Annotated in this window: 93 protein-coding genes, 1 tRNA gene and 3 rRNA genes (2 of these 97 cut by a window edge); 15 read left to right on the plus strand and 82 right to left on the minus strand. The window is 65.8% G+C overall.

The features are described 5' to 3' along the window. The 31 genes from ACVT6V_RS20650 to infC form a co-directional block, all read right to left on the minus strand. Window positions 1-520, minus strand: the 5' portion of a protein-coding gene (locus tag ACVT6V_RS20650; protein ID WP_489895981.1) for a ParA family protein. Its footprint begins 422 nt before the window's first position; the window shows 520 of its 942 coding nt (coding positions 1-520); the start codon lies at window positions 518-520; its stop codon lies off the left edge, out of view. A 145-nt stretch (window positions 521-665) separates the two neighbouring features. Further along, on the minus strand, window positions 666-1,607 hold the full coding sequence (gene xerD, locus ACVT6V_RS20655; RefSeq protein ID WP_489895982.1) for a site-specific tyrosine recombinase XerD: 942 nt from the start codon (window positions 1,605-1,607) through the stop codon (window positions 666-668). Beyond that, window positions 1,604-2,275, minus strand: a complete 672-nt coding sequence (locus ACVT6V_RS20660) for an NUDIX domain-containing protein (RefSeq protein ID WP_489895983.1) — start codon at window positions 2,273-2,275, stop codon at window positions 1,604-1,606. The genes xerD and ACVT6V_RS20660 overlap by 4 nt, the downstream gene beginning before the upstream one ends. After that, window positions 2,272-4,014: a CTP synthase gene (gene pyrG, locus ACVT6V_RS20665; protein WP_489895984.1), complete on the minus strand. Its 1,743-nt coding sequence runs from the start codon at window positions 4,012-4,014 to the stop codon at window positions 2,272-2,274. The genes ACVT6V_RS20660 and pyrG overlap by 4 nt, the downstream gene beginning before the upstream one ends. A 119-nt stretch (window positions 4,015-4,133) precedes the next feature. Beyond that, the gene (locus ACVT6V_RS20670) at window positions 4,134-5,063 is read right to left on the minus strand and encodes a copper transporter (protein ID WP_489895985.1); all 930 of its coding nucleotides are present in this window, start codon (window positions 5,061-5,063) and stop codon (window positions 4,134-4,136) included. A gap of 3 nt (window positions 5,064-5,066) precedes the next feature. After that, window positions 5,067-6,254: a putative cytokinetic ring protein SteA gene (gene steA, locus ACVT6V_RS20675; RefSeq protein WP_489895986.1), complete on the minus strand. Its 1,188-nt coding sequence runs from the start codon at window positions 6,252-6,254 to the stop codon at window positions 5,067-5,069. Between the two features lie 108 nt (window positions 6,255-6,362). Beyond that, a complete protein-coding gene (recN, locus tag ACVT6V_RS20680) occupies window positions 6,363-8,129 on the minus strand; it encodes a DNA repair protein RecN (RefSeq protein WP_489895987.1) in 1,767 nt (588 codons plus the stop codon). A 1-nt stretch (window position 8,130) separates the two neighbouring features. Beyond that, entirely contained in the window at window positions 8,131-9,138 is a 1,008-nt protein-coding gene (locus tag ACVT6V_RS20685; RefSeq protein WP_489895988.1) for an NAD kinase, read from the minus strand. Window positions 9,139-9,155: 17 nt separating this feature from the next. Further along, on the minus strand, window positions 9,156-10,106 hold the full coding sequence (locus ACVT6V_RS20690; RefSeq protein ID WP_489895989.1) for a TlyA family RNA methyltransferase: 951 nt from the start codon (window positions 10,104-10,106) through the stop codon (window positions 9,156-9,158). A gap of 11 nt (window positions 10,107-10,117) precedes the next feature. Next, on the minus strand, window positions 10,118-10,435 hold the full coding sequence (locus ACVT6V_RS20695) for a hypothetical protein (protein ID WP_489895990.1): 318 nt from the start codon (window positions 10,433-10,435) through the stop codon (window positions 10,118-10,120). A gap of 13 nt (window positions 10,436-10,448) precedes the next feature. After that, a complete protein-coding gene (locus ACVT6V_RS20700; RefSeq protein WP_489895991.1) occupies window positions 10,449-12,635 on the minus strand; it encodes an HAD-IIA family hydrolase in 2,187 nt (728 codons plus the stop codon). A gap of 162 nt (window positions 12,636-12,797) precedes the next feature. Next, window positions 12,798-12,914, minus strand: a 5S ribosomal RNA gene (rrf, locus tag ACVT6V_RS20705). Window positions 12,915-13,082: 168 nt separating this feature from the next. Continuing rightward, window positions 13,083-16,217, minus strand: a 23S ribosomal RNA gene (locus ACVT6V_RS20710). 454 nt (window positions 16,218-16,671) lie between these two features. Beyond that, window positions 16,672-18,192 (minus strand): 16S ribosomal RNA (locus tag ACVT6V_RS20715). The 16S, 23S and 5S rRNA genes sit together here, the layout of an rRNA operon. 481 nt (window positions 18,193-18,673) lie before the next feature. Then, window positions 18,674-19,957 (minus strand): tyrosine--tRNA ligase, encoded by a 1,284-nt coding sequence (gene tyrS, locus ACVT6V_RS20720; RefSeq protein ID WP_489895992.1) that lies wholly within the window; start codon window positions 19,955-19,957, stop codon window positions 18,674-18,676. A gap of 66 nt (window positions 19,958-20,023) precedes the next feature. Next, window positions 20,024-20,251, minus strand: coding sequence for a Trm112 family protein (locus tag ACVT6V_RS20725; RefSeq protein WP_489895993.1), 228 nt, complete (start codon window positions 20,249-20,251; stop codon window positions 20,024-20,026). 89 nt (window positions 20,252-20,340) lie between these two features. After that, window positions 20,341-23,352 (minus strand): AMP-binding protein, encoded by a 3,012-nt coding sequence (locus ACVT6V_RS20730; RefSeq protein ID WP_489895994.1) that lies wholly within the window; start codon window positions 23,350-23,352, stop codon window positions 20,341-20,343. 82 nt (window positions 23,353-23,434) lie between these two features. Then, window positions 23,435-24,907, minus strand: a complete 1,473-nt coding sequence (argH, locus tag ACVT6V_RS20735; protein WP_489895995.1) for an argininosuccinate lyase — start codon at window positions 24,905-24,907, stop codon at window positions 23,435-23,437. Beyond that, the gene (locus ACVT6V_RS20740) at window positions 24,904-26,103 is read right to left on the minus strand and encodes an argininosuccinate synthase (RefSeq protein ID WP_489895996.1); all 1,200 of its coding nucleotides are present in this window, start codon (window positions 26,101-26,103) and stop codon (window positions 24,904-24,906) included. Before ACVT6V_RS20740 ends, argH begins: the two co-directional genes overlap by 4 nt. Window positions 26,104-26,208: 105 nt before the next feature. Beyond that, window positions 26,209-26,736, minus strand: a complete 528-nt coding sequence (locus tag ACVT6V_RS20745; protein WP_489895997.1) for an arginine repressor — start codon at window positions 26,734-26,736, stop codon at window positions 26,209-26,211. Then, window positions 26,733-27,656 (minus strand): ornithine carbamoyltransferase, encoded by a 924-nt coding sequence (argF, locus tag ACVT6V_RS20750; protein WP_489895998.1) that lies wholly within the window; start codon window positions 27,654-27,656, stop codon window positions 26,733-26,735. Before argF ends, ACVT6V_RS20745 begins: the two co-directional genes overlap by 4 nt. After that, entirely contained in the window at window positions 27,653-28,849 is a 1,197-nt protein-coding gene (locus ACVT6V_RS20755) for an acetylornithine transaminase (RefSeq protein ID WP_489895999.1), read from the minus strand. Before ACVT6V_RS20755 ends, argF begins: the two co-directional genes overlap by 4 nt. Then, window positions 28,846-29,769 carry an acetylglutamate kinase gene (argB, locus tag ACVT6V_RS20760; protein ID WP_489896000.1) on the minus strand — a complete coding sequence of 308 codons (924 nt, stop codon included), beginning with the start codon at window positions 29,767-29,769 and terminating at the stop codon, window positions 28,846-28,848. The genes ACVT6V_RS20755 and argB overlap by 4 nt, the downstream gene beginning before the upstream one ends. Continuing rightward, window positions 29,766-31,046, minus strand: coding sequence for a bifunctional glutamate N-acetyltransferase/amino-acid acetyltransferase ArgJ (gene argJ / locus ACVT6V_RS20765; RefSeq protein ID WP_489896001.1), 1,281 nt, complete (start codon window positions 31,044-31,046; stop codon window positions 29,766-29,768). The genes argB and argJ overlap by 4 nt, the downstream gene beginning before the upstream one ends. Continuing rightward, window positions 31,043-32,080: an N-acetyl-gamma-glutamyl-phosphate reductase gene (gene argC / locus ACVT6V_RS20770; protein WP_489896002.1), complete on the minus strand. Its 1,038-nt coding sequence runs from the start codon at window positions 32,078-32,080 to the stop codon at window positions 31,043-31,045. The genes argJ and argC overlap by 4 nt, the downstream gene beginning before the upstream one ends. A gap of 128 nt (window positions 32,081-32,208) precedes the next feature. Then, a complete protein-coding gene (gene pheT / locus ACVT6V_RS20775) occupies window positions 32,209-34,680 on the minus strand; it encodes a phenylalanine--tRNA ligase subunit beta (protein ID WP_489896003.1) in 2,472 nt (823 codons plus the stop codon). Window positions 34,681-34,752: 72 nt separating this feature from the next. Further along, window positions 34,753-35,814, minus strand: a complete 1,062-nt coding sequence (pheS, locus tag ACVT6V_RS20780; protein ID WP_489896004.1) for a phenylalanine--tRNA ligase subunit alpha — start codon at window positions 35,812-35,814, stop codon at window positions 34,753-34,755. A gap of 76 nt (window positions 35,815-35,890) precedes the next feature. After that, on the minus strand, window positions 35,891-36,760 hold the full coding sequence (locus ACVT6V_RS20785; protein ID WP_489896005.1) for a TrmH family RNA methyltransferase: 870 nt from the start codon (window positions 36,758-36,760) through the stop codon (window positions 35,891-35,893). Between the two features lie 60 nt (window positions 36,761-36,820). Continuing rightward, entirely contained in the window at window positions 36,821-37,201 is a 381-nt protein-coding gene (gene rplT, locus ACVT6V_RS20790) for a 50S ribosomal protein L20 (protein WP_489896006.1), read from the minus strand. A gap of 51 nt (window positions 37,202-37,252) precedes the next feature. Further along, a complete protein-coding gene (rpmI, locus tag ACVT6V_RS20795) occupies window positions 37,253-37,447 on the minus strand; it encodes a 50S ribosomal protein L35 (protein WP_005178720.1) in 195 nt (64 codons plus the stop codon). Between the two features lie 109 nt (window positions 37,448-37,556). Then, window positions 37,557-38,189: a translation initiation factor IF-3 gene (infC, locus tag ACVT6V_RS20800; protein ID WP_489900923.1), complete on the minus strand. Its 633-nt coding sequence runs from the start codon at window positions 38,187-38,189 to the stop codon at window positions 37,557-37,559. Between the two features lie 257 nt (window positions 38,190-38,446). On the opposite strand from infC, the gene ACVT6V_RS20805 reads away from it, so the two are divergent. After that, a complete protein-coding gene (locus ACVT6V_RS20805; protein WP_489896007.1) occupies window positions 38,447-38,872 on the plus strand; it encodes a DUF1844 domain-containing protein in 426 nt (141 codons plus the stop codon). A gap of 27 nt (window positions 38,873-38,899) precedes the next feature. Then, window positions 38,900-39,220: a PspA domain-containing protein gene (locus tag ACVT6V_RS20810; protein WP_489896008.1), complete on the plus strand. Its 321-nt coding sequence runs from the start codon at window positions 38,900-38,902 to the stop codon at window positions 39,218-39,220. Window positions 39,221-39,254: 34 nt separating this feature from the next. Here the strand turns inward: ACVT6V_RS20810 and uvrA are convergent, their stop codons facing one another. Further along, complete coding sequence (uvrA, locus tag ACVT6V_RS20815) at window positions 39,255-42,137, minus strand: excinuclease ABC subunit UvrA (protein ID WP_489896009.1); 2,883 nt, start codon at window positions 42,135-42,137, stop codon at window positions 39,255-39,257. 241 nt (window positions 42,138-42,378) lie between these two features. On the opposite strand from uvrA, the gene ACVT6V_RS20820 reads away from it, so the two are divergent. From ACVT6V_RS20820 to ACVT6V_RS20835, 4 genes are all read left to right on the plus strand, one after another. Beyond that, a complete protein-coding gene (locus tag ACVT6V_RS20820) occupies window positions 42,379-43,062 on the plus strand; it encodes an MBL fold metallo-hydrolase (RefSeq protein ID WP_489896010.1) in 684 nt (227 codons plus the stop codon). A 123-nt stretch (window positions 43,063-43,185) separates the two neighbouring features. Further along, entirely contained in the window at window positions 43,186-44,259 is a 1,074-nt protein-coding gene (locus ACVT6V_RS20825; protein WP_489896011.1) for a DoxX family protein, read from the plus strand. A 158-nt stretch (window positions 44,260-44,417) separates the two neighbouring features. Then, on the plus strand, window positions 44,418-44,945 hold the full coding sequence (locus ACVT6V_RS20830) for a hypothetical protein (protein WP_489896012.1): 528 nt from the start codon (window positions 44,418-44,420) through the stop codon (window positions 44,943-44,945). 35 nt (window positions 44,946-44,980) lie between these two features. After that, the gene (locus tag ACVT6V_RS20835; RefSeq protein WP_489896013.1) at window positions 44,981-47,272 is read left to right on the plus strand and encodes a HelD family protein; all 2,292 of its coding nucleotides are present in this window, start codon (window positions 44,981-44,983) and stop codon (window positions 47,270-47,272) included. A 41-nt stretch (window positions 47,273-47,313) separates the two neighbouring features. Here ACVT6V_RS20835 and ACVT6V_RS20840 read toward each other — a convergent pair whose 3' ends face one another. Both ACVT6V_RS20840 and uvrB read right to left on the minus strand, forming a co-directional pair. Continuing rightward, window positions 47,314-47,757, minus strand: coding sequence for a universal stress protein (locus tag ACVT6V_RS20840; protein ID WP_489896014.1), 444 nt, complete (start codon window positions 47,755-47,757; stop codon window positions 47,314-47,316). Between the two features lie 130 nt (window positions 47,758-47,887). Continuing rightward, a complete protein-coding gene (uvrB, locus tag ACVT6V_RS20845; protein WP_489896015.1) occupies window positions 47,888-50,053 on the minus strand; it encodes an excinuclease ABC subunit UvrB in 2,166 nt (721 codons plus the stop codon). An 86-nt stretch (window positions 50,054-50,139) separates the two neighbouring features. On the opposite strand from uvrB, the gene ACVT6V_RS20850 reads away from it, so the two are divergent. Then, complete coding sequence (locus ACVT6V_RS20850) at window positions 50,140-50,664, plus strand: ribonuclease FAU-1 family protein (protein WP_489896016.1); 525 nt, start codon at window positions 50,140-50,142, stop codon at window positions 50,662-50,664. A gap of 115 nt (window positions 50,665-50,779) precedes the next feature. Here the strand turns inward: ACVT6V_RS20850 and ACVT6V_RS20855 are convergent, their stop codons facing one another. The 4 genes from ACVT6V_RS20855 to rpsA all read right to left on the minus strand — a co-directional run bounded on the left by ACVT6V_RS20855 (window position 50,780) and on the right by rpsA (window position 54,738). Next, window positions 50,780-51,262: a hypothetical protein gene (locus ACVT6V_RS20855; RefSeq protein WP_489896017.1), complete on the minus strand. Its 483-nt coding sequence runs from the start codon at window positions 51,260-51,262 to the stop codon at window positions 50,780-50,782. Between the two features lie 214 nt (window positions 51,263-51,476). Further along, a complete protein-coding gene (locus tag ACVT6V_RS20860; protein WP_489896018.1) occupies window positions 51,477-51,884 on the minus strand; it encodes a hypothetical protein in 408 nt (135 codons plus the stop codon). A gap of 152 nt (window positions 51,885-52,036) precedes the next feature. Then, the gene (gene coaE, locus ACVT6V_RS20865) at window positions 52,037-52,990 is read right to left on the minus strand and encodes a dephospho-CoA kinase (protein ID WP_489896019.1); all 954 of its coding nucleotides are present in this window, start codon (window positions 52,988-52,990) and stop codon (window positions 52,037-52,039) included. 284 nt (window positions 52,991-53,274) lie between these two features. Then, window positions 53,275-54,738 (minus strand): 30S ribosomal protein S1, encoded by a 1,464-nt coding sequence (gene rpsA, locus ACVT6V_RS20870; protein WP_489896020.1) that lies wholly within the window; start codon window positions 54,736-54,738, stop codon window positions 53,275-53,277. A gap of 357 nt (window positions 54,739-55,095) precedes the next feature. Here rpsA and ACVT6V_RS20875 point away from each other — a divergent pair, with 357 nt between their 5' ends. Together ACVT6V_RS20875 and ACVT6V_RS20880 are read left to right on the plus strand one after the other, a co-directional pair. Further along, window positions 55,096-55,644, plus strand: coding sequence for a 2'-5' RNA ligase family protein (locus ACVT6V_RS20875; protein ID WP_489896021.1), 549 nt, complete (start codon window positions 55,096-55,098; stop codon window positions 55,642-55,644). Window positions 55,645-55,702: 58 nt separating this feature from the next. After that, window positions 55,703-56,827, plus strand: coding sequence for a class I SAM-dependent methyltransferase (locus ACVT6V_RS20880; protein WP_489896022.1), 1,125 nt, complete (start codon window positions 55,703-55,705; stop codon window positions 56,825-56,827). Here the strand turns inward: ACVT6V_RS20880 and ACVT6V_RS20885 are convergent. Then, on the minus strand, window positions 56,814-59,732 hold the full coding sequence (locus ACVT6V_RS20885; RefSeq protein ID WP_489896023.1) for an ATP-binding protein: 2,919 nt from the start codon (window positions 59,730-59,732) through the stop codon (window positions 56,814-56,816). The two genes, ACVT6V_RS20880 and ACVT6V_RS20885, sit on opposite strands and share 14 nt — an antisense overlap. Before the next feature lie 21 nt (window positions 59,733-59,753). Here ACVT6V_RS20885 and ACVT6V_RS20890 point away from each other — a divergent pair, with 21 nt between their 5' ends. Then, on the plus strand, window positions 59,754-60,725 hold the full coding sequence (locus tag ACVT6V_RS20890; RefSeq protein ID WP_489896024.1) for a class I SAM-dependent methyltransferase: 972 nt from the start codon (window positions 59,754-59,756) through the stop codon (window positions 60,723-60,725). A gap of 259 nt (window positions 60,726-60,984) precedes the next feature. Here the strand turns inward: ACVT6V_RS20890 and ACVT6V_RS20895 are convergent, their stop codons facing one another. From ACVT6V_RS20895 to ACVT6V_RS20950, 12 genes are all read right to left on the minus strand, one after another. Beyond that, window positions 60,985-61,758 (minus strand): amino acid ABC transporter ATP-binding protein, encoded by a 774-nt coding sequence (locus tag ACVT6V_RS20895; RefSeq protein WP_489896025.1) that lies wholly within the window; start codon window positions 61,756-61,758, stop codon window positions 60,985-60,987. Then, a complete protein-coding gene (locus ACVT6V_RS20900) occupies window positions 61,745-62,707 on the minus strand; it encodes an amino acid ABC transporter permease (protein WP_489896026.1) in 963 nt (320 codons plus the stop codon). The genes ACVT6V_RS20895 and ACVT6V_RS20900 overlap by 14 nt, the downstream gene beginning before the upstream one ends. A gap of 3 nt (window positions 62,708-62,710) precedes the next feature. Next, complete coding sequence (locus ACVT6V_RS20905) at window positions 62,711-63,640, minus strand: ABC transporter substrate-binding protein (RefSeq protein WP_489896027.1); 930 nt, start codon at window positions 63,638-63,640, stop codon at window positions 62,711-62,713. Between the two features lie 143 nt (window positions 63,641-63,783). Next, complete coding sequence (gene polA / locus ACVT6V_RS20910) at window positions 63,784-66,525, minus strand: DNA polymerase I (RefSeq protein ID WP_489896028.1); 2,742 nt, start codon at window positions 66,523-66,525, stop codon at window positions 63,784-63,786. 64 nt (window positions 66,526-66,589) lie between these two features. Next, window positions 66,590-67,159 (minus strand): GNAT family N-acetyltransferase, encoded by a 570-nt coding sequence (locus ACVT6V_RS20915; protein ID WP_489896029.1) that lies wholly within the window; start codon window positions 67,157-67,159, stop codon window positions 66,590-66,592. A 26-nt stretch (window positions 67,160-67,185) separates the two neighbouring features. Beyond that, on the minus strand, window positions 67,186-68,019 hold the full coding sequence (locus ACVT6V_RS20920; RefSeq protein ID WP_489896030.1) for a DUF5995 family protein: 834 nt from the start codon (window positions 68,017-68,019) through the stop codon (window positions 67,186-67,188). Between the two features lie 46 nt (window positions 68,020-68,065). After that, complete coding sequence (locus ACVT6V_RS20925) at window positions 68,066-68,833, minus strand: ABC transporter ATP-binding protein (RefSeq protein ID WP_489896031.1); 768 nt, start codon at window positions 68,831-68,833, stop codon at window positions 68,066-68,068. Further along, on the minus strand, window positions 68,817-69,809 hold the full coding sequence (locus ACVT6V_RS20930) for an ABC transporter ATP-binding protein (protein ID WP_489896032.1): 993 nt from the start codon (window positions 69,807-69,809) through the stop codon (window positions 68,817-68,819). The genes ACVT6V_RS20925 and ACVT6V_RS20930 overlap by 17 nt, the downstream gene beginning before the upstream one ends. Further along, window positions 69,806-71,038 carry a branched-chain amino acid ABC transporter permease gene (locus ACVT6V_RS20935; protein WP_489896033.1) on the minus strand — a complete coding sequence of 411 codons (1,233 nt, stop codon included), beginning with the start codon at window positions 71,036-71,038 and terminating at the stop codon, window positions 69,806-69,808. Before ACVT6V_RS20935 ends, ACVT6V_RS20930 begins: the two co-directional genes overlap by 4 nt. Continuing rightward, the gene (locus ACVT6V_RS20940; RefSeq protein ID WP_489896034.1) at window positions 71,035-72,075 is read right to left on the minus strand and encodes a branched-chain amino acid ABC transporter permease; all 1,041 of its coding nucleotides are present in this window, start codon (window positions 72,073-72,075) and stop codon (window positions 71,035-71,037) included. Before ACVT6V_RS20940 ends, ACVT6V_RS20935 begins: the two co-directional genes overlap by 4 nt. 88 nt (window positions 72,076-72,163) lie before the next feature. Next, window positions 72,164-73,387, minus strand: coding sequence for a branched-chain amino acid ABC transporter substrate-binding protein (locus ACVT6V_RS20945; protein WP_489896035.1), 1,224 nt, complete (start codon window positions 73,385-73,387; stop codon window positions 72,164-72,166). 170 nt (window positions 73,388-73,557) lie between these two features. Continuing rightward, on the minus strand, window positions 73,558-74,184 hold the full coding sequence (locus tag ACVT6V_RS20950; protein ID WP_489896036.1) for an ANTAR domain-containing response regulator: 627 nt from the start codon (window positions 74,182-74,184) through the stop codon (window positions 73,558-73,560). Between the two features lie 140 nt (window positions 74,185-74,324). Here ACVT6V_RS20950 and ACVT6V_RS20955 point away from each other — a divergent pair. Continuing rightward, a tRNA-Leu gene (locus ACVT6V_RS20955) sits at window positions 74,325-74,401 on the plus strand. Window positions 74,402-74,503: 102 nt separating this feature from the next. On the opposite strand, the gene ACVT6V_RS20960 is transcribed toward ACVT6V_RS20955, so the two are convergent. The 14 genes from ACVT6V_RS20960 to ACVT6V_RS21025 all read right to left on the minus strand — a co-directional run bounded on the left by ACVT6V_RS20960 (window position 74,504) and on the right by ACVT6V_RS21025 (window position 87,529). Next, window positions 74,504-75,175, minus strand: coding sequence for a hypothetical protein (locus tag ACVT6V_RS20960; protein WP_489896037.1), 672 nt, complete (start codon window positions 75,173-75,175; stop codon window positions 74,504-74,506). Between the two features lie 320 nt (window positions 75,176-75,495). After that, entirely contained in the window at window positions 75,496-76,242 is a 747-nt protein-coding gene (locus ACVT6V_RS20965; RefSeq protein ID WP_489896038.1) for a succinate dehydrogenase/fumarate reductase iron-sulfur subunit, read from the minus strand. A 1-nt stretch (window position 76,243) separates the two neighbouring features. After that, on the minus strand, window positions 76,244-78,172 hold the full coding sequence (locus ACVT6V_RS20970; protein WP_489896039.1) for a fumarate reductase/succinate dehydrogenase flavoprotein subunit: 1,929 nt from the start codon (window positions 78,170-78,172) through the stop codon (window positions 76,244-76,246). Window positions 78,173-78,233: 61 nt separating this feature from the next. After that, window positions 78,234-79,058 (minus strand): hypothetical protein, encoded by an 825-nt coding sequence (locus ACVT6V_RS20975; RefSeq protein ID WP_489896040.1) that lies wholly within the window; start codon window positions 79,056-79,058, stop codon window positions 78,234-78,236. After that, window positions 79,055-79,345, minus strand: a complete 291-nt coding sequence (locus ACVT6V_RS20980) for an Rv0250c family protein (protein ID WP_489896041.1) — start codon at window positions 79,343-79,345, stop codon at window positions 79,055-79,057. Before ACVT6V_RS20980 ends, ACVT6V_RS20975 begins: the two co-directional genes overlap by 4 nt. Before the next feature lie 117 nt (window positions 79,346-79,462). Next, window positions 79,463-80,266 carry an MBL fold metallo-hydrolase gene (locus tag ACVT6V_RS20985; RefSeq protein ID WP_489896042.1) on the minus strand — a complete coding sequence of 268 codons (804 nt, stop codon included), beginning with the start codon at window positions 80,264-80,266 and terminating at the stop codon, window positions 79,463-79,465. Between the two features lie 16 nt (window positions 80,267-80,282). After that, window positions 80,283-80,978 (minus strand): maleylpyruvate isomerase family mycothiol-dependent enzyme, encoded by a 696-nt coding sequence (locus ACVT6V_RS20990; RefSeq protein WP_489896043.1) that lies wholly within the window; start codon window positions 80,976-80,978, stop codon window positions 80,283-80,285. 62 nt (window positions 80,979-81,040) lie between these two features. Continuing rightward, complete coding sequence (locus tag ACVT6V_RS20995) at window positions 81,041-81,655, minus strand: TetR/AcrR family transcriptional regulator (protein WP_489896044.1); 615 nt, start codon at window positions 81,653-81,655, stop codon at window positions 81,041-81,043. Window positions 81,656-81,718: 63 nt separating this feature from the next. Further along, the gene (locus ACVT6V_RS21000) at window positions 81,719-83,314 is read right to left on the minus strand and encodes a DUF222 domain-containing protein (protein WP_489896045.1); all 1,596 of its coding nucleotides are present in this window, start codon (window positions 83,312-83,314) and stop codon (window positions 81,719-81,721) included. A 411-nt stretch (window positions 83,315-83,725) separates the two neighbouring features. Further along, on the minus strand, window positions 83,726-84,505 hold the full coding sequence (locus tag ACVT6V_RS21005) for a glutamine amidotransferase (protein ID WP_489896046.1): 780 nt from the start codon (window positions 84,503-84,505) through the stop codon (window positions 83,726-83,728). Next, window positions 84,502-84,789: a hypothetical protein gene (locus tag ACVT6V_RS21010; protein WP_489896047.1), complete on the minus strand. Its 288-nt coding sequence runs from the start codon at window positions 84,787-84,789 to the stop codon at window positions 84,502-84,504. The genes ACVT6V_RS21005 and ACVT6V_RS21010 overlap by 4 nt, the downstream gene beginning before the upstream one ends. Before the next feature lie 34 nt (window positions 84,790-84,823). Next, on the minus strand, window positions 84,824-85,345 hold the full coding sequence (locus ACVT6V_RS21015) for a flavodoxin domain-containing protein (protein ID WP_489896048.1): 522 nt from the start codon (window positions 85,343-85,345) through the stop codon (window positions 84,824-84,826). 22 nt (window positions 85,346-85,367) lie between these two features. Beyond that, on the minus strand, window positions 85,368-87,098 hold the full coding sequence (locus ACVT6V_RS21020) for an MFS transporter (RefSeq protein ID WP_489896049.1): 1,731 nt from the start codon (window positions 87,096-87,098) through the stop codon (window positions 85,368-85,370). Then, window positions 87,095-87,529 carry a MarR family winged helix-turn-helix transcriptional regulator gene (locus ACVT6V_RS21025; RefSeq protein ID WP_489896050.1) on the minus strand — a complete coding sequence of 145 codons (435 nt, stop codon included), beginning with the start codon at window positions 87,527-87,529 and terminating at the stop codon, window positions 87,095-87,097. Before ACVT6V_RS21025 ends, ACVT6V_RS21020 begins: the two co-directional genes overlap by 4 nt. Window positions 87,530-87,632: 103 nt before the next feature. On the opposite strand from ACVT6V_RS21025, the gene ACVT6V_RS21030 reads away from it, so the two are divergent. Continuing rightward, window positions 87,633-88,286, plus strand: coding sequence for an MBL fold metallo-hydrolase (locus ACVT6V_RS21030; RefSeq protein ID WP_489896051.1), 654 nt, complete (start codon window positions 87,633-87,635; stop codon window positions 88,284-88,286). A 54-nt stretch (window positions 88,287-88,340) separates the two neighbouring features. On the opposite strand, the gene ACVT6V_RS21035 is transcribed toward ACVT6V_RS21030, so the two are convergent. The 3 genes from ACVT6V_RS21035 to ACVT6V_RS21045 form a co-directional block, all read right to left on the minus strand. Beyond that, the gene (locus ACVT6V_RS21035; RefSeq protein ID WP_489896052.1) at window positions 88,341-89,894 is read right to left on the minus strand and encodes an HD domain-containing phosphohydrolase; all 1,554 of its coding nucleotides are present in this window, start codon (window positions 89,892-89,894) and stop codon (window positions 88,341-88,343) included. A gap of 74 nt (window positions 89,895-89,968) precedes the next feature. Beyond that, window positions 89,969-90,766 carry a methanethiol S-methyltransferase gene (gene mddA, locus ACVT6V_RS21040; RefSeq protein WP_489896053.1) on the minus strand — a complete coding sequence of 266 codons (798 nt, stop codon included), beginning with the start codon at window positions 90,764-90,766 and terminating at the stop codon, window positions 89,969-89,971. Then, window positions 90,763-91,506: a hypothetical protein gene (locus ACVT6V_RS21045; protein WP_489896054.1), complete on the minus strand. Its 744-nt coding sequence runs from the start codon at window positions 91,504-91,506 to the stop codon at window positions 90,763-90,765. Before ACVT6V_RS21045 ends, mddA begins: the two co-directional genes overlap by 4 nt. Before the next feature lie 244 nt (window positions 91,507-91,750). On the opposite strand from ACVT6V_RS21045, the gene ACVT6V_RS21050 reads away from it, so the two are divergent. Further along, complete coding sequence (locus ACVT6V_RS21050) at window positions 91,751-93,844, plus strand: glucose PTS transporter subunit IIA (RefSeq protein WP_489896055.1); 2,094 nt, start codon at window positions 91,751-91,753, stop codon at window positions 93,842-93,844. A gap of 3 nt (window positions 93,845-93,847) precedes the next feature. On the opposite strand, the gene ACVT6V_RS21055 is transcribed toward ACVT6V_RS21050, so the two are convergent. Genes ACVT6V_RS21055 through ACVT6V_RS21065 form a run of 3 tightly spaced genes read right to left on the minus strand, consistent with a single transcriptional unit; the run spans window position 93,848 to window position 96,214 of the window. Further along, entirely contained in the window at window positions 93,848-94,729 is an 882-nt protein-coding gene (locus tag ACVT6V_RS21055) for a ferredoxin family protein (protein WP_489896056.1), read from the minus strand. Beyond that, window positions 94,726-96,018, minus strand: coding sequence for a cupin domain-containing protein (locus ACVT6V_RS21060; RefSeq protein ID WP_489896057.1), 1,293 nt, complete (start codon window positions 96,016-96,018; stop codon window positions 94,726-94,728). Before ACVT6V_RS21060 ends, ACVT6V_RS21055 begins: the two co-directional genes overlap by 4 nt. Next, the gene (locus ACVT6V_RS21065; RefSeq protein ID WP_489900925.1) at window positions 95,966-96,214 is read right to left on the minus strand and encodes a BatC protein; all 249 of its coding nucleotides are present in this window, start codon (window positions 96,212-96,214) and stop codon (window positions 95,966-95,968) included. The genes ACVT6V_RS21060 and ACVT6V_RS21065 overlap by 53 nt, the downstream gene beginning before the upstream one ends. Window positions 96,215-96,378: 164 nt before the next feature. Here ACVT6V_RS21065 and ACVT6V_RS21070 point away from each other — a divergent pair, with 164 nt between their 5' ends. Continuing rightward, complete coding sequence (locus ACVT6V_RS21070; protein WP_489896058.1) at window positions 96,379-98,013, plus strand: MFS transporter; 1,635 nt, start codon at window positions 96,379-96,381, stop codon at window positions 98,011-98,013. Between the two features lie 3 nt (window positions 98,014-98,016). Here the strand turns inward: ACVT6V_RS21070 and ACVT6V_RS21075 are convergent, their stop codons facing one another. Beyond that, entirely contained in the window at window positions 98,017-98,313 is a 297-nt protein-coding gene (locus tag ACVT6V_RS21075) for an SHOCT domain-containing protein (protein WP_489896059.1), read from the minus strand. A 64-nt stretch (window positions 98,314-98,377) separates the two neighbouring features. Beyond that, window positions 98,378-98,806: a DUF6325 family protein gene (locus ACVT6V_RS21080; protein ID WP_489896060.1), complete on the minus strand. Its 429-nt coding sequence runs from the start codon at window positions 98,804-98,806 to the stop codon at window positions 98,378-98,380. Between the two features lie 175 nt (window positions 98,807-98,981). Here ACVT6V_RS21080 and ACVT6V_RS21085 point away from each other — a divergent pair, with 175 nt between their 5' ends. Then, window positions 98,982-99,686 (plus strand): DUF998 domain-containing protein, encoded by a 705-nt coding sequence (locus tag ACVT6V_RS21085; RefSeq protein WP_489896061.1) that lies wholly within the window; start codon window positions 98,982-98,984, stop codon window positions 99,684-99,686. Here the strand turns inward: ACVT6V_RS21085 and ACVT6V_RS21090 are convergent. The 9 genes from ACVT6V_RS21090 to trpA all read right to left on the minus strand — a co-directional run. Continuing rightward, complete coding sequence (locus ACVT6V_RS21090; protein WP_489896062.1) at window positions 99,670-101,505, minus strand: AMP-dependent synthetase/ligase; 1,836 nt, start codon at window positions 101,503-101,505, stop codon at window positions 99,670-99,672. The genes ACVT6V_RS21085 and ACVT6V_RS21090 overlap by 17 nt on opposite strands. A gap of 144 nt (window positions 101,506-101,649) precedes the next feature. Then, a complete protein-coding gene (locus tag ACVT6V_RS21095) occupies window positions 101,650-103,566 on the minus strand; it encodes an ABC transporter ATP-binding protein/permease (protein ID WP_489896063.1) in 1,917 nt (638 codons plus the stop codon). Between the two features lie 92 nt (window positions 103,567-103,658). Beyond that, complete coding sequence (locus ACVT6V_RS21100; RefSeq protein WP_489896064.1) at window positions 103,659-104,153, minus strand: hypothetical protein; 495 nt, start codon at window positions 104,151-104,153, stop codon at window positions 103,659-103,661. A gap of 52 nt (window positions 104,154-104,205) precedes the next feature. Further along, on the minus strand, window positions 104,206-105,081 hold the full coding sequence (locus ACVT6V_RS21105) for an acyl-CoA thioesterase (RefSeq protein ID WP_489896065.1): 876 nt from the start codon (window positions 105,079-105,081) through the stop codon (window positions 104,206-104,208). A 622-nt stretch (window positions 105,082-105,703) separates the two neighbouring features. Beyond that, the gene (gene pyk, locus ACVT6V_RS21110) at window positions 105,704-107,137 is read right to left on the minus strand and encodes a pyruvate kinase (RefSeq protein ID WP_489896066.1); all 1,434 of its coding nucleotides are present in this window, start codon (window positions 107,135-107,137) and stop codon (window positions 105,704-105,706) included. Between the two features lie 85 nt (window positions 107,138-107,222). Further along, complete coding sequence (locus tag ACVT6V_RS21115; protein ID WP_489896067.1) at window positions 107,223-108,728, minus strand: glutamate synthase subunit beta; 1,506 nt, start codon at window positions 108,726-108,728, stop codon at window positions 107,223-107,225. Continuing rightward, entirely contained in the window at window positions 108,721-113,292 is a 4,572-nt protein-coding gene (gene gltB, locus ACVT6V_RS21120) for a glutamate synthase large subunit (RefSeq protein WP_489896068.1), read from the minus strand. Before gltB ends, ACVT6V_RS21115 begins: the two co-directional genes overlap by 8 nt. 254 nt (window positions 113,293-113,546) lie before the next feature. After that, entirely contained in the window at window positions 113,547-115,103 is a 1,557-nt protein-coding gene (gene lgt, locus ACVT6V_RS21125) for a prolipoprotein diacylglyceryl transferase (RefSeq protein ID WP_489900927.1), read from the minus strand. Window positions 115,104-115,165: 62 nt separating this feature from the next. Further along, window positions 115,166-115,343 carry the 3' portion of a tryptophan synthase subunit alpha gene (gene trpA, locus ACVT6V_RS21130; RefSeq protein WP_489896069.1) on the minus strand. The gene runs 656 nt beyond the window's last position, so the window shows 178 of its 834 coding nt (coding positions 657-834); the start codon falls outside the window, past its right edge; the stop codon is at window positions 115,166-115,168.

The following is a 115,343-nucleotide window of genomic DNA, read 5'->3' on the forward strand; positions in this document are numbered from 1 at the left end:
GGTCGATGACCGGATGCAGGGCGCGGGCCAGCGACTGTTCCCGGCCCACCTCCGTGACGAGCTGGATCTCGGCGGCCGAGAGATCGATGTTGCTGGGCAGCAGGTCCAGTCCGTCGACGCGCGTGCGCATCAGTACGTCATCGGTCGACGCCTGCGGCGGAACCAGCAGGTTGTAGACGGTCTGGTCCAACTCGTGATGCGGAACGCCCAGTCCCGCCGACAACGCACCCTGGGGATCGAGGTCGACGAGCAGCACCCGCCGCCCACACTCGGCCAGCGCCGCACCCAGGTTGATGGTCGACGTCGTCTTGCCGACGCCACCTTTCTGATTACAGACCGCGACGACCGTGGCCGGGCCATGCCGATCGAGCGGCCGGGGTTCAGGGATATCGCGGTACGGACGGCCGGTGGGGCCGATCTCGTTCTCGTGCTCGGTGTCCTCGTCCGCGTCATGTGACGTCGAGACCGGGATCCGGTACTGCGCGTCGGCGGCAGACCGCGGTGCCCCCGGGGTGCTCACGTGTCCGCCGCTCCTCTCCGTCGTGTGAATCGTCGACCGATGCTGATGATCCCGACCGCGAAACGCTGGTCCCAGCCTAGTGGGTCCGATGCCCGAAGCTGCGGAGCATCGCCGACACGCCGCGGCCGGACGTCCGCCGTCATGATCACCGGGCGCGCGGATGCGCCGTGGAATAGACCTCGCGCATGGTGTTGACCGTCACCAACGTGTACACCTGCGTGGTCGTCACCGATGCGTGGCCCAGCAGTTCCTGCACCACGCGCACATCCGCGCCCCCGTCGAGCAGGTGGGTGGCGAAGCTGTGACGCAGGGTGTGCGGCGACACCTTCTTGTCGAGCCCGGCGCGCTGCGCCGCATCGACCAGCACCTGCCAAGCGCTCTGCCGCGACAGTCGGCCGCCGCGGGCGTTGAGGAACAGGGCAGGAACGGCGCGATGGACGAGTGCCGGGCGACCGCGTACCAGGTACGCCTCGAGTGCGTCGATCGCCGGACCGCCCACGGGGACGACCCGTTCCTTCCCGCCCTTACCGCGCAAGCGCACCGCGCGGGTGTCGGTGTCGATGTCGTCGACATCGAGCGCGATCGCCTCCGAGATGCGCGCGCCACAGCTGTAGAGCAGCTCGAGCAGCGCCCGATCTCGCAGGGCACGGGGATGATCGGCGGTGCCGGCGGACTCGAGGATCGCGAGCACCTCGTCGACCGGCAGCGACTTCGGGAGTCTCCGCGCCGGCCGTGGCGGACTGACTGCCCGTGCGACGTCGACCCCGACGATCCCCTCGGCCGCGGCGAACTTGTGAAAACCTCTGACCGCCACCAGAGTTCGCGCGATCGAGCTGTCGGCGAGCGGCGAGACGTCGGCGTCGGGATCACCGCGGCGAAGTTCGACGAGGAACTCCCGCACGTCCTCCTCGGTCACCTCGCGAAGGTCATCGATGCCGCGGGTGACCAGATAATGCTCATATCGGTCGAGGTCTCGTCGGTACGAGCTGACCGTGTTGACGGCGGCGCCGCGCTCGACCGTGAGGTGATCGAGGTATCGCGTCACCTGCTCCGCCGGGCTCTCGGCGGACACGGCGTGGCCGGTCATCGGTGCGAGCGGCGGGCGCGCAGCGCCGTCGGCTCGTCGGTCCAGGTCGCGGTCACCGCACGCAGGTCGGAGCCGCGGGCGTCGGCCGCCGCGACCGCGAGGATCCCGGCGACGCTCGTGGCGTTCACGATCTCACCGGCGAGAACCCGGCCGACCGCGTCGTCGAGCGCAAGCCACTCGACCGACATGTCGGCCTCCTCGTCGTGGCGTTCGGCCGCATCGAGCGACCGGAGTCCTTCGGCGAGATAGAGCCGCAACGCCTCGTCGGTGAATCCCGGGGACAGCGCGAGGTCCACCAGGACGTGCCAGCGATCGGCGGCGAGGTCCACCTCTTCGGCCAGCTCGCGTTGCGCAGCGACCAGAGGCCTCTCATCGGGCCCGGCGTCGAGCAACCCGGCCGGCAACTCGAGCAGCCGGCGACCGATCGGATGGCGATATTGCCGCACCATCGCGATCCTGCCGCCCTCGTCGCGCGCGACGACCGCGACCGCACCGAAATGCTCGACGACCTCACGCTCGGCGACCCGGCCGCTCGGCATCTCGACCTCGTCGACACGCAGAGTCAGGATCGCGCCGTCGTAGACGGTTGTGGTGGAGCGGACCGCGAAGTCGTGGCGTCCGGTCTGGGTGTGACCGTCGGATTCCCGGTCGGGTTCCGGTCCGCTCAAGCGCCACGTTCCTCGTCGTCGATCGCGTCCTCGCCGTCGGGAAGATGCCGCTCGTAGTCACCGAGATCGACGGGAAGTCGCTCGGCGGCTTTGTACTTCAGCGCCGCCTCGATCAACGCACGGAACAGCGGGTGTGGGCGCGTCGGCCGGCTCTTCAGTTCCGGATGGGCCTGGGTGGCGACCAGGAACGGATGCACCGACGTCGGATACTCGACGAACTCGACGAGGTGTCCGTCCGGCGATGTGCCCGAGAAGACCAGACCGGAGGCCGCGATCTTGTCGCGGTAGGCGTTGTTGACCTCGAAGCGGTGACGGTGGCGTTCGGACACGTCGGTCGTCCCGTAGGCCGCCGCGACGACGCTGCCGCGTTCCAGCGTGGCCGGGTAGGCGCCGAGCCGCATGGTGCCGCCCAGGTCGGCCTCTCCGGCGACCACCTCCGTCTGGTCGGCCATCGTCGAGATCACCGGATAGGGGGTGTCCGGGTCGAACTCGGTGGAGCTCGCATCGTCGAGACCGGCGGCACGGGCCGCCTCGATCACGACGCATTGCAGACCGAGACACAGTCCGAGCAGCGGGATACCCCGCTTGCGTGCGTACGCGATCGCACCGACCTTGCCCTCGATCCCGCGGATGCCGAAGCCTCCGGGAATCAGAACCGCATGCGCATCGGCGAGTGCTGCCTGAGCGCCCTCGAGGGTCGAGCATTCGTCCGACGGGACCCACTTGATCTCGGTGCGCGCCTTCCAGGCGAAACCGCCGGCCCGGATCGCCTCGGTGACCGACAGATAGGCGTCCGGCAGGTCGACGTACTTACCGACGAGCGCCACCGTCACCGTCTCGCGGGGATCGTGCACCCGCTTGAGCAGCTCGCCCCACTCGGTCCAGTCGACATCACGGAACGGCAGGCCGAGCTTGCGCACCACGTACGCGTCGAGTTGCTCGCGGTGCAGGACTTTCGGGATGTCGTAGATCGACGGTGCGTCCGGGGTGGAGATGACGCCCTCGAGCTCGACATCGCACATGAGCGCGATCTTGTTCTTCAGGCCCTCCGGGACATCACGATCGCACCGCAGGATCAGTGCGTCCGGTTGGATGCCGACGTTGCGCAGCGCCGCCACCGAGTGTTGGGTCGGTTTCGTCTTCAGCTCGCCCGACGGCGCCAGGTACGGGACCAAGGACACGTGCAGGAAGAACACATTGTCCCGGCCGACGTCGTGGCGGATCTGGCGTGCGGCCTCGATGAACGGCTGCGACTCGATGTCACCGACGGTGCCGCCGATCTCGGTGATGACCACATCGGGGGCCTCACCGTCGGAACCCGGCTCGCGCATGGCCAGCACCCGGGACTTCAGTTCGTCGGTGATGTGCGGGATCACCTGGACCGTCTCCCCGAGATACTCGCCTCGACGCTCCTTGGCGATCACCGACGAATACACCTGCCCGGTGGTCACATTCGCCGACTGGGAGAGATTGCGGTCCAGAAACCGCTCGTAGTGTCCGACGTCGAGGTCGGTTTCGGCACCGTCCTCGGTGACGAAAACCTCGCCGTGCTGGAACGGATTCATGGTGCCCGGATCCACATTCAGATACGGGTCGAGCTTCTGCATCGTGACCCGGAGGCCGCGCGAGGTGAGAAGCTGGCCGAGGCTCGATGCCGTCAATCCCTTGCCCAGGGACGACGCAACACCGCCCGTCACAAAGATGTGTTTGGTGTCGTGCACGTGGCGAAGTGGTCGCAATGCGTCTCCCGTCGGCCGAAACAGGCCAAAAACCCTGATTACCTACGGGACTACAGGGTAACACCTCCCGCGCCGTTCGACCGCCGCCACACCGCCACCCTCGGCGCCGGCCGCCCGGATCAGGTGGCCGGTTCGGCGCCGACGGTGATCGCACGTGCGCCGGGACCCGTGCCATAGGCGGCGGTCTTGCCGTCGGCCTCCTGCGCCAGCGCCAGCACGGTCGTGATCAGCCCCGTCTGCTGATCCACGTTGTCGACGGTGGACACGGCGTTGCCGAGCGAGGGATCCGAGCGCACCACCGCGATCGGCGAGCCGCCGGTCGCCGAGCCGGCCCGCCCCACGAGCACGCCACCCTGTGCGCGGGCGGCCAGGGCGCCGGCCATCCGTGCCATCAGCTGACCCTGGGCGCCGGAGTCGTCGCCGAGCGCATCCCCGGTGACCACGACCACGAGATCTGCCGTCGACAGGGCGTTGTCGGCAGCATTGATGAAGCCACCCTCACGCAGTGCCTGGAGGCCGAGTCGCACATCGCCGGCAGAGGCGGCCGACCGCCCGTCGGGATGCAACAGCAGCGCACCGAGGAGGTCACCGACCCGTCCACCGGAATCGGTCAGCTCCGCACGGAGCGTGGCACCGGGCGGGATGGTCTGATCGACGATCGTGCGCAGCTGTTCCGCATTCTGGTCGCGGACCAGGTCGTCGGTCATCCCGATCTGTCCGGCGAACCGGGCGCCGGCGGCCGAGATCGACTCCTTGACGGCATCGACGTCGGCGTCGGCGGCATTGGGGGCAGTGACCACCAGCACCGATTGGCCCTTCAATGTGCCGGCGATCAGCCGTGGCGCGACCGCTGCACCGAAACTGTTGGCAGCGTTCAGCTGCGCGTTGAGCTGGTCGCGCTGGGACTCGAGGTCGCCGATCCGATCGCGGGAGGTCCCGGTGATCGAGTTGACGCGTTCACCCACGAAGCCCGAGCCCAGGAAGAGACCCACCGCCAGGGCCAGGAAGACCGCGACGAGTGAGATCGCATGTTGCCGAAGCGAGATCATCTACTACCTGTTCCACACACCCTGGGCCCACTCGACCGCCTGGTGGTATTGCGCCCGAGCCCAGTCGATGACGTCGGGGCCCATGTTGGACAGCAGGACGGCCGCGATCACTGCGATCAGAGCCGCGAGGATGACGCACGCGATCGCCGCCCCGGACACGCGACTGCGGTACAGCGTGGCGACCGCCTTGGCGTCCACCAGTTTCGGCCCGACCTTCAGTCGGGTGAGGAAGGTCGACGGGTTGCTCTCCCGGCGTGACCGGTCGAAGAAGTCGTCGAGCGTGCCGCCGTATCCGACGGTCACGATGAGGTCGGCACCGTGATAGTCGGTGAGCAGCAGCGCCAGATCGGCGGCCGAGCCGGCGGCGGGAAAGGTGGTCGCGCCGATCCCGAGGTCCTGGATGCGGGCCAGCCCAGTGGCATGCCCGTCGGTGTCGGCCGGAAGTACCAGTTGCGCCCCTGATTTGAGCGTCGCCGTCTTCATCTCCTCGGGGTCGCCGACGATGAGCGCGGGCTTGTGACCGGCCTTCATGAGGGTGTCCGCGCCTGCTCCGACACCGACCAGCACCGGCGAGTACTCCTTGATGAACGGTTTGAGGGCCCGCAGATCGGTCGCCCGGTCCGGTCCGTCGGCGACGATCACCACGTGACGTCCGGCGAGGTCGACATCGATGTCGGGTACACCGACTCCGTCGATGAGCAACGGGGATTCACTGCGGATGAACTCGATCGTGTTGCCGGAGAAGGCTTCCAGATGATCGACGAGGCCGGTCTTGGCCTCGATCATCATGTCCGCTATGTCGCGCTCCTCGAGCTCGGTGCCGAGCGCGAGCCGACGTTCGCCGACGTAGAGCCGGTTGTTGTCGATGCGAAGCTTGGCACCGTCCTTCACCCGCTTGAAGACCTCGTCCCCGACGTTGTCGAGCAGGACGATGCCTGACGCGACGAGGACCTCCGGCCCGAGGTTGGGGTATCGGCCGGAGATCGACTGCGACGCGTTGACCACGGCGACGACGTTGGCCTGCACCAGCGCATCGGCGGTCACCCGGTCGAGGTCGATCTCGTCGAGGATCGCGATGTCCCCCGGACCGACGCGATCCAGCAGACGCCGAGTGTTCTTGTCTATCCTGGCTATTCCGGTGACGCCAGGGAGTTCATTCGTCGTGCGGGCGAGCAGGGCAGGCATCTTCATGACGCCCATGATTGACGCGCGGAGTCCTCAACGCGCGGAGGCGCGCCGTAACAACTGCAACTTTTGTCACATCAGTAACAACGTCGGTGCGAGACGCACCACCGGGTTCTACGTCCGCTCGGCTTCTGCGGTCGCGAGCAGCTCCTCGGCGTGGGCCCGACCGGTGTCCGAGTCCCCGAGTCCGGCCAGCATTCGCGCGAGTTCCGCCACGCGTTCGTCGCGGTCGAGGGTACGAACGGTGCTGGTGTGCGGGCGGTTCTTGGTGGCGGCTGCGCTCTTCCCGATCACGAGGTGGTTGTCGGCGAATGCCGCGACCTGTGGCAGGTGGGTCACGACGATCACCTGGTGTGCGCGCGCCAGCCGCGCCAGGCGCCTGCCGATCTCGACCGCGGCCCGTCCGCCGACGCCGGCATCGACCTCGTCGAACACCATCACCGATCCGCTCGTCGGGGCGGCCAGAACGACCTCCATGGCCAACATCACGCGGGACAGCTCACCGCCGGAGGCGGAGCGCGCAATCGGCAGCGGCGTCGCACCCTTGTGCGCCACCAGAGCGAACTCGACCCGATCCGCGCCGCTCGCGCCGGAATGCGCCCGGCCATCCTCCAGGTCGATGGCCAGCCGGTCGTCGTCGGCGGCCGGATCGAGCCCGACGTCGACAGCCAACGCGGCGTCGCCCATCGCGAGGCCGGCGAGTTCGGCCGAGACCTTGGTCGCCATCGACTTCGCCGCGCTGCGGCGTCGTTTGCGGAGTTTTGTTGCCGCGTCGACCACCTTCGCCTGAGCGGCGGCCGCGGCGTTCTCCAACTCGGTCACCGATCGCTGCGGATCGTCGATCTCGGCCAATCGGACCTCGGCCGCCTGGCGCCAGGCGATGACACCGTCGATGTCGGGGGCATACTTGCGGACCAGTGCCTTGAGTTCGGCCTGCCGGTTGAGCAGCTTGTCGAGTTCCTCGGCATCGGCCGGGAGGTCGCCGAGGAACGAGGTCAGTTCCTCCCCGACGTCGGTGATGACCGTCAGCGCCTCGGCCACCCTGGGCAGCAGTTCCCGCAGGGTCTCGTCGCTCGTCGTCTCCAGCGTGCTGCGTACCTGTCCGAGTCCGTCGATGACCGAGCCGTCGTCTCCGGCGATGATCTGGTGAGACTGCGCACCGGCGGCACGGATGCTCTCCAGGTCGGTCAGCCTTCGGATCGTCGCCGCGAGGTCGGAGTCCTCGCCGGGCTGCGGATCGACCGCGGCGATCTCATCGACGCCGAACCGGAGCCGATCGGCTTCCTGCGCGAGTTCCCGATGGTTGGTCCGCCTCGCGTCGAGTTCATCGAGCAGCGCGATCCATTCGTCGCGTGCCTTCCGGTAGGCATCGACCGCGGTCGCCACCGACCCGCCGGCGAATGCGTCGAGCGCGGCCCGTTGGTGTTCGGGTTTGATCAGGCGAAGCTGATCGTTCTGTCCGTGCACGGTCAACAGGTGGTTGGTCAATCGGCCCATGACCCCGACCGGGACGGAACGTCCGCCGAGGTGCGCACGGGATCGGCCATCCGAACTGACCGAGCGCACCGCGATCACCGTGCCGTCGTCGTCGACGTCGGCGCCCGCCGATTCCAGAATCTCGGCGATGACCGGGTCGGCGTGCGCGTCGTCGGGCGACCCACCGTGATCGACGAGCCGGAAACGACCCTCGACGGTCGCCTTCGCGTCACCGGACCGCACACGCGTCGCATCGGCCCGGGCACCCGACAACAGGTGCAGGCTGGTGACGATCATGGTCTTTCCCGCGCCGGTCTCACCCGTCAGAGCGGTGAAACCGGGATGGAACTGCGCGGATGCCTGCGCGATGACACCCAGGCCCTCGATGGACAGTTCTTCCAGCACGTCAGACCTGCCTCCCCCGCCAACCCGTCACGGGTAGATCGAACTTGGTCACCAACCGGTCGGTGAAGGGCTCCGAATCGATCCGGACCCACAGCACCGATCGTTCACTGCGGACGACTTCGACGCGGGCCCCCGCGGACACGTCGAACTTGCGGCGTCCGTCACAGAGCGCCACACCCGGCCGACCGCGTCGATCCACCTCGACCGCCACCCGCGAGGCCGGACTGGTGACCAATGGCCGGGCGAACAGCGCGTGGGCGTTGCTCGGCACCACCAGAATCGCCTCGAGGTCCGGCCACATCACCGGCCCGCCCGCAGAGAACGCGTAAGCCGTCGATCCGGTGGGCGTGGCCACCAGCACGCCGTCGGCACCGAACGCGGACACGGGCCTCCCATCGACCTCGGTGACGAGTTCGAGAACTCCGCTGTTGGTGCGGTTGAGTATCGCCACCTCGTTCAGCGCCCAGCTGCGCAGCACCGGATCGCCCGGCCGAGCCGGATCGATCACCGTGACGTCCAGCGTCATCCGGGGCTCCACCCGATAGTCGCCGGCGATCAGCTGTTGCATGACCGAATCGAGCCGGTTGGCCTCGGCCTCGGCGAGAAAGCCGATGTGTCCCATGTTGATACCGAGAACTGGAACCTCTGCCGGGTACGCGAGCTCGGCAGCGCGCAGGAAGGTACCGTCGCCACCGAGAACGATGACCACCTCACAGCCCTCGGCCGAGGCCGGCACCGGTGAGGCCACTTCGACGGCAGCGCCGATACTGCGCAGGTGGTCCGGATCGACCGGATGGCCGGCCGACCTCGTCGGACCGTGTGACGACCCCGCATCGAGCGCGGACTCGTGCGCCTTCGTGTCGTAGTCGACGACGCGCAGCTTCACCCCGGCCGCCGCACAATGGCGCGCGATGGCATCCATTGTCTTCGTGACGATCTCACGTCCGGTGTGGGCGACCACGAGAAACTCCCGATGGCCTGCCGGATCGGCGACAGCATCGTTGGCCACTATGGTCCCTTCGTCTGTCAGCGAGGCCCGTTCTCGACGGCCCGTGTGATCATCTCGATCAGCGCCGGGTCATCGGATGTCCCCGAGACGGTGGCGGCATCATCGACACCACCCGTCGTGTCCGTTCGATGTTCGACCCTATCCGGCCTCGACGTCTCCTCGTCGGGCCGGTCGGCGTCGGCGGACGCCGACGGATCGTTCGTGGTCACGCTGACCACGCGTTCCTTGCGCAGCCACAGGAAGTATTCGACGTTGCCCGACGGGCCGGGAAGCGGACTCGCGACCACCCCGCGGGTCTCGAGGCCGAGCCGTTTGGCCGCGCGGGCGACGCCGAGCACGGCGTCGACGCGTTGTCGAGGGTCGCGGACCACACCCCCCGAGCCGACGCGGTCCTTGCCGACCTCGAACTGCGGTTTGACCATCGGAAGCAGATCACCTCCGACCCGCACACATCGGGCCAGCGCGGGCAGCACCAGCGCCAATGAGATGAATGAGAGGTCCGCTACGACCAGATCGACCTCACCTCCGATGGCATCGGGAGCGAGATGCCGAACATTGGTACGGTCGTGCACGCTCACCCGTGGGTCGTTCTGGAGGCGCCACACCAGTTGTCCGTACCCGACGTCGACGGCGACCACCTCGGTGGCCGCGCGCTTGAGTAGAACGTCGGTGAATCCTCCGGTCGAGGCGCCGGCATCCAGGCAACGCCGTCCGCCCACACTCAGCCCTGCCGGCTCGAACTCCTCCAGCGCCCCGAGCAGCTTGTGGGCGCCCCGCGACGCCCAGTTCTCCCCCAGATCGTCCACGACGACGATCGGCGTGTCGCGGGCCACGTTCGTCGCCGGTTTCGCCGCCACGACTCCGTTGATCTTGACGTGTCCGTCGGCGATGAGTGTGCGGGCCTGTTCACGGGATCGGGCCAGGCCACGACGGACGAGTTCGGCATCGAGTCGTGCTCGCGGGGCCACCTCTCAGCCCTTCACCGTGGATCGACGTCTTCCAAGGCGCTCGTCAACACCTCATGGGCACGCTCGAGGAGTTCGGTCTGACGTGCCAGCGACCCCAGGTCGAACTCGTCGCCGGCCGATCGCCGCACCTCGTCGACCTGCCCGAGCAGTTCGGACACCGCATCGCCGACCGTCGCGGGGTCGATGTCGGCCCCGGGAATCCGCTGGGCGTCATCCGACCCCGCCGATCCCGTCGCGCGCGGCATCAGATGCGGGCCCGGACGCGGTGGGCCCGGGACCGGTCTCGTGGATGCCGGCATGTTCTGGTCTGGGCGGCCCGATTCGGTCATGGTGCCACCAACGCTAGCGCACCGGCGTCACGCCGACCGACTCGAGAACGCGACGGACTTCTGGGTCCGGACTGGTCACCACGAGATCTGCGGGATCGAAACCGGCGTCGTCGAGCTCTTGCCACACTGCTGCGGCCAGTGCCGGGACGAGACTCTCCGGCCGCGGCTCGCCATCGGCGTGAACGGTGGCGGTGGTCCCGTCGACAACGATTCGCCAGCCGTCGTGGTCACCGACGCGAACGACGTCGGCGTCGAACGACTGCAAACCGGCGAGATCACCGATCACGAATGTCGGCCGCTGCTCGGGTGGCGCGGTCAGGAGGTCCAACGCGGAGCTGACCCCGGTGAGCACCAATGCGCTGTCGACGCCGACCGAATGCGCACCCTCGATATCGGTGTCGAGGCGGTCACCGACCACAAGAGGCCGCGACGCACGGCTGCGCGCGATCGCATCCGCCATCAGCGGCGCGGCAGGTTTGCCCGCGACGAGGGGCGTCTTGCCGGTCGCGTTGGCAACCGCGGCGACCATCGAGCCGTTGCCCACCAGGACCCCCCGCTCGGAAGGGAGGGTCGCGTCGGTGTTGCAGGCGATCCACAGGGCACCGGCGTTGATGGCCAGGGCGGCCTCCGACAGCTGCGCCCAGCCGGTATCGGGGGAATGCCCCTGGATGACCGCAGCGGGTCGGTCGTCGGCACTGCGGGTCACTCCGATACCCACCTCACGCACCTCCTGGGCAAGTCCGTCCGTCCCGATGACCAGGGCCCGCGAACCGGGGGCCAGGTGCTCGGCGAGCAACCTCGCGGCCGACTGTGCACTCGTGATCACCTGATCGACAGTCGCGGCGAAGCCCAGTTCCACCAGGTGCGCCACGACCTCGGCAGGACGCCGGCTCGCGTTGTTGGTGACGAAGTAGCGTGCGGTGCTGACGGATTCGAGCGCTTCACGTGCTCCCGGAAGAGCATGCTTACCGGCGTACACCGTTCCGTCCAGATCGAGCAGCAGTGCATCGTATCGGGTCGCGAGGGCACGTACCGGCGCCGAGACCGCGTTGTCGGACTCGGCCGGCTCAGCCGGTACCTCGGCTGGTACATCGGCTGGTAAAGGTGTCTCTGCCGCGGCCTTGTCGACCGGAACACCCGCGGTGCCGGTGTCGACCGGGAGATCCCCGACGGCGGGGTCGTCCACCGCGGGGGACTCCACCGCGGAATCATCGATCATGTTCGAAGCCGTGATGGTCGCCTCGTCGTGCGTCGCCTCCGGGGCCGGCCCCGTGCTCGGCCCCGGCACCGTCGTGGGCGCCGACGGCACCGGAGCGGAAGCCACACCAGCGTCGAAGGACTCACCCGCCCCTGCTTCGTCATCCACCGGCACTGCCGACTCCGCGTCCGAGTACGACTCGTCGGTCAGTTCCACCAAGCGGAGCTCGGCGTCCGTGACATCCTCGACATCGGCAGAGGCCGCGTTCATGAACCATGTGATCGCGTCGTCGGTTCGGCCCGCCGCCAGCAGCGCGGAGGCATAGGCATAGAAAAGACGAGCAGGCGTGGTGCCGGTACGACCGGGCGTCAGATCGTCGGATTGCAGTGTCACGACGGCTTTCTCGGGCTCGCCGAGGTCGATGCGGGCTCCGGACTCGACAATCCGCATCTCGGTCGCCTCTTCGCCCGACAGGGTACGACCGTCGTCGCTGCGTGCGAGTTCGATGGCACGGGCCGGTCGTCCCAATCCGCGCTCCGCGTCGGCGATCAGCGGCAGCAATCCGGTGTTGCCGGTGATCCGCCGGGCCGCCCGCAGCTCCGACACCGCCTCCTGCCACTCACCGGCGTTGTATGCGGCGATGCCCATGGTCTCGCGGACCACGCCAACCCGTCCGGCGCGGCGACGCGCTGCGCGCGCGTGTTCGAGCGCGGCTGCCGGATCGTCGTCGAGCAGGCGCGTGACCATCACCAGATGGCGCGCCACATTCTCTGCATTGGTCTTGTCCAGCGTCAGCAGGTCGCGTCGTACCTCGGAGTCGAGGTCCGAGGCAGCCACGTCGTTCGGCAACGCCGGCTCATCCGGACGACCTGCCGAACCGGTTCCGCGGGACGGACGATGTGCACGGCCTGCGTTTCCGTCGCGGCGTGGGCCGCTGTCGCGGCGCTGTCCATCGCGGCGCGGAGCACCCTCTCGTCGGGGAGCGCGGTCACGGTCATTCATAGCAGCCAATCTATGCCTCGCAGCGGGACGGACGTCGGATAATCGGCCGCCGGCCGTGCTGCAGACCCGGTGTCGAGAGATCCGGGTGCGGCACCATGCCGGTGGCATGCCAACGGCCCCGCATTCGAGGAATCTCGAATACAGGGCCGTTGTCCAGGTTGTGTTCGGCGGTGTCCTACTCTCCCACACTGGTTAGGGTGCAGTACCATTGGCGCTGGAGGGCTTAGCTTCCGGGTTCGGAATGGGACCGGGCGTTTCCCCTCCGCTATGGCCGCCGAAACATTGTGAAACACACGCAGTGTTTGTTTATCTTGTGTGAACCACCCTCAACCAATGGTTACCACTGGTTGAGGGGTTCACGAGGGGCGGAGCCCCCGTGCGTGTTGTTTCAGAAGTGTCATAGTGGATGCGAGCAGAGCTCTATCAGTTCTTATCGGTGATAAGTGTTGTTGTAAGTCCTCGGCCGATTAGTACCAGTCACCTACACACATTGCTGTGCTTCCAGTTCTGGCCTATCAACCCCATGGTCTGTGGGGGGCCTTACCCCCTCGAGGGGGTGAGAAACCTCATCTTGGAACAGGCTTCCCGCTTAGATGCTTTCAGCGGTTATCCCTTCCGAACGTAGCTAACCAGCGATGCCCCTGGCGGGACAACTGGCACACCAGAGGTTCGTCCGTCCCGGTCCTCTCGTACTAGGGACAGGTTTCCTCAAGTTTCTGACGCGCGCGGCGGATAGAGACCGAACTGTCTCACGACGTTCTAAACCCAGCTCGCGTGCCGCTTTAATGGGCGAACAGCCCAACCCTTGGGACCTACTCCAGCCCCAGGATGCGACGAGCCGACATCGAGGTGCCAAACCATCCCGTCGATATGGACTCTTGGGGAAGATCAGCCTGTTATCCCCGGGGTACCTTTTATCCGTTGAGCGACACCACTTCCACACGTTGGTGCCGGATCACTAGTCCCGACTTTCGTCCCTGCTCGACATGTACGTCTCACAGTCAAGCTCCCTTGTGCACTTACACTCAACACCTGATTGCCAACCAGGCTGAGGGAACCTTTGGGCGCCTCCGTTACATTTTGGGAGGCAACCGCCCCAGTTAAACTACCCACCAGGCACTGTCCCTGAACCCGATCAGGGTCCGAGGTTAGAAGTCCAATACGATCAGAGTGGTATTTCAACAACGACTCCACAACCACTGGCGTGGCCGCTTCACAGTCTCCCACCTATCCTACACAAACCGAACCGAACACCAATACCAAGCTATAGTGAAGGTCCCGGGGTCTTTTCGTCCTGCCGCGCGTAACGAGCATCTTTACTCGTACTGCAATTTCGCCGAGTCTGTGGTTGAGACAGCAGAGAAGTCGTTACGCCATTCGTGCAGGTCGGAACTTACCCGACAAGGAATTTCGCTACCTTAGGATGGTTATAGTTACCACCGCCGTTTACTGGGGCTTAAATTCTCAGCTTCACACCCCGAAGGGCATTAACCGGTCCTCTTAACCTTCCAGCACCGGGCAGGCGTCAGTCCGTATACATCGTCTTACGACTTCGCACGGACCTGTGTTTTTAGTAAACAGTCGCTTCTCTCTGGTCTCTGCGACCCACACCAGCTCACGCCGCAAGGACGGTCACCGGGATGGGTCCCCCTTCTCCCGAAGTTACGGGGGCATTTTGCCGAGTTCCTTAACCACAGTTCTCTCGATCGCCTTAGTATTCTCTACCTGACCACCTGTGTTGGTTTGGGGTACGGGCCGTGTACCAACTCGCTAGAGGCTTTTCTCGGCAGCATAGGATCATGGATTTCGCCGCAACGGCTACGCATCACCTCTCAGGATATATGTGTGACGGATTTACCTACCACACTCCCTACAGGCTTACACCAGTATTACCACTGACTGGCCCCACTACCTTCCTGCGTCACCCCATCGCTTGCCTACTACCAGCCGAGGTCCCATGCAGCCCCATCCGGTCACCCGAAGGTGATCCATCTGGTTTTGGATGGTTAGTACAACTGATTCAGCATGGACGCCTGTACACGGGTACGGGAATATCAACCCGTTGTCCATCGACTACGCCTGTCGGCCTCGCCTTAGGTCCCGACTCACCCTGGGCGGATTAGCCTGGCCCAGGAACCCTTGGTCATCCGGCGGCAGAGTTTCTCACTCTGCTTTCGCTACTCATGCCTGCATTCTCACTCCCACACCCTCCACCACTAGCTCACGCTGTGGCTTCCAGGGATGCAGGACGCTCCCCTACCCACCCACACCACTGCTCCCCACCCCGCAAGGCGAAGAGAATGACTTGTGTGAGTGCCGCGGCTTCGGCGGTGTACTTGAGCCCCGCTACATTGTCGGCGCAGGATCACTTGACCAGTGAGCTATTACGCACTCTTTCAAGGGTGGCTGCTTCTAAGCCAACCTCCTGGTTGTCTTCGCGACCCCACATCCTTTTCCACTTAGTACACGCTTAGGGGCCTTAGCCGGCGATCTGGGCTGTTTCCCTCTCGACTACGAACCTTATCGCCCGCAGTCTCACTGCCACACTCTCACTTACCGGCATTCGGAGTTTGGCTGACGTCAGTAACCTAGTAGGGCCCATCGGCCATCCAGTAGCTCTACCTCCAGTAAGAAACATGTGACGCTGCACCTAAATGCATTTCGGGGAGAACCAGCTATCACGGAGTTTGATTGGCCTTTCACCCCTACCCACAACTCATCCCCTCCATTTTCAACTGAAGTGGGTTCGGGCCTCCACGACGTCTTACCGACGCTTCACCCTGGCCATGGGTAGATCACTCCGCTTCGGGTCTAGACCCGGCGACTCCACGCCCTATTCAGACTCGCTTTCGCTACGGCTACCCCACACGGGTTAACCTCGCCACCGAGCACTAACTCGCAGGCTCATTCTTCAAAAGGCACGCCATCACCCACAGCCGACCAAACGACTCGCAGGCTTTGACGGATTGTAAGCGTCCGGTTTCAGGTACTATTTCACTCCCCTCCCGGGGTACTTTTCACCTTTCCCTCACGGTACTAGTCCGCTATCGGTCACCAGGAAGTATTCAGGCTTACCGGGTGGTCCCGGCAGATTCACAGCAGATTCCACGAGCCCGCTGCTACTTGGGAGAACATCACGCAAGACCACAGGTTTTCAGCTACCGGACTCTCACCGACTACGGCAGACCATTCCAGGCCACTTCACCTAACCCACAGCTTTATCACTCACGCCCAGACAGGTAGATCTGAGAAGATGAACCCCACAACACCACACACACAACCCCTACCCGGTATCACATGCGCATGGTTTAGCCTCCTCCGCTTTCGCTCGCCACTACTCACGGAATCACAATTGTTTTCTCTTCCTATGGGTACTGAGATGTTTCACTTCCCCACGTTCCCCCCACACAGCCTATACATTCAGCTGGTGGTAACACGACATCACTCGTGCTGGGTTTCCCCATTCGGACACCCTCGGATCACAGCTCGTTTGACAACTCCCCGAGGACTATCGCGGCCTACCACGTCCTTCATCGGCTCCTGGTACCAAGGCATCCACCGAACGCCCTTAAACACTTACAACAACACCTACACCCACAGGGGCTCCGCCCCCCATGCACCCCCAACAGGAGACACACAAGGAAACAACACCCCCCACGAATGTAGACATCACACAACAAACTCGAACAAAACACACAAACCAAAAACTATTGATTCAATATGCATTGCAAAATAAAGATGCTCGCATCCACTATGCACTTCTCAAACAACACACACCCACCACCCACACACCTCTGTATGCCCCACCACAGGACACCTCACCAAGGCTGCGCAATGACAGGCCCAGAAGAAACGTGTGTTCCCTCAGAACCCCGATAGTGTGCTGACAACGCCACCCACCTCACAGTGAACAGCCACCCACCCCACCAACCCAGACAGGCCGGCAGAACAGATCTGTTTGATGTTTCACCCTCGAACACACACCCACCGCACGGACACATGCCGGCAGAAATGGGTGATGTTGTGTGCTCCTTAGAAAGGAGGTGATCCAGCCGCACCTTCCGGTACGGCTACCTTGTTACGACTTCGTCCCAATCGCCGATCCCACCTTCGACGGCTCCCTCCACAAGGGTTAGGCCACCGGCTTCGGGTGTTACCGACTTTCATGACGTGACGGGCGGTGTGTACAAGGCCCGGGAACGTATTCACCGCAGCGTTGCTGATCTGCGATTACTAGCGACTCCGACTTCACGGGGTCGAGTTGCAGACCCCGATCCGAACTGAGACCGGCTTTAAGGGATTCGCTCCACCTCACGGTATCGCAGCCCTCTGTACCGGCCATTGTAGCATGTGTGAAGCCCTGGACATAAGGGGCATGATGACTTGACGTCATCCCCACCTTCCTCCGAGTTGACCCCGGCAGTCTCCTGCAAGTCCCCACCATCACGTGCTGGCAATACAGAACAAGGGTTGCGCTCGTTGCGGGACTTAACCCAACATCTCACGACACGAGCTGACGACAGCCATGCACCACCTGTACACCAACCACAAGGGAACAACCATCTCTGGCTGCGTCTGGTGTATGTCAAACCCAGGTAAGGTTCTTCGCGTTGCATCGAATTAATCCACATGCTCCGCCGCTTGTGCGGGCCCCCGTCAATTCCTTTGAGTTTTAGCCTTGCGGCCGTACTCCCCAGGCGGGGTACTTAATGCGTTAGCTACGGCACGGATCCCGTGAAAAGGAACCCACACCTAGTACCCACCGTTTACGGCGTGGACTACCAGGGTATCTAATCCTGTTCGCTACCCACGCTTTCGCTCCTCAGCGTCAGTTACTACCCAGAGACCCGCCTTCGCCACCGGTGTTCCTCCTGATATCTGCGCATTTCACCGCTACACCAGGAATTCCAGTCTCCCCTGTAGTACTCAAGTCTGCCCGTATCGCCTGCACGCCTGCAATTGAGTTGCAGAATTTCACAGACGACGCGACAAACCGCCTACGAGCTCTTTACGCCCAGTAATTCCGGACAACGCTCGCACCCTACGTATTACCGCGGCTGCTGGCACGTAGTTGGCCGGTGCTTCTTCTCCAGGTACCGTCACTCACGCTTCGTCCCTGGTGAAAGAGGTTTACAACCCGAAGGCCGTCATCCCTCACGCGGCGTCGCTGCATCAGGCTTGCGCCCATTGTGCAATATTCCCCACTGCTGCCTCCCGTAGGAGTCTGGGCCGTGTCTCAGTCCCAGTGTGGCCGATCACCCTCTCAGGTCGGCTACCCGTCGTCGCCTTGGTAGGCCATTACCCCACCAACAAGCTGATAGGCCGCGGGCCCATCCCACACCGCAAAAGCTTTCCACCACAGAACATGCATCCCATGGTCATATCCGGTATTAGACCCAGTTTCCCAGGCTTATCCCAGAGTGCAGGGCAGATCACCCACGTGTTACTCACCCGTTCGCCACTCGAGTACCCTGCAAGCAGGGCCTTTCCGTTCGACTTGCATGTGTTAAGCACGCCGCCAGCGTTCGTCCTGAGCCAGGATCAAACTCTCCATGAAAAAACGCTGAAACACGCCAACCAACCGGCCGGCACAATTTCAACACAATCAGGAAAGCAAAACCTGACAAAAACAATCCAAAAAACTGGCAAAACTCTAAACACCCAACATACGGGGTATGTCGGATGCCCAAAACAATGCCATCAAATAAATGGCATCAAACAATCCATCAACACACTATCGAGTTCTCAAAGAACACACACCCACCAGCACCACCCTGTAACAGGGCGCTCACCAGCAAGCTTTACGTTCTGTTTGGATTTGCTGCCCGCTTCCGGGGCAACTCTTCCAGCGTACCGGAGTGATCTCCGATCCGCAACTCCCGTTTCGATCTCTCGATCCGGGGCTGGCCCCACAGAGTCGTCCCGAACTCACGTTCGGGCACCGTCACTGCCCGGGTCCTTGTCGGCCCCGGGGAAGTTGCTCCCTGCGGTGCGTCGATTAAGTTACACAGGTGCGAACAACGCGTCAAATCGCCTGGTCAGAGCGTTACGGTCGCGCCGGCGAAGCTCTTCTTTCCACGCCGGATCACCAGCCAGCGACCGTGCAGCAGATCCGAGGTCGTCGGCTGCCACTCCGGATCGGTGACCTTCGCATTGTTCACATAGGCGCCGCCCTCTCCGATGGCACGGCGTGCAGCCTTGTTGCTGTCCGACAGTCCGGTGTCCACGAGGAGCTCGACGATCGTCGGAGACACATCCGTGTAGGCGGCGACCGAGGTCTCACCCACGGCGGCCGCCAGCGTCTGTTCGTCGAGATCCGCGAGGTCGGCGCGCCCGAACAGCGCCTGGCTCGCCAGCTCGGCGGCCCGCGTGTGCTGTTCACCGTGGATCAATGTGGTCATCTCCGCTGCGAGACGCTTCTGCGCGATCCGCAGGTGTGGCGTCTCCTCGGTGGCCCTCTCGAGTTCCGCGATCTCGTCACGACCGAGGAAGGTGAACCACTTGAGGTAGCGCACGACATCGGCATCGGCCGTGTTCACGAAGTACTGGTACCAGGCGTATGGGCTGGTCAGCTCCGGGTCGAGCCACAGGCTGCCGCCCCCGGTGGACTTGCCGAACTTCTTGCCGTCCGACGACGTGACCAGCGGAACGGTCATCGCGTGCAGGGTCGCACCGTCGATCCGACGCGCGAGATCGACACCGCCGACGATGTTCCCCCACTGATCCGACCCGCCGATCTGCACTGTGCAGCCGTGACGGCGGTGGAGCTGCACGAAGTCGTTCGACTGCAGCAGGAGGTAGCTGAACTCGGTATAGCTGATGCCGTCGGATTCCAGTCGCCGGCGAACCGTCTCACGGGCGAGCATCACGTTGATCGAGAAGTGCTTGCCGATGTCCCGCAGGAACTCGATGGCCGAGAGCGCGCCGGTCCAGTCCATGTTGTTGACCACGACCGCACCGGTCGCCGAATCGTCGATGCGCACGAAGCGCCGCAATTGGGAATCGATGCGTGCGGCCCACTCGGCAACGGTGTCGGTGGTGTTCATGGTGCGTTCCCCGACGTCGCGCGGGTCGCCGATGAGACCGGTGGCGCCGCCGGCCAGCACGATGGGGCGATGGCCCGCCTCCTGGAACCGCCGTAACGTCAGCAGAGGTACGAGGTGACCGGCATGAAGGCTCGCTGCGGTCGGGTCGAATCCCGCGTACAACGTGGTCGAGCCCCGATCGAGTTCCGCACGCAGTTCGTCGAGATCTGTCGACTGGGCGATCAGGCCACGCCACTCGAGTTCGGACAGGATGTCGGTGGTCGGACCGGTAGACATGTCGGTTGTCACCCTTTGATCTTGTCATCCGGCATATCGCGGTTGGTGACGACCACGTCGACGCTGCTAATCGGCGTCGGTCGCACCACCGGTCAGGCGAGTGTGCTCGGCATCATCGACATCGCGCGCCTCGTCCGCGAGCATCACGGGAATGCCGTCTTCGTCGATGCGATAGGCCACGCGCAGGCGCGGGTTGTACATCTCATCCCCCGCGTCGAGCAGGGGTCCGTGGTCCTGCGGGCACACCAACCGCTCACGAGTGATCGGATCGATGGATTCGGCGCGTGTGGCCATCGCTTGTGCTGGTCCCCTCGGTCGTGCGGCGTGGTCGGTTCACAACTGTAGTGCCCCGTTCCTGGTGCCGGGCGGTCGCGGGGCTCCGGTCATCTGCCGGCCGCGACAGGTGCCGCGCCGCCCGCGCCGGCCTCCGCCGACCAGCCCATCGTCGCGGCGGCTGTCCTGGTGTAACGGCGATACCGCCCGTCGTTGTCCCGATACCACACCTTCGCCCCTGGCCTGGGCAGACCGCGGCGCGCGAATCCCCGTGCGACGGGACGATACGCATCGGAGACCGGGATCTCGTCGGCGACCCAGACCAAGTGCGGCCGTTGCGTGGCTGCGAGCTCACCCAACGCGATCCGCAGTTGCGTCACCGTCAGCGAGTCGCCGTTGGCGTTCGGCCGCAGCGTGACGGCGGCGACTGCGATCTGCCTGCCCGGTGCACCCACCCCGTAGGCCACCGACTGGTCGACAGAACTCATCCGCGACAGGATCTGCTCGACCGGCGGCACGAAGACAGGGCCATCGGTCGTGTGGACGATGCTCTCGAGCGATCCGAGGAACCACAGGTCGTCGTCGGCGTCCCGGACGAACAGGTGCCCGGACACCTCCCATCGATCGTGCGGCAGGAACACATCGCGGAGCACGGTCGCCGACGTGTCGAAACGGTGGCGTGCCCGAGCCAGCAGCAGGCCGGGCTCGCCGACCGCAGCTTTCTTGACGAACCCCGCACCGTCGATGACCAGGCGATCCTTCTCGAGATCGTAGGCCGCGACCTCCACCGGATTCGTCTCCGGTAACGGGCGTCCCATCGAACCGGCCTTGTTGGCGGAGACGTTCGCGAGTATCGCCGAACCGTCCGCCGTGGCGAAGAACTCCAGCACCCGGGCCCTCGGGAAACTCTCGGTGACGTCGTCCCAGAGTCCGACCGGCATGCCCGACCCCATGAACAGGCGAATCGGGTTGTGCTGATTGATCTGGAAATCGTCCGAGCGCACGATGTCACGCATCATCGTCCACGTATAGGACACCACGGTGATGCCGTATCGGTTCACCTCCATGGTGAAGGTGTCGGCGTCGACGCCGTTGGACAGGGCGATTCGGGAGCGGCCCACCACGGTCGCACCCAGAGTGGTGAGCAGGCCGGATGCGTGGTGCAACGGGGGCAGACAGTAGACGGTGTCGCGGTCGGTGAGCCCGGCAGCCGACGCGGCGCCGAAGGCCGACATCGCGAATCGGTGGTTGGTGATGGGCCACGGTGCGAGTTGGTCGCCGGTGCGGGTGAACAGGATGAATGCGAGGTCGCCGGCCAGGCCCGGATCGGCGCGATACCACGACGGCAGACGTACGGCGGCCGGATCGATCAGCTCCATGTCGATCACGGACGATCCGTCGGCACTCTCGATGGACCGGGACTCGCCGCTGCCACCACCCAACACCAGCACGCGATCGCAGGCACCCGTGGCCTGGTCGAGGTGGCTCGGATCGGTCACGACGACCGAACTGTCCGCGAGCCGCAGCATCTCCCGGATGTCGCCATCGGCCGCGAGCATGACTCCGACGGCGCCGAGCCGCGACAGCGCCGCGACCACGACCAGCGCGCTGGGGCGGGTGTCCATCAGGACACCGACGTGCTCGCCCGGGCGCACACCACAATCGACGAGGCCCGCGACCACGTTGTCGATGCGGGTGTTGACGTCGGCGTGGGTCAGCACCCGGTTCTCGAACAGGAACAGCTCCTGCCGAGCCGCCCGCTTGCAGTTCTCGGACATCAGCTTGCCCAGCGAGATCCGGGTTCCGGACTGGATCTGTCCGAGGCGGAAGAGACGGGGCACGGTGCGAGCCGATTCCTGTGCCACCGCTCGCGAGGTGCGCTGCAGTGAATTGGCCACGCCGAGGATTTCGCGAGAGACCCCGGCCCCTGCATCCGCGAGTGAACCGATGCCGTGCGTGATCCGCGACGACAGACTCACCCCGGAACCGTGCGGATCCAGGGTCTCGCGCATCTCCTCGATCAGCGGCGGCCGTTCGCCCGGCCCGGACTGCCAGAGCACCCAGTCGGCGGTGGTGGGCCAGGTGTGGGCACCGGCGGTGCTGCCGACCACCAATCCGAAGTGACCCACCGGAACTCGTGATTCGTAGACGTCGGCCCCGGGCGCGGCCCGGAGGATCCCGCGAACCGCCAGCGGCTGGCCGATGTCATCGGCCTCGCCGATGAAAGCCAACACCGGACAGGTGATCTCGGTGAGGGATACGAGATCGCCATGGATGACGAAACCACCCGACATCATCCTGTTGTGCACCACGAACTGGCGCAACAGCTCGGCGACAGCGGGGCCTGACCAGGCAACCCAGCCCTCGGCCTCGATGAAGCGCCGTTGATCTTCGCGCGGCAGCAGCGCATCGCGATCGTGGAGCTTGCGCAGGAAGTCGATACGGCTGCGAGCCGTCTTGACCGGGTCGACGAGCTGGAAGCCGGCCCGGGCCATCCACCCGGGTACCCAGAGTCGGTTGAAGACCTTGTCGGCCAGCAGTTCCGCACCCGGTACCACCAGACCGGCGGGCAGCCCCAGAGGCAGTGCGGCGAGGACGTCGACCGGACTGCCGAAGGTGACCAGGCTCGCGATCGACTTCGACTGCCGGTAGGCGGCGGTCTGGTAGGCGAACATACCGCCCTGCGAGTAGCCACCGAGGTGGACGTCCTTGCCAGTGGCCTCGACGATCAGGTCGATGGCACGACTGATCGCGACGACGTGGTCGGCGAGGTTGCGTTCCATCCCGCCTTCCTCGGAGTCCGGGGACCCGAAGTCGATGACCCACGGGGTGATGCCGGCCCGATGCAGAACCGACACCGCCCCGTTCTGCTCGGTGACGTCATAGACGTTGGCCGACACCATCATCGGCGGAACCAGAACGATCTGCGGCCCGATGTTCGGCGCGTCCGGGAAGTACCGGCGCAGCCGGAACATCTTCTCCGTCTCGACGACGTTGAACGGAGCGGGCTCGGTTTCGGTTGCGAGGCCGCCGTAGCGCAGCACCTCGAGGCCGTTCTGCGCGGTGGCGAGTACCCGGTCGACCGCGGCGCCGACGTCGGGAATTGGGGGCAAGCCCACCATGACGTCGATCCCTCCCCTCGGTTGGTTTCGAGTGATGCACGTCACTGTACCGGCCTCCCCGAAGGCGGCGTCACCAGCGTACTCAGGTGCGGTCGTGCGCCGGTTCTTCCGACAATTCGGCGCGTCGCCGCTGCACCTGTGCGCGCAGTTCGGACAGCTGGCGCGCCACCTGCACCGACGCCGTGCCGCCGTGGGCGTTGCGCGATTCGATCGACCCGCGCACCGTCAGGACGTCGCGCACCGCCGGAGTCAGGTCCGTACTGATCGACGCGAGGGTCTCGTCGTCGAGATCGGCGAGTCCCACCCCGCGTTCCTCGGCGGCGCGCACACTCGCGCCCGCCACCTCATGGGCGACGCGGAACGGAACTCCCTGACGAACAAGCCATTCCGCGATGTCGGTGGCCAACGTGAAGCCGGCAGGCGCCAGGTCGGCCATCCGCTCCTCGTGGAATTCCAGGGTGGCGACCAGACCGGTGACGGCCGGCAGCAAGAGCTCCAGCTGTGCGACCGAATCGAAAACCGGCTCCTTGTCCTCCTGGAGATCCCGGTTGTAGGCGAGCGGTTGCGCCTTCAGAGTCGCCAGCAATCCGGTCAGGTTGCCGATCAGACGTCCCGCCTTGCCCCGGGCGAGCTCCGCGACATCCGGGTTCTTCTTCTGCGGCATGATCGAGCTGCCCGTCGACCACGCGTCGGCCAGCGTCACGTAGCCGAACTCCGGTGTGCTCCAGAGGATGATCTCCTCGGACAGACGGGACAGGTCGACGCCGATCATCGCGAGGACGAACGCCCCCTCGGCCGCGAAGTCCCGTGACGCCGTCGCATCGATCGAGTTCTCGGCCGCCCGATCGAACCCCAGATCCGCCGCGATCGCCGCCGGATCCAGTCCCAGCGAGGAACCCGCCAGAGCGCCGGACCCGTACGGCGACACCGCGGTCCGCCGATCGGCGTCGGCAAGGCGCTCGACATCGCGGAGCAGCGGATGCGCATGCGCGAGCAGCTGATGCGCCAACAACACCGGCTGGGCCGCCTGCAGATGGGTCTTACCGGGCATCACCGCGTCGGGATGTGCCTGCGCCTGCTCGATGAGCGCGTCGACGACGTCGAGTACGCCCAGCGCGACCCGGCGCATCGCTGCCCGCAACCACATGCGGAACAGCGTCGCGACCTGGTCGTTACGGGAACGACCCGCACGCAGTCGACCGCCGAGTTCCGGTCCGACGCGCTCGATCAGTCCCCGCTCGAGTGCGCCGTGGACGTCCTCGTCGCTCTCGGCCGGACCGAAGGAACCGTCCGCGATGTCGGCGGCCAGTCGGGACAGTCCGTCGAGCATCGCGCCCAGATCGTCGTCGGTGAGCAGCCCGGCCCCGTTCAGGACGCGGGCATGGGCCATCGACGCCTGGACGTCGTAAGGTGCCAGCACCCAGTCGAAGTGCGTCGATTTGCTCAACGCGGCCATCGCCGCGGCAGGGCCGTCGGCGAACCGGCCACCCCACAACGAGCCCTTGTTGGTACCGCCCGCTGCGCCTGGGGCCGAACTGTCCGCGCTACCGCTCACAGATCAAGATCCCTCTTGGCGGCGATCTTCGACGACAGTCCGTGCAGTTCCACGAACCCGCGTGCCGCGGACTGGTCGAAGCTGTCGCCTTCGTCGTAGGTGGCGAGATTGAAGTCGTAGAGAGACTCGGAACTGCGCCGCCCGGTGACCGCGATGTGGCCGCCGTGCAGCACCAGCCGGATGTCGCCGGTCACGTGTTCCTGCGTCGACGCCACGAACACGTCCAGCGAACGCTTGAGCGGCGAGAACCACAGTCCGTCGTACACCTCTTCGGCCCACTTCTGGTCGGTGTGCCGCTTGTAGCGGCCGAGTTCACGTTCCAGCGTGACATGTTCGAGTTCCTCGTGCGCCCGGATGAGCACCATCGCGCCGGGTGCCTCATAGACCTCCCGGCTCTTGATGCCCACGAGCCGGTCCTCGACGACATCGAGGCGTCCGACACCCTGTGCACCGGCGCGACGGTTCAGTTCCTGGATCGCCTCCAGGACACTGACCGGGCGGCCGTCGATCGCCACCGGGCGACCTTTGTCGAAGCTGATGATGACCTCGTCCGGCGACTGCCAGTTGACGGTCGGGTCCTCGGTGTAGTCGTAGACGTCCTTGGTGGGCGCGTTCCAGAGGTCCTCGAGGAACCCGGTCTCCACCGCGCGGCCCCAGACGTTCTGGTCGATGGAGAACGGCGACTTCTTGGTCACGCTGATCGGGATGTCGTTCTCCTCGGCGAAGCTGATCGCCTTCTCACGCGTCCAGGCATAGTCGCGAACCGGCGCGAGGACCTCGAGATCGGGCGCGAGCGAGGCGAACCCGACCTCGAATCGGACCTGGTCGTTGCCCTTGCCGGTGCATCCGTGGGCGACGACGGTCCCGCCGTGGTCCCGGGCCGCGGTGACCAGGTGCTTGGCGATCAGGGGACGCGAGATCGCCGACACCAGCGGGTACCGGTCCATGTAGAGGGCGTTGGAGGTGATCGCGGGCAGGCAGTACTCGTCGGCGAACTCGTCGCGGGCATCGACCACCACGGCCTCGACGGCTCCACAGTCGAGGGCGCGTTGACGCACCACATCCATGTCCTCGCCGCCCTGACCGAGATCGAGGGCCACGGCGACGACCTCCTTGCCGGTCTCCTTACCGATCCAGCTGATCGCGACCGAGGTGTCGAGACCGCCCGAGTATGCGAGTACGACGCGTTCCGCCATGATTGTTCTCTCCTGTGTGTCCTGCGCACCCGCGGCGTTTCCGGTGCCGGCTGCGGTGCCTTGTGGTTGATTCTGTCTGAAGGGCTGAGCTGAGGGGCCGCGTGGCTACACGAGGCCCTCGATTCGTCGGGACAGTTCGGCGCCGTCGACCGGCTCCCGGGCGACCACGAAGATCGTGTCGTCGCCGGCGATCGTGCCCACCACGTCGGGCATGCTGGCGCGGTCGATGGCGCTGGCGAGGTAGTGCGCCGCTCCGGGTGGTGTGCGCAGAACCGCCAGGTTTCCGCTGCTGTCGGTCGAGACGAGCAATTCCGCGAGCAGACGTGCCAGTCGATCGGTCCCCCCGAACACGCCGCGAACCGGCGATCCGTCCTCGGGCACCACGTAGACCCCGGCCCCGCCGTCGGCGGCACGCAGTTTGACGGCACCGAGTTCATCGAGGTCCCGGGAGAGGGTTGCCTGGGTCGCATCGATGCCCTCGCCGGCGAGGAGATGCTGTAACTCGGATTGGCTGCGCACCTGATGGGTAGCCAAGATGTCGATGATCCGGGCATGCCGGCCGGCCTTCGTGGCGGCGAGTCGCGACTCGCCGTGTCCGGCATCGCTGTGCGCCGATCGTCCGGTGCTGGTCATTGCTGTCCCAACAGCCAGATCAGCAGCGCCTTCTGCGCGTGGAGCCGATTCTCGGCCTCGTCGAGGACCACGCTGGCCGGGCCGTCGATCACCGAGTCGGTGATCTCTTCCCCGCGGTGTGCCGGGAGGCAGTGCAACACAATCGCTTCCGCATCCGCCTTGCCGAGCAGTTCGTCGTTGATCTGGTACGGCAGGAACGGAGCCTTGCGATCCTTGCCGTCGCCCTCCTGCCCCATCGACGTCCAGGTGTCGGTGACGAGGACATCCGCACCGGCGACCGCTGCGACCGGATCGGAGACGAGCCGCAGCGAGCCTCCGGTCTCCCGGGCTCGCGCGTTCGTCGCCTCGACGACAGCTCCGTCGGGTTCGAAACCGGCTGGGGCGCTGATGGTCACGTGCATCCCCGCAGTCACCCCGCCGAGCGCGAGTGAGTGTGCCATGTTGTTGGCGCCGTCACCGAGGTAGGTCATCGACAGACCGGCGGTGCGGCCCTTGTGCTCGATGACGGTCTGCAGGTCGGCCAGCACCTGGCATGGATGAAAGGTGTCGGACAAGGCGTTGACGACCGGGATCGTCGCGGTCGAGGCCATCGCGTCGAGCCGCTCCTGACCGAAGGTCCGCCAGACGACGGCGTCGACGAACCGCGACAGCACCCGCCCGGTGTCCTCGATCGTCTCGTCCCGACCCAGCTGCGTCGTCGTGCCGTCGACGACGACAGCGTGCCCGCCCATCTGGGCGATGCCCATCTCGAACGAGAACCGCGTTCGGGTGGAGTTCTTGTCGAAGATCACGCCGACGCCGCGTGGGCCCTCGAGGGGACGGTGACGCATCGGCTCGGCCTTCACCTCCGCGGCCAGACGCAGCACCTGTGCCTGCTCATCGGGCGTGAGATCGTCGTCGCGCAGGAAATGCCGGGTCATGCCTTCTCCCCCTGTGGTTCATCGGTGGTTGCCGCGTCCAGGATGTCGGGCAGTGCCGCGACGAAGTCGGCGCCCTGCTCTTCGGTCAGGATCAGTGGCGGCGCGAGCCGGAGGACGTCGGGTCCGGGTGCGTTGATCAGGAAACCCGTATCGCGCGCGGCCTTTTCGGCCTTCGCCGCGATCGGGCTGTTGAGCACGATCCCGAGCAGCAGCCCGGAGCCGCGGACATGCGAGATCTGCGGGTGAGCGAGATTCTCGATTCCCGTGGCGATCGATTTGCCCACGGATGCGACGTGATCGAGGAGGCCCTCCTCGTCGATGGTTCGCAGGACCGCAAGTGCCGCGGCGGTGCACGTCGGGTTGCCGCCGAACGTGGTGCCGTGCTGCCCGGGTTCGAACAGCTCGGCCGCCGGACCGGTGGCGATGCAGGCACCGATCGGTAGTCCGCCGCCGAGTCCCTTGGCCAGCGTCATGACGTCGGGAACCACCCCTGCGCTCTGATGTGCGAAGAAGGACCCGGTCCGGCCGATCCCCGTCTGCACCTCGTCGAGGATCAGCAGCGCACCGCGCTCGGCGGTGATCCGCCGCGCGGCCGCCAGGTAGCCGTTCGGCGGGACGATGACGCCACTCTCCCCGAGGATGGGTTCGAGGATCACTGCGGCGGTGTCCGCGGTGACCGCGGCGTCCAGCGCTTCGACGTCGCCGTAGGGAACGAATCGCACGCCCGGTGGCATCGGCTCGAAAGGTGCACGTTTGGCCGGTTGCCCGGTCATGGCGAGTGCACCCATCGTCCGGCCGTGAAAAGCCTTGTCGGCAGCGATGATCTCGGGTCGACCGGTCCTCCTCGCGAGCTTGAAGGCCGCCTCGTTGGCCTCGGTGCCCGAGTTGCAGAAGAACACGCGGCCCGGGTGCCCGAACTTGTCGAGCAGTTGCTCGGCCAGTTCGACCGCGGGTGCGCTCACGTAGAGGTTCGAGACGTGCCCGAGTGTCTGCAGTTGGGTCGTCACGGCCTCGACGATGGCCGGATGTGCGTGACCCAGAGCGTTGACCGCGATGCCGCCGAGCAGGTCCAGGTACTCCTTGCCGTCGGCGTCACGGACGACCGCGCCGGATCCGCTGACCAGTGCGATCGACGGGGTGCCGTAGTTGTTCATCAGTGCGGCCGACCACCGCTTCTGCAACGGCTCGGTCATGCTGCCCCTCCTGATGTATCGATGTCGGCGACGACGGTGGTTCCCGTCGAGCTCTCGGTCAACAACTGGGCGATCACCGAGTGCGGCACCCGCCCGTCGATCACGTGTGCGGCCCGGACTCCCCCGTTCACGGCGCGCAGGCAGGCCTCCATCTTCGGCACCATGCCGGAATCGAGTGAGCCCAGCAGCCCGGCGAGCTCGTCGGTGCCGATCTGGGAGGCGAGCGACCCACGATCCGGCCAGTCGGTGTACAGGCCCTCGACGTCGGTGAGCATGACCAGTCGTGACGCGCCGAGGGCCTCGGCCAGGGCACCCGCGGCGGTGTCGGCATTGATGTTGTGCACCACGCCATCTCGGTCGGGAGCAATGGTGGACACCACCGGGATGCGACCCGCGGCAACCAGATCGAGAACCGCCGAGGTGTTCACCGAGGCGATGTCGCCCACCAGACCGATGTCGGTGGCCACGCCGTCGACGAGCACCGTCCGCCGGGCCGCGGTGAACAGATGCGCGTCCTCACCGGTGATCCCGACGGCATACGGGCCGTGGGAGTTGATCAACCCGACGAGCTCACGCCCCACCTGACCGAACAGGACCATCCGGGCGACGTCCATCACCTCCGGGGTGGTGACGCGGAATCCGCCGCGGAACTCGCCCTCCAGGCCGAGCCGCTTGAGCATCGCGGAGATCTGCGGGCCACCGCCGTGCACCACGATCGGGTGCATACCGCAGGCGCGCAGCAACACCATGTCCGCGGCGAAGGCTCGCTTGAGCTCGTCGTCGACCATCGCGTTCCCGCCGTACTTGACCACGACCGTTGCACCGTGCAGCGCCTGGAGGGCCGGAAGGGACTCGGCGAGGACCAGTGCCTTGTCGAGGGCACCGAGGTTCGTGGTCGAGCTGCCGCTTGTCCCGCTCATGACGAATACGCCGAGTTCTCTTCGACATAGCCGTGCGACAGGTCCGTCGTGCGGATGGTCGCGGACGCATCACCGAGTCCGAGGTCGATCTCGACACTGATGTCGGCGCCGGACAGATCGACGTCGCGAGCGCCGGGCGCGCCACAGCCGTCGACGCACACCGGGGTTCCGTTGAACGACACCGAGATCCGATCCGGATCGATCGTGATCGGAGCGATGCCGACGGCCGCGAGTACCCGGCCCCAGTTCGGGTCCGAGCCGAACAGTGCCGTTTTGACCAGCGAATCGCGCGCGACGGTGCGGGCCACGACGACGGCATCGTCTTCGGTGACGGTGCCCGAGACGGTGACCAGCACGCGTTTCGTCACGCCCTCGGCGTCGGCCATCAGCTGCGCGGCCAGGTCGTCGCAGACCGCGAGCACCGCGGCGTCGAGATCGGCTTGCTCCACGGGGATCTGGCTGGCCCCCGAGCTGAGCAGGAGGACGGTGTCGTTCGTCGACGACGAGCCGTCGACGTCGAGCCGGTCGAAGGTACGGGCCGTCGCCTTGCCCAACGAGCTGTCGAGTTGTTCGGGGGTGACCCGCGCATCGGTGGTGAGGACGCACAGCATCGTCGCCAGCGACGGCGCGAGCATGCCTGCGCCTTTGGCCATCCCGCCGACGTTCCAGCCCTGCGGATGATGCAGCGCAACCTGTTTCGGGACGGTGTCGGTGGTCATGATGGCGTACGCGGCGTCGGTGCCGCCGGACAGGCCGCCACCCATGTCCTGCACGATCTCGGTCACACCCGCCAGCACCTTGTCCATCGGCAGCCGGTCACCGATCAGACCGGTCGAGCAGACGGCGACCTCGATCGCACCGGTCTCGGTGCCCCAATTGCTCAGAGCCTCGGCCACGGCCTCGGCGGTGGCATGGGTGTCGCCGAACCCGCCGGGGCCCGTGCATGCGTTGGCGCCGCCCGAGTTCAGGATCACTGCGCGCAACCGCCCGGTGGACAGCACCTGACGGCTCCACAACACCGGCGCGGCCTTCACCTGGTTCCGGGTGAAGACGCCCGCCGCGGCATACTCGGGACCCTCGTTGAACACCAGTGCGAGATCGTGCGCACCGGACGCCTTTATTCCGGCGGCGATTCCGGCGGCCCGGAACCCGAGCGGCGCGGTCACGCCTTGCTCCCGAACCATCCGGGGAGCGTCGAGTGGGGCTCCCGGGGTGATCCGGTCGTCGGAATGCGCGGGATCGCCCGACGGCGGAGTCGGTTGCTGCGATGTCGTCATGGCGCCACCCCCACGGTGCTCAGGCCCTCGGCTTCGTCCCAGCCGAGCGCGAGGTTCATCGATTGGACAGCCGCGCCCCCGGTGCCCTTGGTCAGGTTGTCGACGGCGCCGACCGCAACCATCGTGCCGGCCCGCTCGTCCACGGTGACGGCGATCTGGACGGCATTGCTGCCGATCACCGATCCGGTCATCGGTAATGCCCCATCGGGCAGGACATGCACGAATGTCTCGTCGTCGTAGGCCTTCTCATACGCAGACCGGATCTCTGCGGCCGACGCCCGGGTACGGGCCGTGCACGTGGCCAGGATGCCCCGCGCCATCGGCACGAGGACGGGCGTGAACGAGACCGACACCGGCAGATCGGCGGCCGCGGACAGTGCCTGTGAGATCTCCGGCGTGTGCCGATGCGCACCACCGACACCATAGGCCCGTGCCGAACCGATCACCTCGGATGCCAGCAGGTCGACCTTGGGCGCCCGACCGGCACCGGAGGCGCCACTGACTGCGACAACGGTGACGTGCGGCTCGACGAGTCCGGCCGCCACGGCCGGTCGTAGCGCGAGGATCGAGACCGTCGGATAGCAACCGGGGACCGCGACGCGCGTCGTATCGCGGAGAATCTCGCGGTTGCCCGGCAACTCCGGCAGCCCGTACGGCCAGGTTCCGGCGTGGTCACTGCCGTAGTAGTCGGTCCAATCCTGGGCGTTCTCCAGTCGGTGATCGGCGCCGCAGTCGACGATCAGCGTCGCCGGCGGCAGTGCATCGGCGATCTCGCCAGACTTCCCGTGCGGAAGCCCCAGGAATACGACGTCATGGCCGGCGAGCACCTCGGATGTGGTGTCCTCGAGCACACGACCGGCCAGCGGCAGCAGGTTGGGGTGCAGCGATCCGAGCGTGGCGCCGGCGTTCCCGCCGGCGGTCAGTGCACCGATCTCCAGCTCACCGGATCGCAGACGCGGATGTCCACAGAGAAGTCGTAAGATCTCACCACCCGCGTAGCCACTGGCTCCGGCAACCGCCACCCTGATCGTCATGCGATCATTATGCACGCCGATGCAAATCAATTCATACGCGGGGTGGGCTGCTCGTTCTTCCTGGCGTTTTTCGTTCGTCCGCTGGATATTTTGCGCGGACGAACGCAAACCCGACGGAAGAAGTCGGCTCAGCGCAGTCGCGCGCCGACCACCTCACCGGCGTGCGCAACCGCCGCCATCTTGGCCTCGTTGGCCTCTTCCTCGGTCAGGGTCCGGTCGGGCGCACGGAATCGCAGTGCGAACGTGAGCGACTTGCTGCCCGCGCCCACCTGGTCACCGGTGAACACGTCGAACAGGTCGATCGCCTCGAGCAGGTCGCCGGCACCGGAGCGCAATGCAGTCTGCACGTCGGACGCCGACACGGTGTCTGCGACAACCACCGCGACGTCCTGCAGGACGGCCGGGAACGGGGAGACCCGCGGCGCCGGCAGGCGTTCGACCAATGGCATCGCGTCGAGATCGATCTCGACCGCGCACAGTCGCTTCGGCAGACCTGCCCGTTCGAGGACCGCTGGATGGAGTTCACCTGCATGACCCACCGTCGTGCCGTCCACGGTGAGCCGCGCACAGCGGCCGGGATGCCACGGCCGGTACTCGGCTGCCGACAGCACGATGTCGACGCCGGCGGCACGACCGATCGCGCGGGCCGCCTCGAACGCGTCCATGTGGTCCGCGGCACGTCCCGGTCCCCACGGACCGGCCGGATCCCGCAAGCCGGTGAGCACCACCGCCACGTGCAGGGGCTGATCCGGCAGAGATGCGTCGAGCGCGGCGATGTCGTTCTCACTCGGACGGCGGGTCACGTCCAGCGCCCCGACCGGTGCCATGTTGTCGCCGGCGAGCACCACCTGACCGATCGTGAACAGTGACAGATCGCGCTGACCCCGTGCGATGTTTCGCGAGGTCATCTCCAGCAGCCCGGGCAGCAGCGTCGTGTTGAGTTCGGGTCGGTCGGTCTCCAACGGGTTGAGCACCTTGACCGTCCGGCGGCGCCGGTCGTCGGCAGGCAGATCCCAGACGTCGAAGACCCCGGCAGGCATGAACGGGTACGGCAGCACCTCGACATAGCCGTCGAGGGCAAGCGTGCGCCCGACCCCGCGTCGACGTCGCTGGGCGGCGGTGAGACCGGTGCCCGCGGGCGCCCGCGGCACCACCGCGGGGATGTCCTCCAGGCCTTCGAGTCGCAGGACCTCCTCGACGAGATCAGCCCGCTCACGCAGGTCCGGGCGCCACGACGGTGGTGTGACCACGAGCAGGTCGCTGCCCTCGACCACGCAGCCCACCTCGCGCAGGCGAGCGGCAGTGGTACCGGTCGGATAGCTGATGCCCGCGGTTCGGTCGGGCTCGTCGGCCGGCATCGAGATCTCCGCCGTGACGGGTGACTCGATACGTGCCTCGCTGAGCGGCGAGGCAATCGTGCCGCCCGCGATGTCGACGATCAGCTGGGCCGCACGATCAGAGGCGACGGCCGTGATCTCCGGGTCGACGGTGCGTTCGAAACGCTTGCTCGCCTCCGAGGTCAGCTTGTGACGCTTCCCGGTGCGGAACACCCGGACCGGATCGAAGGTCGCCGACTCCAGCAACACCGTCGAGGTGCCGGTGCCGACCTCGGTTGCCGCACCGCCCATGACCCCGGCCAGTGCGACCGGTCCACTGTCGTCGGCGATGACCACGTCCTCCGGGTCGAGGACCCGGTCGACGTCGTCCAGGGTGGTCAGTTTCTCGTCGGCGCGGGCGGACCGGACCGTGATGGTGCCGGACAGTTTGCCGGCATCGAAGGCGTGCAGCGGCTGTCCGAGTTCGATCATCACGTAGTTGGTGATGTCGACGATGGCCGAGATGGGCCGGATGCCGGCCACCATCAGACGCTTCTGCATCCACCACGGCGACACGGCGTCGGCGTTGACACCCGTGATCACCCGGGCCGTGTAGCGGGTGGCATCGGAATCCGCATCGATGGCGACCGGCCACGCGTCACCCGAGGCCGCCACCGCAGCCCCGGCCGCACCGGGATCGACGAACGGCACTCCGAAGCTGCCCGCGAGTTCGCGGCCGAGACCACGGACAGAGAACGCGTATCCGCGGTCGGGCGTGACGTTGACGTCGATGGCGGTGTCGTCCAGTCCGAGCACCTCGTAGGCGTCCGCACCGGGTTCGGCCGTCCCCGGTGCGAGCACCAGGATGCCGCTGTGGTCGGTGCCGATGCCGAGTTCGGAGACCGAGCAGATCATGCCGTCGGAGATCCGGCCGTACGTCTTGCGTGACGCGATCTCGAACGGACCCGGTAACACCACACCGGGCAGGGCCGCGACGATGAGGTCGCCCTCGGCGAAGTTGCGGGCCCCGCAGACGATGCCGCGCGGCTCGGACTCGCCGACCTCGACAGTGCAGAAGCGGATGGGCTTCTTGAACTCGGTGAGCTCTTCGATCGTCTCGACGCGGCCGATCACCAGCGGACCGGTGATCGACGGGAACGGCTCGACGTCCTCGATCTCGAAACCGACGCGGACAAAGGCCTGGTCGATCTCCGCCGCGGTCGCCGACCACTGCGGGTCTCCTTCACGGAGCACCTCGCTGAACCAGGACTGTGGGGCACGCACGTCAACCAACTACTTTCATCGATCGGGCTTTCGCGATATCGGGTATGGGGTCGAGGTCACATCGCGGGTCGCTCAGACCGCCGGGCCGAACGGAACGGTGAAACGGATGTCCCCCTCGACCATGTCGCGCATGTCGGAGATGTCATTGCGGAATTGCAGGGTCCGCTCGAGTCCCATCCCGAAGGCAAAACCCGAATAGACATCGGGGTCGATCCCGCTGGAGCGCAGCACATTCGGATTGACCATGCCGCAGCCGCCCCATTCCACCCAGCCGGCTCCACCCTTCTTGCCGGGGAACCAGACGTCGACCTCCGCGGACGGCTCGGTGAACGGGAAGTAGCTCGCCCGCATCCGGGTGGTGGTCTCGGGACCGAACAGGGCGCGCGCGAAGACCTCGAGGGTGCCGCGCAGGTTCGCCAGTGTCAGCCCCTTGTCGACGGCCAGGCCCTCGATCTGATGGAAGACCGGCGTGTGGGTCGCATCGAGTTCGTCGGTACGGAAGGTGCGGCCTGGACAGGCCACATAGGTGGGCAGGTCGCGGCTCAGCATCGACCGCACCTGGACCGGCGAGGTGTGGGTGCGCAGCACCTGCCGCGATCCCTCCGGGGCGATGTAGAACGTGTCCTGCATCGAGCGGGCGGGATGGTCGGGCAGGAAGTTGAGGGCGTCGAAGTTGTGGTGCTCGGTCTCCACCTCGGGACCTTCGGCGATCTCCCAGCCCATGCCGACGAAGACGTCGGCGACCTGTTCGGCGATCACGGTGATCGGGTGGCGCGCCCCCACCCGACGGCGGCCGCTGGGCAGCGTGACGTCGACGGCCTCCGCCACCAGGACGGCGGCGTCACGTTCGGCCTGCAGCGTGGCCGTGCGGAGATCGAACGCGGCGGTGACCCGGCCGCGCACCTCGTTGACCAACTTGCCTGCCGCGGAGCGCTGATCCTTCGGGATGGCGCCCAGCGCGCGGCGGGCCAACGCGATGGCCGAGCGGTCGCCGAGGTGCGCGGTCTTGGCGCCCGCGAGTGCGTCGAGGTCGGCGGCCGCCTCGAACGCCGCGACGGCGGCCCCGGCTGCGGCGTCGAGTTCCTCGGGTTCGGGGAACCGGATCTCTGGGGCGTCGTCGGCAGGGCTGGCCATGCTGCGCGGTCTCCTCGGTGGGTCGTCTGGAAAAACGTTGTGCGCTACCGCGTGATCACATGCAATATCGCGCGTATCAGGGTAGTCGACCGGGATGTGGCGCGACGCTGCCGGTCAACGTCGGAATTACCGGTCCGGGCTCAGCGCGATCGACCGCGTGCGCCGCGGCACTCTGGTACAGGCAGATCGCAGCGGCCGCAGCGAGATTGAGGCTCTCGGCACGTCCACGGATGGGTATCGACACCCGGTGATCGGCCTGCGCGGCGACGTCGTCGGACAGACCGTGGGCCTCATTGCCGAACAGCCAGGCGGTCGGCCGGGTGAGTACCTCGGCTGCGTCGTCCAGCGCCAGCTCCCCATCGGCGGCGGTCGCGAGCATCGTGATCCCGGCGTCCCGCAGTGCGGTAAGCCCGGCATCGATGTCACGTTCACGCACGACCGGTAGGTGGAACACACTCCCCGCGCTGGCGCGGACGCATTTGCCGTTGTGCGGGTCGACGGCGTCACCGAGCAGGATCACCGCGTCGGCGCCCATGGCATCCGCGGTACGGACCAACATGCCGGCATTGCCCGGCTCACGTGGTTCGACGGCGACGGCGAGCAGCCGTGGGGTCCGGGCCAGGACGTCGGCGAGGTCGGCGTCCAGCAAGCCGCACACGGCGAGTACGCCAGGCGGCGTCTCGGTCTCGGCGAGCTTCTTCGCGGCTTTCGCTGTGAGCAGTACGACGGGCACCTCGTGACCACGCGCGGCGGCGACGATCTCACGGTGACGCCACTCGTCGTCCTCGGTGACCAGCACGACCTCGACCCGATGGGCCGACAACGCCGCCGTCACCGAGTTGGCACCCTCCACCAGGAATCGGCCTTCGGCCCGCCGGACCGCGGCGCGGTGGAGTTTGGCATACGACACGACCCGCGAGGAGCGCTCGGACAAGACCTCCCTCATCGGATGATCTCGTCGTGTGCGTTGCTCGCGGGTCGTTGTGTCGCTTGCGTCAACGCGTCGTCAGGCCGCGGGTGCGTTGACGTCCGCCGGCAGTGCCTTGCGGGCCACCTCGACGAGGCCGGTGAAGGCCTCCGGGTCGGTGACGGCGATGTCGGCGAGCACCTTGCGGTCAACCTCGACGCCCGCGACCTTCAGGCCCTGGATGAAGCGGTTGTAAGTGATGTCATTGGCGCGGGCCGCGGCGTTGATACGCGCGATCCACAGCTTGCGGAACTCACCCTTGCGGGCGCGACGGTCCCGGTAGGCGTAGGTCATCGAGTGGAGCTGCTGCTCCTTCGCCTTGCGGTACAGGCGCGAACGCTGTCCGCGGTAACCCTTGGATGCCTCCAGGGTCGAACGACGCTTCTTCTGGGCGTTCACAGCCCTTTTCACGCGTGCCATGTTTCAGTCCTCTTTGTTCGTCAGATGTCGGTGTCTGCGGTCAACGCGCGGTCAGCGGTTGAGCAGTCGCTTGATGCGCGGGGCGTCGTTCTCGCTGACGACCGCGACGCCGTCGAGGCGGCGGGTACGGCGCGACGACTTGTGCTCCAACAGGTGGCGACGGTTCGCCTTCTGGCGAACGATCTTGCCGCTGCCGGTCACCTTGAATCGCTTCGCGGTGCCCTTGTGGGTCTTGCTCTTCGGCATGTTCTTCCTTCGTTTGGGCGAACGGGAACCCACCCGAGGCCGTCGGGTGTTTTCTCGTGCGCTGCTGGTCAGTGGTCGCGCGGTCGGTCATCTGACCGTCCGCACCGAACTACTGGCTGGGCTGTTCGTCCTTGGCGGCCGGCTTGGGCCCGCCGTCACGGCTCTGCTGCGCCTTCTGCCGCGTCTTCGCACCCTTGTGTGGTGCGAGCACCATGGTCATGTTCCGGCCGTCCTGCTTGGCCGACGTCTCGATGAAGCCGTAGTCGGCGACGTCGTTGCCCAGACGCTGCAGCAGTCGGTAGCCCAGCTCGGGGCGCGACTGCTCGCGGCCGCGGAACATGATGGTGACCTTCACCTTGGACCCGGCCTCGAGGAACCGGACAACGTGACCCTTCTTGGTCTCGTAGTCGTGGTCGTCGATCTTCGGGCGGAGCTTCTGCTCCTTGATGACGGTCATCTGCTGGTTGCGACGCGACTCGCGCTGCTTCTGGGCGGCTTCGTACTTGAACTTGCCGTAGTCCATGATCTTGCACACGGGTGGCCGTGCGTCAGGCGCGACCTCGACCAGGTCGAGATCGGCCTCGTAGGCCAGGCGAAGCGCATCTTCAACACGCACGATGCCCACCTGCTCCGAGTTGGGTCCGACGAGTCGGACCTCAGGGACGCGGATGCGCTCGTTGATGCGGGTCTCAGTGCTGATGGGGCCTCCTTGATCAGTTTTTCTCTGGTGACCGCCAGGGATATGACATGGGTGGCAGGAGGAATCGCTCTCAGCAGAAGAGCCCCGGGATGCTGATCGCATCCGCAGGGCTCCGTTACCGACCGGCTCTCCGACACACGTGTCGGGCCGACGCGTACACGCAGCTCGGTGGCGGCGCGACTGTCGGCGTGAACCGGACCGTACAACTGCGGCCAGGCCGCGTCGTGACGGTGGGAGCGGAACTCCACTTGCGACCCCGGCGCAAACCGGGGCGGTCGTACTGTGGGAGTCTAGCAGCCATGACCGAGAACTCCTATTCGTCACCTGCACAGATGCCCGGTGGGCACGGCACAGACGGCGATGACGGGGTGGCCGGTATGGAGCAGACCGATATCGACAACATCCGTGATCTCGGTGATATTCCGGCGATCGAGGTCATCACCAAGGCGATCGTGATGCTGATGAGCGCATCGGCGGAGAAGCTCGGCCTGGCCGAGGGCGCCTCGGAGGACGATGTCGACCTCGACGAGGCGCGCAGACTCATCACCGCACTCGCCGGTCTCGTCGATGCGTCGAAGGCCGACCTCGGCGTCCACGCGGCACCGATCCGCGACGGACTCAAGCAGCTCCAGCTGGCCTTCCGCGATGCCAGCGCCTACCCGGACGAGCCCGGCGAAGGTCCCGGCGAGAAGTACACCGGCGCCGTCCGCGATCGTCGGCGTTAGGTTCACGCACCGACGTACGCTGGACAAATGACCAGCGAAACACCATCGGATCGCGATCCCGACGTCGTCGAGGGCGAGGTCGTCGCCGATCCGGCAGGTCCGACGGCGACCACCACCCCCGCGCCCGGCTACGTCCCGCCGCTGCCGGACCCGAACTACTCCGATCAGGGCGTGCCGACCTTCGACTTCGTCCGCGACAAGATCGAGAACCGGATCGCCACCGCGATCGGTAGCGAGGAACTCGCCCACACGAGCCCTGAGGGTCAGAAGGTCGACGAGATGATGCGCAAGCGCGACGAAGCGGCACGCAAGAAGCTCGACGAGATCCGAAAATCGATGGGCAAGTAGCAACCCCGCCGGCGACCTGGTTCGTCCGGGCCCGCTAGCCGGCCGACGCGACCGTCTCGTCGACGTCGAGGATGTTCGCCAGGAACTTGCCGGTGTGGCTGGCGGGTTCGACGGCGATGTCCTCCGGGGTGCCCTCGGCGACCACGGTGCCGCCGCCCGTGCCCCCCTCGGGCCCCATGTCGATGACCCAGTCGGCGGTCTTGATGACGTCGAGGTTGTGTTCGATGACGATCACCGTGTTGCCCTTGTCGACCAGCCCGCTGATGACGCCGAGGAGCTTCTTGATGTCCTCGAAGTGCAGACCCGTGGTCGGCTCGTCGAGGATGTACACCGTGCGGCCGGTGGATCGCTTCTGCAGTTCGGCGGCCAGCTTCACGCGCTGCGCCTCGCCGCCGGACAGGGTCGGTGCGGGCTGGCCCAGGCGCACGTATCCGAGGCCGACATCGACCAGAGTCTTGAGGTACCGATGGATCGACGTGACCGGCTCGAAGAACTCGGCGGCCTCCTCGATCGGCATGTCGAGCACCTCGGAGATGGTCTTGCCCTTGTAATGCACCTCGAGCGTCTCGCGGTTGTAGCGCGCACCATGGCACACCTCGCACGGTACGTAGACGTCGGGGAGGAAGTTCATCTCGATCTTGATGGTGCCCTCACCGGCGCACGCCTCACACCGGCCGCCCTTGACATTGAAGGAGAACCGACCCGGCTGATAGCCGCGGACCTTGGCCTCGGTCGTCGCGGCGAACAGGGTGCGGATCTTGTCGAACACCCCGGTATAGGTGGCCGGATTCGACCGCGGCGTGCGGCCGATCGGCGACTGGTCGACCTGGACCAGCTTGTCGAGCTGGTCGAGTCCCTTCACCCGGGTGTGACGGCCCGGCACCTGGCGGGCACCGTTCAGCTTGTTGGCGAGCACGGTCGCAAGGATGTCGTTGACCAGCGTCGACTTACCCGAGCCGGACACCCCGGTGACGGCGGTCAGCACGCCGAGCGGGAACGACACCTCGATGCCCTGGAGATTGTGCTCCCGCGCACCGACGACGGTGAGCTGCTTCTTGCGTGAAATGGGCCGACGAATGGCCGGGATCGGCAACTCGTCGCGCCCCGCCAGATACGCCCCGGTCAGGGATCGACGGTTGCGCAGGAGTTCCTTGTAACTGCCGCTGTGCACGACCTCCCCACCGTGCTCACCGGCGCGCGGGCCGATGTCGACGATCCAGTCGGCCGACCGGATGGTGTCCTCGTCGTGCTCGACGACGATCAGGGTGTTCCCGAGGTCCCTCAGCCGCGTGAGGGTTTCGATGAGCCGGCGATTGTCGCGCTGATGCAAGCCGATCGACGGTTCGTCGAGCACGTAGAGCACCCCGGCCAATCCGGAACCGATCTGCGTGGCCAGTCGGATGCGCTGGGCCTCACCGCCCGACAGCGACCCGGCGGCACGGGACAGGGACAGGTACTCGAGTCCCACGTCGAGCAGGAACGTGATGCGCGCCTGGACCTCCTTGAGCACCCGGCCGGCGATCGCCTGCTGGCGGTCGTCGAGTGTCAGTCCGTTGAGGTAGTCCGCGCACTCGGCCACCGACAGCGCACAGACCTCGGCGATCGACATCGCCCCATAGGTCGGATGGTCGAGCGTGACGGCGAGGATCTCGGGCCGCAGTCGCGCCCCGTGGCAGGCCGGGCATGGCACATCGCGCATGTACCCCTCGTAGCGCTCCTTCATCTGTTCGGACTCGGTCTGGTCCATGCGGCGGGCGAGGAACGACATGACGCCCTCGAACTCGGTGTAATAGGACCGGGTCCGGCCATAGCGATTGCGGAACTTGACGTGTACCTGGTGGTCGCTGCCGTTGAGGATCGCGTTGCGGGCCCTGGCGGGCAACTTCTTCCACGGGGTGTCGACGTCGAAGCCCATCTGATCGGCGAGCCCACCCATCAGCCGCAGGAAGTAGTCGGCGTTGTGTCCCCCCGACCACGGCGCGATCGCGCCCTCGGACAGCGAGAGGTCGGGGTCCGGCACGACGAGTTCCTCATCGACCTCCTTGCGGATGCCGAGTCCGTCGCATTCCGGACACGCACCATAGGGCGAGTTGAACGAGAACGACCTCGGCTCGAGATCGTCGATCGCGATGGGGTGACCGTTGGGGCAGGCCATCCGCTCCGAGAAGCGCCGCTCACGGTGCGGGTCGGACTCCTCGAGATCGACGAAATCGAGAACGACGATCCCGTCGGCCAGTCGCAGCGCCGTCTCGACGGAGTCGGTGAGGCGTTGCTTGGCAGTCGGCTTCACCGCCAGCCGGTCCACCACGACCTCGATGTCGTGTTTCTCCTGTTTCTTGAGCTTCGGCGGGTCGGTCAACTGATGGACGACGCCGTCGATGCGGGCCCGCGAGAAACCCTGGGTCTGCAGCTCGGCGAACAGGTCCACGAACTCGCCCTTGCGGGTGCGCACGACCGGCGCGAGTACCTGGAATCGGACACCGGCCTCCATGTCGAGCACCTGGTCGACGATCTGCTGCGGGGTCTGTTTCGCGATCAGCTCGCCACACTCCGGGCAGTGCGCCCTGCCGGCACGCGCGTAGAGCAGACGCAGGTAGTCGTAGACCTCGGTGATGGTGCCGACGGTCGACCGCGGGTTGCGGTTCGTCGATTTCTGGTCGATCGACACCGCAGGCGACAGTCCCTCGATGAAGTCGACGTCGGGCTTGTCCATCTGACCGAGGAACTGACGCGCATAGGCCGACAACGACTCGACATAGCGTCGCTGCCCCTCGGCGAAGATCGTGTCGAAAGCGAGCGACGACTTCCCCGACCCGGACAACCCGGTGAACACGATGAGGCTGTCCCGAGGTAGATCCACGTCGATCCCACGCAGGTTGTGTTCGCGGGCACCGCGGACGATCAAACGGTCAACCACTTGCAAGTCCTCATTCGTTGCTGATCCGGCCGTGCCGGTGTGCTGGTGTCTGAGCAGTTGGATGCGGTCGGCCGACTGGTTGGACCTCTCCGCGCGTACATTATCGACGGCCACCGACAAGTTCGGCGGGTCCCATCGACCAATGCTCCACGATACCCTCGCGCACCGGCTCCCGAGTTCCTCGACCACCCCTGGCTGACGGCCTTCCCGGTGCCCGTGGGTATGTCATAGCCTGGCCAACATGAGCCCCCAGGACGTTTCCATCATCGACACCTACACCGGCGACCTCTCGGGGTCACCCCGGCCGCAGCGACGCACCCTCGAGTCGGCGACGATCGTCAAACTGTCCGTGGGTCCGATGGACAACAATGTCTATGTGGTCACCTCACAGAACACCGGTGACCAGCTGATCATCGACGCGGCGAACGACGCCGAGCGGATCCTGGACGTCGTTCGTGAGCTGCCCGGAACACCCCGACTGATCCTCACCACTCATGGGCACTTCGACCATTGGCAGGCACTCGAGCAGGTGGCGGGAGAACTCGGGACCCCGACCACGGCCGGCCGTGCCGATGCCGACAAACTCCCGGTGGTACCCGACCGCCTGATCGACGACGGCGACACCATCGAGGTGGGCGACCTCACCTTCGAGGCCATCCATCTGGTCGGTCATACGCCGGGTTCGATCGCGCTGGCGCTCACGGACGGAGACGTCACCCACCTGTTCACCGGCGACTGCCTCTTTCCCGGCGGAGTCGGCAAGACCTGGGAGCCAGGAGACTTCGACACGCTGCTCTCCGACGTCACGTCCAAGGTCTTCGACCGCTACCCCGACTCGACGGTCGTCTACCCCGGACACGGCAAGGACACCACTCTCGGGACCGAGCGCCCGTCGCTGCCCGAATGGCGTGATCGCGGCTGGTGACCCGCTCCGCCGGACCACCGAACAGGGTTCCTGCGCCCGCTCGCACGGACCGGTAACCTCGATAAGGTTCACCACTCAAGTCGTGGGGGTGATCACCCGAGCCATGTCACGAGGAGGCCGTCAGTGTTGATCCGCCGAATTGCCCGACCCATGCTCGCCACTGTGTTCGTTGCCGCCGGCATCGACGCCTTGCGCAGCCCCAAGACCCGCGCCGATATGGCACAGGGATTCGTCGACAAGTCAGTCGAGACCCTGCCCGACAGCATCACCGACAAGGTGCCGACCGACCCCGAGACCCTGGTCCGCATCAACGGCGCCGTGCAGGTGGGCGGCGGAGTCCTGTTGGCCACGGGCAAGTTCCCGCGGTTCGCGGCGCTCGCACTGGCCGGTTCGACCGTGCCCACCACCGTCGCCGGCCACGCCTTCTGGAACGAGACCGACCCGGTGATGCGCGCTCGGCAGCGCACGCAGTTCTACAAGAACGTCAGCCTTCTCGGTGGACTCCTGATCGCCGCGGTCGACACCGAGGGCAAACCCTCACTCGCGTGGCGTGGCCGTCAGAAGGCCTCGGCGACAAGCCATGCCATCGCCGCGGCACTGCCCGTCGGCGTCGCCGCGTCCGAATCCACGTGGGACACGATCCGGGAGCGGTCCGCCGAGGGCGCCCACGTCCTCGGCGAGCGTTCCGCGGAGGCCGCCGAGGTCGTCCGCCACCGCGCGCCGGAGCTCGCCGAAGCGGCCCGGGAGTATTCCAGCGAGGCAGCCGAGCTCATCAAGCACCGCGCGCCCGAGTTGGCCGACGCGGCATCCAAACGCACCGCCGGATTGGCGGAGGTGGCCCAGAAGCGGACCGCCGAGTTCGCCGAGGCGGCACAGAAGCGTTCCGACAAAGCCGTCAAGGCGACACAGAAGCGATCGGACACCGCGGCCAAGGCCGCTCAGAAGCGCTCGGACAAAGCGGTCAAGGCCGCCAAGAAGGCGCAGAAGCGCGCCGACAAGGCCGCGGATCACATCATCGAACGCGCGCCCGAGTTGGCCGAGGCCATCCGGGAACGTTCGGCCGACACCGCCGAACTGGTCAAGAAGCGTGCACCCGAGATCGCCGATGAGGTCTCGGCCCGGGCCGCCACCGCACGGGACAAGGCGTACGAAGGCGCCGAGGAGGGCCGCCGACGCTGGAGGAAGGCCCGCTCATAGACCCGACACCCCTTCTGCCCGCCCACGACTACCCGTGGACGACGACCGAGGCCGCCTGCGATCCTGCGATCGATGCGGCTTCGGTCGCCGGCCGACACCTGGTGGTGGCGGTCGGCTCCAATGCCTCGCGCGAGGTGCTACGCAGGAAGCTCGCCGGCGTGACAGGCTCTGCACCGTCGCCACCGATCATGCGTGTCACGGTGTCCCATCTCGCCGTCGGCCACTCCGCGCACGTATCGGCCCGCGGTTATGTACCCGCCGCGCCTTACCACTGTCCCGGGTCCACACTGTCCACCGTCGGATCGTGGCTCACTGACGCCGAGACCGCTGCCCTCGACCACACCGAACCGAATTACATTCGTATGATGCTCTCCATCGCCGACCACCCTGTGGCCGCAGCTGACGCTGTGCCACAGTGGTTCTCGCTGTATGTCTCACGGCATGGCGTGCTCGCTGACCCCCATACCGGCAACCCGGTCGGGTTAGGTCGGCAACAAGCCGTGGTCGACTGGCTCGACACACATCTCGCCGATCAGGCGTTGATCGGTCCGATCGACGCCGTGTGCGGGCGCCTGGCAGCGCCGACGACCGGCGCACGTGTCTCGGCCGCCATGAAAGCCGCGGGATTGGCTCGACATTCCGGATTCGGGGCGATGGCGATCGCGAAAGGGTCGGCACGACAGTGAGCTCCACCGATACCGGTTCCACCGATAGTCCGACGATGGCCGAGACCGCTCGGATCGCCGAAGAGCAGGCCCATCTCGATCTCGTCTACGGCCGACTCGACCGGATGCGCGCCAACACCCAGCGGCGGTTGTCGACCACCCTCCGCGAGTCCGGTGGGACTCCCCAAGCCCGCTCGGAGCGCGAGTCCTACGAGCGGATGTACACGGACGATCTGGCGAAATACGATGCCGCCGAGCACAATTTGTATTTCGGTCGCCTCGATCTGGCCGATGGCGAGGTGCGGCGGATCGGCCGGATCGGTGTGCTCGACGACGATGCCGCCGATACGACACTCCTGCTCGACTGGCGCGCTCCTTTGTCTCGCCCGTTTTATCTCGCCACACCTGCGGCGCCCGAGGACGTCGATCGACGTCGGCACATCCGGACGCGGAGCCGGCGAGTGCGAGCGGTCAACGACGAGTCGCTGATCCTCGGTGACGCTTCGCCCGACGATGTCGGGCACGGCGACGTCGTCAACGAGACCGCGCTCGTCGCGGCGATGAACGCGGCGCGCACCGGTGAGATGACCGACATCGTCGAGACGATCCAGCGCGAACAGGATCTGATCATCCGTTCGACGCATCGGGGGGTGACGGTGATCCAGGGCGGACCCGGCACCGGCAAGACCGCGGTCGCCCTGCACCGAGCCGCCTACCTGCTCTATACGCACCGGGATATTCTGTCGCGCAGCGGAATTCTCATCATCGGACCCAACGACGACTTCCTGAACTACATCGGACAGGTCCTTCCGTCGCTCGGCGAATCCGGTGTCCTGCTCTCCACCGTGGGCGATCTGTTCCCCGGCGTGCACGCGACCGCGGTGGAACGCCGTCACGCAGCGGCGGTCAAGGGCGACCTACGAATGGTGGATCTCCTCAAGCGGGCCGTCCGGGCGCGGCAGTCGCTGCCGTCGAAACCGGTGCCGGTGGATTTCGACACCTATCAGGTGATGATCGATTCCGATTTGATCAAGGCGGCCCGTGCCAAGGCGCGGAGTTCGCGTCGAGCACACAATCTCGCGCAACCGGCTTTCCTCCGCGCCGCGTTGGACGGCCTCGCGCACGCCCATGCGCGATCGATCGGTGCAAGTCTGCTCGACGGCTCCCAGTTGCTCTCGGGCGCGGACATCGCCGACATCCGCGACGAGATGAGTCACGACCCCGACATCCGCCGAGCGCTTCTCGAATATTGGCCGACCCTGAACCCGCAGAGCATGCTGCGCAACCTGTATGCCGACCCGTCGGCAGTGCGCAAGGCCAGCCCCGGCTGGTCGGATGACGATCGCGCCGCACTGCAACGGGACCCGGGCGACCGTCACGACGACGGCAGCGACTTCACCCCGGCAGATGTGCCGTTGCTCGACGAGCTCGCGGAGCTGATCGGCTTCGGCTCGGACGACGCCGAGCGAGCCGAACGGGAACGCTGGCGTCGACAGCTGGCAGATGCACAGGATGCGCTGGACATTCTGACCGGTTCCGCACCGCAGGACCTCGAGGACGAGCTCGATCCGGAGATCCTGATGGCCTACGACCTGATCGACGCCGAACAACTCGCCGCGCGCCAGACCGAGACCCAGCGACTGACCACGGCGGAACGCGCACACGGCGATCGTAATTGGGCCTTTGGACATGTGATAGTCGATGAGGCGCAGGAACTCTCGGGTATGGCGTGGCGGATGGTGATGCGCCGCATTCCCAATCGGTGGATGACGATCATCGGTGACACGGCTCAGACCGGGGATCTCGCCGGTACGCGATCATGGGGCGACGTGCTCAGCACGTATGTCGCCGATCGCTGGCAACTGCGTGAACTCACCGTCAACTACCGGACACCGGCCGAGATCATGACCTACGCGGCGCGGGTGCTCGAGCAGATCAGTCCGACGCAGTCGCCACCGACGTCATTGCGAAGCAACGGAATCGAACCGGTCGCCGTACCCACCGATGCGGCCGCGCTGGCGAAGGTCGCACTCGAGGCGGCCACCCGAGCGGGACTGACCGGATTGAGTGCGGTCATCGTTCCGGACGGGCTCTACGACGAGACGGCCTCCGCGGCGCGCGATTTCGACGGCCACCCGCGGGTCCTCACCGTCGGCGGCTGTAAGGGCCTGGAATTCGACAACACGGTGGTGGTGGAACCCGCAGCGATCATCGGCGACTCACCACTGGGTTACTCGGATCTGTATGTCGCCCTGACCCGCGCGACCCAGCGGTTGACCGTGATCCATTCCGAGGAACTCCCACCGGAACTCGAGGGCATGACGCACGAAACCCCCGACGCCTGGTGAGGCACCGGGGGGCTTCGTCGCTGGTCGTGCGCGTTACGCGACTAGGTGGTGTGCACGATCAGGACGTCGCACGCCGATTTGCGTGCAACGTCGGCCGGCACGGAGCCCAGAAGACGTCCGGCAATCGAGTTGAGTCCCTTGTTACCGACGACCAACAGGTCGGCGCTGACGTCGGTGACGAGCTGCAGTAGGGCGTCCACAGGTGCGCCCTTCACCGCGCGGGCATCGATATTGCCGGCACCCGCCCGAGATGCGCGTTCTTTCGCTGTCCTCAGGATCTCTTCGGTCGGCGACGATCCCATCACCTGATAGGCCTCGTCCTTCAGGACGTCGGCGGCCCCACCGGCACCGCGATCGTTCGGAAAATAGGCGCACGCGATCACCAGTGACGCATTCTCACCAGCAAGTGCCCCCGCACGCTCGACCGCCTTCAACGATGACTCGGAGCCATCGGTGCCGACGACGACCGTCTGATATGCGCTCATCCAATCCTCCACGTGTCAGTCCGCCTCGCCGTCGCGAGGCAGATGTCATCCCCACACACTGTAGAACCCCTGATCCGGCAGATTAGTTTGCGCCGTGCGATTTGTCCGCTGTTCGTGGGGATCGGCACATTTACTTGATGCCTGCGGCGTCCATCCCGCGCAACTCTTTCTTCAGGTCGGCGATTTCGTCGCGGAGTCGGCCGGCGAGCTCGAACTGCAGATCTCGCGCAGCGCTCATCATCTGATCGGTCAGCGACGAGACAAGGTCGGCAAGTTCCGCACGCGGCATCGACGACGTGTCCCGCTTCTCGATGACACCGGCGCTGGTGGCGCCTTTCGCCTTCGAGACCTCGCCCTGGGCCCGGCGTCCACGGCTCGCGTTGCGGCCCGAGCCGCCGACGGCGACGGCGTCGTCCTCGGCTTCCCGATACACCTGGTCGAGGATGTCGGCGATCTTCTTGCGCAACGGTTTCGGATCGATGCCCATCTCTGTGTTGTAGGCGACCTGCTTGGCTCGTCGACGTTCGGTCTCGTCGATGGCGTTACGCATCGAATCGGTGATCGTGTCGGCGTACATGTGCACCTGACCGGACACGTTGCGGGCCGCCCGACCGATCGTCTGGATCAACGACGTGGTCGACCGCAGGAAACCTTCCTTGTCGGCGTCGAGAATCGCCACCAGCGACACCTCGGGGAGGTCGAGGCCCTCACGCAGTAGGTTGATGCCCACGAGTACGTCGTATTCGCCGGATCGGAGCTGGCGTAACAGCTCGACTCGTCTGAGCGTGTCGACCTCGGAATGCAGGTACCGGACTCGGATGCCGAGTTCCAACAGATAGTCGGTGAGGTCCTCGGACATCTTCTTGGTGAGTGTGGTGACCAGGACGCGTTCGTCCCGCTCGGTGCGTTCCCGGATCTCGTGCACCAGGTCGTCGATCTGGCCCTTGGTGGGTTTAACGATGACCTCGGGATCCACGAGACCGGTCGGCCGGATCACCTGTTCCACGAACTCCCCGTTGGCCTGGCCGAGCTCATAGGGTCCGGGGGTCGCCGACAGATAGACCGTCTGACCGATGCGGTCCACGAACTCGTCCCACGTGAGTGGTCGGTTGTCCACCGCGGACGGCAGCCGGAAGCCGTAATCGACGAGATTGCGCTTGCGCGACATGTCGCCCTCGTACATACCGCCGATCTGCGGCACCGTCACATGAGATTCGTCGATGACGAGCAGGAAGTCCTCGGGGAAGTAGTCGATCAGGGTGGCCGGGGCGCTGCCGGCGGCCCGGCCGTCGATGTGGCGAGAGTAGTTCTCGATGCCCGAGCAGAACCCGACCTGCCGCATCATCTCCAGGTCGTAGCTGGTGCGCATCCGCAGACGCTGCGCTTCGAGAAGCTTCCCCTTCCCCTCGAGATCGGCCAGGCGCTGCTCGAGCTCCTCCTCGATGCTCTTCATCGCCCGCTCCATGCGCTCCGGTCCCGCGACGTAGTGCGTCGCCGGGAAGATGCGCAGTGAATCCACCTGCCGCACAACGTCGCCCGTCAGCGGATGCAGATAATACAACGCCTCCACCTCGTCACCGAAGAACTCGATCCGCACGGCGAGTTCCTCATACGACGGGATGATCTCGACGGTGTCGCCGCGCACACGGAATCCACCGCGGGTGAAGGCCGTGTCGTTACGCGTGTATTGGACATCGACGAGCAGCCGCAGGAGCGCGTCACGGTCGATCTCCTCGCCGACGGCGATCTCGACCGACCGGTCGAGGTAGGACTGTGGTGTACCGAGGCCGTAGATGCACGACACCGACGCGACCACCACGACGTCGCGTCGTGAGAGCAGATTCGACGTCGCCGAATGTCGCAGACGTTCGACGTCGTCGTTGATCGACGAGTCCTTCTCGATGTAGGTGTCGGTCTGTGCGATGTACGCCTCGGGTTGGTAGTAGTCGTAATACGAGACGAAGTACTCGACGGCGTTGTTCGGCAGCATCTCGCGCAGTTCGTTCGCCAGCTGGGCCGCCAGGGTCTTGTTCGGTGCCATCACCAGCGTGGGTCGCTGCACTCGCTCGATCAACCACGCGGTGGTGGCCGACTTTCCGGTGCCGGTGGCACCGAGGAGGACGATGTCCTTCTCCCCCGCCTTGATCCGATTCTCCAGATCATCGATGGCGGCAGGTTGGTCACCAGCCGGTTCGTACTCGCTGACCACCTCGAAGTGACCGCCGGTGCGTTCGATCTCGCCGACCGGACGGAACTCAGAATGCGCGATGACCGGGCGTTCTGCTGCAAAAGCCATAGTGCCAGGGTAAACGCGCCCTATGACACGAATGTTCCGTCGCCGTGTACCGGGCCTTGATGGGCCTCAGCAACTAGGGTGCGCCTATGGGAGAGCGCCCTCATCCGCCCAAACGCGAGGTCTTCGACGTCCCGGCCATGACGAACACCGACAACAAGGGGTTCGTCCGGCCGGTCGAGCGCTACGAGGTCACCGACCACGGCCTGTACATGTCCCGGACCGCAGATCATCCGCGGTTCTCCCACCTCGAGTCCTGGCTGCTACTGGCTCTCGGACTGCGGGCGAACATCTTCCACTTCACACCCGGGCATCGCGACGGGCAGCGGTTGTATCTGGACGTCGGCAGGTTCAGCGGACCCGACGCCCAGGGACGTTGGCATGCCGAGGACTGGTACCTGGACCTGGTAGACGTTCCGGGGCGGCCCCTGGAACTGGTCGACGTGGATGAGCTGTTCGAGGCGCACACAGAAGGACTGCTCGGGACCGCCGACTGCACAGCCGCAGTCCAGATCGCAACGAAGGCGCTGGTGGGCGCGGCCGAGCACAGGCATGACGTGCAGGCGTGGCTGGATCATGCGGCAGGTGGTCGAGTGTTCTGGCTGGATGGATGAGCGAGGCGCCCCTGCCATGGGGCCCGCCAGTGCACAGCGACAACAGGGATTGGGTGTTGCGGACGAAATCCGCAACACCCCATCTCTGTTGTGCTCGGGAGCTCAGCTCACGATGTCACGGCGCGTAGACGATGCAGGTATCGGTGAAGGGCAGATCGAAGTTGATCGGTCCGAGTGAGATCGCGGGGATCTGGATACCCGAGCCGACCTGGAGATTGCCTGTGTACTGGGCGTCACTGCTGCCCTGCTGCGCCTTGATCTTGTAGGTACCCGGCGCGGGCGGGGTCCACGTAATGGTGACCTTGTTGGCATCGGCGGCCACCGGGGAACCATCGATCGCCGTGTATGCCCCACCGTCCTTGGACACGCTGAACGCGACCGGGTCTGCACCCGACGTGTAGTCATTAACCGTCGCCTGCACGGTATACGAGCAACTCGAGCCATACCGATCGGCCACCGAGCCGTATCCCGACGGCGTCGTGATCGCGACACCCGTTACGGCCGCGCCGGCCGGAGCAGCCATGATCAGACCTGCAGCTCCCACACCGACGAATACGGCGGCGCCCCCAACAATCCGACGAGTCATGCTTGCAGCCATGAGGCCCTCTCCCTTGACAATTCGTGAGCTTTCGATCGCATCCCGACGATTACGATCGCATTTCAGGTATTCCACAGAAACCGCGATCCGGCAACCTTTACCGCTCGCAATTCCTTTTCGGTCCCTCAAAATTCACACAGTAGAACTGCGCCAAACTTTACAATCGCGAAGTGGCTCCCGAGCCGCTTTCACCGGCATCCACCGGATACGTAGCTCAAAGAATGATGCAGGAGCTGCCGGTATATATGGCCTGAACGACGGTGATTTCACCTGTTGACTTACCCGGGTCCCCGGCCCCTTGCTTTGCCACGATCTCGTAATTGCCCGGTGTCAACGGAATCCACGGATACGTGGCCTTTCCGCCGTCGGCTTTGTATGTGCCCCTCTTCTGTCCGTTGACATAGAAATCAACATCTTCGTCAGGCGTTGCGGTGGCGATCACGCCATAACCGCAGCCCACACCGAAACGCTGCTCACCGAGCGAACCGAGGAGGGCCGAGTTGTCGATCGTGATGTCGCTGACGGCCGCATTCGCCGGTGCGGCCAGCACCGCTCCCGCGGCTGCGACACTCGCGAACGCTACGGCAGCAGCCGCCGCGCGGCCCCTCGTGCGTACACCCATGGCTGTTCTCCCTCGACTAGAGCAGTGATATAGGTCGCACCCCTGGGTGCGCGTTCACGCTAGCAAAAGTTCGCATCTCTCACATCGCCGAAACCGGAAATCTGCACACACTCGTACCCAGAGTTCATCCAAATGCCGTAACCGCAACTCGACTACGACGTGGCCGTTCGCACCACCCCGGGCCGTCCCGGGTCGGCGGACGCGTAGACATCGACCTCGCCGTCCACGCGCGGAAAACCGCCCTCGGCCAGCAGATCGGCGACATCGGTCGACGAGGGGGAGAGAGTCACGCTCACCTCGGGCGCGGTGAGGTCCGATGGCGACAGTTCAGCTCCCGGAAGCTCTGCCCGCGAGGCTAGGACGTCGGTCGCAGTCGTGGTGATCTGCGTTGCCTTGTCGCCGAGTATCGCCCACAACCTGTTGACCAGGCGGGTGGGCAGGGTCGACGGGTCAGGGTCGAGTGCCATGAGGTGAACGCGAAGCTCGGCGGCCCGACGAGCGCGTACGTTGCGTTCGAAGGGAACCAGTCGCTCATCCCAGAGCTGGGCGGCCACGGCGGCCAGATCACTTTCCGAGCCCGAGTTGTCGAGCCAGACATCGGCGACAGCGCGCCGGTCGGCCTCCGACGCCTGGGCGGCGATACGTGCCCGTGCATCGGCTTCGTCCAGCCCGCGCAGCGTGGTCAGGCGCTGCACCCGCAGCTCAGGGTCCGCATTGACAATCACCACGAGATGGAAGAAGGGCGCCATGTGCCCCTCGACGAGCAGTGGGATGTCCTGCACGACGACGGCATCCTCGGGCGCGGCGTCGAGTAGTTCCTGCGTGCGCCTGCCGACCAGCGGGTGAGTGATCGAATTGAGTTTCTTGCGCTGTTCCTCGTCGGTGAATGCCTTGGCCGCCAGTGCGGGTCGGTCGAGGCTGCCGTCGTCGGCGAGAATGTCGTCGCCGAACGCCTCGACGAGTGAGGCGAGCCCTTCGGTACCGGGCTCCACCACCTCCCGAGCGATCTTGTCCGCGTCGATGAGGTAGCCACCGCGTTCGAGGAAGGTCTTCGCCACCGTCGATTTCCCGGCGCCGATGCCACCGGACAAGCCCAGTCTGATCACGTACACCAGTCTCGCAAACCCGCATCCCCGGCGCGCCGAGTGGCCGATTGTGGCACATGCCCCTTGTCTGTTGTGTCGGACGTGAATGTGCGCGAATCAGTGAACCCGCGAATGGTTTGGCACCATCTGTTTCCGACACCGGCACCGAAAGTGGCGGCGCACTTGGCCAACCGGTGAGACGGCCCGCCCGTGCGCACAACAGTGTTCGAGGTCCTCAGAAATGCCAGAACTCCCCGACTCGAATCCGAGCCGGGGAGTTCTGGTTTCGTGCTACGTACTACTTATCAGGCGTTACCCGACAGCTTCTCGCGCAGAGCAGCGAGCTGCTCGTCGCTGGCGAGCGAGCCACCCGTGGATGCCGGTGCGCTGCTGGGCGCGCGGCCACCTTCGGATGCCGACGAGTAGTCCGACGGGGCGTTCTCGGCCTCGGCGGCCGCGGCGGCGAACTTCTCGATCTGGGCGGTGTGCATCTTGTGGCGACGCTCGGCCTCGGCGTACCGGGCCTCCCATGCCTCACGCTGGGTCTCGAAGCCCTCGAGCCATTCGTTGGTCTCGGGATCGAAGCCCTCGGGGAAGATGTAGTTGCCCTGCTCGTCGTAGCTGTCGGCCATGCCGTACTTCGACGGGTCGAACTCTTCGGTGTAGTCCTCGTTGGCCTGCTTGAGGCTCAGCGAGATGCGGCGACGCTCCAGGTCGATGTCGATGACCTTGACCATCGCGTCGTCGCCGACGGAGACGACCTGATCCGGCACCTCGACGTGGCGCTCGGCCAGCTCGGAGATGTGAACCAGACCCTCGATGCCCTCGTCGACGCGGACGAACGCACCGAACGGCACCAGCTTGGTGACCTTGCCCGGCACGATCTGACCGATCGCGTGGGTGCGGGCGAACTGACGCCACGGGTCTTCCTGGGTGGCCTTGAGCGACAGCGAGACGCGCTCGCGGTCCAGGTCGACGTCGAGGACCTCGACGGTGACCTCGTCGCCCACCGCGACAACCTCGGACGGGTGGTCGATGTGCTTCCAGGAGAGCTCGGAGACGTGCACCAGACCGTCGACGCCGCCGAGATCGACGAACGCACCGAAGTTGACGATCGAGGACACGACGCCCTTGCGGACCTGGCCCTTCTGCAGCTGGTGCAGGAACTCGCTGCGCACCTCGGACTGGGTCTGCTCCAGCCAGGCGCGACGCGACAGGACCACGTTGTTGCGGTTCTTGTCGAGCTCGATGATCTTGGCCTCGATCTCCTTGCCGATGTACGGCTGCAGATCGCGCACGCGACGCATCTCCACCAGCGACGCCGGGAGGAAGCCGCGCAGGCCGATGTCCAGGATCAGGCCGCCCTTGACGACCTCGATGACGGTGCCCTTGACGGCCTCGTCTTTCTCCTTGAGCTCCTCGATGGTGCCCCACGCGCGCTCGTACTGAGCTCGCTTCTTGGACAGGATGAGGCGGCCTTCTTTGTCCTCCTTGGTGAGAACCAGGGCCTCGACCTCGTCACCGACGTTGACGACCTCATTGGGGTCGACGTCGTGCTTGATCGACAATTCGCGGGAAGGGATCACGCCTTCGGTCTTGTAACCGATGTCGAGCAGAACCTCGTCGCGATCGACCTTGACGATGGTGCCTTCCACGATGTCGCCATCGTTGAAGTACTTGATCGTGGAGTCGATGGCGGCGAGAAAGTCCTCGGCCGAGCCGATGTCATTGACGGCTACTTGCGGCGAGGTGATCGTGGGGGACGACATATGTTGAGTTGCTCCGGACAGGTGTGTAGTAGGTACAGTTCTTCACGTGTGGATCGGCACCGACCACTGAGCGGGATTACCGCCGAACAGGGCGTGTGCGAACCGCGCGTCATGGTGCACACGCGCGTGAGTCAGCCTACTCCAGTGCCGTTGCGCTGGGCAAATACGTCCCGGCGGGGAGATCGACTCAACCGCCGCACCACTTTTTCACCACTGAAAACCCTTCTGACCAGCGAATACGCAGACGCACCTTAATTGCTTATCCGCCGCGCTCGGCGCGCACCGTCCACGCGGCAGCCTCGTCGAGGTCAGGGAATGTCCCCGACAACGGGCGCAGCGCTTTGGTTGACTGGGTCTATGGCGCATTCCATCGAGCTCCTGCCCGACGAGGCCGCCGACGCCCGCATTCGTGCGGAGTGGTCGGCGCTGGTCGAGGCGGGACTCCCCAGCGGGGCGCGTGTCCGGTCGGACACCAACCGTCCGCACGTCACGCTGATCCCGGCCGCCCGGATCAGCGCCGGCGCCGACAACGCCCTGTCGCCGTGCGCGCAGCGACTGCCGCTGACCTGTGAGATCGGCGCTCCCCTGGTGTTCGGTCACGGCGCGCGCCACACGTTGGCGCGGCTCGTCGTGCCGAGCGCCGAACTCCTGTCGCTGCACGCGCAGGCAACCCGTCTGACCGACGATTTCATCGACGGCGACGGTGGTCGATTTCCGCATGCCGCACCAGGCGCGTGGACTCCGCACATCACCCTCGGCCGTCGCCTCACCTCCACGCAGATCGCCTCCGCACTCGACACCATCGAAGCGCTCCGACCCATGCCCAACCTCGCGACGTTCGTCGCGCTGCGGCGTTGGAACTCGGATACGCGGACCGAGCACGTTCTCGCCGGGCGCAACTGCTGAGAGGCAGGGCCGGCAGGTTGAGAGTGACCTGAGAGGCGACGAGCGCATCGTTGCGGGCATGACTACAGCAACGCCCCCGACACCGCCCACTCCCACACCGACTCCGGCCACAGCGACTTCACCGACCGCCGACGCCTTCGCCGAGCGGGTGTTCACCTCGACTCTGGCGACCGCCGAGACGATGAGCATCTACCTCGGCGACCGGCTCGGCTGGTACACCTGTCTGGCCGAATCCGGGCCGTTGACATCCGACGAACTCGCCGACCGAACCGGAACCAACCGCCGCTACGCGCGGGAGTGGCTGGAGATGCAGGCCGCATTCTCGATTCTCGATGCCGACCTCGACAGCCGGCCCGTCCGGTTCTCGATCTCCCCCGGCGTCGCCGAGGTACTCACCGACACCAGCAGCCTGGCCTACCTCGGTGAGCTGCCCCGGATGTTCGCCGCATCGATCGGCCGGATGCCCGAGCTGCTCGACGCCTACCGGCACGGCGGCGGAGTGAGCTGGGCGCAGATGGGCGCCGACGCTCGCGAGTGTCAGGCGGCACTGAACCGACCGTGGTTCGACACCCAGCTGGCCCCCGCGCTCGCCGGTGTCGCCCATGTGCACGAGAGGCTGTCGCAGCCGGGTGCGCGCATCGCGGACATCGGTTTCGGCGCCGGATATTCGACGATCGCGTTGGCTCGGGCCTACCCCGAAGCGACCATCGTGGGACTCGACGTGGATACCGAATCGGTCGAGATGGCTCGTCGTACGGCCGCCGAGGCCGGTCTCGGCGATCGGGTCGAGTTCCTGGTCGCCGACGGCGCCGAGGCGACCCGTCGCGGTCCGTTCGACGTGATCTTCGCCTTCGAATGTCTGCATGACATGCCTCGTCCCGTCGAGGTGCTGTCGGCGGCGCGCACCGCGCTGGCGCCAGGTGGAACCGTGGTGATCATGGATGAAGCGGTGTCGGATGAATTCGCGGGGCCGGCAGATGATCTGGACAAGATCATGTATGGGTTCTCGCTGTTCGTGTGCCTTCCCGACGGCATGAGTTCGCCGCCGTCGGCGGCCACCGGGACGGTGATGCGCCCGTCCACGCTGCGGTCTTATGCACAGCAGGCCGGGTTCGACCGCGTCGAGGTGCTCCCGATCGAGGACTTCAGCTTCTTCCGGTTCTACGAACTCACTCCGCGTTGAGCGCGGCCAACGCCGCGGCGACGACCTCAGGCCCGGACATGGCTCCTCCCCGCGCCATCAGGTCGTCGACGAACTGATCGTCGCCGAGCCCGCCGCGTATCTGTTCGAACGCCGCATCGAGTCGCTGCTCGTCGAACCCGTAGGCTCCGGCACCGGTGATCTCGTCGGAGTGACGGATCGCGCCGAGCAGGGTGGCGGCGTCCTCGATGTGGCCGCGACGTAGCAGGACATCGACGACGGTCCGCAGCGACACCCACTGATGCGTCCAGTTGCCGGCGTCGCGCCAGTGTCGCACGACGTCGACGAGAAGGCGTCCGGCGAGCTCGGCGTCACCGTGGCGGGCCTCGATCGATGCGCGTGACACCTGGGCGACCCCGCGCAGGTACCGGTCGCCGGTGCCCGCCGCGCCGGCGATGGCCTCCTCGAGCAGCGCCCGCGCGCGGTCGGGTTCGGTGTCGAGGACGGCTTCCCCGGCGCAGTACCGCGCCCACGCGCCCACCACGGCTTGACCAGTCGCGTCGCATTCGTCGGCGACCCGTAGCGCAGCCCGGTGCGACACCAGCGCGTCTCCGCGGTAGGCGTTCATCAGCATCACGCACAAGTCGGCCATGTGCGCCGCGCCCGACATGCCCGCGGCGAGAGCGGCGTCACGGAATTGCCCGGCAAGAGTCGCCGTCCGGTCCAGATCACCTTGGAACAGCCCGACCTCGACCAGCATCATGCGCAGGTAGACCTCCACGGCGGGGTCGGGACGGCGATCGAGACCGGTCTGCGCGTACCGCCTGGCGGTCGGCAGGTCGCCGTCGAAGCGGGCGCCGCTCGCCGCGACCGCCCACACGACCGCGTCCGGGCCATCGGCGGCCGCAGCCGACCGCAGACGTCGAGCCCATCCGGTGACCTCGGTACTCATCGTCAGTTCGAGATACGGGATCACGCCGGCGAGCAGACGTTGTCCGACCCGCGGATCCCGTTCGCACGCGTGGTCCACAGCCTGGCGTACGTCGTCCAACCGAGTCGCCACCAGCGCCGCCGCATCGACATGACCGCGGCCGAACAGTTCCCGTCCCAGCGGCTCGAGCCGATCCGCGACCAGTCCGGCGTGTGCTGCGCGAACCGCGTCGAGACGTTTCTGCTCGTCGAGCTGCGCAATCCCGAACGTGCGCAACGTTTCCAGCATGCGATACCCGTCGGGGCCGACTGTCAGCATCGACGTCTCGACGAGTTCGGCGATCGTGTCGGTGACATCTGCCCGCTCGAGCACACCTGTCCTCACAGCGAGGTCTTCGGCGTCGTCGAGCCCGAAGCGGGCGGGGAACACCGACAAGGTGTCGAAGAGTCGGCGGCCGCGATCACTCAGCAATCCGTAGGACCAGTCGACCAACGCGTACAGACTTCGGTGGCGGGGGTCGCTGCTACGGGGGCTGTGTAGTACCCGGAATCGCCATTGCAGCCGGTCCACGAGAGCCTGCGGAGGAATCGCCCTGGCCTTGGTGGCGGCGAGTTCGATGCCGAGTGGCAGTCCGTCGAGGCGTCGACAGACCTCGGCGACGGCTGACACGTTGTCGCCGGTCAGCGTGAATCGGGGGTCGCGAGCCCGCGCGCGAGCACAGAACAGTCGTACCGCCGGCGACGCCGCGATCTCGGCGTCCGATGCGGCCGCCGGCGGCACGACCAGCGGTTCGAGGTCGACCACCTGCTCGATGTCGAGTCCCAGCGGCACCCTGGACGTGGCGACGACCGCAACGCCCGGGCAGCCTGCGTGTACGGCGCGCGCGAGGTCGGCGGCCGCATCCAGGACGTGTTCACAGTTGTCGAGCACCAGGAGTCCGGACCGCGCCGCCAGGGATTCGGTCAACGCGTCGAGTGGGTCGAGGTCGCGACGGGGTGTGGTCGCCGTCGCGGTGACCACACCGTGCACGACGTCGGCGGCCGTCTGCACACCGGACAACTCCGCGAACCACACCGCTTCATGATTGCGGGTGTGGTGTCGGATCAGCGCGGTCTTGCCCACACCGCCGGGCCCGACGACGGTGGTCACGGTTTCCGACTGCAGCAGGTCATCGAGGGTGGCCAGATCAGCAGTGCGACCGATGATCGCGGGCCCTTGGCCGGCCGTCGGCGCGCGCGGACGATGGCCGCGCGCCGCCGGGGCCGCCTCCCCGGCCAGTACCCTCGCGTGCAGATCACGAACGCTCCGCGAGGGGTCCGTGCCGAGGTCTGTCGACAAACGTTGGCGCAGTGCGCGATAGGTCGACAAGGCATCAGTGGGACGATCGGCATGCCACAGCGCTTGCATGAGCAGCAGGTGCAGACTCTCCCGATACGGGTGTTGGTCGGCGATTGCGGCCAACCTGCTCGCCGCATCGCTCGGACATCCTGATCGGATCAGCGCCTCGGCCGCCACCTCGGTGGCCCGCACCCGCGTCTCGTCAAGTGCCTCGACGTCGGCACGCGCCCAGACCTGATCGGCGAACTCACCGTATGGCCTGCCACGCCAGAGAGATTCGGCGGCATCGACCTTCTCCACGGCCGCCGCGGGGTCCGAGTCGGTCAACGAACCGGCGTCCCGGACCCGATCGGCAAACAGCAGAGAATCGACCTCGGCACGGTCGACCATCAGTGCGTAACCCGGCGCTGCCGTGATCACCCGCAGACGATTCTCGGCAGCTCGCCCGCGCAACTCGCCGCGCAGCCGGAACACCAGATTGTGCAGAGCCGATTCGGGATTCGCCGGCGGTGAATCCGGCCATAGGATCTCGGCCAACCAGTCGGCATCCGCCACGGAATTGGCGCGTGTCGCCAACGCGCTGAGCAGGCATCGAAGTCGTGGACTGCCGAATTGTCCGCCGCGCCCTTCTGCCCGCGCCGGCACATCGACCGGGCCCAGGAGCAGGAGGCTGACCACGCGAGATTCTATCATCGCAGGATGCCCATGAGTGAGGACGAATCCGAGCACGCGCCGGCACCCGTACGACCTCCGCGGCTGCTCACCGATGTCGATTCGACGACGAGCGATCGGGCGAACCGGTGGTGGTGGGACCACGACGCGGAGAACTATCACGCTGAGCACGGCTCGTTTCTCGGCACATTCGCATCCGGCGGCGACTTCGTGTGGTGCCCCGAAGGCCTGCGCGAGGCCGACATCGGGCTACTCGGGGACATCGACGGCAAGGATGTGCTCGAGGTCGGTTGCGGTTCGGCACCGTGTGCACGGTGGCTGTCGACCCACGGCGCCCGGGCGATCGGTGTCGATCTGTCGCGCCGCATGCTCGGCATCGGGCTGGCTGCGATGGACGCCGACGGCCGTCGGGTACCGCTGGTGCAGGCAACCGCCGAGTCGCTTCCGTTCGCCGACGGCTCGTTCGACGTGGTGTGTTCGGCCTTCGGCGCCGTCCCGTTCGTCTCCGACTCGGCCGGTGTGATGGCCGAGGTCGCACGCGTACTACGCCCCGGCGGACGGTGGGTTTTCGCGGTGAATCATCCGATGCGCTGGATGTTCTTCGACGATCCCGGCCCGGAAGGACTCATCGTCCGGATCCCGTACTTCGACCGCACCCCGTACACCGAGGTCGACGACGACGGTGCGATCACCTACGTGGAACACCATCGCACCGTCGGCGACCGGGTTCGTGAGATCCGTTCCGCCGGACTGATCCTCGATGACATCGTGGAACCCGAATGGCCCGAGGGTTTCGACCAGGAATGGGGTCAGTGGAGTCCGTTCCGCGGCCAGTACTTTCCGGGAACCGCGATCTTCTGCTGCACGAAGCCGAACGACCCTCCGATGGTCGAGCAGCGCCCAACCACCCCCCCGACGGTCGAGCAGCGCCCAACCACCCCCCGACGGTCGAGCAGCGCACAACCACCCCCCGATGGTCGAGTAGCGCCGAGCCGCTAGGCGAGGCGTGTATCGAGACCACCTGCAGCTCAAGTGGTCTCGATACGCCACTCGCCTAGCGGCTCGCGACTGCTCGACCACCGGAGGGGGGCTCGCGACTGCTCGACCACCGGAGGGGGGCTCGCGACTACTCGACCACCGGAGGAGAGCTCGCGGCTACTCGACCACCGGGGGGCTCGGCGCTACTCGACCACCGGGGGCCCACCACTCGACCACCGGGGCCCACCACCACTCGACCACCGAGGGAGCGGCCCACAACTCACAGCAGCTTCGACAAGAAGCCCTTTGTCCGCTCGTGTTGCGGATTGGCCAGCACATCGCGAGGGTTGCCCTGCTCCACCACGACGCCGCCGTCCATGAACACCAGCTGATCGGCGACCTCACGGGCGAAACCCATCTCGTGGGTCACCACCACCATGGTCATCCCCTCGGCGGCGAGCTCACGCATCACGCCGAGCACCTCACCCACGAGCTCGGGGTCCAGCGCGGACGTCGGCTCGTCGAACAACATCAGCTTCGGTTCCATCGCCAGCGCCCGGGCGATCGCGACGCGCTGCTGCTGGCCTCCGGACAGCTGGGCCGGATATGTACTGGCCTTGTCGGCGAGACCGACACGTTCGAGCAGATACCGCGCCCGTTCGGTCGCCTCACGTTTGCTCTGCTTCTTGACCTGGGTCGGTGCCTCGATGACGTTCTCCAGCGCAGTTCGATGTGGGAACAGGTTGAAATGCTGGAAGACCATCCCGATGTCGCGGCGCTGCTTGGCGGCATCCTTCGGACTCATCTCGTGCAGCTTGTCGCCGCGTTCGCGGTAGCCGATGAGATCGCCGTCGACGTACAACCGACCGGCGTTGACCACCTCGAGATGGTTGACGCACCGCAGAAAGGTCGACTTGCCCGAACCCGACGGACCGATGAGGCAGAGCACCTCACCGCGCCCGACCTTCAGTGTGATGCCCTTCAGGACCTCGAGCGTGCCGAAGTTCTTGCACACCCGGTCGGCCAGGACCATCGGGTGTTCAGCGACGCTCATCGCTCTCCCCCTCCACGATCGGTGTGTTCTGTGTGGCCGCAAGGGCTCTGAGCTGTCGGGCGGTCAACTGCCGACTGGCACCCTTGGAGTAGTAGCGCTCCAGATAGAACTGTCCGACCATCAGGATGCTCGTCACCGCCAGGTACCAGGTCGAGGCCACCATCAAGAGCGGAATCGGCTCGAAATTCACGCCGGAGATGTCGCGCGCACGCCCGTACAGTTCACCGGTGAACGGCACCGCGGCCACGAGGCTGGTGGTCTTGAGCATGCTGATCACCTCGTTGCCGGTCGGCGGGATGATCACGCGCATCGCCTGTGGCAGCACGGTGCGCCGCATCGTCTGCGCCCACGACATCCCGAGTGCCACCGATGCCTCGGTCTGCCCCTCGCCCACTGACGACACGCCGGCCCGCACGATCTCGGCCATGTAGGCGGCCTCGTTGAGAGCCAGACCGATCATGGCGAAGGTGAAGGCCGCATTGAGCGACTGGATGTCGAAGTGCGCGAACTGGTGGACGAACGGGATGCCGAGGTCTATCTGCTTGTAGATCGACGGGAAGAGGCCCCAGAACACGAGCTGTACGTACACAGGTGTGCCGCGGAAGACCCAGAGGTAGACCCACGCCGTGTAGCGCAGGACCGGATTCGGTGAGAGCCGCATGATCGCGAGCAGGATGCCGAGGATGATCGCGATGACCATCGCCAGCACCGTCAGGGCGAGCGTGTACCAGACGCCCGAGAGGATGCGGGTGTCGAACAGATACTTGGCGTAGGTGTCCCAGGCGTAGGCGGCGTTGGTGGCGGCGCCGTAGACGAACAGTGCGGCCAGGATCAGCACGATGGCCGCGGCGGCCCACTGCCCCGGATGACGAAGTGGAACGGCCTTGATCGGGGCCGGCTCCGACGAGTCGGCGTGGGCCCCGATCGGACCTGTGGACGGAGAACTCACCGGCTAGCTGACCGCACCGTTGATGACCGAGTTCGGGATGGTGCCCGCCTCGACACCCCAGTTCTCGGCGATCGCCTTGTACTGGCCGTTGTCGATGAGGTACTGCACGGCCTTCTGCAGGGCCTGGCCGAGTGCCGACCCCTTCTGCACCGGGTAACCGTAGGGGGCCGAATCGAACACGCCGCCTGCGGGCTCGAGCTTGTCGCCGGAACGCTTGATCGCGTATGCGGTGACCGGCGAGTCCGCCGACATCGCATCCACCTTGCCGAGCACCAGCGCATTGGTGGCCTCGTCCTGGCTGTCGAACTTGACCTTCTCGATCGCGGGCTTTCCGGCGTCGGTGCACGCCTTGGTCTTGGCTGGGATCTCGTCGGTGTCCTCATAGGTCGTCGACTGCACTGCGACCTTCTTGCCGCATGCGTTGTTGGGGTCGATTCCCGAACCCTTCTGCTGGGCCCACTGCACGCCGGCGCTGTAGTAGGTCACGAAATCGACCTGCTGTTCACGTTCCTTGGTGTCGGTGAACGACGACATGCCGACGTCGTAGGTGCCCTGCTGGACCGCGGGGATGATCTTGTCGAAGTCGGCCTCACGGTAGACCGGGTTGAGCCCCAGGACCTTGGCGACGCCGTTCATCAGGTTCACGTCATAGCCGACGATCGCGCCGCTGCTGTCCTTGAACTCGTTGGGCGAGTAAGGAACATTGACGCCGACGGTCAGCTGCCCCGACTGGCGGATCTTCTCCGGCACCAGTGCCGCGATCTCGTCGACCTTCTGCACATCGACCGACATCATGGACACGTCGGAGCTGCCGTCGCCCGAACTCTCGTCGTTCGAGCAGCCTGCCAGCACAAGTGCCAGCACCGCTACCAGCGCGGTGACGATGCCCGCCCACCGCAGCGAGTCGGGTCGGAATGATCGATGATGTCGCATCAGAAAAACCCCTTCATTCCCGCTCACCCGCGGGGCCACATCGAGACCGCCGGCACCATGCCGACGCCTTGACTGAACTTACTGCCTCGGCCGGTGGTCCACCGGGTGGTTACGAGAGATTTACTCCGATACCGGTGGAGGAATCAGTGGGCCGCGTCGTCCCAGGATCGACCGAAACCGACCGAGACCTCCAACGGCACGGACAGGGAGATCGCGTTGCCCATCTCTTCACGGACCACCGTTTCGACCGCATCGCGTTCCCCGGACGCCACCTCGACGACGAGCTCGTCGTGGACCTGCAGCAGCATCCGCGATCGCAGGCCCTCGGACCGCAGACGGCCGTACACGTTGATCATCGCCACCTTGATGATGTCGGCCGCGGTGCCCTGGATGGGCGCGTTGAGTGCCATCCGCTCAGCTGCCTGGCGCCGCTGCCAGTTGTCGCTGTTGAGGTCGGGCAGATACCGCCGACGACCGAACAGGGTCGCGGTGTACTCGTTGCGACGGGCCTCGTCGACGACATTGTGCAGATAGTCGCGGACACCACCGAAGCGCGCGAAATAAGCCTCCATCTGCTCCTTGGCCTCGTCGCGGCTGATCTTCAATTGTGCGGCGAGTCCGAACGCACTCAGTCCGTAGGCCAGGCCGTAGGACATCGCCTTCACCCGGTGACGCATCTCCGTGGTCACGGCATCGATCGGCACCCCGAAAGCGCGGGAGCCGACAAAGTTGTGCAGATCCTCGCCGGTGTTGAACGCCTCGATGAGACCCGCGTCCTCGGAGAGATGCGCCATGATGCGCATTTCGATCTGGCTGTAGTCGGCGGTCATGAGGCAGTCGTAGGCGCCTGCGGAATCTCCTCCGACGATGAAGCCCTGCCGGATCTGCCGCCCGGCCTCGGTGCGGACCGGGATGTTCTGCAGGTTGGGCTCGGTCGACGACAAGCGGCCGGTCGCCGCCACCGTCTGGTTGAACGTGGTGTGCACCCGTCCGTCGTCGGCGACCGACTTCAGCAGACCGTCGACGGTCACCTTCAGCCGAGTCGCGTCGCGGTGCTCGAGCAGATGCGCGAGGAACGGATGCTCGGTCTTCTCGTACAGGCCCTGCAGCGCGTCGGCGTCGGTCGTGTAGCCGGTCTTGGTCTTCTTCGTCTTCGGCATGTCGAGTTTGTCGAAGAGCACGGTCTGCAGCTGCTTCGGCGAACCCAGATTGATCTGTTCCCCGATCACCTCGTACGCGGCGTCGGCGGCAGTGCGAATCCGTTGAGCGAAGTCGCTTTCCAGTTCGCCGAAGTGGTCGACGTCGACGGCGATCCCGGCGGCCTCGAGCTCGGCGAGCACGAACAACAGCGGCAGTTCCATCTCGGTGAGCAACGGGAGGGAATCGATCCGCTCGAGCTCGGTGTCGAGGGTGTCGGCGAGTTCGGCGACCGCCCGCGCCTCGAGCATCTGCTGCTCGGCATGTTTGGCGTCGCCGCCGTCGTCGTCGAGCAGCGACATCTGTCCGTCGTCGGGGGCGGTGTCATCGCGCAGTTCGCGCCGCAGGTAACGCAGGGTCAGGTCGTCGAGATTGAACGTGCGCTGACCGGGACGGACGAGATAGGCGGCCAATGACGTGTCGCTGGTGATACCGGTGAAGGCCCAGCCCCGTGCCCGCACGGCGTGAATGGCCCACTTCGCCTCATGCAACGCCTTGGGCAGGTCGGGGTCGGCCAACCATGCGGCGAGTGCCTGCTCGTCGTCCGCGTCGAGCGACGGCACGTCGATGTAAGCGGAGGTGTCGTCGGCGGCGGCGATGGCGATGCCCGTCGCATCGGCCCCGGTCACCGAATGCGGTGAGGTCACCGCCACCCCGCTGCGCCCGGTCCTGGTGTGTGCGTCCAGCCAGGCCCGGACCTCGCCGGCGCCGAGCCTGGTGCCGTCCAGGTCGAATCCGGATTCCGCTTCCGGTTCAACGGAACTCAACGTCGAGAACAGTCGGTCACGCAGAACCCGGAACTCCAGGTCGTCGAACAGTTGATGAATCCGGTCGCGGTCCCAGCCGACCATCGCCAGTTCGTCCGGTCGTGACGGCAACTGCATGTCGCGGACGAGTTCGGTGAGTTGTCGGTTCGTCTGCACCGATGCCAGGTGGGCGCGCAGTGCGTCACCGACCTTGCCCTTCACCTCGTCGACGTGATCGACCAGTGAAGCGAGGGAACCGTATTCGCGAATCCATTTCGATGCGGTCTTCTCCCCCACGCCCGGGATGCCCGGCAGATTGTCGCTCGGATCCCCGCGCAGCGCCGCGTAGTCGGGGTACTGAACGGGAGTCAGACCGTACTTCTTCTCGACCTCTTCCGGGGTGAAGCGGGTCAGATCCGACACCCCCTTGCGCGGATAGAGAACCGTGACCGACTCGTCCACGAGTTGCAGTGAGTCACGGTCACCGGTGACCACCAGGACCTTGTACCCCTCGGCCTCGGCCTGGGTCGCCAGCGTCGCGATGATGTCGTCGGCCTCGTAGCCCTCGATCGCCATGACCGGGATGCCCAACGCGTCGAGCACCTCCTTGGTGAGATCGACCTGACCGTTGAACTCATCCGGAGACTTGGACCGCTGCGCCTTGTACTCCGGGAACATCTCCGACCGGAAGGTCTTCCGCGACACGTCGAAGGCGGCGGCGATGTGGGTTGGTGCCTCGTCGCGCAGCAGATTGATCAGCATCGATGTGAAGCCGTAGACCGCATTCGTGGTCTGACCGCTCGCCGTCTTGAAGTTCTCCGCCGGCAGCGCGAAGAAGGCCCGGTAGGCCAACGAGTGTCCGTCGAGCAGCATCAGCAGCGGCTGACCGTCCTTGCCGGCGGACTTCTGGGCGGGCGCAGTCGTACTCTTCGCGGGACTCACCCCAGCGAGTCTAGTGACCCACTCGGACACGTCGCGGAGCAGTTCGACGACCGGTCCGAACGCATCAGCCCCGTCTGTACATCGGCCACACCGTGGGACCGTCGAGCGGCAACGTGACCTCCCCGATCACCTCGAATCCGAATCGCTCGTACAGCGGGATGTTCGCCTCGTTCGAGCTCTCCAGATAGGCGGGTGCGTCGACCCGATCGATGCCGGCGGACAGTAGAGCGGTGCCGACACCCATGCCCTGCACGGTGGCGCCGACCTGACCGAGATACCAGTGCGGCTCTTTGGGGCGCACCCTGCCGAACTCCTGCTCCAAGATCATTCCGCGCCGGAACTGACCGCCCAATCCTCGGAGGAAGCCCAGGATCGAACCGATCTGTGCCGCGGCCGACTGCCGGTGGCCGGGTGGATCCCACACTGCGGCGCCCACCGCGATCCCGTCACGCACCGCCACATCCATCGACGAGCGTCCACCGTGGACCCACCGGACCAGCGTGTAGAAGATCCGCTTGTCCGAACGGGTCTCGGGGATCAGCCAGCGCATGACGGGGTCCGCGACGAAGGCCTGCGCCAAGAGCGAACTGACCAGGTCGAGGTCACGCGAGGGCGACACCGTGATCGGGATCATGCACCCACGATAGGCGCGAGGTCGGGTCAGAAGAGCCCGACCGCATCGGAGGTGTCGAGCACGCCTTCGGCGGTCGTCCACTCCGCCCACATCAAGCCGTGGGTCGCCGCAGCGGTCGCCGGGTCGGAGAGACCACGGCTGCTCACCCAGGCAGCGGCCCGCACACTCTGGAAGAACAAGCCGGTGGCGCGCTCCTCCCCGATCGTGTCGCCGACGATCGAGGCGGTGAACAGCTCGGTGAGGTCGGTTCCGTAGTCCTGCTTGATCGATTCGATGATCTTCGGTGTCGCGGCGCCGAGGATCTCACCGTAGAGATTGAAGTCCGACCAGCGGTCGGCACTGGTGTGCACTGCCGCAAGCGCATTCGGTAGGTCGAGGATGAGGTGGCTGTTCATCCCCGAGGTGGCGACCCGGCCACCGCTGTGATGGCAGTCGGTGGCGTACTGGTAGTAGCGCTGCCACTCGCGGGGCACGGCCTGTCCGGTCACGTGGGCGTGCACGGCGGCCAGGTAACGGTTGACGAAGTTCAACGCGAGGCGTCCGGCCCACCGGGAGTCCTGGTAGTCGCCGAGTTCGATCGAGGGGATCGTCACATCCAGGATCGGCACGTACACATCGGCGAAGGCGCCTCGCGGGTCCCCCTTGTCGCCCCAGATGTCGGCGATCTCGTGCCCGTGGTCTCGCGCATCGGCCAGCGTCCGATTGGCCGACGCGGCCGACAGATCCGCGATGTGCTGCCGCTCGGAGGCGGGAATGCTCGGACGGCACGCGGTGGCTCCGGGTTGAGCGTGGGCCACGGGAATCCCGAACGCGGCCAGCGTGAGCACCCCGACTGCGATCATGACTGTTCGTTTGAGCATGCGGGGAACGTACTGGGGTCCGTGAGACGATTCAAGTCGAAGTGTCTCACGCCACTCCGAGGTAGGCCTCCCGGACCGCATCGTCGACGAGAAGGTCTTTGCCCGCACCCTCTTTGGTGATCACACCGGTCTCCAGGATGTATCCGCGAGTCGACCTGCTCAGCGCCTGTTGCGCATTCTGTTCGACGAGCAGGATCGTGGTTCCGTCTTCGTTGATCTTCGCGATGATCCGGAAGATCTGCTGAATCACCATGGGCGCCAAACCCATCGACGGTTCATCGAGCAGCAGGAGCTTTGGGCGTGCCATCAGGGCACGACCGATGGCGAGCATCTGTTGCTCTCCACCGGACATCGTCCCGCCGAACTGCTTGCGACGCTCACCGAGCCTCGGGAACAGATCGAAGACGTGGTCGAGCGCCTCCTGATAGGCCTGCTTTGAATCGAACTTCCTGCCGTAGCAACCCATGTCGAGGTTCTCGAGTACGGTCATACCCGGGAAGATGCGGCGACCCTCGGGCACCTGGATGATGCCTCGTTTCACCCGCTCGTGCGGTGCCAGCCCGGAGATCGACTCCCCGTTGAACAGGATCTCGCCCTTGGTCAGGCGGTTCAGCCCGGAGATGCCGCGCATCGTGGTCGACTTACCGGCGCCGTTCGCGCCGAGCAGGGTGACGAGCTCACCTGCACCCACGTGCAGCGAGATCCCGTGCAGCGCCTGGATCCGACCGTAGTGGATCACGACATCGCGTAACTCGAGGACCGTCGTCGAGCCGGGCGCGTCCGGCTTCGTCTCGGATTCAGGCGGATTCGTCATCGGGGACTCCCAGGTAGGCGGCGACCACGGCGGGATTGTCACGGACTTCGCGTGGGGTGCCGTCGGCGATCTTGCGACCGAACTCGAGCACCACGATCCGGTCGGTCACGCCCATCACCAGACGCATGTCGTGTTCGATCAGCAAGACGGTGTACCCGTCGTCACGGATCTTCTTGATCAGGCCCATCAGCGCGGTCTTCTCGCTCGGGTTGAAGCCGGCGGCCGGCTCGTCGAGACAGAGCAGTTTGGGTTCGGTCGCCAGCGCCCGCGCGATCTCCAGACGGCGCTGGTCACCGTAGGGCAGGTTGGACGCCTTCTCGGCCGCCCGCGGAGCGATCCCGACGAACTCGAGCAGCGCCATCCCGCGGTCGACCGCGTCGTGCTCTTCCCGATAGTGCCGCGGCGTTCGGACGATGCCGCCGAACACCGACGTCTTGTGCCGCGCGTCGGTGCCGACACAGACGTTCTCGAGCGCGGTCATCTCGCCCCAGAGCCGGACGTTCTGGAACGTGCGCGCGATGCCGAGGCGGGTGATCTTGTGCTGCTTGATCCGCCCCAGCGGGGCCCCGTCGAACATGACCGTCCCGCGAGTCGGGCGATAGACCCCGGTGATCGCGTTGAAACACGTTGTCTTGCCTGCCCCGTTGGGCCCGATGAGTCCGAGGATCTCACCACGCTTGATGTGAAAGCTGACGTCGTCGAGGGCGGCGAGACCACCGAACTCGACGGTCAGGCCACTGACCTCGAGGAGGTTCTCGCCCTCCGCGGTGGCGATGTCGCGATGGGGGGCGACGACCTCGGCGACGGCGCCGGGATCGGCGAGATCCGGATCGACCGCGGCCGGGTCGAGGATCGATCGCGCCTCGGGATCGGCCGCGGCCTCCGCGAGCTGTTCGTCGATGCCCTCGGCGCCATCGGCCGGGGCCGCCGGTGAAGTGTCCGGTGACTCGTCGTCGGGCTGACGATGCCGGCTCATGCGCTCGCCTCCTCGCCGTGCGCGGGCGCCGCCGCCGGCGCACGCTTGACTGCACCATAGATGCGCCGCCCGAATGTGACCAGACGTGCCCGAGCCGGGAACAGGCCTTGCGGTCGGAAGATCATGAGGGTCACCAGCGCCAGGCCGAAGAACAGATACTTGAACTCGCTCAGCGACTGACCGCCGACCTCGATCCCCTGCACGCGTGCGGGCAGATAGACGATGATGAACGCGCCGGCGATCACGCCCAGCTTGTTGCCCTGTCCACCGAGGACCACGGCGCACAGGAACAGCATCGAGTTGATGACGGTGAACGCCTTCGGGTCGACGTACTGCACCTGCCCGGCGTAGACCGCGCCGGACAGGCCACCGATCCCCGCGCCGATCACGAACGCCCAGAGTTTGTACTTGAACGTCGGCACGCCCATGATCTCCGCGGCATCCTCGTCCTCACGGATGGCCACCCAGGCCCGGCCCACACGGCTTCGCTCGAGGTTGCCGATCACGATGAGTACGAGAATCACCAGCACGATGCCCAGCCAGTACCACCACACGCCGTAGTTGAGCGTGGACGAGTTGTTGGCACTGGAGAAGACGCCGTCGGGGTGCTTGTCGGACGTACCGAGTTCGGGGAACAGCACTCCCTGCAGGCCGGAGGCACCGTTGGTGATGTCACCGAGGTTGTCGGCGAGCAGGCGCACGATCTCGCCGAATCCGAGGGTGACGATCGCGAGGTAGTCACCGCGGACACGTAGCGTCGGTGTTCCGAGGATGACACCGGTGATCCCGGTGATCACGATGGCCAATGGCACACACGCCAACCAGGCCCACGGACCGGAGAAGATCCCATGGTCGGTGCTGTTCCACAGCGGGCTGGCCGGGCTGGTCATCAGCGCCACGACATACGCACCGACCGCGTAGAAGCCGACGTAACCCAGGTCAAGCAGTCCGGTCTGACCGACCACCACGTTGAGACCGATGGCGATCAGTGCGGTCATCGCGAAGGTGGCCATCACGACGCCGAAATTGGTGGCCGTGGTGGTGATCAGCGGCGGGTTGATGACGGGCAGCAATCCGACGATGATGATCGCCGGGAGCCCGACCAGCCACTGACCCACGCGGGGCAATCCGTTCCACCAGCTACGGATCGCATCGCCGACGCCGCGCGGTTCGGGTTTGTTCGGATCCTCGAGCGCCGACGGATCGGCGGGCGGTTGATGTGTCGTCATACCCGTGCCTTCCCGAGTTTCTCGCCGAGTATGCCGGTGGGACGGAACATCAGCACCAGGATGAGCAGGACGAACGCCACCACGTCCTTCCACTGGTTACCGAACACCACCGAACCATAGTTCTCCATCACGCCGAGCAGGAGCCCGCCGAGCAATGCGCCACGCACATTGCCGATGCCGCCGAGGACGGCGGCACAGAACGCCTTGATGCCGAGGATGAAACCGCCGAAGTAGACGATGTTCGTCGGGACCCGCAGCGTGTAGAGCAGTGCCGCCGCACCGGCCAGCAGGCCACCGATCAGGAACGTCACCATGATGATGCGTTCGCGCGAGACACCCATCAGCAGCGCGGCGTCGGGATCCTGCGCCACCGACTGGATGCCACGGCCCAGCCGGGTGCGGTTGATCATGTAGTCGGTGCCCATCGCCAAGATCAACGCCGAGATGATGATGATCAGCGTCAGGTTGTAGACGGGGGCGCCGAAGATGGTGAACTCTTTGACCGGCTGCACGAGCCGGATCGTCGGCTGAGCGCTCGAGCCACCGAGTTGCGGATCGATCGGAAGCTTCGGCAGGACGTAGTGCACGAACTCCTGCAGCACGAACGACATGCCGATGGCGGTGATGAGGAACGCCAGCGGCTTGGCATTGCGCTTGCGCAGTGGCCGATAGGCAACGAACTCCAAACCTACTGCAGCACTGCCGGACACGGCCATGCCGCACAGGCCGGCCAACAGCAGGTACACGATCGTCATGACCGTGCCCTCGGAGTAGGTGTTCCCCGACGGCGTGAATCCGAGCAGCAGCAGACCGATGTACTGCCCGAACATGCCGAGCATGAAGACTTCGGAGTGTGCGAAGTTGATCAGTCGGAGCACGCCGTAGACGAGGGTGTAGCCCACCGCGACGAGTGCGTAGATCGCCCCGTAGGTGAGTCCTTCGATCGTGAGGCCCCAGAACCCCTGCTTCAATGCACCGAGATCAAAACCGATGGTTGATGCCACCGCCGCCGTCTCGGCCACCGCATGCACAATCATTCGTGCCTTTCCACCGCAAACAAGTCACCAGCGCAGGCACGGTGCGCCCGGGCTCGCTGCCCGGGCGCACCGTGCGGGACGTGAGTTGCTACTTGACCTCGTACACCCAGATCAGCGATGAGGTGAGCTCACCGGTCGGGGTCCACTGGTATTTGCGGGCCAGACCCTGTCCGCTGTAGGTGCGGACGTAGTTGAGCAGCTGCGGCCGGGTGGTGTTGCCCTCCTCGATGCCCTTCATCAGGATGCCGGCCAGGTCATAGGCCTCCACCGAGTAGACGCCGGGGGCCTGCTTGAACGCGTCCGAGTAGGCGGAACTGAACTCCGACGGCGCCGGACCACAGGGGCACGACAGGACCGCGCCCTTGGACGAGTCACCGGCCTGCGCAGTGAACTGGGGGTCGTTCGTGCCGTCACCGGAGACGAACAGCACGTCCGGAGCGGCCGACTTCAACTGCTGGGCGAACGGCGCTGCCTCCGAGTAGTAGCCGGAGTAGAACACCGCGTCGGGACTGGCAGCCGTCACCTTGGAGATCACGGCGGAGAAGTCGCGCTCACCGGTCTTCACGTCACCCGAGCAGCTCGCGTCGGCTGCAGACCCGAGAGTCTCGGTCATCGCCTTGGCGAGGCCGACACCGTAGTCGCTGTCGTCCTTGATGACGCAGATCTTCTTCTTGCCCATGGTGCCGGTCAGGTACTTCGCAACCGCGGGCCCCTGGACATCATCGTTGGCCAACCCACGGAAGAACGTCTTCCAGCCGTTGTCGGTGAGTGACGGGTTGGTGGCCGAAGCGGTCACCGACACCAGTCCGGCCTGATTGAAGACACCGCCGGTCGCCTTCGTCTCACCGGAGAACGCGGGGCCGATCAGGCCGACGATCGAGGTGTCGTTGGTGATCTGCGGTGCGACCTGGGTCGCCTTCTGCGGATCGCCTTCGGTGTCGAAGGTCTTCAGGACGATCTGGCAGTCCGGATTGGCCTTGTTGTGCTGGTCGACGGCGAGCTGGGCACCGTCCTTGATGTTGATGCCCAACGCGGCGTTGGCACCGGTCAGAGCGCCGGCCATCGCGATGGTCGTCTGGTCACACTTGGCTCCGCCGTCGGCGGGATTGAGCGCGTCCGAGGTCGAGGCCTGCGGGACCTCGTTGCCGTCGACGTCGATCTGCGCGAGCGGTGAAATCTCCAAACCTGAACTCGCGGACGCGGAACCGCTTGAATCACTTCCGGAGTCGCTGGATTTGCTGCTACACGCGGACACGGCGAGCACGCTCGCCAATGCCACCGCGAGAGCACCTGTCGCAACACGACGATGCATTCTCTTACCTCTTCACTTCCCACCCACCCGGCAGAGTGCCGAGAGATCTGCTGAGGAGACCTTGAGAAAACATAGACCGAATCCCGGGCGCCCGCGATGGATTGGCGGCAAACGCGCACGACACCAATTGGCGTGTTTTCACAGAATTAACGGCTCGTCCCCCGGTACCGTCAGTTGCTGGGACCGAGGGTCTCGACGACCACCTGCGCGACCGCCTTCATGGTGGTCCGGCGGTCCATCGCCGCGCGCTGTATCCACTTGAACGCCTCGGGCTCCGAGAGCGCCTGCTTCTCCATGAGGAGCCCCTTGGCGCGTTCGACGAGCTTGCGTGTCTCGAGTCGGTCGGCCATCGTGGCGACCTCTTTCTCGAGCGCGGCGACCTCGTTGTACCGACTGACCGCCAGCTCGATGGCCGGGACCAGGTCGGCCTTGGTGAACGGTTTGACCAGATAGGCCATCGCTCCCGCATCCCGCGCCTTCTCGATGAACTCCCGTTGACTGAATGCGGTCAGCATCACGACCGGCGCCAGCTTCTTCTGCGCGATCTCGGAAGCCGCGTCGATGCCGTCACGCACCGGCATCTTGACGTCCATGATCACCAGGTCCGGGGTGAGGGTTTCGGTCAGTTCCACCGCCACCTGGCCGTTCGGGGCCTCCCCGACCACCTCATAGCCCTCTTCGCGGAGCATCTCGATGAGATCCATGCGGATCAACGAGTCATCCTCGGCCACGAGCACCCGATGCGTCGTCGCCTGCTGGCCGGTCTGAGCCGTAGCCCTGTCTGCCACCGTCACCATCCCCTCCTCCTGATCGACCTACCTGTGAACAGCACATTTGATCACCGGCCGATGCGAGCAGAGTACCGGTTGACCCGCCGCCAGGCTCATCATCTAAAGTGGACTGTCGCAGCCGCCGCCGATGCGCGGAGGTCGCAGATGCCCTCGTAGCCCAATTGGCAGAGGCAACGGATTCAAAACCCGTCCAGTGTGAGTTCGAGTCTCACCGAGGGCACCATGCAGTCGCAGGTCAGAGCCATTTCTGGCCTGCACTTCTTGTTCGACGGCACGCCGGTAACCGCTCCACGCGCCCGAACTCGATGCTGTTGCTTCTCAGGCCTCAGCCAAGGAGATTGACCGCGTTGGCGACCACGAGGCTCAGGATCACGATCGACAGCATCGATTGCACCGCCATGGCCAGCTTCGCCCACCGGGCCAGCGGCATCACATCAGTGGGGCTGAAGGCGGTGGCGTTGGTCAACGCGAGGTACAGGTAGTCGAAGAAGATCGGCCGCCACCCGGGTGGCGCGAGGCCGGGGTCGAGTTGCTGAGGAAACGCCAGATCGGGGTGATCACGGGGCCGCAGATGCCTGTTGACGGGTCCCCCGTTGTCGAGCTCCCAGTACAAGAAGCCGAACGCGATAATGGTCTGCAGCCACACCAGAGCTCCGGAGATGAGCAGTTCATTCGCTACGGTCGTCTGCGGGTTGCCGTGCACCAGGTCCCAGACGAGGCGTGCCGAACCCCATGCGGCGCCGGTGGCGATCGCCGCGACGAGTGCGAGCGACAGAGCACGGGCCCAGGGTCCGGGCCGATCGATGCGACCGGGATCGACGATGATCAATGTCAGAAGTACGCAACCCTCGATCGCCGGAAGGAACCAGTCTGTACCCGGCGAGTACCGCGCGGGGAGCAGGAACGGCACCATCATCGACACCACGACGAACGCCGATGCGGTCCACCGCCGTTCGGCTCGGGGTCGGCGACCAGCCGAGACGCCGTCACTGCCCATCACGGAATCCCCCTGAAATCTCTACCTCGCGTACATCTTCAACGCCTCACGCGAGGTCGACGATGGCGCCGAGGACGAGGCCGATGTGCCCGATGATTCGTCGCCCGAGGCCGAGCATGCGGAGACGATCAGCCCGACCGCCGCGCCGATCGTTCGGGGGTACAGGCCAATCAGCGCTTGACGGCTCATACCCTGGAACGGTACGGAGTCACGCAGGAAAATGTGAGGCCATTCATATTTGCGCGATGACAGGTAGGGAAAACGCGGCCGAGACCCATGGTCACGCATTCCTCGACCCAGCGGCTCGACAGCGGAATCACCTATCGGCGAAAGAGTTTGTTACCCAACCACACCAGCGGATCATAGTGACGATCCACAACCCGTTCTTTCATCGGGATCAGCGCATTGTCGGTGATCTTGATCTCCTCGGGACACACCTCCGTGCAACACTTAGTGATGTTGCACAAACCCAAACCGTGTTCGGACTGGGCCGAATCGCGCCGTTCCGCCACATCCAGTGGATGCATGTCGAGCTCCGCGACGCGCATCAGGAAACGTGGCCCGGCGAAGTTCTGCTTGTTCTCCTCGTGGTCGCGGACGACGTGACAGGTGTTCTGACAGAGGAAGCACTCGATGCATTTGCGGAACTCCTGCGACCGCTGCACATCGACCTGCTTCATTCGGTACTCGCCGGCCTTCAGACCTTCCGGCGGTGTGAACGACTGGATTTCCCGGGCCTTCGTGTAGTTGAACGAGACGTCGGTGACCAGATCTCGGATCACCGGAAAGGTCCGCATCGGGGTGACGGTGATGACCTCGTCTTCGGTGAATGTCGACATTCGGGTCATACACAGGAGTTTCGGACGACCGTTCACCTCCGCCGAGCACGAACCGCATTTACCGGCCTTACAGTTCCAGCGCACAGCCAGGTCGGGGGCCTGGGTTGCCTGCAGCCGATGGATGATGTCGAGCACCACCTCACCGTCATTGGCCAGAACTGTGTAGTCCTGGAGGCCACCGTCTTCGGTGTCACCACGCCATACCCGGAACTTCGCGTCGTAGCCCATGTCAGCTCTCCTTGTCGCCCCCGGCGTCGGGGTGGCCGGCGATCTCATTGGCGGTGTAGTACTTCTCGAGCTCGGAGAAATCGAATACCTCCAGCAGGTCCGGGCGCATCGGGGTCTGTTCCTCCTTCACCACGGTGACCTCAGGCACCGGTGAACCATCACCCAGGTCGGCGGTGCAGACCAGCAGTGTGTTGCGCCAATTCGCGTCCATCGCCGGATGGTCGTCGCGGGTGTGACCACCACGACTCTCGGTGCGCAAGAGTGCCGCCTTGGCGACACATTCGCACACCAGCAGCATGTTTCGCAGGTCGACCGCGAGGTGCCAACCAGGGTTGAATTGCCGATGACCCTCCACCTGCATACCGCCCAGTCGGGCTCGCATGTCCGCGAGTGCAACGATCGCCTCTTGCACCTCCGCCTCTTTCCGGATGATGCCGACCAGGTCGTTCATGAACTGCTGCAGTTCGGTGTGAAGCGTGTAGGGATTCTCCGGCTTGCCCTCGGCGGGAGGATCAAAGGGTGCCAACGCGAACGCCGCCGCCCGATCGATGTCGTCGGCGGAGACCTCGGGCCGGGTGTTCAGCGATTCGACATACGATGCCGCCCCGAGGCCGGCCCGCCTTCCGAACACCAGGAGATCAGACAACGAGTTGCCGCCCAACCGATTCGATCCGTGCATCCCGCCGGAACATTCACCGGCGGCGAACAGACCCGGTACGCGCGATGCCCCGGTGTCCGGATCGACCTCGATCCCGCCCATCACGTAGTGACAGGTGGGACCCACTTCCATGGGTTCGGCCGTGATGTCGACGTCGGCAAGTTCTTTGAACTGATGATGCATCGACGGCAGCCGCCGGACGATCTCGTCGGCCGGCATGCGGGAGGCGATGTCGAGATACACACCGCCGTGTTCGGTGCCGCGGCCGGCCTTGACCTCTTCGTTGATCGCCCGGGCGACCTCGTCGCGTGGGAGCAGGTCGGGTGTGCGGCGGGCGCTGTCATTGTCAGCGAGCCACTTGTCGGCCTCCTCCTCGGTTTCGGCGTACTGGCCCTTGAACACCGGCGGAATGTAATCGAACATGAAGCGCTTACCGTCAGTGTTCTTCAGGACACCACCGTCACCGCGAACACCTTCGGTCACCAGGATCCCTTTGACGCTGGGTGGCCACACCATCCCAGTCGGATGGAACTGGATGAACTCCATGTTGATCAGGCTCGCACCGGCGCGCAGGGCGAGTGCGTGACCGTCGCCGGTGTACTCCCAGGAGTTCGACGTCACCTTGAACGATTTACCGATACCGCCGGTGGCGAGCACCACCGCCGGGGCCTCGAACAGGACGAAACGGCCTGATTCGCGCCAATACCCGAACGCTCCGGCTATCGCATCACCGTCCTTGAGCAACTCGGTGATGGTGCATTCTGCGAACACCTTGATACGGGCCTCGTAATCGCCGGTGGCGGCGTAGTCCTCCTGCTGCAGCGAGACGATCTTCTGCTGCATCGTCCGGATCAGCTCCAAGCCGGTCCGGTCGCCGACGTGGGCCAGCCTCGGGTAGGTGTGACCACCGAAGTTGCGCTGGGCAATTCGCCCGTCCTCGGTCCGATCGAACAGCGCGCCATAGGTTTCCAGCTCCCACACGCGGTCCGGTGCCTCTTTCGCATGCAGTTCTGCCATGCGCCAGTTGTTCAGGAACTTGCCGCCACGCATGGTGTCTTTGAAGTGTGTCTGCCAGTTGTCCTTCGAGTTGGCGTTGCCCATCGACGCGGCACAACCGCCCTCGGCCATCACGGTGTGGGCCTTGCCGAACAACGACTTGCACACCACTGCGACCGAATAGCCCTTTTCGCGCGCCTCGATGACCGCGCGTAGCCCGGCACCACCGGCACCGATGACGACGACATCGTATTTGTGGCGTTCAGGTTCGGTCATCTATGAGAAACCCCCAGCGTGAAATCGTTTGCGCAACATGAGTTGCGGACATGACAGCGGATCAACCCACGAATCGCAGGTCAGAGATTGTGTTGCTGGCGACCAGCATGATGTAGAAATCGGTGAGCACCAGTGTGCCGAGCGTGATCCAGGCGAACTGCATATGCCGGGTGTTCAGCTTCGAGACCTGCGTCCAGACCCAGTATCGGATCGGATGCGCCGAGAAGTGCTTGAGCCGACCACCTGTGACATGCCGGCACGAATGACACGACACCGTGTAGGTCCACAGCAAGATCACGTTCACCAGCAGGATCACGTTGCCCAGGCCGAAACCGAACCCGCCGTCCTTGCCGTGGAACGCCATGATGGCGTCGTAGGTGTTGATCAGCGAGACGATCACCGCCACATAGAAGAAGTAGCGGTGCACATTCTGAATGATCAGCGGGAGTCGGGTCTCCCCCGTATACCGACTGTGGGGCTCCGCCACTGCGCATGCCGGCGGCGAGAACCAGAAGGAACGATAGTAGGCCTTGCGGTAGTAGTAGCAGGTCAGCCGAAAGCCGAGCAGGAATGGCAAGACCACGAACCCGAGTGGAATCCACATCGGGAGTTCCGGGAACGGAGTGCCGAAATGGCTCGATCCCGGCACGCAGGATTCGCTCAGGCATGGCGAGTAGAACGGTGTCAGATAGTGGTAGTCGGCAACCCAGTACGCGCTGCGCACAAACGACCGCACGGTCGCGTAGACGATGAATGCAGACAAACCGAGCACCGTCAGCAGTGGCGACACCCACCACCTGTCCACCCGAAGGGTTCGCGCCGCGATGCGCGCCCGTCCCGGAGAAAAGACCCCGGTATTCTCCCGCTCAGTCGCGGGGGCGCTCACTTGGTTCGCTCACGCGAGTGGAAGCCCAGCCCTTCGTCTTGCGCACCGAGCCACGCGGACTCGTCTGACTTGCTGTCGGGTACGTAGATCACATCGTCTTTGCTCTTCACCCGCAGTAGCGGTGGTGGCTTGTGCTCGAAGTCGTGCAGGTCGATCTCGAGCCGGTCGAGGTCGTTGGTCATCCGGCGGACGGCATCGACATCCCCGTATCGCGCCTTCAGGGTGACGATGTGATGCCGCAGCACCGCGATGCTGCGGTGGAGTTCCTTCATCTCGACCGTTGCCATGGCGCTCCCTCCAAGACCAATGTGATACTCACCACAGTACCGCCGAGGCCCCCTCAGTCAACGACTTTGTCCGAACGTGTCGGGTAGCCGTTGGAGTTGGCACGAGAACTTGCGTCGTCATGCAGACACTGGTTCGAATTGCGCGAGCATCGCCGCGAGCGCCGCCTGATCGGGGCCGACAAAGGGGTTCGACTGCGGCGTCCGAAGTACGTTGTCGAGCACAGTGGCGGTTGATCGTGCCGGAGGCAGATGGCTGCTGAGAATCCATGACGGGTCCATTCGCCGAACATCGGTGAGCATCGCGGCGAACCGATCCGGAGCGACCTGGTGAATCCAAGGACTGTCGATGCCGGCCCATAGCACTTGCCGCTCTTCGAGTTCCGCCGACGGCACCTCGGCAACGTCCGGAACCGCGGCGTGCTCCGGCGTCGCCATGACGGCGCCGAAGCAGTCGGATGAGAACGCGATCCCTGTGCTTGTGTCGAGAAATCCGGTGGTGGCCGGGTTGTCGAACAATGGTGGACGGAACGCGGCCAGAGTCCGGTCGCCGACGTCGATTCTCTGGCCCGGGTTCAGCAGGTAGACCCGGTCCATCGGGAGCGGCCGTTCCGTGGCCAGGATGCCCACGCTGAGGAAGGTGGTGATCACCCGCGCCTCTGGCGCGGCGTCGAGGAGGTCGTAGAGCCCGCCGGTGTGGTCTCGATCTGGGTGGGTGAGCCAGATCCACCGGACGTCGGCCGGTTCGATCACCGATGACAGCGTGGCGAGAAAGTCGCGGTCGGGCAAGCTCAAGCCCGTGTCGACGACGACCGGCTGTCCGGCGTGAAGCACGAATGCGTTGACCGGTAGATGCCCGATACCGGGCACCTCCATCTGATCGGCCAAGACCGTGACGTCCGTGCCTATGTGGTGAATGTCCATGACGATTCCTTGTGCGTCAGAAGGGAACTTGGGTGGAGAGGAGGCCGGTTCCGGGCGCTCGCCCGGACAGAATGCGGGTGAACTCGATCGCGTCGAGTTCGATTTCAGGACCACCGTGCCCATGTGACCAGTGGCCGCCGGCCGGGCCGGCCAGGTGCAGGGTGAAAGGCTGTGTGTGCCGAGATGCCCATTCCGCGACAACGTCGGCCACGAGTACACCGTCGTGCTCGGCGGTCAGCACGTGCTCGGCGCCGGTGGCCCGGCAGATGTCGATACGGTGCATCCACGGGTCTCTGGTGAGGATCACGTCGACGAGGTAACCGATCTGCCACTGCTCGGTCTCGCCGTCGACCTCGGGCGGATCGACCATCGGACGCCGCCGGATGAATCCGGGCGTGCGCCTGCGGCCGGTCACCGCCTTGGGGGCACGCTCAGCGAACCGATCGACGATCTGCGCAGGCGCCATGTCGACACGTTCGGCGACCTGCAACGCCGTGAGCGCATCGATGAAGACTCCCGTGGACCGTTGTCGTCGGGCCTTGCGCGTCTGGCGGAGTTGTTCCCGGATTGACGCGGACATCTCGACCATGCCCAGCATGTGCGCCGCAACATCACGCACGGTCCAGGCAGGGCAATCGGTCGGCGCCGACCATTGATCCGGCTCGAGCGACCCGAGCAGGTCGGCCACACGCTCATATTCGGTCGTGGCCATCCGGAGGGCGGTATCGCGATCGAGTGAAGGCGATCGGAGGTCCGGCAGGTTATCGAGGTCGTTCATCTTCGGCTCCTGAGCGATTCGGAATCGGGTATGCCCGTTGCGTGACAGAACATGTCCACGATGCGGGGAAGTTGTCGACGCCAGCGATCGCCGCCGGGATCGTTGGCGATCTGTTGGCTGACGACGCCGGCCGAGAGCGCGGTCCACAGGTCCAAGTCGTCTGGATCTGTGACCCCGGCGGCGGCCATGTAGCCCCGAAAGCGGTCGTACTGGTGCAGTGACACCGAATACGCGGCGTCGCTGGGAGTGAATCCGGGCAGAGTGCGCTGGAAGAGCAACTGGTGTCGTGCCTCGTCGGCAGTGGCGAAGTCGAAAAACGCTTCCGCGACGACCAACAGCATCGCGCGGGGCTCCTCCGGCAGCGACACAGTCGCGAACGCTTCGTCCATCTGCCGATACCCGTCGGCGAACATGGCATCGAACACGGCGTTCTTCGATTCGAAATGGGTATACAGCGATGGTGGTCGCATCCCGATGCGATCCGCGATCTCGCGCAGCGTCACCGACGCGAGCCCCTCCGAGTGCGCTATGTCCCACGCGGTCTCGACAATCTCGCGCCGGGTTGCCTCACGTCGTTCGGCACGCCTATCACGATTAGGCTTTCCGTTCATGGTTAGGATTGTGATCCTCGACACAGCAGTTGTCAACAGGTCCGCGCTGTTCAGACTGAGACGTCACTCGGTCTCGTCTCGTTCGCGTCGTCTGCGGTTGCGCATCCGTTCTTGTCGTCTGCGGTTGTGTTTGGCTGCCAGTCGGGTGATCGGTCGGGTGGGTGGGGTCGGGGGTGGGGTCGGGGCGTCCGCCGATCCCGCCGGTGCGCCGGGTGGGTCCGGGGGTTGGAAGCGGACACGCCGAAGCCCGGGGAACAACGGTTCCATGGTGTTGGGGTCACCCGCGATGACCAGGCCTTCGGGGGTGGTGAACTCGGTACGTAGCCGGCCACACCGGTCGCGGTACTGGTCATCGATCCAGGTGCCGAACGTTTTGATGAGGTGGAAGAACCGGTCTTTGATGTTCAGATTCTCCGGCACCGTTTGCCCACCCGCGGCGGGGTGGGTGTGGTCGTATTCGGCGACATGCTCCACATCAGCCCCCGGAGCGAACGCCGCGGTGTCGTTGCCGGGCACCACGCTGTAGCCATCCCGAATCCGGATGTAGGTATCCAGCGCGGTCGAGGGCCGGTACGGGTTCGACGGCAGATGCGCCGGCAGGGTGTAGGTGCCGTCCGGATTCTGCGGGGTGCCCGTGGGCACCAGAGGTTTGACGATCGCGTCCGGACGCGCCGCCAACTCGCGGACGTGCTCATCAGAGATCACTCCGTGCCCGGCCATCCACCCCGCATGCGCGGCGTCACCGGTCAGAGTGGATTCGTCGCAGACGACGTGGATGACGATCGTGGCATCCACCGGCGGCACCGTACCCGGTTCCGGGATCTGGGCGGTGCAGTCCTCGCGCCCACACCGGCACTCGAACCGGGTTCCGGACAGCAACGCGAACATCGCATCCGACGCGCGTTGCTGCGTGGTGCGCGGATCGTGCGCACAGGCGGCCGCAGCCAACGCGGTGACCGCGGCGGCGGCGGCAATCCGCACATTCTCCGCCGCCATGCTCGCGGTGATCTGGCCCATGCCGTCGGGTTGAGGGGTGGTCCACATACGCCGCTGGGCCAGGGCGCGGCGGCGGTGTTCGCGCACCGCGTCGGGGTCGTGGCGAAACACGATCCGATCGACCATGTCGCGCAAGCGTTCGGCCGACCAGGCGCCGCGGTGCAGGTCGAGTTCGGCGGCGATCTCGGCATCCACGTCGGGCATGGCGTTCTGCCCGGTGAGGAGGTCGGTGCGGGCGATGATCGAGGCCACCCGCGCCGGCGAGATCTGGCCCTGGCGCAGCCGTTCGGCCACCTGGGGGAGCCGATCACGCAGGGCCAGTGCCTCACGCACCAGCTGTTCGGCTGTCGTCTGGGAGATGCTCAACGCCAACGCGATCCGGGCGGCGCAGTCGGCGAACCCGTCGACCACCAACAGATCGTCGGGGCGCGGCTGTTCACCGACCACACGCTGGTGTAGTTCGGCGGCCAGCTGATAGTTGTGCCAGGCCAGATACGCCACACCCCGCTGGGTGGCGGCCATCGACCCCAACAGGTCGTTGGTGTCGGCGGCGGCGATGTCCTCGGCGTGCAGACCGCCGGTGAAGATCGGCGCCAGGTCGGGCCATGGGGAGGCCTCACCCCACCACGACGACAACGCCCAATCCGAACCCGAACCCGACACCACACAACACCTTTCAGAGAGATGGACACGGCGAAACCACACGTCCCACATATCTCTGAAAAGTGACCGACCCCCTACAGGGCCGATCCGGCATCACATCACTGCTTCGATTTCGCTGGTTACCAATCTACGACATCGGTCCGACAAGAATGATCGACGCAGGTCAGGGCGGGTATCGGGGTCTCGATACGCATCCTCGCCTAGCGGCTCGCAGGCTACTCGACCAGCGGAAAAGGTGCCCCTCGCCCAGCGAAGCGGTACCCCTCGCCCAGCGAAGTGGTGCCCCTCGCCCAGCGAAGTGGCGCCCCTCGAGCAGGGGAAAGGGGCGGACCCTACCGCGGATCGAGTAGCCGACGAACGTAGTGAGGAGGCGTATCGAGATCGACCAGCGAGGACGCGACGCGCAAGCCCTCACTCTGCCGCGCGACGGTACCGCTCGACGAATCGACGCAGGATCGCCGCCGGATGCCGCGCGTCGCGCTCGCGAGCGGCGATCTTCAGTGAGTCTGCCTCGTCGGGGGCGAAATAGCCGAAATCGCGGTAGACGTCGATCCTGGTCGACAAGCTGTCGGCGTCGAGTTCGGGATGGAACTGCGTGGCATAGACGTTGGCGCCCACCCGGAACGCCTGAACCGGGCACTGGGCGGAGGACGCGAGATGAACTGCGTTGTCGGGCAACGTCGTGGCGGCCTCCTTGTGGCCCCCGTAGGCGTCGAAGGTGTCGGGAACATCGGCGAACAGGGGGTCGCGCCGACCCTCCCTGGTCAGGGTGACGCTCACCGCACCAACCGGTTCGCCGAATGTTCGGTCGATGGTCGCGCCGATCGCAACCCCCAGGGTGCCCACCCCGTAACAGCAACCGAGAAAAGGATAGTCGGCGTCGACGACCCGGCCCACCAGGTCCAGGAGCTCGTCCTCCACGCGCAGCTGGGTCGAGGTCTTGGACTCCACGGGATCGCTCGCGTTGAACGGGCCGCCGCCGAGGATGATGCCGGACCAGTCGAGCAGATCGATGGATCCGAGCGGACGCTGCGTCAGATTGACCGCGTGCAGCTCTGTGGGCGCCAACCCGCCGAGTCGGAGCACCGAGTGGTGCTCGTCCTCGGCCGCCTCCGGTTCAGCACGAACGGACAACAGCAGGAAAGGCAGGTGTCCGGGCACGTGAACCTCCTCGCCGACGTGCGCGGTCATCGCGGGAACGCGGCCACCATGGCTTCCACGGCGGCCTTACCCGCCTCGTCGACGGTGAGACTCATGATCGACGACATGGCGAGCAACACGGTGAACTGGCGCGGATTACGCGGCTTGCCGAACATCGAGGTCTTTTCCTTGATCTGCAGTTCACGAAAAGTCGAGACAGGGTTGCGGGCCGCCTCGTCCTTGCCGTGATGCCGGAACTTCGACACGGTCGCTCCGTCGAACAGGATCGACTCACCGTCAGCTCCACGTACCTCGGTCATCGACGTCTCGGACATGCCCACCTCTCGTCGGCGACATGTTATCCCGAAATCACGTGTTTGCTCCTGCTTCCGAGCGTTGTCGGATGACCGATGCCCACCGCTCGACGTCCGCCCAGTCGCGATGGTCGCCTGGCCGCGCGCCCATCAGTCCCATCAGCATCCGGGTCGTCAGTTCGGGCGGACGCCCGAATCTTCCGGCGAACGGGTGGTAGTCGACTGCCGCCAGGCGGTCTCGCATCGTCGCAATCGCGGGCGGAACCTTGGTGCGGAAGATCGCGCCGACCGGACCCCGCAGTGTCGGCCCCATGCCCAACGAGAACAGCCATACGGGGCGAAGACGGAGTTCATCCAGGTTGTCGTCGACGAAAGCGTCGAACTCGGACAACAACGCACCATTGTGGATCGGGCTGCCCGCCACGACGACATCGAAGGCGGCCGGATCGGGCCGATCAGCAACCGGCACAACGCTGACGAGCATCGATGCATCCCGCAGGTACTGACCGAGGCGCTCGGCCACCTCTGCGGTCGACCCGTCTGCGGTGGCGTAGGCCACGAGAACGTTTGTGCTCATTCTGCGATCGTCGCGCACCCGGTCAGTCGTGGGAAGGGCCCAACGTCACCTCTGCCGCTCTGGTCCGAGGTCCCCTGAGTGCGGAAGCGACGGCGGCACAGACCGACAGTGCGATCGAGACCGCGAACACCACCACGAGTCCGTCGTGGAACGGCCCGGACAGCAGGTTCGGAAAGAAGGTGTGACCGGTCAGGTGGTCGACCTGAGCGGCGGTGAGGCTGTCCAGCGTCCCCGTTCCCGACAGCAGGTGCTCCACGGGGTTCACACCCAGCATCGCCGAGAAGAGCGACGCCACCGGCGGCAGATGAGCGACATCGGTTGCCACGCCGGCCGAGACGCCCTGCTGTTGGAGACCCGCCGACATCGCCTCGGGCAGGTTTGCCGACAAGCCGACCACCATGAGCGAGAAGAAGACCCCGATCGACAGTGCGGTACCGGAATTCTGGAACGTCGCGCGCATCCCCGACGCGACACCGCGGTAGCGGGCCGGCACGCTGCTCATGATCGACGACGTGTTGGGCGCCGCGAACATACCGGTGCCGATGCCGTTGATGGCGATCAGGATCGCGAATGCCCAGTACGGGAAGCTGATCGGCAGGAACAGCAGCCCGACGAAGCTCGACCCGAACACGACCATGCCCACGGTGGCGAATCCCCGCGCGCCGAAACGGTCGGACATGGCACCGGTCAACGGCCCCGACACGAAGAAACCCAACGTCAGTGGCAACATGAAAATGCCTGCCCACAAGGGGGTGTCGGCGTAGTCGTAGCCGTGCAGTGGCAACCAGATGCCCTGCAGCCAGATGATCAGGATGAACTGCAAACCGCCTTGCGCGAGCGATGCACACAGCGCGGCGGCGTTGCCGGCGCTGAAAGCACGGATGCGGAAGAGCTCGAGCTGGATCATCGGCTCGGCGACCCGCTTCTCGATGAACACGAACGCGACGAGGAGCACGATGCCGGCGGCGAGCAGCCCGAGGGTGATCGGGTCGGCCCACCCCATCGTGTGTCCGCCGCGCGGCTGCAGCCCGATGGTGATGGCGATCAGGATCGCCGACAGCCCCACAGCGAACGTCCCGTTGCCCCACCAGTCGATCCGGCCGGGGTGCCGTTCCCCGTTGTCACGCAGCTTGAGATAGGCCCACAACGTGAAGAAGATCCCCACAGGTACGTTCACCCAGAAGACCGCCCGCCAGTCCCAGGCCGCCAGTAACCCACCGAGCACCAGCCCGGTCAGCTGACCCGCCAGCGCGGCAACCTGGTTGAGGCCCAGCGCAAATCCACGACGGTCGGCCGGGAAGGCGTCGGTGAGGATCGCCGCCGAGTTGCCCGTCAGCATGGATCCGCCGAGGGCCTGCAACACCCGCCACGCGATCAGCCACACGGCCGCGCCCGACGCATGAAATGGGTCGAACGACAACAAGATCGATGCCACGGTGAACACCGCGAATCCGGCGTTGTAGATCCGCACCCGACCGAACATGTCGCCGAGCCGGCCCAGCGTGGTCACGGCCACCGCCTGCACCAGCCGATAGCCCATGATCATCCAGAGCAGGTAGCCGATGTTCTCGGCCGCGAGCGGATCGAGCCCGATCCCCCGGAAGATCGCGGGTAGGGAGATGATGACGATCGAGCCGTCCAATGCGGACATGAAAACCGCCGCGGTGGTGTTCGACAGGGCAACCCAGCGGTAGTGATCGTTCGGCGCGGCCGAGCCCGCCTCGGGAGACGGCCGCGTCGACGTCGCGGTCACAGGGCCGCCCGCAAGCGGTCGAGCAACGGAAGAGCGGCCGCGAGGGTGGTGATCTCGTCGTCGGTGAGCGCCACCGTCATCGCATCTGCGATGGCATGGGTCCGTTGGTTGCGGCGTCCCGTCAGCGCCTCGAGCCCCTTCGGAGTGAGGGTCAGCACGATCCGGCGACCGTCGGCCGGATCCTGGGCGCGATCGATCAATCCGCGCTCCTGCAATCCGGCGATCGTGACCCCCATCGACTGCGGGCTGATCTGCTCACGACGGGCGAGGTCGGCCGACGAGCTCGGACCGTCACGGTCCAGGCGTGCGAGCACCATCATCTCCGGGACGCTCGGATCGTCGGGGTCGCGGTGCTGGCGCAACTGGCGCACCAGCGCACCGACGGAGAGACGCAGTTGGGATGCCACGTCCAGCACGTCGAGATCGCCCATGATCGTCAACTTACACTTATCAGTCTTGATTGACTAATTTGTCTCGGGGCGTACAGTCGGTCTGGCCTTGCTGTCGGAGTAGGTTTGCAGACCAGGAGGATTCATGCGTCTCACCAAGCACACCCACGCCACCGTCACCCTCGACAAAGGCGACGGCATCGTGCTGATCGACCCCGGAAGCCTGACCCCGAACACGCCGGATCTGCTGGCGCAGGCTGATGCGGTACTCATCACGCACGAGCATTTCGATCATTTCGACGCCGACGCGATCCTGAACGCTATGACTGATCGGCCCGAGCTCCACCTGTACGGACCGGCCGCGGTCACCGGCGCGCTGTCCGACGTCGGAGACCGGGTGCACGCCGTGTCGACCGGCGACTCCTTCAGCGTCGCCGGGTTCGATGTCCAGGCGTTCGTCGCCGACCACGCGATCATCCATCCCGAGATCCCGATGGTCGACAACGCCGGATTCCTCATCGACGGCAGCGTCTTCCATCCCGGCGACGCGTACCTGAACCCCGACCGTAAGGTCGACGTGCTCCTGCTCCCGATCAGCGGCCCGTGGATCTCCACCGAACAGGCCATCGACTACGTGCGAGCGCTCGCCCCGCAGAAGATGATCGCGATCCACGACATCATGCTCAGCGACACCGGCAAGGCCACCGCGGGCATGTTCCTGGGCGAGAACTCGCTCACCAAGACACCGATGGAGGTGTTGGAGCTGGGCGAGGTCCGCGAGTTGACCCCCGCGAGTTGACCTCCCGCGAGCTGACCTCCTGCGTGCTGAGATCGGGTCCGACGAGCGACGGCATCACCCGCCGTCTGGGGTGACGAGCCCGGTGCGCAACGCATACAGGCTCGCGCCCACCCGATTCGACGCACCGATCTTGACGTAGGTCCGCTCGACGTGATTGCGGACAGTCTTCTCGCTCAACACAAGTCGCTCCGCGATATCCCGGTTCGACAGCCCGCGGGCAACCAGGCCGAGAATCTCGGCCTCCCGGGGCGTCAGCGAGTCGTCGCGGTGGATGCGCGCACGGCGGTGGCCGGCCGCGGCCAGCACAGCCTCCACACAGTCACGGTCCAGGGCCTGCCCGTCCGCGCGTTGTTTGAGCCGCTGCACGGCTTCCTCTGGGCGCAACGCCTCCCGGTAGGGCCTCGGCTCGAGTGCGGACTGATAGGCGACGGCTGCCGCCAGCAACCTTTGTGTCCTTCCGAGTGCCGCTCCCCCGATCCCCAGCGGATACCCGCTGCCGTCCAGCCGCTCGTGGTGGGCGCGGGCGATCGCGGCCACGTCGCCCAGTCCCGCGATGCGCGTGAGCACGCGATCGGTCAGATACGGGTGCATCCGAACCCGTTCCCACTCGGCACCGGTCAACTCGCCGGGTTTGGACCAGATCTGATTCGACACACCGATGCGTCCGACGTCGTGCAGGTAGCCGGCACGACGCACTGCATCGGTGTCCGGTCCGCCGAGCCCCAGACGCACCGCCGCAGATTCCGCGAGCGCGGCCACTGATCGGGAATGGCCGAGCGCAAAAGGACACTTGAGGTCGACAAAGTCTCCGACAGCGATGAGCAGGGCGTCGAGACCGGGACCGTCCAAGCGGACCTCCGAGTCGGGGGCGAGATCCAGGGCCACTCTCCACGGATCCTCTGCCGGCGTCGCGAACAGGTCCTCGGCCTCTTCGACGAACACGTCGACGACCGCCGGGTCGAAGTGGCCCCCGCGCCTGCTGCGCGCCATCGCCACCGCGCCGTCGATACCGTAAGTGCGTTGGTGGACCTCGACCATGTCGGCCAGCTGGGCGACCCGCATCTCGATCGGGATGCCGTCGCCCGACGCACCGCTCGGCATGCCGCCCCCGTCATAGCGTTCGAAGGTGAACGCGATCGCGTGCTCGACCTCCGAACCGAGCCCGATGTGGCGGGCGAGGGCCGCCGCCGACATGCAATGGGAGTGGACGAGGGCCGCGATCTGTCCGCGGGCATCGCGGAACAGGGTCGCCATCGTCTTGGCCCGCTGACCCATCGGCTCGCCACGGCCGACATTGCCGAGCAGGAACCGAAGATAAGGCAGCCCCGACCAATCCACGAGATACGAATCCCGACGAACCGCGATGTCGTCGCCGAACCACCGCGCGTACTCCTGGGAGTCGGCATGACAGCCGATCCACATGACCAGCGTGGCGTAATAGACGGTGGCCCGTTGAGCCGTGGTGAGCCCCAGCCGGTCGGACAACCGACACGCGATGATCGCCGACCGGAGCATGTGCTCGGCAGGTTGGCCGAGCCCGAGGTCGATGGCGACGGAGAGCCCGGCCAGTACCTCCACGCGCCGCGGCAGCGGAGATGGCCCGGTCATCAGCTCATTCTCGCCCCCACGCCGTCCGGTGTCAGTCACCCGACGATGCACGTTTCGCGGATCAGACACGGCGATCAGGCGCGGTGGCGCAGACCGGGCACGAGCATCGGCACCCGTCGGCGGTACGCCGAGTAGTCATTGCCGAACGCACTCACCAGGTCCCGTTCCTCCAAGTGGATTCCGACGAGGATGAATCCGGTGGTGGCACCGGCGAAGACGAGGTGACCGACTGTCATCGTCGGAGTCACCCAGAAGGCGATGAGAAAGCCCAGATAGATCGGGTGCCGGACGATTCCGTACCAGAGCGGCGTGACGAAGCGGTACGGCGGGGTCGTGCGCCCCCGAGCGTTGGCGACGACTTGCCGCAGTCCGAACAGATCGAAGTGGTCGATCAGGAACGTCGACGTCAGGACGAGGAGCCATCCGGCCAGCGACACCGCGATGAGCAGGCCCGACATGATTGTTCCCGACACGTCCCACAGCGAGGCGGTGATCGGGTGCCACCACCACATCAGCGCGGCGAGGCAGACCGTCGCGGCGAGCACGAACGTGCTCCTCTCGATCGGTGCGGGCACGATGCGCGTCCACCATCGCTTGAAGCCGGCGCGGGCCATCACGCTGTGCTGCACGGCGAACAGCGTCAGCAGCAGCAGATCCACCACCAACGCGATCCCGACCGAGGTGATCGGGCCACCCCGGTCGATGGTGCGCGGCACCAGGTCGACCTCACCGAGCGTGAGATGGATGTCCTCGACGAAGGCGATGGCCCACAGGAAGACCACCAGAAACAGCGTGTACGCACCGGCACCGTAGATCAGGCCGGCCACCCGGCCGGTGATCGCGGCGCCCGCCCGGTTCTCGACGGTGGTCATCGGGCGGCCTCCGCGTGCGATGTGGTGCCCGCATCGTGCGCGGTGTCGCCCGGCGTGAACCGGGCACGGCCGACGAAGAAGATCCCGCGCTGGGGAAGCCACAGGTCACCGAGCCGGGCCTGCTCCGCCAACGGCGCAGGCGTCCCGAGATCCTCGCCGCGATAGGTGGCCGAGCTCGCCGCCACCCGCCAGACCTGCAGCGGTGCGGCCTTGAAGGTCTGCCCGTTCGGCGTACGACCGCACAGACGCACCCGGCCCGAGCGCAGCATGACGGCGGCCATCGGTCCCATCGACCCCAGCACCGTCCTGCTGGTCCACGCCCGGGTGGGCATCGCAGAGCTCATCGCCGTCATCACGGTTGTCGCCGGCGAGGCGGAGACCTCGATTCGCCAGTACACCTCGTCCTCGAGCGTCACGTCGAGCACGGACTCATCGATCCAGGACACGTCGATGCGTCCGGCCGTTTGCACGGTCGCACCAGCGCCGAAATAACGGGGGCAGCTCACCTCCGGGGCAGCATTCGTGTGAATTGTCCAGTGTCCGTGTGGGTCCCGGTGCCATATCGTCGTGTAGGCCGGTCCGATCGAGCTGGCGAGCATGTCTCGCATCGCGAGGTAGTGGCCTGAGGCGAAGGGAATCCCCATCACCCCGTAGCCGCTGAAGCGTTCGTCGGGTCCATTCGGAAGGTCAGGGTCTGCATACAGGGCGTCGACCGCCCCCTGGGGTGTGTGAATGTTCATGACGTCAGTCTCGAACCGGGACCGCCACCGGCGCGTGGGGCATCTGCCTCACTTTTGTCGCGGCTCGTCGTGCCCGATGAGGGGCTGCTACGGGGACCAGGTGGTCACCGTTGCCTATCTCCTTTCTGATCTGGACCCGTGTGGGCAGTCAGAGGGATACGATCCGACACACCGGGCGTGTTTGTCGGACACGCCCGTATTGAGACTCAACAACTCAAGAACGGGCACTCTAGTAGGGAGCGTCATGTCCACCAATACGGCTGCCGCAATCGTCGAGAACGTCGGCGGCGCGGACAACATCGCAAGCCTCACCCATTGCGCGACACGGTTGCGCTTCCAGTTGGTCGACGCCTCCGGCGTCGACCAAGATGCGTTGGAGACGATCGACGGCGTGATGGGGGCGGTCCCGCAAGCGGGCGACCGCTATCAGATCGTCATCGGCGGTGCCGTGCAGACGGTTTACAACGAGATCATGGCGCTGCCGGGGCTGGGCGGCGGTCCCACCTCCGCCGCCGCGATCAAGGCGGCCGAACGCGCGAAGGGGCCACGGGGCAAGTCGGCCTGGCTCGACTCGCTCTTCGAATACCTGTCCGATTCGTTCCGCCCGATTCTCGGCGCACTGCTGGGCGCGTCTCTGTTCATCACCTTCATGTCGTTGATGAGCACGCTCGACGTGATCGGCAACTGGGCCGATCCGCGTACCGAGTTGTCGCCGTCGTGGCAGTTCGTGAATCTCTGCTGGCAGTGTGTGTTCGTCTTCCTGCCGTTGATGATCGCCTACAACGCATCGAAGAAGCTGAACGCGGACCCCTGGGTGGGCTTCGCGATCATGGCCGTGCTGATGCTCCCGGGATTCAGCGCGCTCATGGACCAGTCCACTCAGCACACGATCTTCGGGTTCGAGGTCAACACCGTCGACATCTTCGGCATCCCGTTGACGGTGTTCGACTACAGCTCGCAGGTCTTCCCACCGCTGCTGATGGCCGCGGTGCTCGGTCCGCTGTACAAGGGCCTCAAGAAGATCATCCCCGAGAACGTCCAGCTGATCTTCGTCCCGTTCCTCGCGATGCTGATCATGATCCCGCTGACAGCCTTCATCATCGGGCCGATCGGTGTCTACGTCGGCGCCGGTCTGGCCGACATCCTCAAGTCGATCAACGACTTCTCGCCGTTCATCTTCGCGATCGTGATCCCACTCGCCTATCCGTTCATGGTGCCGCTGGGTCTGCACTGGCCGATCAACGCCATCATGCTGCTCAACATCCAGACGATCGGCTACGACTTCATCCAGGGCCCCATGGGTGCGTGGAACTTCGCGTGCTTCGGTGCGACCGCGGGTGTCCTGCTGATCGCCTGGCGGGAACGCGATATGCAGATGCGCCAAACCGCGACCGGAGCCCTGGCCGCCGGTCTGCTCGGCGGTATCTCCGAACCATCGCTCTACGGCATCCATCTGCGCTTCAAACGGATCTATCCACGAATGCTCGTCGGCTGTTTCATAGGCGGTCTCATCATCGGAATCGGCGGCGGCGTGACCACCAACGCCTTCGTGTTCACCTCCCTGCTGACCATTCCGGCCTTCGACAGCATCATCCTGTACGGCATCGCGGTGGCGGCGGCGTTCATCGTCGCGATGATCCTCGTGGTGTTGTCGGGCTATCGCACCCCCGAGCAGCAACAGCAGTTCGAGGCTGCGCGGGATGCCGGCCTGGAACATGCCGGGGCGATCCCGATCGACGATTCTGCCGAAGCGATCGCCGCGGCGGCCGCGATCGCGCAGGCCGAGCGGCGCAGCGCCGGCGCGGGCACCGCAACGGCCACGGCCACCGCCACCGCGGAAGCACCAGCGGTGACGAGTACGGCCACGGGCGTCGTCACCGAGATCGGCTCACCGCTGGACGGGAAGGTCGTGGCCCTGAGCGATGTCCCGGACCCGGTGTTCGCCAAGGGGACCATGGGCGGCGGCGTCGCGATCGAACCGTCGGGAGACACCGTGTTCGCTCCGGCCAACGCCATGGTCGTGGCGGCCCAGCCGACCGGACACGCCTTCGGGCTGGTGCTCGACGGGGGCATCGAGTTGCTCATCCACGTCGGCATCGACACGGTCCAACTGAAGGGTGAGGGATTCGACGTCAAGGTCAAGGCCGGCCAGAAGGTCGAGGCGGGCACACCGCTGGTGACCTTCGACCGCAAGGTGATCGAGGCGGCCGGCTATCCGCTCATCACCCCGGTCGTCGTGATGAACACGAAGAAGTTCGCATCGGTCGAGAAGATCGCCGACGGCGACACCTCGGTCGGAACACCGGTCATCGCAGTGGAGGCCAAGCCGAAGGCCTGACGGTCATATCCGCAGGGATTCGAGCACGAACTGGCGGACGCGGCCGGCCACGCCGGCCGCGCACGTCGAGTGCAGGGGATCCGAGAGTCGCTCGGCGAGAATGACCTCGATGCTCCCCTCATCGCCGTCGAGGACGACGTGGATCCGGTGATCGGCACGCCGGACATCGCTCGGGGCGAGTGTGTCGATTCGATCGTCGCCGGTGTGCTGCCGCACGAAGTGCTGTGCGGCCTGGACGGCGTGCGGCAGCGAGGTCCGTCCCCGCAAGAGCGCATTTTCCACCCGCCCCTCGCGGTACAACCGGATCAGGTCGGCCGGGTCTGCGGCGGAATCGACTCGGCCATAACACAGTCCATGTGGCAGGACGAGCATCGTCGCGGCGAACCGGTCCCCGCCGAGATGCGAGCACTCCCACGTCCAGTCCGGAAATGCCGCCGCGATCGCGGCGGTCGCCGCCCGGCCCCGCACGGCACAACATTGGTCGTGCTTACCGTGGGCGCACACCGCGACGACGGGTTCCGTGGTGACGTCACCATCGGAACCATCGAGTGACAGGTCGAGCAGATCCGCGGGACCGGCCACCTCGCCGTGATGGATGGTCTCCGAACCGGGCCGGGCGTCGGCGATGTACCAGCGCCACCGAGGCGTCTGCGGACGTCGTCCCGGTCTGCGGATCGCGACGATCCGCATGCCTTCGGCCTCCACCCGACGCACGATGGCGCGCCCCAACCCGGGCTCGATGATCTTGGGCGACTGCAGAAAGACCGACGGCCCCCAGGGGCCGGACAACTCGAGCAGCACCCAGCGCGCGCCGGCCGACGCGGTGCCGTACATCGGATCGTCGCGGTCCCGGGCTTCGTCGCTACACGGTCGACGATCGGTCATAGGTGCTCCGACGGCGCAGAATCCGCGAGCACCACCACAGCCTCACGCAGCAGCCGGCGGAGCAACACCAGCCCGTCGGCGGCGTCGAGGCCGGGCACGGTGTCTGCGGTGACGAGGGCCCCGCGATAGACGGCGTCGACGGCGGGCGCGCAGCATCCGGGAAAGCTGATCGTGCGATCGGCAAGTCGTAGGTCGACGCGATCGGAGCCACGGTTCACCTGTGCGATCAGGCCATGTCGCCAACGCACCGGCGTGGACGCGTCCAGGGCCCTGATCGCGTCCGTTGTCGCCAGCGGCCTGACCGGGTCCGGCCGCGTGCGATCCGCGAACCAGTTGGTCAGTCGGGCGGCGGCGCGATGCCCCAGATCGTCTGGCGCAGTACGGATCACGTCGACCACCTCGGACAAAGTGGTCGCCACGACCGCCGACGTCGCGTCAGGGTCGCCCAGGTCCAGCGGTATCGGCAGCGGCGCCCGCAGACAGTCGATCTCGGCAAGCTGCTCGACCAGCGCGCGGAGCACGTCATACTTCGTGACCGCCGCGACCCCGATGGTGAGGTGAATCGACGTCTCCCCCATCGAGCGCGCGGAGTGGATCCAGCCCCGCGGGAGGTACAGGGCGTCGCCGGGCGAGAGCACGGTGTCGATGACCGGCGCTTCGCACACCCGGTCGTCGATGGCGCCTCGATGAGACGTCCACGACGTGCCGGCGAGCGGATCCCGGTGCACCGGCTCGTGGATGGTCCAGCTCTTCGGCCCGCTCACCTGCAGGACGAAGACGTCATGCACGTCGTAGTGCGCATCGAAACCCCGGCTGCCCGGTGGAGTGATGTAGGCGTTGGCCTGGACCGGATGACCGAGCGCGTCGACCATCCCGCGGACGAAGTCGATCACCGGCGGCCACAGCCGATGCAGACCCTGTAGCACGATCGTCGATCCGTCGGCGAACTGTGCGAGAACCTTTGCCGAATCGACCTGGTCGCCGATCTCGGAACCGAAGCCGGCGGACCCGGCGAAGCAATCCCGGCCCAGGAGGACACCCTCCTTGGCCATCCGGATGAAAGGGGTGCGTACGCCCCGCCGGGTGAGGAGTTCGTCGACCGTATCGGGCGACAACAGGTCACCGAAGTCACGGGGCAACGACTCGGCGCGGCTGAGCATCGGCCGGCGACCCCAATGATCTCGTGCGAACGAGTCGGGGTCGCCGGATATCAGTCGGCCCAGCGTGGCGCGGCCCTCACGCCGTGCCGTCGGCGCCTCCGTCGTGCCCACCGGGGTTCGAGCCGCCATCGGCCGGCCCCTCGCCGGCAGACCCGTCCGCGCCCCCGTCGTGTCCGTCCGGATTCGAACCACCGTCGGCCGGACCTTCTCCGGAGTCGGCCGTGCCATCGGCGCCGCCGTCATGCCCGCCCGGATTCGAACCGCCATCCGCGACGCCTTCTCCGCCACCGCTGGAGGTGGTGATGTCCTCGTCGTCGAGTGCCATCATGGACTCCTCTCGTCTTTCGTCGTCTGGAGCCTTGTCGCCGAAACCGGTGTCCGGTAACCGCACGGCTCCTGACTCCACTATGGACAGAACGGGGCTCGGTTACCCGTGATTCGCCGGATCGAAACCCGACGATCTCGGTCGGCACGACATACTCTTACCGGGTGCGACGCTGGGGCGTTCTGATCATTCTGTGTGCAGCTCAGTTCATCATGGTGCTCGACACGACCGTGATGAACGTTTCGGTATCGAGTGTCGTCGTCGACCTCGATACGACCATCACCCAGGTGCAGTTGGCGATCACGCTCTACACCCTGGTGATGGGTTCGTTCATGTTGTTCGGCGGACGTCTCGGCGACATCTTCGGACGGCGCCGGGTGTTCTCGGTCGGATTGCTCGTCTACGGATTGGGCTCGCTCATCACGGCCTTCAGTCCCAACATCGGAGTCCTGTTGTTCGGGTGGTCGTTCGTGGAAGGCGCCGGTGCGGTGTTGGTGATGCCGGCCATCATCTCGCTCACCGCCACCAACTACGACGGCAAGGATCGGGCCACCGCGTACGGCGCGTTGGGTGGCATCGCCGCGGCCGGCGCGGCAGCCGGCCCGCTCATCGGCGGCTGGGTCACCGAGACCCTCACGTGGCGAGTCGTCTTCGCGGCGGAGACGGTCGTCTGTGTGGTGATCATCCTGTGCGTACGTGCCATCGCCGACACCGCCGTGTCGACGTCGCGCCGCCTGGACTGGATCGGTACCTTCCTCTCCGCATTGGGCCTGGGGCTGGTCGTCCTCGCGCTGCTGAAAGCCGGGACGTGGGGGTTCATCCGGCCGTCCGGGGCGTTGACCATCGCCGGCACCGAGATCACGCCGTTCGGCTTCTCGATCGTTCCGTTCATGATCGCCGCGGGGATCTTCATCCTGATCGGCTTCATCGACTGGGAACGTCATGTCATCTCCGCCGGGCGGGTTCCGTTGATGCATCCGCCCCTGCTGCGCACCCTCCAATTGCGCAATGGCCTGGTGATGCTGATCGCCCAGCAGGCGATCATCGGCGGCATGTTCTTCGTGATCCCGATCTACCTGCAGTACGTCTTGTTGCAGAACGCGTTCGAGACGGGCCTGAAACTGGCACCGATGTCGGTGGCGATGCTGATAGCGGCGTTCTCGAGCCCGAAACTCGCCGCGACACAATCCCCGCACCGGATGGTCAACATCGGCCTCGTCCTGGTCATCGTCGGGTCGTGCTTGTTGATCACGACGATCGAACCCCAGTTGGACAGCGTGGTGTTCGCCGTGGGCATGGCTGTGTTCGGAGCCGGATTCGGTTTCATCGCCTCACAGTTGGGCAACGTCATCATGTCGTCGGTGGGCGACTCGGACCGGGGCGAGGCGGGCGGGTTGCAGGGGACGGCCCAGAACATCGGTACCTCGGTCGGGGTCGCCATGCTGGGCGCGTTGCTCATCGCATCACTCAGTGCGGGCTTCAACGAAGCGGCGCAAGCCGATCCGAACATCTCGCAGCAGACCAAAACCCAGATCGCCGAAGCGTCGGCCGACGGCATCGACATCCTGAGCAAGGATGATCTCGACGCGATCGTCGAGCAGCACGGGATCGCCGCCGCCGAGGCCGATTCGCTCGTCCAGCACTACCTCGACGCGCAGATCATGTCCATCAAGAAGTCGATCCTGTTCGCCGTCTTCCTGGCCGCTCTCGGCCTCGTGATCGCACGGCGGCTGCCCCGTGTCCCGGGCGCCGAACTGGGCGCCCCGGACACGGCGGCCGCGGGATCTCCGGATCCGTGACGGTCAGCTGCCGAGCAGCTTCGCCTTCTGCGCTGCGAACTCCTGCTCGGTCAAGATGCCCTGCTGATAGAGCGCACCGAGTTCCTTGAGCTGCTCGATGGTGTCCTGTTGGGGAGCCGCGGCGGGAGCCGGAGCCGCCACGGGCGCGGGGGCCGGGGCAGGCTGGGCATAACGCTGCTGATTATCGTATTCCTGTTGCGCCCAACGGTTCGCCTGTCGGCGCGATACACGGTTGCTGACCGACGTCGCGGTTCCGGCGATGACGGCGGTACGAGCGGCGGCGCGGATGAGTCCGGGCATTGAGATTCTCCTTACGGGGTGATGACGGCTGTGTGACGATGTCCGTCCGAGGTCTTCGTCGAGCTCAGGCCTCGGATCGGTCGAGAGCTTCGACGATGTCCTCGAACGGGATCCGGCCGGTGGCGACCATCTGGGCGCCGTTACGCCTCAGCGCCGCGGCAAACGGTGCCGCCCAGGCGTTTTCATACACGATGACCGCAGCCGCGGTGCCCGGCTCCAGAACCGATGCCGCTTCGGCGATGTCATCGGTCTCGAGGAGATTCGCCGAGGCACCCTCGAGGACGGCGAACTCCGCGCCGAGGCGGTCGATCTCGATCTCCGTGATGGTCCCGTCGGCTTCCTTCATCACGAAAGCCAGGTCGATGATACGGATGATGCCCCGTTCGACGAGGTCGATCAGGTACGGGATCGCCTCACCACTGGGCTGCTTGTCGGGCCACTCCAGAACCACATAATCGATGGGCCCGAGCTCCTGGACGGATTCTTCGGTCATTCGGCATTCCTCGCTGCGTCGCGATTGACAGGGGGTGGCCGATCGGCCCCGACAAAGAGCGACAAACGAGCGTCGGGTCACAACCGTCCGAGTTGATCGTAGTGTGATCACGGGTCGTTGTGTCGCGTCCTGACTCTTCGCCACCACCCGATCGGGTCGTCGGTAGGCTCATCCGGTGCCGACAACACCCGCCCATCGGCCGACGGTCCGCGTGATCACCGCCGGCCTGTTGGTCGCAGTCGCCGGAATCTGCTATTCATCCTGGGTTCTCGAGTTCTTCTGGTCCACTCCGCTCGACCCCCTGAACAGTTTCCTCAGCGAGCTCGACGCCGCGCACCGGCCGCACCGGGCCGTGTACGTCGCAGGCGACGTGATCACCGCCTGCGCCGCCATGCTCGCCGCCGCCGTCATGCTCGTTCCCCGACCTCGGTTTCGCGGGTTCCCTGCGGTCACAGCAACAGTCGCCCTGTTCACCTTCGGTGCGTCGACCATCGCCGACGCACTCTCGCCCATCGAATGCATACCGGGAGTCGATCCCCACTGCCCGAACGAACCCAGCGGCCTACTTCCCCAGCTTCACCACATTCACGCGCTGACCAGCACTATCGCGGTGTTCTCGATCTTCACGGCCATGGTCGCGGCGACGATCGCAGCACGCCGCGACGGCTGGTGGCCCGCGTTGCGAGTCGTCGGGACGGTCATCCTGGTCATCCTTTCTCTGGCCACTGTCTGGATGCTCGTCGCCGACAACCTTCCCGGTGACTACCGATTGGGCCTGGCCCAACGGATTCAGGTCGGCGGGATGACCGTGTGGCTGGTGATCTGGGGTTGGGCCATCGGCACATCGACCGACGCGCAGGACGCTAGCGGAGGTCGATGACCTCGGCGGAAGGTGTGTCGTGGTACATCTCAACGATGTGGTCGGCGTACTTCGACGCGATCGGCTTGCGGCGCAACTTCATCGTCGGCGTCAGCTCGTCGCCGCCCGGATCCCAGGCCGCCGGCACGATGGTGAACCGCTTGATCTGCTCCACCCGAGACAGTTTGCCGTTTCCTTCGCGGATAGCGGTGACCACCTCCTCGACGACCGACTGATGGCCCGACAGCGTGGCGATGTCCGCGTCGGGCATGTTGAGCATCTTCGCACGGGCGGCGGCGGCATCCGGGTCGAGCACAACCAGGGCCGAGATGAAGGGTTTCGCATCGCCGATCGCCACCACCTGCCCGATCAGCGACGACGCCGCCTTCATGGCATTCTCGATGTTGGTGGGCGACATGTTCTTACCGGCCTCGTTGATGATGAGTTCCTTCTTGCGATCGACGATCGTGACATTGCCGTCATCGTCGATGGTGGCGATGTCGCCGGTCGCGAGCCAGCCGTCGGCGTCGATCGTCTCCGCGGTCTTGTCGGGCTGCTTACGGTAGCCACGCATCACCACGGGTCCCCGGATCAGCAGCTCGCCGTCGTCGGCGAGTTTCACCTCCACCCCGGCCACCGGTTTGCCGACCGTGCCGATCTTGAGGTTCTCCGATGTGGTCATCGTCGAGACGCCCGTCGTCTCCGACATCCCCCACACCTCGAGAACCGGCACGCCCAGCCCGAGGAAGAACTGCAACACCTCCGGTGGGATCGCCGCGGCCCCGGAGCCGGCGAACGTGATCTGGTCCATCCCGATCGCCTCGCGGATCTTGTGGAACACCAGTTTGTCGGCGAGCCCGTGCTGGACGCCGCCGACCAACCCGTCGCCTCGTCCGGCAATGTGGGCCTTCGCCGATGCCGCGCCGGCGCCGAGAGCCCACGACGCAAGGTTCTTCTTCACCGGGCTCTTCTCGCCTGCCATCTTCGCCTCGATGCCGGCACGGATCTTCTGCCAGACCCGTGGGACACCGAAGAAAAACGTCGGGTGCACTTCGGGCAGTGCCGCCGCGATCTCCCGTGGGTCCGCGACGGTGGTCACCTGGATGCCCCGCACCATGTTCGCGGCATGCGAGGACACACGATCGGCAATGTGGGCTGCGGGGAGATAGGAGATGACCCGGTCACCGAAACCCGCCTCGACGTGTTCCTCGAGCGCGACGAGCTCGGCGATGATGTTGCGGTGGGTGATCTCCACACCTTTGGGCGGCCCGGTGGTGCCCGACGTGTAGATGATCGTGGCCAGGTCCTCCGGCCGGACGGCCCGCCAGGACGCCTCGAAGTCGAATCCGTCGGGCGCCGGGGTCTGTTCCAGGTCCGCCAGGGACACCGCGTCGCCTGCGACACCGTCGACGACGATGGTGGTGGTCACGGCGGTGTGCGCGGCGCGGATCACCGGAAGCAGCACCTGCTCGGTGATGACCACCGCGTTCTCGGCGTTTGCGAAGAGGTACTCGATCTGCTCGGGCGAACTGGTGTTGTAGATGGAGAACGGCACCGCACCCAGATGAAGGGCCGCCGTGTCGACGAGGTGGAACTCGGGACGATTTGTCAGCATGATGCCGACGGTGTCCCCGGGTCCGACGCCCAGCCCGGCCAGGCCTCGTGCGATCGCCTCCACGCGGCGTCCGTACTCCGTCCAGGTGATCTCCTGGATGCCGCCGACGGTCCGCAGTGCCACGTCGTCCGGCCGGATGGTGATCGATTGTTGGAAGGCCTCGGGGAGCGTAGCCACTCCCACTCCGCTCTCGTGCGGAAAAGTGATCAGTTCTGTCTGCGCCATGACCGGTGTCCTCGCTCGTCCCGACGGTGTGGTCGGGATCACAGTACCGACTGATCAGCGTCGGGAGGATCGATCCGCGAGATTGGTAATGAAATGGTAAAGAATGCTGTCCGAGGACCGATCCAGCAGCGGAATACGTCGACGTCAGGCGCCGACCGGACGCACCTCCCATGCACCGCCGCCGGTCAGTTCCAGCACTTCGGTGTGATGCTGATCGGTGGTGCTGCGGTGGCTGACCGACACCAGGATCGTGTCGGGCAGTTCCTCGCGGATCAGCGTGTACAGCGAGTACTCCAGCCCTTCGTCGACCGCGGAGGTCGCCTCGTCCATGAACACCACTTCGGGACGCGTCAGGAGGACACGGGCGAACGCCACACGCTGCTGTTCGCCGGGTGAGAGCACCTTGGCCCAGTCCTGCTCCTCATCGAGGCGGTCGACAAGGTGGGGCAGGAAGACGCGTCGCAGTGCCGCCTGTATGGCCTCGTCGCCGAGATCGTCCGGCGACGCCGGATATGCCACGACAGTTCGAAGGTCGCCCAGCGGGATATACGGGATCTGGGTCAGGAACAGGGTCCGGTTACCGGCTGGACGCGTGAACTCGCCGTCGACGAATGGCCACAGGCCCGCCAGCCCGCGCAGCAAGGTGGTCTTACCGGCTCCCGACCGGCCCTTGACGACGAGCGCATCACCGGGAGCCAGGGACAGATCCAGGCTCCTGATCAGGTCGTCGCCGTCCGGCGTCGTGATCGACACGTTGGCCAGGCGAACAGCTCGATCCTGATCGGCAGTCGCGATCTGCGGCAACTTCCGCGACTTCGAATCGGCTACCTCGAGTCCGTCCAGTCGAATGATCGATGCCCGCAACGAAGCGAAATCGTCGTAGGAATTGCGAAAGAAGGACAGCGCGTCGTGAACGTTTCCGAATGCGCTCGCGGTCTGCGTCATGTCGCCGAGCTGGATGGAGCCCGCGAAGAATCGGGGGGCCTGCACCAGATATGGAAACACCACCGACAACTGCGTGACGCTGAAATTCCACCCGACGAACTTCAGCATCCGGTAGACGATCTGCCAGAAATTGTCGACGACGGACCGGAAACGTGTCATGAGACCGCGGTGCTCCACTCCCTCGCCGCGGTAGAACGCGACGTTCTCGGCACCGTCGCGGACACGCACCAGGGCGTAGCGGAAGTTGGCGGTGAGTCGCTCGCGCAGGAAGTTCAAGCGGATCAGGGGGCGTCCGACCCAGAACGCGACGACAGTGGCGATGAGCACATACATGAACACCAACCAGACCATCAGACGCGGGATCTCGACGCCCCCCAGTGTCATCGGTCCCGACAGGTCCCACAGGATCTTGGTGAAGGACACGATCGTGACGATCGCTGGAATCACGCCATTGGTCGACGATCCGCCCGAGCTGAAGATGAGCGAGCGACTCGACGATGCGAGGTTGGTGATATCGGATTCGATGCGCTGGTCGGGGTTGTCCACGCCCGGCTGGATACCGGCGTCCTTGCGCCCCGAGCTCAGATCGACGAAGCGATTGCGGTAGAAGGCGCGTCCGTTCATCCAGTTCCCGGCGGCACTCTCAGTGAGCCACCACCGCCATTTGATCTCGAAGGCGCTGCCGACGTAGAGCTCGAGGAGTGTGCGGACGACGTGGATCGTCGCGAGGATGCCGAACACCGTCATCGAATGCCAGAATCCGGACTTGCCCGCCTCGAGTACGGACTGCCCTTCGGGTCCTTGCCCGGCGAGACCCTGGGCAACCGTCTGGAACGAGGTGTAAAGGTCGTTGCTGAAGTAGGAGAACAGCACCGACAATCGAACGCCGAACAGTGAGAAGAACAGCAGGGCCACGATGAAGCCCCAGGCCATCACCCGGGTCTCGCGGCCGGTGAAGAAGTCGCCGGTCACACTCCAGAATTGCCGTCCCCACCGGGTCAGGCGCGCCAGCAGGAACCCGACGACCAGCAGTCCCACCATGCAGATCGCGAAGACGATTGCCAGCCACTTCAACGAGGCCCAGATCTCGTTGGCCCAGTCGATGCTGTACTCCATCCAGCCCCCTCTGCAGACGCACGGCTCCGCCGATTATGAGTCGCAGAAGTCTAACCCGGTGGAGGTCGTCGCACCCGACAACGCACCGGGAGCTATCCGAGGGGCCGAAGCACTGCGCCGTCGCCCAGTGCAGTTTCGGAAACGGTCTCCTGGAACACATCTCCGACCCGGACGATGTAACCGCCTCGACCTGCGGGAACATCCTTCGCGCTGAACGGCATCTCGCAGCGCCCGTCGTCGCCGCTGCGCCGTTGGCCGAGCGCGGTTGTGGACAGTTCGTCGCCGGTCTCGTCGAAGATACGGACAGGAGTTCCCGGACCGACCTGCAGCACCTGCGTCTGTGCGGTCGGGCAGACCACGACGCCCTGCGCGGTGAACGAGGACCGGTTCAGGACTCCCACCAGCAATGCCACGACCGCGACAGCGGCCAACGCCAGCCCGGCCAACGAGCTGAGCATGATGATCGGCGAGCGCGTGCTGTGCTGCCAGGTGCGCTTGGGCAGCATCTGGCCGGACTGCAGCCAGTACTCGGGCTGCCCGGGCGCCCGAGGTGAACCTTCAGGCCGGGGATGCGGGGCTGAGGTCATGCCGACCAGTGTGCCATCGTCGCCAAAGCCGATCTCCCAGAACCGCTACGGGTCAACTCTTCGGCGGGAAGTACTTGATCAGCGCCTCCTGGACGACGGAGGTGGCGAGAGTGCCGTCGCGATTCCAGAATCGCCCCGAACCCATACCGCGCGACCCCGACGCGACGGGCGAACGGGTGGCGTAGAGCATCCAGTCGTCGAACCGGAAGTCGCGATGAAACCACATCGAATGGTTGACGGTCGCGGCGAACAATCGGTCGATGCCCCACGACAGGCCGTGTGTCGTGATCACCGAGTCGAGCACCGTGGTGTCCGACGCGTAGCACATGGCGGCCACATGCAGGATCGGGTCGTCGGGCATGGCACCGTCGGTCTTCATCCACACCCGGTTGTCCTTGAGCTTCTCCCCCGCGTCCCGCATCTTCCAGGTCGGGTCGTTCGCGAATCGGATGTCGATCGGGTGCATCGCGTTGACGAAGGTGGCGATCCGGTCCTCATAGCCCTTGAAATGCTCACCGAGAGGCGGCAACTCCTCAGGATAGGGCACCTGCGGGATCTCCACGGCATGCTCGAGCCCGGCGGTGTTGTCCTGGAATGCGACGAGCATCGTGAACACCTCGGCGCCGTCCTGGATCGCGGTGACCTGACGGTTCGCGAACGCTTTCCCGTCCCGGAACCGGGCGACGTGATATTCCAACGGCTTGCCCACGTCCCCACCGCGGATGAAGTGCGCGTGCAGGGCGTGAATCGGGGGATTCCCCCGTGTGATGGTGCGCGACGCGGCCACCACGCCCTGGGCCAGCAGCTGCCCACCGAATGTCCGAGCGGTCTTCTGCTCCGGGTGGTGCCCGATGAACAGATCCTCACCCTGGCGTTCCACATCCAAGAGCGCGAGCAGCTTACCGAGATCTCCGGATTGTTCGGTCATGACAGCACACCCTATTCCGTATGCTTCCGATCACCGCGCGCGGCTTGCGGACGAGATCAACTGCCGATCCCTACCCCCGCTCCCTACCACCGATCCCTGAGGAGGCCCGGAGCCTGCGGAGGGCCGTCACGCACCGATCCCTGAGGAGGCCCGGAGCCTGCGGAGGGCCGTCCCCACCGATCCCTGAGGAGGCCCGGAGCCTGCGGAGGGCCGTCACGAAGGGCCCTTCGTGACGCACGCTCACTCCGTTCGCGGGCTCCTCAGGGACCGGGCGGGAAACCGCACGCTCACTCCGTTCGCGGGCTACACAGGGACCGGGGCGGGAAACCCCGCGCTCACTCCGTTCGCGGGCTACACAGGGACCGGGGCGGGAAACCCCGCGCTCACTCCGTTCGCGGGCTCCACAGGGACCGGGGCGGGAAACCCCGCGCTCACTCCGTTCGCGGGCTCCACAGGGACCGGGCGGGAAACCCCGCGCTCACTCCGTTCGCGGGCTACACAGGGACCGGGGCGGGAAACCGCACGCTCACTCCGTTCGCGGGCTCCACAGGGACCGGGGCGGGGAAACCGCGCGCTGACTCGCGACTCAGGACCGGGTCGCGAGCTCCTCCGCGGAATGGCGTCAGTGGTCCTGCTCGCCGATCCGGTGGACGTGGATCATGTTGGTGGATCCGACGGTCCCGGGGGGAGCGCCGGCCACGATCACCACGACATCTCCCTCTTCGAGACGACCGATCCGCAACAGTTGATGGTCGACCTGATCGATCATGCTGTCGGTGGTGTCGACGTGATCGACGATGAATGTCTCTGTGCCCCAGCTCAATGCGAGCTGACTGCGCACCGCCTGAGTCGGCGTGAACGCGAGCAACGGCAGCCGCGAATGCAGGCGCGCCAACCGGCGGACCGTGTCACCGGACTGGGTGAACGCGACGAGCGCCTTGACCTCCAGGCGTTCCCCGATGTCACGCGCCGCATACGAGATGATGCCGCGCTTGGTCCGCGGAACATGCGAGAGCGGCGGGACATCGCGGGGCCCGGCCTCCACGGCCTGTGCGATCTTGTCCATCGTGCGCACCGACTCGATCGGCCACTTGCCCACCGACGTCTCGCCGGAGAGCATCACCGCGTCGGCGCCGTCGAGCACCGCGTTGGCGACATCGGAGGCCTCGGCACGGGTCGGCCGTGAATTCTCGATCATCGAATCCAGCATCTGGGTTGCGACGATCACCGGCTTCGCGTTCTCCCGCGCCATCTGGATGGCACGTTTCTGCACGAGCGGGACCTGCTCGAGCGGCAACTCCACACCGAGGTCGCCACGGGCGACCATGATCGCGTCGAACGCGAGCACGATGGCCTCGAGGTTCTCGATCGCCTCCGGCTTCTCCAGCTTCGCGATCACCGGGATACGTCGCCCGACCCGGTCCATCACCTCATGGACGAGTTCGATGTCGGCGGGACTGCGCACGAACGACAGCGCGATCATGTCCACCCCGAGTTTCAGGGCGAACTCCAGGTCGGCGATGTCCTTCTCCGACATCGCGGGCACCGACACGTTCATGCCGGGCAGGGACAGACCCTTGTTGTTGCTCACGGGTCCGCCTTCGGTGACGGCGCACACCACGTCGTTGCCCTCGACGCCGGTCACCCGCAATCCGACCTTGCCGTCGTCGACGAGCAGCCGGTCGCCGGACGATGCGTCCTCGGCGAGCTTCTTGTACGTGGTCGACACCCGATCGTGGGTGCCCTCGATGTCGTCGACGGTGATGCGGACCTCGTCACCGGTCTCCCACATGACCTCGCCGTTGAGAGCTCCGTCGTCACGGAACTTGCCCAGACGGATCTTCGGTCCCTGCAGGTCGGCGAGGATGCCGACCGCCTTCTCCGTGGCGTCGCCGGCCTTTCGAACCCGGTCGTACACCGCCTTGTGGTCGTCGTGGGACCCGTGGCTGAAGTTCAGCCGTGCCACATCCATTCCTGCTTCGACGAGTTCCTTGAGCTTCTCGTCGGAACTTGTGGCCGGGCCGAGGGTGCAGACAATCTTTGTTCGCCGTGTCACTGTGTTCACCTTAGTCCCGTTGGTGCGGCATCTCTATCCCGGTGACGAATGGTCACCTGTCCGCCACGTCTCGTTGAGAAGGTACTCAGCGAACCGAGAGCGGCAACGCCGCCGGTCGCACTGGTGACGGCAGGTCGGACTCCCCCATGAGGAACTCGTCGACCGCGCGTGCCGTCGAACGCCCCTCAGCGATGGCCCACACGACCAACGATGCACCACGATGCGCGTCTCCACACACGAACACTCCGGGCGCGTCGGTCTGCCAGTCACTGCCGCAGGACAGCGACCCGCGGCGGTTCGGTTCGATGTCCAGATCGGCCAGGAGCGGACCACCCCTCACTCCGGCGAAACCGATCGCGAACAACGCCATCTCGCAAGGGATCTCGAACTCGTCGCCGACCGGGGTCACGACCCGGCGGCCATCGGGTTCGCGGGTGACCTCGACCTCGGCGAGGACCATCGTGGTCACGTTGCCGTCCGCGTCGCCGACGAAGCGCTGCACCGCGACCTCATATTTGCGTTCGCCGCCCTCGGCGTGCGCCGACGACTCCCGCATGACCAACGGCCAGGTGGGCCACGGCGACCGGCTGTCGTCCCGGTCGAGCGGCAACGCCGGGTTGTAGTCGAGTTGCACCACCGACGCCGCGCCCTGACGGTGCGCGGTCCCCAGGCAGTCGGCGCCCGTGTCGCCGCCGCCGATGATCACCACATGTTTGCCCGCGGCAGTGATGGGCGACGGACCGTCCCCCTCACACTCCTTGTTCGCCGGGACGAGATGCTCCATCGCGAGGTACACACCATTGAGGTCGCGACCCGGCACCGGGTTGTCGCGCGCCTCCATCGCACCGATCGCGAGGACGATCGCGTCGTGGTGTGAGCGCAGCTCCTCCACCGACATGTCGGTGCCGACATCACAGCTGGTGACGAACTCGGTTCCCTCGGCCCGCATCTGCGCGACCCGGCGGTCGATGTCGGACTTGGGCAGTTTGTATTCGGGGATCCCGTAGCGCAGCAGCCCGCCGATCCGATCGTCGCGTTCGTAGACGGTCACATCGTGTCCGGCGCGGGTGAGCTGCTGGGCCGCGGCCAGCCCGGCCGGCCCCGATCCGACGACGCCGACCGACTTCCCCGAGCGCGAAGCCGGCGGTTCGGGACCGATGATGCCCTCCGCCCAGGATTCGTGGGCGATCGTCTTCTCGATCCGTTTGATCGTGACGGCGCCGCCGGTGGTCTGCTCGGAGATGGACAGCACGCAGGCCGCCTCGCACGGCGCCGGGCACACCAAACCGGTGAACTCCGGGAAGTTGTTGGTGGCGTGCAACCGGGCGCTGGCCGCGTCCCACCGTCCGCGACGGACGAGGTCGTTCCACTCCGGGATCAGATTGCCCAGCGGGCATCCCGCGGTGCCGGAGTGGCAGAACGGAATGCCGCAGTCCATGCACCGACGGCCCTGCTCGGAGACCTCTGCCAGCTCCTTCAGCGGATTCTCCGGATGGGCGTAGACGTCACCCCAGTCCTGCACCCGCTCGGCGATGGGCCGGTACTTCGCTTCCTTCTTCGAGATGTCCAGAAAACCGCGTGGATCAGCCACGAGCCGCCTCCATGATCGCTGAATCGACATCGCGCCCTTCGGCTTCGGCCATGCGAGCGGCGTCGAGTACTCGTTTGTAATCGGTGGGCATCACCTTGGTGAAAGCCAGGCATCGCCGCGGCCAGTCGGCGAGCATCGAGGCACCGATCGCCGAACCGGTGAGTTCGGTGTGGGTGGTGATCGTGTCGCGCAGGAACTGCAGGTCGTCGGGATCGGGTCGCAGCAACTCGACCATCGCCTTGTTCACCTTGGCCGGATCGAGGTCGTAGACGAATGCGATACCGCCGGACATCCCCGCCGCGAGGTTGCGCCCGGTGGGTCCGAGGATGATGACCCGCCCACCGGTCATGTATTCGCAGGCGTGGTCGCCCACACCCTCGACCACCGCGGTTGCGCCCGAGTTACGCACAGAGAATCGCTCGCCGACACGTCCCCGCAGGAACACCTCGCCCGACGTCGCGCCGTAGAGGATGGTGTTGCCGGCGATGACCTGGTCCTCGGCGATGAACCATGCGTCCGGGTCGGGTGCGACGACGATCCGGCCGCCACACAGCCCCTTCCCGACGTAGTCGTTGGTGTCGCCGGACAGCTTGATCGTGATTCCCGGCGGCAGGAACGCGCCCAGCGATTGTCCGGCCGACCCGGTCAGGTTCACCACGATGGTGTCGTCGGCAAGACCCTCCGCGCCGTAGCGTCGGGTCACCTCGGACCCGAGCAGGGTGCCGACCGTGCGGTTCACGTTGCGCACCGGCAGTTCCAGGGTGACCGGGTGCGCGTCCTCGAGTGCACCTTCGGCGAGCTGGATGAGGGTCTGATCCAGCGCACGGTCGAGTCCGTGGTCCTGGCCCCGCACCCGGCGGGTCGGGCCCTTGTCCTCGAACTTGCGGAAGATCGGTGTCAGGTCGAGGCCCTTGCTCTTCCAGTGCGCGACGGCCTCCGCGGTGTGCAGCCGCTGCGACTGGCCGATCGCCTCGTCGAGGGTCCGGTAGCCGAGCTGGGCCAGATGTCTCCGGACGTCCTCGGCGACGAACCGGAAGAAATTGACCACGTGGTCGGCCTGGCCGGTGAACCGGGCGCGCAACTGCGGGTTCTGTGTGGCCACTCCGACCGGGCAGGTGTCGAGGTGGCAGACCCGCATCATGATGCAGCCGGTGACGATGAGCGGCGCGGTGGAGAAGCCGTACTCCTCGGCACCGAGCAGCGCGGCCATGATGACGTCGCGGCCGGTGCGAAGGGCGCCGTCGCACTGAACGGTGATGCGGTCACGCAGACCGTTGAGCATCAGCGTCTGCTGCGCGTCGGCGAGTCCGATCTCCCATGGGGTGCCGGCGTGCTTCAACGATGTCAGCGGCGACGCACCGGTCCCGCCGTCGTGCCCGGAGATGAGCACGACGTCGGCGTGGGCCTTGGAAACACCGGTCGCGACCGTCCCGACACCGACCGCGCTCACGAGCTTGACGTGGATACGGGCATCGGAATTGGCGTTCTTCAGATCATGGATCAGCTGGGCCAGGTCCTCGATCGAGTAGATGTCGTGATGCGGCGGTGGCGAGATGAGGGCCACACCCGGTGTCGAGTGCCGTGTCTTGGCGATCCACGGGTACACCTTGTAGGCCGGGAGCTGGCCACCCTCACCGGGTTTCGCGCCCTGCGCCATCTTGATCTGGATGTCGGTGGCATTGATCAGGTAGTCGCTGGTGACGCCGAATCGTCCGGATGCCACCTGCTTCACGGCGCTGCGGCGCTGAGGGTCGTAGAGACGGTCGACATCCTCGCCGCCCTCACCGGAGTTGGATCGGCCGCCGATCCGGTTCATGGCGATCGCGATCGTCTCGTGGGTTTCCGCCGAGATCGAGCCATAGCTCATCGCCCCGGTGTTGAACCTTGTCATGATCGCCTCGACCGGCTCGACCTCGTCGAGCGGGATCGGGTCGCGCGCGGACAGGTCGAAGTCGAACAGCCCGCGCAGCGTGCCGCCCTCGCGGGAGAGTTTGTCGACCTCGTCGGAGTACCGCTGGAACACTTCGGCCTGACCGGTCTTGGTCGCATGCTGCAGCAGGAAGATCGTCTCGGGCGTGAACAGGTGGAGCTCGCCCTCACGGCGGTACTGGTACTCACCGCCGACGTCGAGTCGACGGTAGACCTGTTCGGTCGCGTTCTCCGGGAAGGCCCGATGGTGACGGATCCGGACCTCCTCGGCGAGTTCGTCGAGACCGACGCCCTCGATCCGCGACACCGTCCGGGTGAAGTATTCCTTGACCACAGCCGACGACAGCCCGACCGCTTCGAAGGCCTGTGCACCGGTATAGGAGCTGATGGTCGAGATGCCCATCTTGCTCATCACCTTGAGGACACCCTTGCCGAGTGCCTCGAGGTAGTTGCGGCTCGCCTTCGACGGGGTGACCCCGGTGAGTTCGCCTTCCGCGATGAGATCCTCGATCGACTCGAGTGCCAGATAGGGATTGACCGCTGCCGCACCGAAGCTGATGAGCAATGCGATGTGGTGCACCTCGCGGGCGTCGCCGGACTCGACGACCAGCGCAACCTTCGTGCGCTCCTTGGTCCGCACGAGGTGGTGATGGACCGCCGACGTCGCGAGCAGCGACGGTATCGGGGCGTGGTCGCGATCGGTGTGGCGCGTCGAGATCACCAGTGTGGTGTGTCCTTCGGCGATGGCCTGGCTGGCCCGCATCCGAAGATCCTCGAGGGCGGCCGCCAGCCCCGGACCGCCGTCGGCGACCTCGTAGAGGCCGTGGAGCACCTTGGCCGACAGGCCCGGGTTGTCCCCGTCGTCGTTGATGTGTACGAGCTTGGCGAGATCGGCGTTGTCGATGACGGGCCAGTGCAGCAGGATCTGTCGGCACGACGCGGCGGACGGGTCGAGCAGGTTCTGCTCCGGCCCCATCACACGCGCCATCGAGGTGACGATCTCTTCGCGGATGGCGTCCAGCGGCGGGTTGGTGACCTGCGCGAACAGTTCGACGAAATAGTCGTAGAGCAGTCGGGAACGCTTCGACAACACGGCGACCGGGGTATCGGTGCCCATCGACCCGAGCGGTTCGTAGCCGGAGGCGGCCATCGGGGTGAGCAGGACCCGCATGTCCTCTTCGGTGTAGCCGAACGACAACTGTCGGCGCACGACGGTGTCGTGGTTCGGCTTGTACACGGGGCGGCTGGGCAGTGTGGCGATGTCGAGCAGGCCCGCGTGCAGCCATTCGTCGTAGGGTTCCTCGCCGATGAGGTCGCCCTTGATCTCCTCGTCGGGGATGATCCGTCCCTGCTTGGTGTCCACCAGGAACATCCGGCCGGGCTCGAGCCGTCCCTTGGAGATGACGTCGTCGACGGGGACGTCGAGGACGCCGGCTTCCGACGCGAGGATCACCCGGCCGTCGCGGGTCTGCCACCAGCGGCCGGGGCGCAGGCCGTTGCGGTCGAGCACGGCGCCGACGACGGTGCCGTCGGTGAACGTGACACATGCCGGCCCGTCCCACGCCTCCATCATCGACGCGTTGAACTGCAGGAACGCTCGGCGTTTCGGGTCCATGTCCGGGACGTTCTCCCACGCCTCCGGGACCATCAGCATCACCGCGTGCGGCACGCTGCGGCCGCCGAGGTGGAGCAGTTCGAGGACCTCGTCGAGCGATGCCGAGTCCGAGGCCTCCGGGGTGCAGATGGGGAAGGCGCGCTTGAGGTCGCCCGGGATGAGATCGGTCTGCAGGAGGGCCTCACGGGCACGCATCCGGTTGCGGTTGCCCCGGACCGTGTTGATCTCGCCGTTGTGTGCGACGAACCGGAACGGGTGAGCCAGCGGCCACGACGGAAAGGTGTTGGTGGAGAACCGGGAATGCACGATGGCGATGGCGCTGAAGCAACGGTCATCACGCAGGTCGTCGTAGTAGAGCGGCAGCTGCATCGTGGTGAGCATGCCCTTGTAGACGATCGTCCGGCTCGACAGCGACGGGAAATACAGACCGGTCCCGGCCTCTTCGATCTCCGCGGTGACGCGTTCGGCCTGCTTGCGGAACGGATAGATGTAGCGGTCGAGGTCGAGCCCGCCGATCCGCTCGCCTCCGGGCGCGGGATCGACGGTGACGAAGAGCTGCATCATGTAGGGCATACAGCCCAACGCCGTCTCGCCGACGTCGGCGCGCACGGGATCGACCGGGAGTTCGCGCCAGCCGAGGATCGTGACACCTTCGGTGTCGGCCAGATCGGTCACGCGGGCGATGGCGCTCTCACGCAGCGTCGGATCCGCAGGTAGAAAGCATGTCCCGGCGGCGTAGGTGTTCGCACCGCTCGAAGTGGGTTCGGGAAGGTCGAAATCGACGACCGCGCGAAGCAGTTCATGCGGCAGCTGGATCAGGATGCCCGCGCCGTCGCCACTGTTGGCCTCGGCTCCGGCCGCGCCGCGGTGTTCGAGATTCTCCAATGCCAGTAGGCCGTCGGCGACGATCGAGTGCGATCGTCGGCCGTAGACGTCGGCCACCATGGCGACGCCGCACGAATCCACCTCGGCGGCGGGGTCATACAGGCCCTGTTTGGCCGGCAATGCAGAAAACAACATCTCGAACCTCCACTCGACTCGCTGACGAATCGCAATGTCCTCAGGGACAGCGCTGGCCCGTGGAGCAGTGCCGGTGTCGGATCGGTTGGGCTGACCCCGCACACCGCGAAACATAACCTTATCCGACTGAATCCGGCGACGCCGTCTTCTCTGCTGTGATCAATGTCGGATCGAACCCGCGTCGGATCGGCCGAGGTTGGATCGACCCGCGAGTGGAGTAACCGGCCCTCGCCGTGCGACGCAAGCCGACTCGGTCAGCGAGAGGTGTCGCTGTCGGCGACGTCGGGGGTTCCGTCGGCGTCGTCGGGGGTTCCGTCGGCGTCGTCGGGGGTTCCGTCGGCGTCGTCGGGGGTTCCGTCGGCGTCGTCGGGGGTTCCGTCGGCGTCGTCGGGGGTTCCGTCGGCGACATCCGAGGTTCGGTCGGCGACATCCGAGGTTCCGTCGGCGACATCCGAGGTTCCGTCGGCGACATCCGAGGTTCCGTCGGCGACATCCGAGGTTCCGTCGGCGACATCCGAGGTTCCGTCGGCGACATCCGAGGTTCCGTCGGCGACATCCGAGGTTCCGTCGGCGACATCCGAGGTTCCGTCGGCGACATCCGAGGTTCCGTCGGCGACATCCGAGGTTCCGTCGGCGACATCCGAGGTTCCGTCGGCGACATCCGAGGTTCCGTCGGCGACATCCGAGGTTCCGTCGGTGACGTCGGGGGTGCTGTCGCGGGTGGCCTCGGATTCGAGAACCCAGTCGTCGGAGGTGGTCTCCGAGATCACCGGCTCACCGTCGTCGGTGCGAGGCGTGTGACGAGCGATGGCCGCCGCGAGCGCGGCCTCGGCGGGACTCGGCGCGTCGTCGTCATCTGCGGGGAGTCCGACCCGGACATGGGCGGCGCCATCGTCGACGTAGCCCACCACCCCCAGCTCCTCGAGCTCCTCGGCCCGCTCGGGGTGATAGATCTCCAGTCCCTGCTCACGACCCTTCGGCGCGAGCACGAAGTACGCTGCCGCACACGCGAACACCAGGATCGCGGTGAACACGTTGATGCGGGTGCCGAAAATGTGGGTGGCCGGGTCGGACCGCATGAGTTCGACACCGAACCGCCCGACACAGTAACCGGCGACGTACAGCGCGAACAGTCGCCCGTGTCCGATCCGGAAGCGGCGGTCGAGGACGACGAGCAGGATCACGACGAGGACGTTCCACAGCAGTTCGTAGAGAAATGTCGGGTGCACGATCGCCACCACGTGGCCGTTGGAGGTGCCTGAGATCAGGCCGGGGTCGGCGTAACCGTTCGGGTCGACGCGTTCATAGATCTCGAGACCCCACGGCACGCTGGTCTCGCGCCCGTACAACTCCTGATTGAAGTAGTTCCCCAGTCGTCCGATGGCCTGGGCGAGCAAGATCGCCGGCGCGAGGGCATCTCCGAACGGGGGCAGCTTGATGCCGTGGCGGCGGGCACCGATCCAGGCACCGAGCGCGCCGAGCAACACCGCACCCCAGATCCCCAGACCGCCGTCCCAGATCTTGAGTGCATCGATCGGCTCTTTGGGACCGTCCCCGAAATACGTCTGCCAATCGGTGGCGACGTGATAGAGGCGCCCACCGACGAGGCCGAACGGGACGGCCCAGATCGCGACGTCGAGGACCTCACCCTCTTGTCCGCCGCGCGCCTTCCACCGGTGATTGCCCCAGAAGACCGCGATGACGATACCGACGATGATGCAGAGCGCATAAGCACGGAGCGGCAGCGGCCCGACGTGCCACACGCCCTGCGGAGGACTGGGGATGTAGGCCAGGATCGTCGGCCCAGCCATGGGTGTCGGCACCGTCACGGTGCCACCCTAACCGACGTGCCGACGACCGCTGCCACCCCGCACTACGAGGCCGCAGGAGCCGGCGACCGCACTCCGGCGGCGAGGTCCTCCACCAGCGCGGTCAGGTCGCCGACGCCTGACTTCGCCGCGCTCACCAGCGCAGAGCCGACGATCACGCCGTCGGCATACGCGGCGATCTCGGCGGCCTGCGCACCGTTGCGCACGCCGAGGCCAACGCCG

The sequence above is a fragment of the Gordonia sp. LMA167 genome (genome assembly GCF_058130025.1).

Excerpts from the sequence above, each read along its gene's own strand:
- ACVT6V_RS20740 (WP_489895996.1), bottom strand. The coding sequence starts at position 26,103 with ATGGCGGAACGCGTCGTACTCGCATACTCGGGCGGTCTCGACACCTCG.
- ACVT6V_RS20835 (WP_489896013.1), top strand. The coding sequence starts at position 44,981 with ATGGCCGAGACCGCTCGGATCGCCGAAGAGCAGGCCCATCTCGATCTC.
- ACVT6V_RS20755 (WP_489895999.1), bottom strand. The coding sequence starts at position 28,849 with ATGACCGAGCCGTTGCAGAAGCGGTGGTCGGCCGCACTGATGAACAAC.
- ACVT6V_RS21060 (WP_489896057.1), bottom strand. The coding sequence starts at position 96,018 with ATGGCGGCTCGAACCCCGGTGGGCACGACGGAGGCGCCGACGGCACGG.
- ACVT6V_RS20930 (WP_489896032.1), bottom strand. The coding sequence starts at position 69,809 with ATGAGCCGGCATCGTCAGCCCGACGACGAGTCACCGGACACTTCACCG.
- ACVT6V_RS20785 (WP_489896005.1), bottom strand. The coding sequence starts at position 36,760 with ATGAGGGAGGTCTTGTCCGAGCGCTCCTCGCGGGTCGTGTCGTATGCC.
- ACVT6V_RS21005 (WP_489896046.1), bottom strand. The coding sequence starts at position 84,505 with ATGACCGCGCACGTCGGCGAGGAGGTTCACGTGCCCGGACACCTGCCT.
- ACVT6V_RS20965 (WP_489896038.1), bottom strand. The coding sequence starts at position 76,242 with ATGGGCTACGACGCGAAGTTCCGGGTATGGCGTGGTGACACCGAAGAC.
- argJ (WP_489896001.1), bottom strand. The coding sequence starts at position 31,046 with ATGACGACATCGCAGCAACCGACTCCGCCGTCGGGCGATCCCGCGCAT.
- ACVT6V_RS20730 (WP_489895994.1), bottom strand. The coding sequence starts at position 23,352 with ATGGTGGGCTTGCCCCCAATTCCCGACGTCGGCGCCGCGGTCGACCGG.
- steA (WP_489895986.1), bottom strand. The coding sequence starts at position 6,254 with ATGAAGATGCCTGCCCTGCTCGCCCGCACGACGAATGAACTCCCTGGC.
- ACVT6V_RS20670 (WP_489895985.1), bottom strand. The coding sequence starts at position 5,063 with ATGATCTCGCTTCGGCAACATGCGATCTCACTCGTCGCGGTCTTCCTG.
- ACVT6V_RS20745 (WP_489895997.1), bottom strand. The coding sequence starts at position 26,736 with ATGACCAGCACCGGACGATCGGCGCACAGCGATGCCGGACACGGCGAG.
- ACVT6V_RS20875 (WP_489896021.1), top strand. The coding sequence starts at position 55,096 with ATGGCGCATTCCATCGAGCTCCTGCCCGACGAGGCCGCCGACGCCCGC.
- lgt (WP_489900927.1), bottom strand. The coding sequence starts at position 115,103 with ATGGCTGGGCCGACGATCCTGGCCTACATCCCCAGTCCTCCGCAGGGC.
- ACVT6V_RS20915 (WP_489896029.1), bottom strand. The coding sequence starts at position 67,159 with ATGATCCCGATCACGGTGTCGCCCTCGCGTGACCTCGACCTGGTCAGT.
- rplT (WP_489896006.1), bottom strand. The coding sequence starts at position 37,201 with ATGGCACGCGTGAAAAGGGCTGTGAACGCCCAGAAGAAGCGTCGTTCG.
- ACVT6V_RS21015 (WP_489896048.1), bottom strand. The coding sequence starts at position 85,345 with ATGAGCACAAACGTTCTCGTGGCCTACGCCACCGCAGACGGGTCGACC.
- ACVT6V_RS20890 (WP_489896024.1), top strand. The coding sequence starts at position 59,754 with ATGCCCATGAGTGAGGACGAATCCGAGCACGCGCCGGCACCCGTACGA.
- ACVT6V_RS20840 (WP_489896014.1), bottom strand. The coding sequence starts at position 47,757 with ATGAGCGCATATCAGACGGTCGTCGTCGGCACCGATGGCTCCGAGTCA.
- ACVT6V_RS20995 (WP_489896044.1), bottom strand. The coding sequence starts at position 81,655 with ATGAACGGAAAGCCTAATCGTGATAGGCGTGCCGAACGACGTGAGGCA.
- ACVT6V_RS20990 (WP_489896043.1), bottom strand. The coding sequence starts at position 80,978 with ATGGCCACGACCGAATATGAGCGTGTGGCCGACCTGCTCGGGTCGCTC.
- ACVT6V_RS21025 (WP_489896050.1), bottom strand. The coding sequence starts at position 87,529 with ATGGGCGATCTCGACGTGCTGGACGTGGCATCCCAACTGCGTCTCTCC.
- ACVT6V_RS20700 (WP_489895991.1), bottom strand. The coding sequence starts at position 12,635 with ATGAATGACCGTGACCGCGCTCCCCGACGAGAGGGTGCTCCGCGCCGC.
- ACVT6V_RS20935 (WP_489896033.1), bottom strand. The coding sequence starts at position 71,038 with ATGACGACACATCAACCGCCCGCCGATCCGTCGGCGCTCGAGGATCCG.
- rpmI (WP_005178720.1), bottom strand. The coding sequence starts at position 37,447 with ATGCCGAAGAGCAAGACCCACAAGGGCACCGCGAAGCGATTCAAGGTG.
- ACVT6V_RS21090 (WP_489896062.1), bottom strand. The coding sequence starts at position 101,505 with ATGGCGCAGACAGAACTGATCACTTTTCCGCACGAGAGCGGAGTGGGA.
- ACVT6V_RS20810 (WP_489896008.1), top strand. The coding sequence starts at position 38,900 with ATGACCAGCGAAACACCATCGGATCGCGATCCCGACGTCGTCGAGGGC.
- ACVT6V_RS20725 (WP_489895993.1), bottom strand. The coding sequence starts at position 20,251 with ATGGCCACACGCGCCGAATCCATCGATCCGATCACTCGTGAGCGGTTG.
- argB (WP_489896000.1), bottom strand. The coding sequence starts at position 29,769 with ATGAGCGGGACAAGCGGCAGCTCGACCACGAACCTCGGTGCCCTCGAC.
- ACVT6V_RS20905 (WP_489896027.1), bottom strand. The coding sequence starts at position 63,640 with ATGCGACATCATCGATCATTCCGACCCGACTCGCTGCGGTGGGCGGGC.
- tyrS (WP_489895992.1), bottom strand. The coding sequence starts at position 19,957 with ATGTCTACCGGTCCGACCACCGACATCCTGTCCGAACTCGAGTGGCGT.
- ACVT6V_RS21055 (WP_489896056.1), bottom strand. The coding sequence starts at position 94,729 with ATGACCGATCGTCGACCGTGTAGCGACGAAGCCCGGGACCGCGACGAT.
- ACVT6V_RS20880 (WP_489896022.1), top strand. The coding sequence starts at position 55,703 with ATGACTACAGCAACGCCCCCGACACCGCCCACTCCCACACCGACTCCG.
- ACVT6V_RS20855 (WP_489896017.1), bottom strand. The coding sequence starts at position 51,262 with ATGGCTGCAAGCATGACTCGTCGGATTGTTGGGGGCGCCGCCGTATTC.
- ACVT6V_RS20970 (WP_489896039.1), bottom strand. The coding sequence starts at position 78,172 with ATGACCGAACCTGAACGCCACAAATACGATGTCGTCGTCATCGGTGCC.
- ACVT6V_RS21075 (WP_489896059.1), bottom strand. The coding sequence starts at position 98,313 with ATGCCCGGACTCATCCGCGCCGCCGCTCGTACCGCCGTCATCGCCGGA.
- ACVT6V_RS20850 (WP_489896016.1), top strand. The coding sequence starts at position 50,140 with ATGGGAGAGCGCCCTCATCCGCCCAAACGCGAGGTCTTCGACGTCCCG.
- ACVT6V_RS20820 (WP_489896010.1), top strand. The coding sequence starts at position 42,379 with ATGAGCCCCCAGGACGTTTCCATCATCGACACCTACACCGGCGACCTC.
- ACVT6V_RS21100 (WP_489896064.1), bottom strand. The coding sequence starts at position 104,153 with ATGACCTCAGCCCCGCATCCCCGGCCTGAAGGTTCACCTCGGGCGCCC.
- argC (WP_489896002.1), bottom strand. The coding sequence starts at position 32,080 with ATGACGATCAGGGTGGCGGTTGCCGGAGCCAGTGGCTACGCGGGTGGT.
- ACVT6V_RS20860 (WP_489896018.1), bottom strand. The coding sequence starts at position 51,884 with ATGGGTGTACGCACGAGGGGCCGCGCGGCGGCTGCTGCCGTAGCGTTC.
- mddA (WP_489896053.1), bottom strand. The coding sequence starts at position 90,766 with ATGACCACCGTCGAGAACCGGGCGGGCGCCGCGATCACCGGCCGGGTG.
- uvrB (WP_489896015.1), bottom strand. The coding sequence starts at position 50,053 with ATGGCTTTTGCAGCAGAACGCCCGGTCATCGCGCATTCTGAGTTCCGT.
- ACVT6V_RS21065 (WP_489900925.1), bottom strand. The coding sequence starts at position 96,214 with ATGGCACTCGACGACGAGGACATCACCACCTCCAGCGGTGGCGGAGAA.
- gltB (WP_489896068.1), bottom strand. The coding sequence starts at position 113,292 with ATGTTGTTTTCTGCATTGCCGGCCAAACAGGGCCTGTATGACCCCGCC.
- ACVT6V_RS20945 (WP_489896035.1), bottom strand. The coding sequence starts at position 73,387 with ATGCATCGTCGTGTTGCGACAGGTGCTCTCGCGGTGGCATTGGCGAGC.
- ACVT6V_RS20985 (WP_489896042.1), bottom strand. The coding sequence starts at position 80,266 with ATGGACATTCACCACATAGGCACGGACGTCACGGTCTTGGCCGATCAG.
- ACVT6V_RS21035 (WP_489896052.1), bottom strand. The coding sequence starts at position 89,894 with ATGACCGGGCCATCTCCGCTGCCGCGGCGCGTGGAGGTACTGGCCGGG.
- ACVT6V_RS20920 (WP_489896030.1), bottom strand. The coding sequence starts at position 68,019 with ATGCTCAAACGAACAGTCATGATCGCAGTCGGGGTGCTCACGCTGGCC.
- pheS (WP_489896004.1), bottom strand. The coding sequence starts at position 35,814 with ATGGCCAGCCCTGCCGACGACGCCCCAGAGATCCGGTTCCCCGAACCC.
- ACVT6V_RS20940 (WP_489896034.1), bottom strand. The coding sequence starts at position 72,075 with ATGATTGTGCATGCGGTGGCCGAGACGGCGGCGGTGGCATCAACCATC.
- ACVT6V_RS21010 (WP_489896047.1), bottom strand. The coding sequence starts at position 84,789 with ATGTCCGAGACGTCGATGACCGAGGTACGTGGAGCTGACGGTGAGTCG.
- rpsA (WP_489896020.1), bottom strand. The coding sequence starts at position 54,738 with ATGTCGTCCCCCACGATCACCTCGCCGCAAGTAGCCGTCAATGACATC.
- argF (WP_489895998.1), bottom strand. The coding sequence starts at position 27,656 with ATGACCCGGCATTTCCTGCGCGACGACGATCTCACGCCCGATGAGCAG.
- ACVT6V_RS20950 (WP_489896036.1), bottom strand. The coding sequence starts at position 74,184 with ATGGTGACGGTGGCAGACAGGGCTACGGCTCAGACCGGCCAGCAGGCG.
- ACVT6V_RS20960 (WP_489896037.1), bottom strand. The coding sequence starts at position 75,175 with ATGGGCAGTGACGGCGTCTCGGCTGGTCGCCGACCCCGAGCCGAACGG.
- ACVT6V_RS21095 (WP_489896063.1), bottom strand. The coding sequence starts at position 103,566 with ATGGAGTACAGCATCGACTGGGCCAACGAGATCTGGGCCTCGTTGAAG.
- ACVT6V_RS20805 (WP_489896007.1), top strand. The coding sequence starts at position 38,447 with ATGACCGAGAACTCCTATTCGTCACCTGCACAGATGCCCGGTGGGCAC.
- ACVT6V_RS20695 (WP_489895990.1), bottom strand. The coding sequence starts at position 10,435 with ATGACCGAATCGGGCCGCCCAGACCAGAACATGCCGGCATCCACGAGA.
- ACVT6V_RS21080 (WP_489896060.1), bottom strand. The coding sequence starts at position 98,806 with ATGACCGAAGAATCCGTCCAGGAGCTCGGGCCCATCGATTATGTGGTT.
- ACVT6V_RS20980 (WP_489896041.1), bottom strand. The coding sequence starts at position 79,345 with ATGGCAACGGTCGAGATGAAGGAACTCCACCGCAGCATCGCGGTGCTG.
- ACVT6V_RS21030 (WP_489896051.1), top strand. The coding sequence starts at position 87,633 with ATGCGTCTCACCAAGCACACCCACGCCACCGTCACCCTCGACAAAGGC.
- xerD (WP_489895982.1), bottom strand. The coding sequence starts at position 1,607 with ATGACCGGCCACGCCGTGTCCGCCGAGAGCCCGGCGGAGCAGGTGACG.
- ACVT6V_RS21045 (WP_489896054.1), bottom strand. The coding sequence starts at position 91,506 with ATGAACATTCACACACCCCAGGGGGCGGTCGACGCCCTGTATGCAGAC.
- ACVT6V_RS21105 (WP_489896065.1), bottom strand. The coding sequence starts at position 105,081 with ATGACCGAACAATCCGGAGATCTCGGTAAGCTGCTCGCGCTCTTGGAT.
- ACVT6V_RS20895 (WP_489896025.1), bottom strand. The coding sequence starts at position 61,758 with ATGAGCGTCGCTGAACACCCGATGGTCCTGGCCGACCGGGTGTGCAAG.
- ACVT6V_RS21050 (WP_489896055.1), top strand. The coding sequence starts at position 91,751 with ATGTCCACCAATACGGCTGCCGCAATCGTCGAGAACGTCGGCGGCGCG.
- ACVT6V_RS20925 (WP_489896031.1), bottom strand. The coding sequence starts at position 68,833 with ATGACGAATCCGCCTGAATCCGAGACGAAGCCGGACGCGCCCGGCTCG.